Origin of the sequence: Oenococcus oeni, assembly GCF_020510245.1 — a bacterium.
Classification (GTDB): Bacteria; Bacillota; Bacilli; order Lactobacillales; family Lactobacillaceae; genus Oenococcus; species Oenococcus oeni.
Genome location: NZ_CP084701.1, coordinates 979,515 through 1,094,857 on the forward strand (window position 1 = coordinate 979,515; position 115,343 = coordinate 1,094,857).

Annotated in this window: 116 protein-coding genes, 5 tRNA genes, 4 pseudogenes and 2 other annotated features (2 of these 127 cut by a window edge); of the genes and pseudogenes, 24 read left to right on the top strand and 101 right to left on the bottom strand. The window is 36.7% G+C overall.

Annotation, left to right across the window (positions count from 1 at the left end; all coding sequences use genetic code 11):
* Positions 1-1,148, bottom strand: the start of a protein-coding gene (locus tag J3U91_RS05165) for a beta-galactosidase (protein WP_002820417.1). The gene continues 1,948 nt to the left of window position 1, outside the view; only the first 1,148 of its 3,096 coding nucleotides appear in the window; its start codon is at positions 1,146-1,148; its stop codon lies beyond the left edge, outside the window.
* Between the two features lie 187 nt (positions 1,149-1,335).
* Between J3U91_RS05165 and J3U91_RS10035 the strand changes: the two genes are divergently transcribed.
* From J3U91_RS10035 to J3U91_RS05190, 5 genes and pseudogenes are all read left to right on the top strand, one after another.
* Positions 1,336-1,686, top strand: a complete 351-nt coding sequence (locus J3U91_RS10035; RefSeq protein ID WP_004269280.1) for an SDR family NAD(P)-dependent oxidoreductase — start codon at positions 1,336-1,338, stop codon at positions 1,684-1,686.
* 14 nt (positions 1,687-1,700) lie between these two features.
* Positions 1,701-2,105, top strand: a pseudogene (locus tag J3U91_RS10040) (SDR family oxidoreductase).
* Between the two features lie 170 nt (positions 2,106-2,275).
* Positions 2,276-2,914, top strand: coding sequence for a 3,4-dihydroxy-2-butanone-4-phosphate synthase (ribB, locus tag J3U91_RS05175; RefSeq protein WP_002816426.1), 639 nt, complete (start codon positions 2,276-2,278; stop codon positions 2,912-2,914).
* An 846-nt stretch (positions 2,915-3,760) separates the two neighbouring features.
* Positions 3,761-4,009, top strand: a binding site (T-box leader).
* Between the two features lie 83 nt (positions 4,010-4,092).
* Positions 4,093-4,242 carry a hypothetical protein gene (locus J3U91_RS05185; protein WP_226489918.1) on the top strand — a complete coding sequence of 50 codons (150 nt, stop codon included), beginning with the start codon at positions 4,093-4,095 and terminating at the stop codon, positions 4,240-4,242.
* Positions 4,243-4,298: 56 nt separating this feature from the next.
* Positions 4,299-4,766 carry a hypothetical protein gene (locus J3U91_RS05190; protein WP_004269271.1) on the top strand — a complete coding sequence of 156 codons (468 nt, stop codon included), beginning with the start codon at positions 4,299-4,301 and terminating at the stop codon, positions 4,764-4,766.
* 33 nt (positions 4,767-4,799) lie between these two features.
* Here J3U91_RS05190 and J3U91_RS05195 read toward each other — a convergent pair whose 3' ends face one another.
* From J3U91_RS05195 to pdxS, 3 genes are all read right to left on the bottom strand, one after another.
* Positions 4,800-5,801, bottom strand: coding sequence for a choloylglycine hydrolase family protein (locus tag J3U91_RS05195; RefSeq protein WP_002816428.1), 1,002 nt, complete (start codon positions 5,799-5,801; stop codon positions 4,800-4,802).
* A gap of 93 nt (positions 5,802-5,894) precedes the next feature.
* Positions 5,895-6,470, bottom strand: a complete 576-nt coding sequence (pdxT, locus tag J3U91_RS05200) for a pyridoxal 5'-phosphate synthase glutaminase subunit PdxT (protein WP_002820419.1) — start codon at positions 6,468-6,470, stop codon at positions 5,895-5,897.
* 18 nt (positions 6,471-6,488) lie between these two features.
* Positions 6,489-7,373: a pyridoxal 5'-phosphate synthase lyase subunit PdxS gene (gene pdxS, locus J3U91_RS05205; protein ID WP_002820425.1), complete on the bottom strand. Its 885-nt coding sequence runs from the start codon at positions 7,371-7,373 to the stop codon at positions 6,489-6,491.
* A gap of 354 nt (positions 7,374-7,727) precedes the next feature.
* Here pdxS and J3U91_RS05210 point away from each other — a divergent pair, with 354 nt between their 5' ends.
* Positions 7,728-7,976 (top strand): GlsB/YeaQ/YmgE family stress response membrane protein, encoded by a 249-nt coding sequence (locus J3U91_RS05210; RefSeq protein ID WP_002820427.1) that lies wholly within the window; start codon positions 7,728-7,730, stop codon positions 7,974-7,976.
* A gap of 111 nt (positions 7,977-8,087) precedes the next feature.
* Here J3U91_RS05210 and J3U91_RS05215 read toward each other — a convergent pair whose 3' ends face one another.
* The 9 genes and pseudogenes from J3U91_RS05215 to parE all read right to left on the bottom strand — a co-directional run bounded on the left by J3U91_RS05215 (position 8,088) and on the right by parE (position 16,296).
* Positions 8,088-8,429 carry a DUF1304 domain-containing protein gene (locus J3U91_RS05215; RefSeq protein ID WP_002820429.1) on the bottom strand — a complete coding sequence of 114 codons (342 nt, stop codon included), beginning with the start codon at positions 8,427-8,429 and terminating at the stop codon, positions 8,088-8,090.
* Between the two features lie 76 nt (positions 8,430-8,505).
* Complete coding sequence (gene udk / locus J3U91_RS05220) at positions 8,506-9,138, bottom strand: uridine kinase (protein ID WP_002816360.1); 633 nt, start codon at positions 9,136-9,138, stop codon at positions 8,506-8,508.
* Between the two features lie 81 nt (positions 9,139-9,219).
* Positions 9,220-9,492 (bottom strand): annotated as a pseudogene (locus J3U91_RS05225) (family 1 glycosylhydrolase); the annotation flags it as partial.
* Positions 9,493-9,545: 53 nt separating this feature from the next.
* Positions 9,546-10,283: a gamma-glutamyl-gamma-aminobutyrate hydrolase family protein gene (locus tag J3U91_RS05230; RefSeq protein ID WP_002820430.1), complete on the bottom strand. Its 738-nt coding sequence runs from the start codon at positions 10,281-10,283 to the stop codon at positions 9,546-9,548.
* A 109-nt stretch (positions 10,284-10,392) separates the two neighbouring features.
* Entirely contained in the window at positions 10,393-10,662 is a 270-nt protein-coding gene (rpsN, locus tag J3U91_RS05235; protein WP_002816321.1) for a 30S ribosomal protein S14, read from the bottom strand.
* Entirely contained in the window at positions 10,662-10,826 is a 165-nt protein-coding gene (gene rpmG, locus J3U91_RS05240) for a 50S ribosomal protein L33 (protein ID WP_002820431.1), read from the bottom strand. The genes rpsN and rpmG overlap by 1 nt, the downstream gene beginning before the upstream one ends.
* A 97-nt stretch (positions 10,827-10,923) precedes the next feature.
* Positions 10,924-11,844, bottom strand: a complete 921-nt coding sequence (locus tag J3U91_RS05245) for a manganese-dependent inorganic pyrophosphatase (RefSeq protein WP_002820432.1) — start codon at positions 11,842-11,844, stop codon at positions 10,924-10,926.
* On the bottom strand, positions 11,837-14,272 hold the full coding sequence (gene parC, locus J3U91_RS05250) for a DNA topoisomerase IV subunit A (protein ID WP_002820433.1): 2,436 nt from the start codon (positions 14,270-14,272) through the stop codon (positions 11,837-11,839). The genes J3U91_RS05245 and parC overlap by 8 nt, the downstream gene beginning before the upstream one ends.
* On the bottom strand, positions 14,272-16,296 hold the full coding sequence (gene parE, locus J3U91_RS05255; RefSeq protein WP_002820434.1) for a DNA topoisomerase IV subunit B: 2,025 nt from the start codon (positions 16,294-16,296) through the stop codon (positions 14,272-14,274). The genes parC and parE overlap by 1 nt, the downstream gene beginning before the upstream one ends.
* Before the next feature lie 81 nt (positions 16,297-16,377).
* On the opposite strand from parE, the gene plsY reads away from it, so the two are divergent.
* Positions 16,378-17,001, top strand: coding sequence for a glycerol-3-phosphate 1-O-acyltransferase PlsY (plsY, locus tag J3U91_RS05260; RefSeq protein WP_002820435.1), 624 nt, complete (start codon positions 16,378-16,380; stop codon positions 16,999-17,001).
* Here plsY and J3U91_RS05265 read toward each other — a convergent pair.
* A complete protein-coding gene (locus J3U91_RS05265) occupies positions 16,984-17,877 on the bottom strand; it encodes an aldose 1-epimerase family protein (protein ID WP_002820437.1) in 894 nt (297 codons plus the stop codon). The two genes, plsY and J3U91_RS05265, sit on opposite strands and share 18 nt — an antisense overlap.
* Positions 17,870-18,793: a tyrosine recombinase XerC gene (gene xerC / locus J3U91_RS05270; RefSeq protein WP_002817147.1), complete on the bottom strand. Its 924-nt coding sequence runs from the start codon at positions 18,791-18,793 to the stop codon at positions 17,870-17,872. The genes J3U91_RS05265 and xerC overlap by 8 nt, the downstream gene beginning before the upstream one ends.
* 136 nt (positions 18,794-18,929) lie before the next feature.
* Here xerC and J3U91_RS05275 point away from each other — a divergent pair, with 136 nt between their 5' ends.
* Positions 18,930-19,202 carry a hypothetical protein gene (locus J3U91_RS05275; RefSeq protein ID WP_002820440.1) on the top strand — a complete coding sequence of 91 codons (273 nt, stop codon included), beginning with the start codon at positions 18,930-18,932 and terminating at the stop codon, positions 19,200-19,202.
* Positions 19,203-19,252: 50 nt separating this feature from the next.
* Here J3U91_RS05275 and topA read toward each other — a convergent pair whose 3' ends face one another.
* The 21 genes from topA to J3U91_RS05380 all read right to left on the bottom strand — a co-directional run bounded on the left by topA (position 19,253) and on the right by J3U91_RS05380 (position 40,797).
* Positions 19,253-21,262 carry a type I DNA topoisomerase gene (gene topA, locus J3U91_RS05280; RefSeq protein WP_002820441.1) on the bottom strand — a complete coding sequence of 670 codons (2,010 nt, stop codon included), beginning with the start codon at positions 21,260-21,262 and terminating at the stop codon, positions 19,253-19,255.
* Between the two features lie 35 nt (positions 21,263-21,297).
* On the bottom strand, positions 21,298-22,185 hold the full coding sequence (gene dprA, locus J3U91_RS05285; RefSeq protein WP_002820442.1) for a DNA-processing protein DprA: 888 nt from the start codon (positions 22,183-22,185) through the stop codon (positions 21,298-21,300).
* 29 nt (positions 22,186-22,214) lie between these two features.
* Positions 22,215-22,844, bottom strand: coding sequence for a ribonuclease HII (locus J3U91_RS05290; protein ID WP_002820443.1), 630 nt, complete (start codon positions 22,842-22,844; stop codon positions 22,215-22,217).
* 2 nt (positions 22,845-22,846) lie between these two features.
* Entirely contained in the window at positions 22,847-23,695 is an 849-nt protein-coding gene (gene ylqF / locus J3U91_RS05295; protein WP_002820444.1) for a ribosome biogenesis GTPase YlqF, read from the bottom strand.
* A complete protein-coding gene (locus J3U91_RS05300; protein ID WP_002817141.1) occupies positions 23,692-23,922 on the bottom strand; it encodes a YozE family protein in 231 nt (76 codons plus the stop codon). The genes ylqF and J3U91_RS05300 overlap by 4 nt, the downstream gene beginning before the upstream one ends.
* Positions 23,919-24,503: a YpmS family protein gene (locus tag J3U91_RS05305; RefSeq protein WP_002820446.1), complete on the bottom strand. Its 585-nt coding sequence runs from the start codon at positions 24,501-24,503 to the stop codon at positions 23,919-23,921. Before J3U91_RS05305 ends, J3U91_RS05300 begins: the two co-directional genes overlap by 4 nt.
* Positions 24,488-25,387, bottom strand: coding sequence for an SGNH/GDSL hydrolase family protein (locus tag J3U91_RS05310; protein ID WP_002820448.1), 900 nt, complete (start codon positions 25,385-25,387; stop codon positions 24,488-24,490). The genes J3U91_RS05305 and J3U91_RS05310 overlap by 16 nt, the downstream gene beginning before the upstream one ends.
* 11 nt (positions 25,388-25,398) lie before the next feature.
* On the bottom strand, positions 25,399-26,247 hold the full coding sequence (locus J3U91_RS05315; protein WP_002820449.1) for a DegV family protein: 849 nt from the start codon (positions 26,245-26,247) through the stop codon (positions 25,399-25,401).
* 8 nt (positions 26,248-26,255) lie between these two features.
* Entirely contained in the window at positions 26,256-26,768 is a 513-nt protein-coding gene (locus J3U91_RS05320; RefSeq protein ID WP_002820451.1) for a dihydrofolate reductase, read from the bottom strand.
* Complete coding sequence (locus J3U91_RS05325; RefSeq protein WP_002820452.1) at positions 26,734-27,933, bottom strand: CCA tRNA nucleotidyltransferase; 1,200 nt, start codon at positions 27,931-27,933, stop codon at positions 26,734-26,736. The genes J3U91_RS05320 and J3U91_RS05325 overlap by 35 nt, the downstream gene beginning before the upstream one ends.
* A complete protein-coding gene (locus J3U91_RS05330) occupies positions 27,933-29,174 on the bottom strand; it encodes a tetratricopeptide repeat protein (protein WP_002820454.1) in 1,242 nt (413 codons plus the stop codon). The genes J3U91_RS05325 and J3U91_RS05330 overlap by 1 nt, the downstream gene beginning before the upstream one ends.
* A gap of 48 nt (positions 29,175-29,222) precedes the next feature.
* Positions 29,223-29,498 carry an HU family DNA-binding protein gene (locus J3U91_RS05335; RefSeq protein ID WP_002820455.1) on the bottom strand — a complete coding sequence of 92 codons (276 nt, stop codon included), beginning with the start codon at positions 29,496-29,498 and terminating at the stop codon, positions 29,223-29,225.
* Between the two features lie 164 nt (positions 29,499-29,662).
* A complete protein-coding gene (gene der / locus J3U91_RS05340; RefSeq protein WP_002820457.1) occupies positions 29,663-30,991 on the bottom strand; it encodes a ribosome biogenesis GTPase Der in 1,329 nt (442 codons plus the stop codon).
* A 27-nt stretch (positions 30,992-31,018) separates the two neighbouring features.
* Entirely contained in the window at positions 31,019-31,678 is a 660-nt protein-coding gene (gene cmk, locus J3U91_RS05345; RefSeq protein WP_002820458.1) for a (d)CMP kinase, read from the bottom strand.
* 1 nt (position 31,679) lies between these two features.
* The gene (locus J3U91_RS05350) at positions 31,680-33,194 is read right to left on the bottom strand and encodes a LysM peptidoglycan-binding domain-containing protein (protein ID WP_004164896.1); all 1,515 of its coding nucleotides are present in this window, start codon (positions 33,192-33,194) and stop codon (positions 31,680-31,682) included.
* Between the two features lie 182 nt (positions 33,195-33,376).
* Positions 33,377-34,090: a pseudouridine synthase gene (locus J3U91_RS05355; protein ID WP_002820460.1), complete on the bottom strand. Its 714-nt coding sequence runs from the start codon at positions 34,088-34,090 to the stop codon at positions 33,377-33,379.
* A complete protein-coding gene (scpB, locus tag J3U91_RS05360; protein ID WP_002820461.1) occupies positions 34,090-34,680 on the bottom strand; it encodes an SMC-Scp complex subunit ScpB in 591 nt (196 codons plus the stop codon). Before scpB ends, J3U91_RS05355 begins: the two co-directional genes overlap by 1 nt.
* The gene (locus tag J3U91_RS05365; RefSeq protein WP_002817126.1) at positions 34,673-35,437 is read right to left on the bottom strand and encodes a segregation and condensation protein A; all 765 of its coding nucleotides are present in this window, start codon (positions 35,435-35,437) and stop codon (positions 34,673-34,675) included. The genes scpB and J3U91_RS05365 overlap by 8 nt, the downstream gene beginning before the upstream one ends.
* A gap of 5 nt (positions 35,438-35,442) precedes the next feature.
* Entirely contained in the window at positions 35,443-36,351 is a 909-nt protein-coding gene (gene xerD, locus J3U91_RS05370) for a site-specific tyrosine recombinase XerD (RefSeq protein ID WP_002820463.1), read from the bottom strand.
* A gap of 64 nt (positions 36,352-36,415) precedes the next feature.
* Complete coding sequence (gene pyk / locus J3U91_RS05375) at positions 36,416-37,849, bottom strand: pyruvate kinase (RefSeq protein ID WP_002821104.1); 1,434 nt, start codon at positions 37,847-37,849, stop codon at positions 36,416-36,418.
* Between the two features lie 65 nt (positions 37,850-37,914).
* Positions 37,915-40,797, bottom strand: a complete 2,883-nt coding sequence (locus J3U91_RS05380) for a DNA polymerase III subunit alpha (protein WP_002820465.1) — start codon at positions 40,795-40,797, stop codon at positions 37,915-37,917.
* 83 nt (positions 40,798-40,880) lie between these two features.
* On the opposite strand from J3U91_RS05380, the gene J3U91_RS05385 reads away from it, so the two are divergent.
* Positions 40,881-41,090: a YjzD family protein gene (locus J3U91_RS05385; RefSeq protein WP_002820466.1), complete on the top strand. Its 210-nt coding sequence runs from the start codon at positions 40,881-40,883 to the stop codon at positions 41,088-41,090.
* 12 nt (positions 41,091-41,102) lie between these two features.
* Here J3U91_RS05385 and pepT read toward each other — a convergent pair whose 3' ends face one another.
* From pepT to J3U91_RS05510, 25 genes are all read right to left on the bottom strand, one after another.
* Positions 41,103-42,326 carry a peptidase T gene (gene pepT / locus J3U91_RS05390; RefSeq protein ID WP_002820467.1) on the bottom strand — a complete coding sequence of 408 codons (1,224 nt, stop codon included), beginning with the start codon at positions 42,324-42,326 and terminating at the stop codon, positions 41,103-41,105.
* Positions 42,323-43,018, bottom strand: coding sequence for a tRNA (adenine(22)-N(1))-methyltransferase (locus tag J3U91_RS05395; protein WP_002820468.1), 696 nt, complete (start codon positions 43,016-43,018; stop codon positions 42,323-42,325). Before J3U91_RS05395 ends, pepT begins: the two co-directional genes overlap by 4 nt.
* A 76-nt stretch (positions 43,019-43,094) precedes the next feature.
* Positions 43,095-44,471, bottom strand: a complete 1,377-nt coding sequence (gene rpoD / locus J3U91_RS05400) for an RNA polymerase sigma factor RpoD (protein ID WP_002820469.1) — start codon at positions 44,469-44,471, stop codon at positions 43,095-43,097.
* The gene (gene dnaG / locus J3U91_RS05405) at positions 44,464-46,305 is read right to left on the bottom strand and encodes a DNA primase (RefSeq protein ID WP_002820471.1); all 1,842 of its coding nucleotides are present in this window, start codon (positions 46,303-46,305) and stop codon (positions 44,464-44,466) included. The genes rpoD and dnaG overlap by 8 nt, the downstream gene beginning before the upstream one ends.
* Positions 46,306-46,433: 128 nt before the next feature.
* On the bottom strand, positions 46,434-48,503 hold the full coding sequence (gene glyS, locus J3U91_RS05410; protein WP_002820473.1) for a glycine--tRNA ligase subunit beta: 2,070 nt from the start codon (positions 48,501-48,503) through the stop codon (positions 46,434-46,436).
* Between the two features lie 2 nt (positions 48,504-48,505).
* Positions 48,506-49,318, bottom strand: coding sequence for a hypothetical protein (locus J3U91_RS05415; RefSeq protein WP_002817119.1), 813 nt, complete (start codon positions 49,316-49,318; stop codon positions 48,506-48,508).
* 1 nt (position 49,319) lies between these two features.
* Positions 49,320-50,279 (bottom strand): glycine--tRNA ligase subunit alpha, encoded by a 960-nt coding sequence (glyQ, locus tag J3U91_RS05420; protein ID WP_002820475.1) that lies wholly within the window; start codon positions 50,277-50,279, stop codon positions 49,320-49,322.
* A gap of 370 nt (positions 50,280-50,649) precedes the next feature.
* Positions 50,650-51,858: an ArgE/DapE family deacylase gene (locus J3U91_RS05425; RefSeq protein WP_002826722.1), complete on the bottom strand. Its 1,209-nt coding sequence runs from the start codon at positions 51,856-51,858 to the stop codon at positions 50,650-50,652.
* Positions 51,842-52,618 carry a DNA repair protein RecO gene (gene recO, locus J3U91_RS05430; protein ID WP_002820477.1) on the bottom strand — a complete coding sequence of 259 codons (777 nt, stop codon included), beginning with the start codon at positions 52,616-52,618 and terminating at the stop codon, positions 51,842-51,844. The genes J3U91_RS05425 and recO overlap by 17 nt, the downstream gene beginning before the upstream one ends.
* The gene (gene era, locus J3U91_RS05435; protein ID WP_032805057.1) at positions 52,618-53,538 is read right to left on the bottom strand and encodes a GTPase Era; all 921 of its coding nucleotides are present in this window, start codon (positions 53,536-53,538) and stop codon (positions 52,618-52,620) included. The genes recO and era overlap by 1 nt, the downstream gene beginning before the upstream one ends.
* A gap of 8 nt (positions 53,539-53,546) precedes the next feature.
* Positions 53,547-53,984 carry a diacylglycerol kinase family protein gene (locus J3U91_RS05440; protein WP_002820479.1) on the bottom strand — a complete coding sequence of 146 codons (438 nt, stop codon included), beginning with the start codon at positions 53,982-53,984 and terminating at the stop codon, positions 53,547-53,549.
* Entirely contained in the window at positions 53,968-54,429 is a 462-nt protein-coding gene (gene ybeY, locus J3U91_RS05445; RefSeq protein ID WP_002820480.1) for an rRNA maturation RNase YbeY, read from the bottom strand. Before ybeY ends, J3U91_RS05440 begins: the two co-directional genes overlap by 17 nt.
* Entirely contained in the window at positions 54,422-55,408 is a 987-nt protein-coding gene (locus tag J3U91_RS05450; RefSeq protein ID WP_002820481.1) for a PhoH family protein, read from the bottom strand. The genes ybeY and J3U91_RS05450 overlap by 8 nt, the downstream gene beginning before the upstream one ends.
* Positions 55,408-55,854: a GatB/YqeY domain-containing protein gene (locus tag J3U91_RS05455; RefSeq protein WP_002817110.1), complete on the bottom strand. Its 447-nt coding sequence runs from the start codon at positions 55,852-55,854 to the stop codon at positions 55,408-55,410. The genes J3U91_RS05450 and J3U91_RS05455 overlap by 1 nt, the downstream gene beginning before the upstream one ends.
* A 44-nt stretch (positions 55,855-55,898) precedes the next feature.
* On the bottom strand, positions 55,899-56,093 hold the full coding sequence (gene rpsU, locus J3U91_RS05460) for a 30S ribosomal protein S21 (RefSeq protein WP_002817109.1): 195 nt from the start codon (positions 56,091-56,093) through the stop codon (positions 55,899-55,901).
* 65 nt (positions 56,094-56,158) lie between these two features.
* Positions 56,159-60,472: a PolC-type DNA polymerase III gene (locus J3U91_RS05465; RefSeq protein ID WP_002817108.1), complete on the bottom strand. Its 4,314-nt coding sequence runs from the start codon at positions 60,470-60,472 to the stop codon at positions 56,159-56,161.
* A 5-nt stretch (positions 60,473-60,477) separates the two neighbouring features.
* Positions 60,478-62,190, bottom strand: a complete 1,713-nt coding sequence (locus tag J3U91_RS05470; RefSeq protein WP_002820482.1) for a proline--tRNA ligase — start codon at positions 62,188-62,190, stop codon at positions 60,478-60,480.
* A gap of 4 nt (positions 62,191-62,194) precedes the next feature.
* Positions 62,195-63,460, bottom strand: a complete 1,266-nt coding sequence (rseP, locus tag J3U91_RS05475) for an RIP metalloprotease RseP (protein WP_002820484.1) — start codon at positions 63,458-63,460, stop codon at positions 62,195-62,197.
* Positions 63,461-64,258: a phosphatidate cytidylyltransferase gene (locus J3U91_RS05480; RefSeq protein WP_002820485.1), complete on the bottom strand. Its 798-nt coding sequence runs from the start codon at positions 64,256-64,258 to the stop codon at positions 63,461-63,463.
* Positions 64,255-65,019 carry an isoprenyl transferase gene (locus J3U91_RS05485; RefSeq protein ID WP_002820486.1) on the bottom strand — a complete coding sequence of 255 codons (765 nt, stop codon included), beginning with the start codon at positions 65,017-65,019 and terminating at the stop codon, positions 64,255-64,257. The genes J3U91_RS05480 and J3U91_RS05485 overlap by 4 nt, the downstream gene beginning before the upstream one ends.
* Positions 65,019-65,561 (bottom strand): ribosome recycling factor, encoded by a 543-nt coding sequence (gene frr / locus J3U91_RS05490; protein WP_002820487.1) that lies wholly within the window; start codon positions 65,559-65,561, stop codon positions 65,019-65,021. Before frr ends, J3U91_RS05485 begins: the two co-directional genes overlap by 1 nt.
* Positions 65,561-66,292 carry a UMP kinase gene (pyrH, locus tag J3U91_RS05495; protein WP_002820488.1) on the bottom strand — a complete coding sequence of 244 codons (732 nt, stop codon included), beginning with the start codon at positions 66,290-66,292 and terminating at the stop codon, positions 65,561-65,563. Before pyrH ends, frr begins: the two co-directional genes overlap by 1 nt.
* A gap of 4 nt (positions 66,293-66,296) precedes the next feature.
* On the bottom strand, positions 66,297-67,175 hold the full coding sequence (gene tsf, locus J3U91_RS05500; RefSeq protein ID WP_002820489.1) for a translation elongation factor Ts: 879 nt from the start codon (positions 67,173-67,175) through the stop codon (positions 66,297-66,299).
* A 50-nt stretch (positions 67,176-67,225) separates the two neighbouring features.
* The gene (rpsB, locus tag J3U91_RS05505; RefSeq protein ID WP_002820490.1) at positions 67,226-68,008 is read right to left on the bottom strand and encodes a 30S ribosomal protein S2; all 783 of its coding nucleotides are present in this window, start codon (positions 68,006-68,008) and stop codon (positions 67,226-67,228) included.
* A gap of 134 nt (positions 68,009-68,142) precedes the next feature.
* Positions 68,143-69,135 (bottom strand): GIY-YIG nuclease family protein, encoded by a 993-nt coding sequence (locus tag J3U91_RS05510; protein ID WP_002820491.1) that lies wholly within the window; start codon positions 69,133-69,135, stop codon positions 68,143-68,145.
* An 18-nt stretch (positions 69,136-69,153) separates the two neighbouring features.
* Between J3U91_RS05510 and J3U91_RS05515 the strand changes: the two genes are divergently transcribed.
* Entirely contained in the window at positions 69,154-69,783 is a 630-nt protein-coding gene (locus J3U91_RS05515; RefSeq protein WP_018025230.1) for a lysophospholipid acyltransferase family protein, read from the top strand.
* Between the two features lie 25 nt (positions 69,784-69,808).
* Here J3U91_RS05515 and J3U91_RS05520 read toward each other — a convergent pair whose 3' ends face one another.
* Both J3U91_RS05520 and J3U91_RS05525 read right to left on the bottom strand, forming a co-directional pair.
* On the bottom strand, positions 69,809-70,015 hold the full coding sequence (locus tag J3U91_RS05520; protein ID WP_002820493.1) for a YneF family protein: 207 nt from the start codon (positions 70,013-70,015) through the stop codon (positions 69,809-69,811).
* Positions 70,016-70,017: 2 nt separating this feature from the next.
* Positions 70,018-70,323, bottom strand: coding sequence for a DUF896 domain-containing protein (locus tag J3U91_RS05525; RefSeq protein WP_002820494.1), 306 nt, complete (start codon positions 70,321-70,323; stop codon positions 70,018-70,020).
* Between the two features lie 130 nt (positions 70,324-70,453).
* Here J3U91_RS05525 and lexA point away from each other — a divergent pair, with 130 nt between their 5' ends.
* Positions 70,454-71,092: a transcriptional repressor LexA gene (gene lexA, locus J3U91_RS05530; RefSeq protein WP_002817093.1), complete on the top strand. Its 639-nt coding sequence runs from the start codon at positions 70,454-70,456 to the stop codon at positions 71,090-71,092.
* A gap of 68 nt (positions 71,093-71,160) precedes the next feature.
* On the opposite strand, the gene J3U91_RS05535 is transcribed toward lexA, so the two are convergent.
* On the bottom strand, positions 71,161-71,604 hold the full coding sequence (locus J3U91_RS05535; protein WP_002820496.1) for a nucleoside 2-deoxyribosyltransferase: 444 nt from the start codon (positions 71,602-71,604) through the stop codon (positions 71,161-71,163).
* Positions 71,605-71,654: 50 nt separating this feature from the next.
* Positions 71,655-72,824 (bottom strand): hydroxymethylglutaryl-CoA synthase, encoded by a 1,170-nt coding sequence (locus tag J3U91_RS05540; protein WP_002817091.1) that lies wholly within the window; start codon positions 72,822-72,824, stop codon positions 71,655-71,657.
* A 165-nt stretch (positions 72,825-72,989) separates the two neighbouring features.
* Here J3U91_RS05540 and J3U91_RS05545 point away from each other — a divergent pair.
* Together J3U91_RS05545 and J3U91_RS05550 are read left to right on the top strand one after the other, a co-directional pair.
* Positions 72,990-73,078, top strand: a tRNA-Ser gene (locus J3U91_RS05545).
* 2 nt (positions 73,079-73,080) lie between these two features.
* On the top strand, positions 73,081-73,926 hold the full coding sequence (locus J3U91_RS05550; protein ID WP_002820497.1) for a CPBP family intramembrane glutamic endopeptidase: 846 nt from the start codon (positions 73,081-73,083) through the stop codon (positions 73,924-73,926).
* On the opposite strand, the gene holA is transcribed toward J3U91_RS05550, so the two are convergent.
* The 22 genes from holA to J3U91_RS05660 all read right to left on the bottom strand — a co-directional run bounded on the left by holA (position 73,923) and on the right by J3U91_RS05660 (position 91,282).
* Positions 73,923-74,918: a DNA polymerase III subunit delta gene (gene holA / locus J3U91_RS05555; RefSeq protein WP_002820498.1), complete on the bottom strand. Its 996-nt coding sequence runs from the start codon at positions 74,916-74,918 to the stop codon at positions 73,923-73,925. The two genes, J3U91_RS05550 and holA, sit on opposite strands and share 4 nt — an antisense overlap.
* Positions 74,905-76,935, bottom strand: coding sequence for a DNA internalization-related competence protein ComEC/Rec2 (locus tag J3U91_RS05560; protein ID WP_002820499.1), 2,031 nt, complete (start codon positions 76,933-76,935; stop codon positions 74,905-74,907). The genes holA and J3U91_RS05560 overlap by 14 nt, the downstream gene beginning before the upstream one ends.
* Before the next feature lie 246 nt (positions 76,936-77,181).
* Positions 77,182-77,511 carry a ComEA family DNA-binding protein gene (locus J3U91_RS05565; RefSeq protein ID WP_002821113.1) on the bottom strand — a complete coding sequence of 110 codons (330 nt, stop codon included), beginning with the start codon at positions 77,509-77,511 and terminating at the stop codon, positions 77,182-77,184.
* Positions 77,508-77,816, bottom strand: a complete 309-nt coding sequence (locus J3U91_RS05570; RefSeq protein WP_226489920.1) for a hypothetical protein — start codon at positions 77,814-77,816, stop codon at positions 77,508-77,510. The genes J3U91_RS05565 and J3U91_RS05570 overlap by 4 nt, the downstream gene beginning before the upstream one ends.
* 89 nt (positions 77,817-77,905) lie before the next feature.
* Positions 77,906-78,412 carry a phosphoesterase gene (locus J3U91_RS05575; RefSeq protein ID WP_002817088.1) on the bottom strand — a complete coding sequence of 169 codons (507 nt, stop codon included), beginning with the start codon at positions 78,410-78,412 and terminating at the stop codon, positions 77,906-77,908.
* Positions 78,413-78,414: 2 nt separating this feature from the next.
* Positions 78,415-79,503 carry an aminopeptidase P family protein gene (locus J3U91_RS05580; protein WP_002820503.1) on the bottom strand — a complete coding sequence of 363 codons (1,089 nt, stop codon included), beginning with the start codon at positions 79,501-79,503 and terminating at the stop codon, positions 78,415-78,417.
* A 51-nt stretch (positions 79,504-79,554) separates the two neighbouring features.
* Positions 79,555-79,875, bottom strand: a complete 321-nt coding sequence (gene rpmA / locus J3U91_RS05585; RefSeq protein WP_002820505.1) for a 50S ribosomal protein L27 — start codon at positions 79,873-79,875, stop codon at positions 79,555-79,557.
* Positions 79,876-79,886: 11 nt separating this feature from the next.
* Positions 79,887-80,189, bottom strand: coding sequence for a 50S ribosomal protein L21 (gene rplU, locus J3U91_RS05590; RefSeq protein WP_002820507.1), 303 nt, complete (start codon positions 80,187-80,189; stop codon positions 79,887-79,889).
* 4 nt (positions 80,190-80,193) lie between these two features.
* Positions 80,194-80,265, bottom strand: a sequence feature (ribosomal protein L21 leader region).
* A 44-nt stretch (positions 80,266-80,309) separates the two neighbouring features.
* Positions 80,310-80,825 carry a TMEM106 family protein gene (locus J3U91_RS05595; RefSeq protein ID WP_002816328.1) on the bottom strand — a complete coding sequence of 172 codons (516 nt, stop codon included), beginning with the start codon at positions 80,823-80,825 and terminating at the stop codon, positions 80,310-80,312.
* 13 nt (positions 80,826-80,838) lie between these two features.
* Positions 80,839-80,912 (bottom strand) — tRNA-Arg (locus J3U91_RS05600).
* A gap of 38 nt (positions 80,913-80,950) precedes the next feature.
* Entirely contained in the window at positions 80,951-81,877 is a 927-nt protein-coding gene (locus tag J3U91_RS05605; protein ID WP_002820509.1) for a hypothetical protein, read from the bottom strand.
* Positions 81,874-82,569 carry a hypothetical protein gene (locus J3U91_RS05610; RefSeq protein WP_002820511.1) on the bottom strand — a complete coding sequence of 232 codons (696 nt, stop codon included), beginning with the start codon at positions 82,567-82,569 and terminating at the stop codon, positions 81,874-81,876. The genes J3U91_RS05605 and J3U91_RS05610 overlap by 4 nt, the downstream gene beginning before the upstream one ends.
* A gap of 80 nt (positions 82,570-82,649) precedes the next feature.
* Positions 82,650-83,993 (bottom strand): type I glutamate--ammonia ligase, encoded by a 1,344-nt coding sequence (gene glnA / locus J3U91_RS05615; RefSeq protein ID WP_002820512.1) that lies wholly within the window; start codon positions 83,991-83,993, stop codon positions 82,650-82,652.
* Complete coding sequence (locus tag J3U91_RS05620) at positions 83,993-84,325, bottom strand: MerR family transcriptional regulator (protein WP_002816637.1); 333 nt, start codon at positions 84,323-84,325, stop codon at positions 83,993-83,995. The genes glnA and J3U91_RS05620 overlap by 1 nt, the downstream gene beginning before the upstream one ends.
* 71 nt (positions 84,326-84,396) lie before the next feature.
* On the bottom strand, positions 84,397-85,170 hold the full coding sequence (locus J3U91_RS05625) for a tRNA (adenosine(37)-N6)-dimethylallyltransferase (RefSeq protein WP_002816636.1): 774 nt from the start codon (positions 85,168-85,170) through the stop codon (positions 84,397-84,399).
* A complete protein-coding gene (locus tag J3U91_RS05630) occupies positions 85,167-85,916 on the bottom strand; it encodes a glycerophosphodiester phosphodiesterase family protein (protein WP_002820513.1) in 750 nt (249 codons plus the stop codon). Before J3U91_RS05630 ends, J3U91_RS05625 begins: the two co-directional genes overlap by 4 nt.
* Before the next feature lie 54 nt (positions 85,917-85,970).
* Positions 85,971-87,233, bottom strand: a complete 1,263-nt coding sequence (locus J3U91_RS05635) for a glutamate-5-semialdehyde dehydrogenase (protein WP_002821116.1) — start codon at positions 87,231-87,233, stop codon at positions 85,971-85,973.
* Positions 87,220-88,026 (bottom strand): glutamate 5-kinase, encoded by an 807-nt coding sequence (proB, locus tag J3U91_RS05640; protein ID WP_002820515.1) that lies wholly within the window; start codon positions 88,024-88,026, stop codon positions 87,220-87,222. The genes J3U91_RS05635 and proB overlap by 14 nt, the downstream gene beginning before the upstream one ends.
* Positions 88,004-88,789: a pyrroline-5-carboxylate reductase gene (proC, locus tag J3U91_RS05645; RefSeq protein ID WP_002820516.1), complete on the bottom strand. Its 786-nt coding sequence runs from the start codon at positions 88,787-88,789 to the stop codon at positions 88,004-88,006. Before proC ends, proB begins: the two co-directional genes overlap by 23 nt.
* Positions 88,790-88,797: 8 nt before the next feature.
* The gene (locus J3U91_RS05650; protein WP_002826724.1) at positions 88,798-90,141 is read right to left on the bottom strand and encodes a PFL family protein; all 1,344 of its coding nucleotides are present in this window, start codon (positions 90,139-90,141) and stop codon (positions 88,798-88,800) included.
* A gap of 11 nt (positions 90,142-90,152) precedes the next feature.
* On the bottom strand, positions 90,153-90,425 hold the full coding sequence (locus J3U91_RS05655) for an ACT domain-containing protein (protein ID WP_002816630.1): 273 nt from the start codon (positions 90,423-90,425) through the stop codon (positions 90,153-90,155).
* Complete coding sequence (locus J3U91_RS05660; RefSeq protein ID WP_002820518.1) at positions 90,425-91,282, bottom strand: bifunctional 5,10-methylenetetrahydrofolate dehydrogenase/5,10-methenyltetrahydrofolate cyclohydrolase; 858 nt, start codon at positions 91,280-91,282, stop codon at positions 90,425-90,427. Before J3U91_RS05660 ends, J3U91_RS05655 begins: the two co-directional genes overlap by 1 nt.
* Before the next feature lie 172 nt (positions 91,283-91,454).
* Between J3U91_RS05660 and J3U91_RS05665 the strand changes: the two genes are divergently transcribed.
* From J3U91_RS05665 to J3U91_RS05685, 5 genes and pseudogenes are all read left to right on the top strand, one after another.
* The gene (locus tag J3U91_RS05665) at positions 91,455-92,312 is read left to right on the top strand and encodes a DegV family protein (RefSeq protein ID WP_002820519.1); all 858 of its coding nucleotides are present in this window, start codon (positions 91,455-91,457) and stop codon (positions 92,310-92,312) included.
* Positions 92,313-92,336: 24 nt separating this feature from the next.
* Positions 92,337-92,813, top strand: coding sequence for a DUF1836 domain-containing protein (locus tag J3U91_RS05670; protein WP_002820520.1), 477 nt, complete (start codon positions 92,337-92,339; stop codon positions 92,811-92,813).
* Between the two features lie 250 nt (positions 92,814-93,063).
* Positions 93,064-94,337 (top strand): annotated as a pseudogene (argH, locus tag J3U91_RS05675) (argininosuccinate lyase).
* A 94-nt stretch (positions 94,338-94,431) separates the two neighbouring features.
* Positions 94,432-95,652, top strand: coding sequence for an argininosuccinate synthase (locus J3U91_RS05680; protein ID WP_002820521.1), 1,221 nt, complete (start codon positions 94,432-94,434; stop codon positions 95,650-95,652).
* Positions 95,653-95,798: 146 nt separating this feature from the next.
* Entirely contained in the window at positions 95,799-96,527 is a 729-nt protein-coding gene (locus J3U91_RS05685) for an SDR family oxidoreductase (protein WP_002820523.1), read from the top strand.
* A gap of 10 nt (positions 96,528-96,537) precedes the next feature.
* On the opposite strand, the gene J3U91_RS05690 is transcribed toward J3U91_RS05685, so the two are convergent.
* On the bottom strand, positions 96,538-97,929 hold the full coding sequence (locus J3U91_RS05690) for an MFS transporter (RefSeq protein WP_002820525.1): 1,392 nt from the start codon (positions 97,927-97,929) through the stop codon (positions 96,538-96,540).
* A 393-nt stretch (positions 97,930-98,322) separates the two neighbouring features.
* Positions 98,323-100,083: a thiamine pyrophosphate-binding protein gene (locus J3U91_RS05695; RefSeq protein WP_002820526.1), complete on the bottom strand. Its 1,761-nt coding sequence runs from the start codon at positions 100,081-100,083 to the stop codon at positions 98,323-98,325.
* A gap of 651 nt (positions 100,084-100,734) precedes the next feature.
* Between J3U91_RS05695 and coaBC the strand changes: the two genes are divergently transcribed.
* Positions 100,735-101,937, top strand: a complete 1,203-nt coding sequence (coaBC, locus tag J3U91_RS05700; RefSeq protein WP_002821120.1) for a bifunctional phosphopantothenoylcysteine decarboxylase/phosphopantothenate--cysteine ligase CoaBC — start codon at positions 100,735-100,737, stop codon at positions 101,935-101,937.
* Positions 101,938-101,948: 11 nt separating this feature from the next.
* On the opposite strand, the gene fba is transcribed toward coaBC, so the two are convergent.
* The 4 genes from fba to J3U91_RS05720 all read right to left on the bottom strand — a co-directional run bounded on the left by fba (position 101,949) and on the right by J3U91_RS05720 (position 104,914).
* Positions 101,949-102,830: a class II fructose-1,6-bisphosphate aldolase gene (gene fba, locus J3U91_RS05705; RefSeq protein ID WP_002820528.1), complete on the bottom strand. Its 882-nt coding sequence runs from the start codon at positions 102,828-102,830 to the stop codon at positions 101,949-101,951.
* A 13-nt stretch (positions 102,831-102,843) separates the two neighbouring features.
* Complete coding sequence (locus J3U91_RS05710) at positions 102,844-103,452, bottom strand: 5' nucleotidase, NT5C type (RefSeq protein WP_002820529.1); 609 nt, start codon at positions 103,450-103,452, stop codon at positions 102,844-102,846.
* 441 nt (positions 103,453-103,893) lie between these two features.
* Entirely contained in the window at positions 103,894-104,481 is a 588-nt protein-coding gene (locus J3U91_RS05715) for a TMEM175 family protein (RefSeq protein WP_002820530.1), read from the bottom strand.
* Positions 104,482-104,533: 52 nt separating this feature from the next.
* Positions 104,534-104,914: an HIT family protein gene (locus tag J3U91_RS05720; protein ID WP_002821122.1), complete on the bottom strand. Its 381-nt coding sequence runs from the start codon at positions 104,912-104,914 to the stop codon at positions 104,534-104,536.
* A 106-nt stretch (positions 104,915-105,020) separates the two neighbouring features.
* On the opposite strand from J3U91_RS05720, the gene J3U91_RS05725 reads away from it, so the two are divergent.
* The 3 genes from J3U91_RS05725 (at position 105,021) to J3U91_RS05735 (ending at position 106,400) form a co-directional block, all read left to right on the top strand.
* Positions 105,021-105,467 (top strand): ASCH domain-containing protein, encoded by a 447-nt coding sequence (locus J3U91_RS05725; protein ID WP_002821806.1) that lies wholly within the window; start codon positions 105,021-105,023, stop codon positions 105,465-105,467.
* Between the two features lie 170 nt (positions 105,468-105,637).
* Positions 105,638-105,853 (top strand): hypothetical protein, encoded by a 216-nt coding sequence (locus J3U91_RS05730; protein WP_018025227.1) that lies wholly within the window; start codon positions 105,638-105,640, stop codon positions 105,851-105,853.
* 208 nt (positions 105,854-106,061) lie between these two features.
* Positions 106,062-106,400, top strand: coding sequence for a GNAT family N-acetyltransferase (locus J3U91_RS05735; RefSeq protein WP_002820533.1), 339 nt, complete (start codon positions 106,062-106,064; stop codon positions 106,398-106,400).
* Between the two features lie 49 nt (positions 106,401-106,449).
* Here the strand turns inward: J3U91_RS05735 and J3U91_RS05740 are convergent, their stop codons facing one another.
* Positions 106,450-107,223 (bottom strand): ArsR/SmtB family transcription factor, encoded by a 774-nt coding sequence (locus J3U91_RS05740; protein ID WP_002820535.1) that lies wholly within the window; start codon positions 107,221-107,223, stop codon positions 106,450-106,452.
* On the opposite strand from J3U91_RS05740, the gene J3U91_RS05745 reads away from it, so the two are divergent.
* Positions 107,215-107,811, top strand: coding sequence for a flavin reductase family protein (locus J3U91_RS05745; RefSeq protein ID WP_002820536.1), 597 nt, complete (start codon positions 107,215-107,217; stop codon positions 107,809-107,811). The two genes, J3U91_RS05740 and J3U91_RS05745, sit on opposite strands and share 9 nt — an antisense overlap.
* Before the next feature lie 1,334 nt (positions 107,812-109,145).
* A pseudogene (locus J3U91_RS05750) lies at positions 109,146-109,513 on the top strand (TIGR02328 family protein).
* An 844-nt stretch (positions 109,514-110,357) separates the two neighbouring features.
* Here J3U91_RS05750 and J3U91_RS05755 read toward each other — a convergent pair.
* From J3U91_RS05755 to pheS, 7 genes are all read right to left on the bottom strand, one after another.
* Positions 110,358-110,441 (bottom strand) — tRNA-Leu (locus J3U91_RS05755).
* Positions 110,442-110,479: 38 nt separating this feature from the next.
* Positions 110,480-110,553, bottom strand: a tRNA-His gene (locus J3U91_RS05760).
* A 2-nt stretch (positions 110,554-110,555) separates the two neighbouring features.
* Positions 110,556-110,629: transfer RNA gene (locus tag J3U91_RS05765), tRNA-Trp, on the bottom strand.
* Positions 110,630-110,712: 83 nt separating this feature from the next.
* Positions 110,713-111,684 (bottom strand): ROK family glucokinase, encoded by a 972-nt coding sequence (locus tag J3U91_RS05770; protein ID WP_002816377.1) that lies wholly within the window; start codon positions 111,682-111,684, stop codon positions 110,713-110,715.
* A gap of 69 nt (positions 111,685-111,753) precedes the next feature.
* Complete coding sequence (locus J3U91_RS05775; RefSeq protein ID WP_002820539.1) at positions 111,754-112,479, bottom strand: rhomboid family intramembrane serine protease; 726 nt, start codon at positions 112,477-112,479, stop codon at positions 111,754-111,756.
* A gap of 19 nt (positions 112,480-112,498) precedes the next feature.
* Positions 112,499-114,922 carry a phenylalanine--tRNA ligase subunit beta gene (gene pheT, locus J3U91_RS05780; RefSeq protein ID WP_002820540.1) on the bottom strand — a complete coding sequence of 808 codons (2,424 nt, stop codon included), beginning with the start codon at positions 114,920-114,922 and terminating at the stop codon, positions 112,499-112,501.
* Positions 114,922-115,343, bottom strand: partial view of a phenylalanine--tRNA ligase subunit alpha gene (gene pheS / locus J3U91_RS05785; protein WP_002820541.1) — the end only. It continues 622 nt past the right edge of the window; 422 of the gene's 1,044 nt are visible here — the last part of the coding sequence; the start codon falls outside the window, past its right edge; the stop codon is at positions 114,922-114,924. Before pheS ends, pheT begins: the two co-directional genes overlap by 1 nt.

Sequence of the window (115,343 nt, forward strand, 5' to 3'; positions counted from 1 at the left end):
ACAGCATTAAAGTTATTTCGCTTCATGGCCTTAATGTCCTGAATCATGGTCTCTTCATCGACGGCATAACCTTTCTTGGAATCAAATTCGTGTTTATTGGTTCCTCTAATCAACAAAGGCTTTCCATTTAGTTTTAAGAGGCCATTTTTGATCTCAACTTTTCGGACACCGATATTTACTTTTTCAACTTGTAGTATATCACCGTCATCTGTAAGCAATTCGATGACAAGCTGATAAAGATAAGGGAGTTCGGCCGACCACAAATATGGATCTTTTAAATTTAATTCGGCAATAAATTGGTTGTCTAAAGGCCCCCGTTCGTCAACTGCCCTTGTTGACAATCTGCTGCTTTGGTCGGCAACTTTTTCATTGGCAAAATATAGTCGGGTTCGTAATTTGTTCTGTGAAAAATTTTTGCCGGCAACTTGTGCTTTGATTGTAATTTTTGCTTGATCAAGATCATCGTCTAAATCGGTTTGAAGCTGATAGTCCTGCAAATATGTTGCCGGCAGATGTTTAACTTCGACATCGCGGAAAATTCCCGACATCCGCCACATGTCCTGATCTTCAAAGTAACTGCCTTTGCTCCAGCGGAGAACCATCACTGAAATTCGATTTTTACCTGATTTTAAATATTTTGTTAAATCGAATTCGGCTGGTAAACGACTATCTTCCGAGTAACCGATCCATTGGCCATTCAACCACAGATGAAAAGCTGAACCCACACCATTAAAAATTACATGATTTTGGCCTGATTGAAGCCAGTCATCATTTAGTTGGAAAATACGACTGTAACAAGCCGTTGGATTTTCCTCTGGCAAATAAGGTGGATTAGCTGGAAAAGGGTAGGCAACATTCGAGTAAATCGGTTGATCGTAACCATGCAATTGCCAATTCGATGGCACCGGCATTATGTTGCTTTTTGTTAAATCTCGATCTGCCCAATTTTCAGGAACATCGGTAACTTTAGAAAAATAACTGAAACACCAATTTCCATTAAGAGACTGGATCGTTTTTTGCTTGTCCTCATTAAGGCTTTTAGAGTAATTCATTTCGGTATGGATCGGTAAACGATGCCAGTTGGTTATAACAGGGTTTTCCCAATCTTTTCTATTGATGATGTCCCGGAAAGAAATTTTATTAGTCATTAAGCTGCCTCGATCCTAAATGTGTATATTAAAATCGTAAGCGCTCACATGATAAAAATCAAACCTCAATTACTAAAACAAGTGAACAAAGTTTTTAATGACTAAAAAATGAAATCGTTTACATTAAATTATGAAAAGTGATACAGTACTTATATTTAAAATATTTTTTAAAAAGGAGCTTAATAATATGAGTGAAAGATTAAAAAATAAAGTTGTAATCATCACCGGTGCTGCTTCTGGTATGGGAAAAGCAATTGCTGAATTGTTTGCCCGTCAAGGAGCAAAAATAATCGCTGGTGATCTAAATGAGGATGGTGTCAAGTCGGTTGTAGAAAAAATTAAACAAGCTGGTGGGGAAGCCATCGCAGTCAAAGCTAACGTTGCTAATCAGGCTGATATTGATAATTTATTTAGTAGTGCTGAAAATAGTTTTCATGGTTTGGATATTCTCGTAAACAATGCCGGAATCATGGATAATATGGAACCAGTTGCCAATGTTACAGACTCAGATCAGAATGGGAGCGCGTTTTCTCAGTGAATACTGTCAGTGTTATGCGCACAAGTCGAATCGCGGTTAAACTTTTTTTGCCAAAAAAGCATGGGGTTATTTTAAATATTGCTTCAGTTGGCGGTATCCAAGGAGCTCGGGCTGGAGCCGCTTATACAGCTTCGAAGCACGCCGTGGTCGGATTAACTAAAAATACTGCGTATATGTACGAAAAAGAAGGTATTCGTTGTAACGCAATTGCACCCGGAGGAATAAACACCAATATTTCTTCAAGTATGACGAATATTGATAAATTTGGTATGTAACGTCAGCAAACCGGAATGACAACCATGCCTGAACCGGGAAGCGCTGAAGATATTGCCAATGCCGCTTTGTTTTTGGTTTCCGATGAGGCAGCTTATGTAAACGGAGCTGTTTTACCGGTTGATGGTGCTTGTACAGCTTACTAATTGTTGAAAATAAAAATCTTTTTAATAATGAAATTTCAAAAAGTACCTCAAAAAAATTATTTTTGGGGTTATTTTTTTGCATTTTAGCAATTATTTTAATTATTGCTTATATTTTTATATCTCGTGATAATATTTACACTACATTTTAATTGCAAAGGGGATATTAAAATATGAATTCATCATCAGTAGTAAAAGCAGTTGAAGCGTTGAAGAAAGGAAAACTAATTATTGTTGTCAACAATAGCGATCGTGAAAATGAAGGCGATCTATTAGGCTTAGGGGCTAAAATGACTCCTGAAAATATGAATTTTATGGTGACCAATGCCAGAGGATTGGTTTGCGTACCAATAACTTCAGCACTTGCTAAACGTTTAGGGCTGAAGGCAATGGTTGAAAAAAATACAGAGACTAATAAAACAGCTTTTACCATTTCGCTTGATGGTACAAATGAAATAGGTGGAATTACAACTGGTGTTTCCGCCTATGATCGCACAGCTACAATTAATAAATTAAGCGATCCGAATTGTGAAGCCAGGGATTTTGTCCATCCCGGACATATGTTTCCATTAATAGCTAAAGATGGAGGCGTTTTGGAACGCAATGGGCATACCGAAGCAGCAGTCGATTTGGCTAAATTATGCGGAGTTACTCCAGTTGGCACGATTGTTGAAGTATTACGACCGGATGGACACATGGCTAGAAGAGATTATTTATCGCAAATGTCTAATGAATATCAACTGCCAATGCTATCAATCGATGAACTATCAGAATTCATTCGTGAAAATGGTTTAGATCCGATTGATTTATGATCTTATATAAATAAATCGATAGTGTTGTTTGGACATTACGAACAATAAGAATTTTTAAAAATATAAACATAGAATCCTAATAATGACTTAATTTTTTGACACTACTAGAATTTTTGAATAATAAAAATCCTTTTGGATCAAAACTTTCATGTTTAGTCAATTTTAGTCAATCTCAAATTATATTCAGAATACATTAATACAAACGGTAACCAAAGTATTTTTATGGCTTAATGTTAAAAGACATTTGAAGCAAAAAAATATGTTGAATTCCACTCACAAATATCAATGAAGAGAATCATTAAGATAAAGATCCTTAATCATGAAGTAGAACCTAACTTGTTGTTTTTTAGAACTTAGGTTCTATTTTTGTTTGTCTGGAAAATCTTCAGGAAGATAAAATAAGCTTTTTTAATTTTAGTTAACATAATATATATTATTCAAAGCTATTGATATTCAGCATAAATATTTGATTTTGCTTATGACCTATTTTTTAAATTAGATAAAATTAAATCCCGGCTGCTTGCTGTTAATAAAATAAGTCTTGTAAATATCCATATTTTGGAAATCAGAGAAGATATCGACGGTATCCTGCAACTTACTTTCATACATGAAAAAGATCTCCTTCAAGCCGAAAAAGTATTGTCCGCAGGTAACTACGTCACGTTAAGAAACAATTGAAAATATCGTCTCTTGAATTAAGGCATTAAAAGCGGTCTATTTAAAATATTTTTAACTCTAAAATCAACAATCTTCGTTAACTCATCAAAAAATATGATTTATTTTTTGAAAAACGCTTGACATTTATCCAGCACAGTTTTAGAGTTACAAACTATTAGAAATAAATGAGAACAGACATTGATGAGGAAAAGTAATTTATTACTGGGAATTAGCGAGTTTTGTTAGGTGAAAGGAAACATCTCGGTAATAAACGAAAATCACCTTGGAGTTATGACACGAAGATTTCAGTAACCGTCATTGGGCGCAACCATTATCTTGCTAACGTATCGAATAATGGTTTTTATTCCGTACGCGATGAGATATGTTGCGCGAGCAGCATATGAATTTTGGGTGGTAACACGATTAATCGTCCCGCAAAGTGGATTTTCTGCTTTGCGGTTTTTTTATTATCATCTTTTGTTAAACGTGCTTATTTATTTCTAAAAAAAGGAGATATTCTTATGTCAGACACAGATGTACTTACTGCAAAAAACGATACAGAAAAGGAAGTTGCAAACGATCTTTATCAGGCATTGGTAAACAAGCGGCCCTTAAAAGTAACCGAATACGAAAAAAAAGTTACCGAGTTCAACACGCCTTCACAGAGTTAAAAAAAGAACCCCTTGGAGGTTACAAGGTCAGTTTAACGTCAGAACAGACACAACGAATGTTTAATTCAGACTCGCCATTTTACGGTGCTGAAACAGCAAGTGCTTGGTTAGAAAACGACGCCAGTCTTCAACTCAGTGATTTAATGGATCCTTTGCTTGAAGTCGAAATGGTCTTTACTGCTAAAGAAAACCTATTGCCAAGTGATTCATTGGCCGAACTGCTCGATAAAGTTAGCGTTTCAGCTGGTGTTGAGCTTCCCGATTCACGCTTCAAGGATTGGTTTGCGAGTTTACCAAAATATTTGGTTGTTGCTGATGGAGCTGTTGGCGGCCGCGTTGTCTATACTAAAGCAACTGGAAGGGAGGTTAGTGTCGATGACTTAGCAAACGTGGCCTGCACTTTAACTCTCAACGGCAAAGAACTTGGTAGCGGAAAATCATCAGAAGTTTTGGGAAATCCCTTAAACTCCCTGCAATGGCTGGTTAAAAAAATACTGTTAAGCAACTCGGTTTGCAGGGTGTGATCGATTGGCCATGCCAACTAAGAAAAAATGGAATCAATTCAAATTCAAAATGTCTTCATTGTTTTTGACTGGGAAAGACAAGTAATCCGAGTGAGAGAGCAACTTTTCAGTCAGGGAAACTTTTCTGATTCTTTGATTTCCATATGTTGCAAAGTAATACGATTGAGTTTGTGCAGACATATAGCTGCTATAACAAGTGTAATCTGATTTATTTTCTTGAGTAAGGACAATTCCTTTGGGAATACTGACTGATTTTAAAATATTAGCCGCGGCGTTAATCGTCTGAATCTCATCCTTCGGTTTTTCGATGAAATTCTTAAGGAAAGCTGCCCGAATAAACCTGGAGGTCGGTGTGTAATCGCCTGGTAAACCAAATGATCCGGAGCCCTGACTGAATGGTTGCAAAGTCTTTCCAAGCCAATTAACTGTTTGGTATTGATGAGGGTTGATTGAAAGATAATTCCTTAAATTATTTTCATGCCAAGGATAATCAGGACTATTTGTCATCACTCCGATTGAGTGATCATAAATTTTGATTCCATTTTCGGTTGGTTCGACAATTAAACTATTTCCACTTTTATCCATAAAAATATAATGCAGTGGTGTTGTTAAACCAAGTACCGGATTTGGACGGTCAACTATTGTGATATCCGTTTCAAATGCTCTTCTAACTTCTTGATTTGTTTCACAATTAGCCAGAACAAAACTGATAATTTTGTCGGGTGAAACAGCCAGCCTATTTTCTTCCTTTACTTTTTTATATGAAGCATAACCTGGAAAGTAGAGGGTTGCGGCGGTTAAGCCAGCTTGATTTACACCGTCAAAAGTAACTGGTCCATCAGGCATTTGCATGCCCATGCCGATAAAAGCCAGTTTACTGATATAAAAGCTGTCTTCTCCGTAGCTGGAAGTTATTTTCTTCTCTTTTGGCGTATAGATAACGTTTTCAGCCATTTCGATCGTAAAGTCCATTGTTCTGGCGAGGACACTTGTTTTGTCCGAAGCATTTAAAACCAAACTAGTGCATCCGATCATTTTTTTAAAATCTCCTTTTTCATTAACATCTTAAATCAAGTATACTAAAAAAAATACCTCCACTAAAAACTGAGCGAAAGTATTTGTAAAATATTATTTGTTTTCTTTGGTTATTTTCACAAAATATTCATGAAAATGTGTATCCCCGGTTAATTCAGGATGAAAGGCACAGGCCAAAAAACGGCCCTGACGGCAAGCGACAATATGCTGATTGTAAGTTGATAAGATTTCGACGCCTGGTCCAACTTTTTTAATATACGGTGCTCTGATAAAAACACCATCAAAAGATTCAGCAACATGGTCGATTTTTAAATCACTTTCAAAACTATCTACCTGACTGCCAAAAGCGTTCCGTTTAACATCAATATCAAGTAAACCAAGATGGGGTCCCTTTCGGCCTTCTATTTCCTTAGCCATCAAAATTAATCCAGCACAAGTTCCAAAAATTGCCTTTTTCTTGGCAAAGATTTTAATCGCATCAAACAAACCGTATTTATCCATCAAACGACGCATCGTCGTACTTTCGCCACCTGGTAGAACCAAACCGTCTAACTCTTCCAATTGGCTGGCATCTTTCACGGCGATTGTTTCGGCACCAGAATCTTTTAAGGCCTTTATATGTTCACTGACTGCTCCTTGAAGAGCAAGAACTCCAATTTTAACTGTCATATTTTTATTGCCATCCCATCAAATACCGCGTTCCTGCATATGCTCGGCTGGTTGAAGAATACTCATATCAATTCCTTTCATTGGTTCACCAAGCCCTTTTGATAATTCGGCAATTCGAGGGTAGTCTTTGTAATAAGTAGTCGCTTCGACGATCGCTTTGGCAAATTTGGCTGGATTTTCCGATTTAAAAACCCCTGAACCGACAAAAACGCCGTCAGCTCCTAATTCCATCATTAAAGCAGCATCAGCTGGAGTTGCGACACCACCGGCAGCGAAATTAACAACCGGTAAACGACCACTTTTTTTGATTTCCAGTAAAACATCGTAAGGAGCACCCAGTTCCTTAGCGAAGACCATAATTTCTTCCGGAGACATTCCTAAAACTTTATTAACCTGATTGTTAACCAAGCGCATATGGCGAACAGCTTCGACAATATTTCCTGTTCCAGGTTCTCCTTTGGTTCGAAGCATTGCTGCTCCTTCGCCGATTCTTCTTGCCGCTTCGCCTAAATCTCGGCAACCACAAACGAAAGGAATGGTAAATGCTTTTTTATCAATATGATAAACATCATCGGCAGGAGTCAATACTTCACTCTCATCAATATAGTCGACTTTCATCGATTCAAGTACCCTTGCTTCAATGATGTGCCCGATTCTTGCCTTAGCCATTACTGGAATTGAAACAGCGTTTTGTACTGCTTCGACAATTGCGGGATCAGCCATTCTGGCGACGCCACCGGCTTTACGAATGTCCGAAGGCACACGTTCTAGTGCCATAACAGCTGTCGCGCCGGCCTCTTCAGCTATTTTCGCTTGTTCAGCATTGACAACATCCATGATGACGCCGCCTTTTTGCATTTCTGCCATCCCTCTTTTAACTAGGTTCGTTCCTTTTTCAGCCAATTGATTCCTCCGTCAAGATTTTCATCTTAGATACTAATAAAATAGCGTTTTCGATCGTTCTTTTGTATCGGTTAAAATAATGAATTATCCATAAATTCATTAAAATTAATTCTAATACAGTCTGTTCAATAACGATCAGAAAAAAGCTTTTCAGTAATTTAATTGATGACTAGTACGAATGAGATATCTAATAGTCACTCGTTTCCCTTCTTAAAATAGTGGGACTTCAGTGACGAAATTTTGAGTTGTTTCTTGTCCAAATTGTTGGATAGATTTTACTAGACTACAATTGGTTTGTAGTGGTTATTATAATCACGACGTTTTTAGCTAAAAAATGAGAGAGGAGAATTTTTTATGCATTTAATTTGGGAATTAATCGTTGGAGCTATTATTGGAGCGATTGCCGGAGCCTTGACCAGTAAGGGCCAAGCCATGGGATGGGTCGCAAATATCGTTGCTGGTTTGGTCGGCTCCTGGCTCGGAGAAAGTTTATTAGGAACTTGGGGACCGGTTGTTGCCGGAATGGCTTTGATCCCATCGATTATTGGTGCTGTTATTGTCGTTGTAATTGTTTCTTGGATTCTCAGCCGTTCACATAATTGATTTATTTATTGATCAACTAGTAAAAAATGGATTTTAAAAACAACTGTATTTGAACAGTTGTTTTTTTAGACTTATTTAATTATCGATACGCCAGGAAAACAACAATCAAAGTTAAAATCGACGGTAATCCCTGGCTAAATATAATTTTTTATTGGCAGTCAAAGATCCGAAAATAGCGGCAATCACAATAAAACCAATAAACAACATTAAACCAGGAAAAATTATATTTGTAGGAGAATAATATCTAATTAATAAGATTGAGACTCCGAGAAAACCATTATAAAGACCTTGATTGGCCATTGAAATTCGAGCTTCTTTTTGCAATAGATATTTTTGCTTCAAGTTAAAGACGTTTCTTGCTAATTTTGTTTGTGTACCGAACACTTCCAAAAGCATAATAAATAATGACTTCAACACCACAACGATTATCAAAATATCTGCGAACAATTTCATTTTAGGATCTCCTAGCTAAAAATACAGTCATCCTCGTCCAATTTCCACAAACCAAATTCCAAACCCTGATTATATCCTAATTTAAAATGGTCTTTATCTGATTGATTAGCAAATTTATTCCGACTTGGTTACTCTCACCTTCCGGAATAATTACGTCGGCATACCTTTTTGTTGGTTCGACAAACTGATGGTACATTGGTTTCACGGTTTTTAAATATTGATTAATGATCGAATCGGTCGTTCGACCACGTTCGGAAATATCTCTCTTCAATCGTCTGATAAAACGAATATCATCATCAGCGTCTACATAAATTTTTATATCCAACAAGTTTCTAATTCGCTGATCGACAAATAATAAGACACCCTCGACAATGATAACTCTTGCCGGATTAATTAAAATTGTTTTTTTAGAACGAGTATATTTTTCATAATCGTAAATTGGTAGTTGGATTTTTTGCCTATTTTTTAATTTTAATAAATCGTTATAAAACAAGTCGCTATCAAAAGAATCCGGATGATCGTAATTGATCTTCTTTCTTTGCTCGATCGACATTGATGTTTGGTCGTTATAAAAGGCATCTTGAGGAATAATAGCCACAGATTGTTTTTTTAATTGGTTGTGAATATCTCGAGCGATCGATGTTTTTCCGGAACCCGACCCACCTGTGATTCCGATGATGATTATAGGCTGATCTTTATCATTTTGCATTACTTGTCTATTTTTCTATTCTCTTGAGTAAGTGTCAAGAAAAAAATTGTAAAACAAAAAAGTTCTGCTTATCAGAACTTTTTAAGATAAATATTCTCCATTAGAAGCAATAACTTTTTTAAACCAATAGAAGGAATCTTTTTTAATCCTATCCAGAGTTCCTTTACCACCGTCATCTTGATCAACGTAGATAAAACCATAGCGTTTAGACATTTCTGAAGTCGAAAAACTTATTAAGTCAATCGGCCCCCACATTGTGTATCCCATTAGATCGACCCCGTCGCTGATGGCTTCTTTCATTTGTTCAATATGTTGACGCAGGTAGTCTATTCGGTAAGAATCGTGAATGCGACCTTATCCAGTACTCCAAAAATCTAATTTTTGTTTATTCTCTTCTTTCGTTTGCATTAGTTGCCTGCCCTTTTGACTAGGTCTTCAAACAACTTTAATTGATCAGGAAAAACCTGCCACATACTTTCCGGATGCCATTGAACCGCTAAGATTCTATCGGAATTCTTTGATTCTATTCCTTCGATCACGCCATCACTGGAAGTTGCCGTAATTTTCAAATTTTTTCCTAAATCTTTAATGGCTTGGTGATGGCGAGAGTTAACAAAACTCTCATAACCGACTATTTTTGCCAGTCGACTATCTTTTTCAACTTTAATTTTATGAGTTGGGAATGATCCCTCGGTTGGAGATTGACGATGCTTAATTTTTAGATTTGAATATTGCTTCGCTAGATCTTGATATACATTGCCACCACAAGCAATGTTAATCGCTTGGATTCCCCGACAAATTCCTAAAATCGCTTTGCCGTATTTTTGAGCTTCTTGGATCAAAGGTATTTCAAATTGATCTCGTTCGTAAAAAGTAGCTCCGATTTCTGGAATAGCTTCCTCTTTGAAAAATTTTGGATCAATATCCGGACCACCGGGAATCAAAAGACCATCAAAAGTACTAAGCAGAGCTTCAAAATTTGTATCTTCGACATATGTTGGCGAAGGCAAAATTATTGGAATTCCACCAACTTTATAAATAGCTCGTATGATGTCTCTTGGGGCATAGTCGATTGCTTGGTCATTGGATGACATTGAGGAAAAACGAGAAATATCTGAAGTGATTGCAATTATTGGTTTTTTCATGATTCAGGCAATTTTAACAAAACTTCTAAAAAAAATAAACTAAAAGCACTGAAAAACAAAATCCAGTGCTTTTAGTTTATTAGTTCATTTATAAAAAACAACAAAAATTTTACCAACTAGCTTTTCTAACACCAGGAATTTGTCCCTTGTGAGCTAACTGACGGAAATTTAAACGACTCAGTCCAAAAGCACGCATATATGCGTGAGGACGGCCATCAGTCAAATCACGATGATGAGCGCGAACCGGCGATGCATCGCGAGGAAGCTTTGCAAGGCCCTGATAGTCACCAGCAGCTTTTAAAGCCGCGCGTTTTGCAGCGTACTTTGCAACAGTTGCTTCAATTCTTTTTTCTTTTTCAATCTTAGACTTCTTAGCCATTACTTCACCTCCTTAAACTCAACAACTTTATGTAGCTTTGGTGAGTATTTTTTCAAAACAAGACGATCAGGTGTATTACGGCGATTCTTACTCGTCAAATAAATACGTTCACCTGTTTGATCATTGCCAAGAATTACGTGATCCCTTTGTCCTTTACCTGCCATGTTTTCTCCTAAATAGTATATTAATCAAAGTCAATTCAGTACAAATAAACATTATACACAAGCATAAAATACTTGTAAAGTGCAATTTGTATATTTATCAGTGAAACAGATCAGTTAAAGGTGGGACAATCTGTTTCTTTCGTGAAACGACCCCTGGAAGATCAATCGAATCGTCCACAAATTTTCCGTTAAAAGCAGAAGCAATTTTATCAGGCTCTGAACCATAATAAAGAGCTTTTGAATTTGAATTAAGAATATCGGTAATCACAAAAAGAAAACCATCGAAACCTTGTTTTTCGTTTTCGGCAATTATTGCTTTTTTAAGAGCTTCTTTACGTTCCAGTACACTTGGAATATCAACCGTATTGACTTGGCCGATCCTGAAAGTTTTTCCGGCAAATTTAAAGGTCTTGGCATCTCCGTCGATCAAATCCTGTTCACTTTTCTTTGATAGATTAGTACCGGCTTTTAATAAGTTAAGGCCATAAGCATTTACATCGTCGACTCCAGCAATTGACGCTAATTTTCCGATCACATCGCGATCAACATTAGTTGTTGTTGGACTTTTCAATAGCAAAGTATCTGAAATCAATCCGGAAAGCATTAAACCTGCAATCTTTTTTGGAATCTCGATTCCATCTTTTTTGAAAAATCCATACAAAATAGTCGAAGTAGAACCAAGCGCTTCTGCGTGGTAAAACAAAGGTGAACTCGTTTTGAAATCAATTTTATGATGATCAAAAACATGAGTAACAGTCAAATCTTCAATATTCGAAACGGACTGAGCTGTTTCATTATGATCAACCAAAACAACTTCTTTAGTATCTGCTTTTTCAATCACTCTCGGAGCTTCTACAGAAAAATAATCGAGAACAAAATTTGTTTCGTCGTTTGTTTTTCCTAAAGCAACTGCTTCTGTATCCATTCCCTTTTGATTTAAATAATAAGATGCCGCGATAGCAGCGGCAATAGCATCCGTATCGGGATTTTGATGCCCAAAAACTAATTCCTTAGCCATTTTCAATTACCTCTTGTTTTAATCTAACCTTTACAATCATACTATTTTTATTAACTTTGACCTTGCGTTTGAATTCATCGTCCAATCCGGAAATATTATTCGGATTAACAGAAAAATCAATCACTTGGTTATCATTCGTTATTGCTTGAAGTTCGCTTTTTTTTGATCGGGAAATTGCCTGTGTCCCACCGATTATTTCGTCGGCCATAAAAATCGTTTCCGCTTTTTGAACCGAGTTCACTGTTGAAATAGGTATCTCAAGCGGATTAATAATTTTGGAATGCCCGCGATCACTCATAAGTACCATTAAATCTTCCGAATCAATTAAATCCATTGAAACAATTCTATCTTTTTTTGAAATTTTTGCAGGCTTAGCTCCGGATGATTTGGCTGTCATTAAGGCTATCTCGCCAATTGGAAACTTATAAAGATATCCTTTTTGAGTAGCCATAACAACCAAATGATTTTGTGAAGCAGCAAAAGTAACAGAAACCAAAACGTTTTTTCCTTTTATTGCAATTGCCTTACTGGCTCTTTTTTTATAATATTTGGTCGGATTTAATGCATTTTTATCAACTTGCTTAACAAAAGCATCACTGCTGGTAAAGACAAAGGTTCCCGTTTGTTTTAGATCCTTAAAATCAAAAACTTTGATTACGATTTCATCTTCGGCCAATCCGGAAATTTCTTGTGATAAGTGTTCGCCAACATCTTTCCACTTAGTATCAGCAAGTTCATAAACCTGACGATAAATCAGATTACCCTTATTGGTAAAAATAAATAGACTGCTTAATGTATTAACTTTAGCCAAATAGACCGGATAATCATCATCGGTTAATCCATTATCATCAGTAGCCTTGTATGAGCGAAAAGAAGCTCTCTTTGCGTAACCATTTTTCGTGATTTGAACAATCACGTCCTCGTTGGCAATCATTACGGCAGTATCGATTTTCAGTTGACTAACCTCTGTTTGTATTTGGCTTCGCCTTGGATTGGAATATTTTTTTTCAATCTCCTTTAATTCGTTCCTAAGGACCTTATTCAATTCTTTTGTTTCTTTTAGAATTGAATTGAATTCGGAAATTTGCTTCGTCAGCCGATCGTGTTCATTTTGTAAGGCAACGACATCCGTATTCGTCAAACGATAGAGTTGTAAGGTAACGATTGCTTCAGCTTGAGGATCGCTGAATTGGAATTTTTTGATTAAATTCTCTTTGGCATTTTTGCGACTTTCAGACGCTCTGATAGTTGCAACAACTTCATCGAGAATACTTAACATTTTAATCAAACCCTCGACAATTTCTTGACGAGCTTGAGCTTTTTTTAATTCAAACTCGGTTCTTCGACGAATAACTTCTTTACGAAAATCCAGAAAAGCCGATAGAGCCTGTTTGAGACCAACAGAAACAGGTCTTTGCTTATTGATAGCAGTCATATTAAAATTGTAGGCAATTTGCAAATCGGTTTTTTTAAACAAATAATCCAAAATGCCTTCAGCATTAGCATCTTTTGAAAGCTCAATTGCGATTAACAAACCTTCACGACTTGTATCATCCCGTACTTCCGTAATTCCGTTAACGTCTTTGTTAAGACGAATTTCATCTATACGGGCAACAAGTTCCGATTTATTAACCTCATAGGGGAGCTCAGTAATCTCAATTTGTTTCTTACCGGCTCTAAGCTGTTTTATTTCTGTTTTGGCTCGCAAATAGACTTTTCCTCGACCAGTTGTATATGCATTTTTGATACCGTCCAATCCCTGGATAATACCTCCGGTAGGAAAATCTGGTCCACTTACATATTTCATCAAATCCTCTAAAGAAGCAGCGGGATGTGATAATAGGTAAATCAAAGCGTTAATTACTTCGCCTAAATTGTGAGGCGGAATTTCAGTTGCATAACCGGCGGAGATTCCTGAAGCGCCATTAACCAGTAAATTTGGGATTCGGCTTGGCAGAACGGTCGGCTCGTAGCGCGTGTCATCGAAATTCAGTACCATATCAACAGCCTGTTGATCAAGATCCGTTAACATATCGCCGGCAATCATGGAAAGTCTTGCCTCGGTATAACGCATGGCTGCAGGCGGATCATTGTCGATCGAACCATTATTGCCGTTCATATCAATTAAAGGTTCCCGCATTTTCCAGTTTTGACTCATGCGGACTAAGGCGTCATAAATCGATGAGTCACCATGTGGATGGTAATTACCCATTACGTTGCCAACTGCTTTCGCCGATTTTCTATAAGCATGTTGATAGGTGTTGCCATCTTCATTCATAGCAAAAAGAATTCTTCTTTGAACCGGTTTTAAACCATCTCTGATATCCGGTAGAGCTCTTTCTTGAATGATGTATTTTGAATAGCGGCCAAAACGCTCACCCATAACATCTTCAAGGCTTAGTTCTTGAATTCGTGACTCGTCAGTCATTAGTTCGCCTCCTTTTTATCTAATCCCGGATGATAAGTGCCATCGTTTCCGTTTACTGTATCGAGAATTGATCCGGCTTCATCCAAAGAAAACGCAACGTTATCTTCGATCCATTTGCGGCGCGGAGCCACTTGATCGCCCATCAGAATTGTGACTCTTTTTTCGGCCAAGGCCGCATCTTCGATTTTGACTCTGATCAAAGTTCTTTGATCCGGATCCATAGTTGTTTCCCACAAAAGGTTTGCATCCATCTCACCAAGTCCCTTATAACGCGTAATCGTATATCCCCGCGCAGCTTTTTTTGTTAATTCAGCGAGTTCTTCGTTTGTCCAGGCAAATTCCTCTTTTTTATTTTTCTTCGCCCCTGAGGTGACTTTATATAAAGGCGGCAATGCAATATACACTCGACCAGCCTCAACCAAAGGACGCATATATTTATAAAAGAAAGTCAATAACAATGTCTGAATATGAGCACCATCATCATCAGCATCGGTCATAATGATGACTTTATTATAGGCAGCATCTTTGATGTTGAAATCTGTACCGACACCGGCACCAATTGTATAAATCATTGTGCTGATCTCTTCATTTTTTAAAAGTTCTTCCAAACCGGCCTTTTCTGTATTCAGAACTTTTCCGCGAAGCGGCAAAACAGCCTGAAATTTTCGTGAACGCCCTTGTTTAGCAGAACCGCCGGCAGAATCACCTTCGACAAGAAACAATTCTTTTTTTGAAGCATCCTTTGACTGAGCTGGAGTCAGTTTTCCGGAAAGCAGGAATTCTTTTCCTTTTTTCTTTTTACCGGATCGCGATTCGTCGCGAGCTTTACGAGCCGCCTGCCTTGCTTCACGAGCCCGCAAAGCTTTTCGAACGAGATTTTGAGCAAAGTCTCCGTTCTCCATTAAATAGCGACCAAGTTGTTCCTCGATTACAGAACCAACGGCTGATCGTGCTTCGATTGTTCCAAGTTTTTCCTTCGTCTGGCCTTCGAATTGAAGAATATTTTCAGGAACTCGCAAGTTGATCACAACCGAAAGACCTTCACGAACATCCGAACCATCGAAATTGGGATCTTTTTCTTTTAAAAGACCGGCTTTTCTGGCATAGTCGTTAAAAGCCTTTGTCCAAGCAACTTTCATTCCTGTTTCATGAGTTCCGCCATCAGGAGTCCGGACGTTGTTAACAAAAGAAAGTAGTGTCTCTGAATAACCATCATTATATTGGGCGGCAACTTCAACCTCAATGCCTTGTTGTTCCCCGTCGAAATACATAACTTTGCCGATAACAGCTTTACCCTCGTTTAAATAGTCGACAAATTTCTTAATTCCATCTTTATACTGGTATTCTTCAATAATTTGCGGATCCGGTCGTTCATCAATCAAAGTTATTTTAATTCCCTTAAGGAGAAAAGCCGATTCCCGCAAACGATCAGCGATAGTTTGAAATTTATAAACAGTTGTCGAAAAAATTGTTGGATCCGGCTTAAAAGTGATTGTTGTTCCAGTTTGATCCTTGGTTTTACCAATTTTCTTTAAGCTTCCGACCGGTTTTCCACCGTTTTCAAAATTTTCTCTATATTTGTAGCCGTCACGATTTATTTCAACAGTCAAACGTTCTGAAAGTGCATTCACGACAGATGACCCGACGCCGTGAAGGCCACCAGCCGTTTTATAACCACCTTGACCAAATTTTCCTCCGGCATGGAGAACGGTCAAAATAACTTCGGGAGTCGGCTTACCTGAAGCATGCATACCAACCGGCATACCACGGCCGTGATCAACGACTGTAATTGAATTATCCTGATGGATTATTACTTTGATTGAGTCACCATAACCGGCAAGAATTTCATCAACAGCATTATCGACAATCTCCCAAACCAAGTGGTGAAGTCCACGCGTATCTGTTGAACCGATGTACATGCCTGGGCGAACCCGAACAGCTTCAAGGCCTTCTAAAATTTTTATATCTGATTCATTGTAAGAAATTTCTTTTTTTTTCGTCATAAATAAAATCCGGGCGAACATTCATTCGTCTATCAGTCTGTAAAGATACACTATTTAAGCTCTTTTTTGCAAGTCTACTGTCTTGAAAGCTATAATAATTAAGTGGTTTTTAAAACGATTATATTTATTATTCTTGCCTATTTAATTGGATCGATGATGTCCGGCTATTGGATTGGCAAGTATTTATATCACAAAGATATTCTCGATCTCGGTTCTGGAAACGTCGGCACGACCAATGCATTTCGAACTCTCGGTGTAGCTCCAGGTATTCTGGTGATGTTTCTCGATATTCTTAAAGGCGTGGTTGCAACGTTATTACCTGTTTTTTTTGGCTTTACAGCAATTAATCCATTATTCATCGGAATTTTTGCGGTTCTTGGCCACTGTTTTTCAATTTTTATGCATTTTCATGGAGGCAAAGCAGTCGCAACATCGGCTGGAGTGATTCTTGGCTACAACTGGCAATTTTTCCTGTTTTGCCTAGCAGTTATATTAATTACGCTTTTGCTTACTTCAATGATGAGTGTTGCTTCAATTACTACTTTTGTTCTCGGAACTTTGTATGCCTTCTTTTTTCTCGGCGACTATTTTCTTTCGATTTTTGGAATAATTTCAACTATTGTTATGCTTTATGCTCATCGCGAAAACTTGAAAAGAATTAGAAAAGGAACAGAATCAAAGATACCCTTTGGCCTTAATTATTGGTTTTCAAAGAAAACTCATTGAATATTCAAAATTTTCTTTTTGTCCCGCTGACAGCGAATTACTACCAAATTTATTCTCTAATCTTTGGTTGCTGTTAATTGTATCGGCAACCCCCCACCATGGTTCAATTGCAACAAAATCAGCCTTTTCATCATTCTTCGACCAAATACAAAAAAACTTTAAGTTCTTTCCGGCAACAGCAATTCGTGTGCTGCGCTCCAACTGTTTTTCGTCTGATTCTGAATCGGGAACATTCGTCTGAAGAAATAATTCGGTCAAATCTTTATCAGCTTTCAATATAAGTGCATCATTAAGAAAATCCGATCGAGAGATTTTATGAGCATATGAAAAATTAATTTTTCCAATCGGTGAAGGATTTAAATAATTGCCGTTTAAAGTATAACGATCAAACTCCCTTTGATTAGCGGAAATGCTTGTATTTTTAAAATTGGCATTAAAAGCAGGATGACCACCGATTGAAAATATCGTTTTTTTATTGTCTGTGTTTTTAACTATATAGTTAACTTTTAATTCAAAATTTTTTAATTCATAAACAGCCTGAAGGACGAATTTAAAGGGATATTTGGATAAAGTATCTTCATTAGATTCTAGTTGGAAAATCAATTTGCTGCTGCTTTTATCGATTAAGTCCCATTTCATATCGCGAGCAAAGCCATGTTGAGGCAAATGATATTTGACACCATTAAAGGTATAAGAATCATCTTTTAAGCGACCGACGTTTGGAAACAGAATCGGCGCATGTCTTTTCCAAATTTTTGGATCAGCCTGCCATAAGTATTCATAGCCGCCATTATTTGCTTTGACCGATGTTAACTCGGCACCAGTTTCCGTAACGGTTACGGTTAAAAATTTATTAGTAATTTTGTAATCATTCATCATGTCTAATTTTAGCCCGATCAAAGAATTTTTTGTAGTTTTCCTGGAGATTTTCAGTCGTGATATGCGTGTATATTTGCGTTGTCGATAAACTTGCATGGCCCAGCAGTTCTTGGACGGTTCTGATATCGGCACCGTTATTCAATAAATGGGTTGCAAAGGAGTGCCTAAGCATATGAGGATGAATGTTGGCGGTTAGTTTAGACCTTTTTGATACCTGTTTTAAAATATACTCGGCACCGGTTTCAGTTAATTGTCTGCCACGGGTATTTATAAAAATATAGGAGTGCTTTTCCGAAAATTTCTGCATTGTCTTCTCACGCCAGGGAAGATATTGTTTTAGAGACGCCAGGGCTGGTTTTCCAAAAGGAATGATTCTTTGTTTCTTCCCTTTTCCTGTAATGTCAACGATTTGGCTATTAAAATCTATTTGAGAAAAAGTCAAATTTGTAATTTCAAATATTCTCATCCCAGTCGCATATAGTAACTCTATTAAGGCAGAGTTCCTAAGATACTGATCATTTTGCGGGTCGGCTGCTGCTCTGAGGTATTCGATAACTTCCGCTGGATATAAAAATTCTGGCAACTTCTTGTTGCTAGAACGAAATTCAATGTTTGCAAATGGATTTTTTTTGGCCAAACTGTTTTCGATCAAAAAATGATAAAAACTTCTTAAACTTGATATTTTTCGTGCTATAGATGTTTTAGCTAATTTCCTTTCGTATAAATTATTCAAATAAATCCGGACATCAAATCGATCAATAGCCGAAAAATCCTTGAATCCGCCATTCTGAGAAAAGAAATTAACAAATTCGCCTATATCTTCGCGATAAGCTTTGAGAGTCAGAGTAGAGTATTGGCGTTCTGCTTGCAGATATTCTTCATACTTCTTCATTGTTGAAGTAATCTGATTCATATTTTAAGTATAGTTTTTAGATACGAAAAACCGCAGGCTGAAGTATTATCTTATAAATTCATAAAAACATTTAAACGTTCTCTAATATCATATTTGGTCATCATTCCTCATTTAGACTGATTTTTAAAGGAATAAAATGGAAAAAAGATCAATTATCAATCCAATTGAAAATATTCGTCTGAGCAGCGAACTTTGGCGAGAAAATATTCAGGTTGTTTTAACGAATTTGAGACGCTCGCTCATTAATTTATGTGATCGAATTTTAATTAGTCAAATCAACTTTATCGATAGAATGAAAATAAATGCAGAAATTTCTGCCAATTTGTCTACAAAAAGAGTCTCCAACAATAAGGCAATAAATATGAAAAAAGGACAAACTCCCTTCACTTCCAGAACCATGAACAAATAGCTAAGAAATATTTACAAAAAATTCTGTTTTGTTCCACAAACAGAATTTTTTTACTTTGTTTCATTGTTTTCTTCAGTTTCTTCGTTTTTTTTAGGTTTGGTCCAACTTGCAAAATCACAATCAGGAAAACGAGAACAACCATAAAAAATGCGTCCCCGTTTTGTCCGTTTGATAACAACTTCGCCAATCCCACATTTTGGACATTTCATGCCGATTTCTTCAACGATTGATTTTGTACCGTGACAATCAGGAAAACGAGAACAAGCATAAAATTCTCCTCTTCTCGAACGACGTATAACCATTAAGCTGCCACAAATATCGCATAACTCAGGTGCAATTCGATCATAAATCGGAACCTTTTCAAGATTTTCTATAGCTGCATCAACCTCTTTGCTGAATGGCTTGTAAAATTCATCAATAACTTTTTGCCACTTAACATTCCCGGTCTCAACCTTATCCAGTTCGTCTTCTATCTTTGAAGTAAATTGTTTGTCTGTTACCTCTGGAAATGATTTAACAACAACATCCTGGACAATATCTCCCAAATCAGTCGGTACAATTTTCTTTTGATCGAAACCGATATATCCTCTGCGTTGAATTGTATCCATTGTCGGAGCGTAAGTCGACGGACGCCCTACTCCAAGTTCTTCCAATGCTTTGATTAAACTAGCCTCAGTATATCGAGCCGGTGGCTGAGTAAAATGCTGTTCCGGAAGATTATTCACCATTTGAACGAGATCACCAATTTTAAGTGCCGGCAAAATATTATTTTTTGTCGAAGACGTTTTTAAAGCCATTGTCCATCCTTCGAAAAGAACCTTAATTCCGGTAGCGCGCCAAACAGTTTTGTTTTGTTCAATCATCAGAGATTGATTTTCAAGTTTTTGTTCAGACATCTGGCTGGCGATAAAACGAGACCAGATTAGATTGTATAAACGATATTGATCGCGAGTCAGAATTTCTTTTAACGATTCCGGTGTTCTTTCGGCATCTGTCGGCCGGATCGCTTCATGCGCATCCTGAACATTTTCCGACTTTTTAACAACATTATGGCGATGATAATATTCTTTGCCGAATTTATCGACAATGAATTTTTTGGCCATTTCTTGAGCTGTTTCCGATAGTCGAGTTGAATCGGTACGCATATAGGTGATTAAACCAACGTGACCGATTTTTGGCAAACTAATACCTTCATAAAGTCCCTGAGCTATCTGCATTGTTTTTCGCGCATGATAATTCAATTGCGAGTTGGCTGTTTGCTGAAGAGAAGAAGTTGTAAATGGATTGGGAGCATTTCGCTTTGATTCTTTTGTAGAAATATCGGTAATCTTAAAATCTTTGCTGCTATCGATTCTCTTTAAGATTTTGGAAACCGATTTTTGATTATCTAATTTAACCTTTTTCCCATCGGTACCGTAAAATTCGGCTGAAAACTCATGTTTACCAGCTTTGAAATTGGCATTTAAACTCCAATATTCCTTTGGAACAAAAGCGGCTATCTCTTTTTCTTTATCAAGAATCAAGCCGAGCGCAACTGATTGGACACGGCCTGCCGATAGTCCCCTTTTGACTTTTTGCCATAAAATCGGACTAATCGAATACCCAACCAAACGGTCCAAAACACGACGTGCCTGTTGGGCATCTACCAAGTCCTGTTCGATTCCGCGGGGATGTTTAAAAGCTTCTTTGACGGCTGGTTTCGTTATTTCATTAAAAGTTACTCGGTTTTTTCCACCATCGGGTAAACCAAGAATATGTCCCAAATGCCAAGCTATCGCTTCACCCTCTCGATCCGGATCAGAAGCTACATAGACAGCCGAGGCTGATTTGGCGGCTTTTTTTAAGGAATTTATTAATGGCGCTTTCCCACGAATATTGATATATTTTGGTTCGTAATTATGTTCGGTATCTACACCCAACTGTGATTTTGGCAAATCACGAATATGGCCCATCGAAGCCAAAACTTCGTAATCCCTTCCCAAATAATTTTCAATTGTACGGGCTTTAGCCGGACTTTCTACAATTACTAACTTCTTTGCTTTTTTCTTTTTAGTTACCACGAATAACAGTCTACACTAGCTGTCAAGTTTCTAAATCAGTAACAAATTATTTCGTTTAAAATGTCATCGATTTTTAAAACGGCCTTTGCCCCGTCGGCAATCAATTGATTTGTTCCATTTGAATTGTTCCGGTTTAAATCTCCCGGAATGGCCAAAACATTCCGATTCTCCTGTGTGGCATAAGCGGCAGTTATTAAACTACCCGATCTTTCCTTTGCCTCAACGACTAGCGTCGCAGAAGTTAGACCAGCCAGAATTCTGTTTCTAGCCGGAAAATGATACTGCTTCGGACGACTTTTCGGAAAATATTCGGATAACAACAAACCATCGGAAATGATTCGTTTTTGGATTGACTGGTTTTCGGCTGGATAACTAATATTGGTACCATTTCCGATAACGGCGATTGCCGTTCCTTGTTTTTCCAAAGCAAGTTGATGGGCATAAGCATCAATTCCTTTTGCCAAACCGGAAACAACAGCGATTCCGGAATCAATTATTTTCGGTACAAATTCCTCTAATATTTTTTTGCCGTAATTAGTCATTGTTCGTGTACCAACAATTGTTATCATCGGCGAATTAAGAAGATTAAGACTTCCTTCATAAAATAAAATAATCGGTGCCTGGTAAATTTCTTTTAATTGTTTGGGATATTCTCTATCACAAATAGCCAGAAAATTTAAACTACGATATTTCTCATATTCATTGATAAAATCTTCTAGAAAAGTTTTATATTCATTAACGACTGTTCCCTGCAAAAACTGATAATTTTCATATTTACCCAATAAATCGGTAAAATCTCCTTGGCTCAAAGGAAGATCGTTTTCAGACATTTGATTGTTTAGTATGTACTTATAAAAATAATGTTCTTGCTGAGGTGTCTTTAAAACAGCATGCAAAACAAACAAGTAATCGCGTAATTTCATATTGCCTCCTACTTGTTTGATACGAATATTTAAATCAGTTTTGAAATTGGAGCAAAAGTTTTTCGATGAATCGGTGTAATTCCGTATTCTAAAAGCGCTTTCTTTGCTTCACTTGTCAAATACCCAACGTTGCGTTCAAAACCGTATTCAGGGTATTTTTCGGCCATTTTAATCATAATTCGGTCACGATGACACTTGGCCAAAATTGAAGCAGCCGCAATTGAATTGGATAATTGATCGCCGTGAATAATTTTGAGCTGTTTTAAATTTAAATCAACAGCCATTGCATCAATTAGCAAAGCATCAGGCATTTGCAAAAGATTCATAACTGATCTTTTCATAGCTAATCTGGCAGACTGATATATATTTATTAGATCTATTTCCGTTACGGAAGCTTCACCAAAGGCAAAAAGACAGGATGTTTTTTTGATTTCTTCTTCCAATAAAAATCTTTGTCTTTTATTGAAACGCTTCGAATCATATGTTTCGGATACATTAAAATTGGCTGGCAAAATGCAAGAACAGGCCACGACCGGCCCTGCAACACAGCCTCTTCCAACTTCATCGATTCCAGCAATAATTTGATATCCTTCGTCATTTAATTCATTTTCAAATTTAAAACGAATCCGGAAAGAATCAATTATTTCCTCTAATTTCATAACTAATTATCTAAATAATCATCACCATAAAAATCAAGTGATATCAAACCAAATTTCCCGCTTCTAAAATCATTGATCAAACGCTGACTGGCACTTTCAAAATCTTGTCTCAATCCTAGCTGGCTCGTAATAGACATCAAAGCAGCGATTGGATTATCCAAAGGAAAATGGCTTATTTTATAACGGGTCGCGATTGCGGTCGGATAATTTTTTTGAAGAAAAGAAATTAACCAAAGAGCTAAATCGTCGGAAGCCAGCAGATTATCTTTAATACCCCCCAGAATTCCAATCTTTGTAGCAATTTCCTGATCTTCAAATTTTGGCCAAAGCAATCCAGGTGTATCCAAAAAAACAAGATTATAACGAGTTCTAATCCAATATAGAAAATGAGTAACTCCAGGTTTATTGGCTGTTCTAGCAATGTTTTTGCCGGCTAAATGGTTAATAAAAGTTGATTTGCCAACATTTGGTGTGCCAACGACTAATGCTTTTAAATTAGCGGCAGTATTATTTTTCGACAAATCGGCAAAAAAAGAATTATTTTTCAATTGACGAAGAAAATCCTTCGAAAGGACACCCATTTTTGCATCAGTAGTGAGAATACCGGAAAATTTATCTTTATTTTTGTTAATGAATTTTGTTACTTGGCGAGGATCGGCTAAATCGATTTTATTTAAAACAAGAAAAACCGGTTTAACAGCGATCATCTCCATAATTTGTGGATTTTGAGTTGTCTGAGGAGCACGGGCATCGACGATTTCCAAACTAAAATCGACTAATTTCATTTGTTCGCCAATTTCGCGAATCGTTTTTGCCATATGGCCCGGGAACCATTGAATTTGTTGTGTCATAATTCCTCCTCTGAAGCAAGAAAACGCCGCCAAGCTTCGTCGAATACTTCCATGCTCATTAAATAGGGAGCATTTTCTTCCAAATATTTTGAGATTTCATCAAAATTCTGTGACTGTTTAGGAAATTCCGAATCAAAAAAAGCTGCATTCGCAAATTCTTGAACTTCATCCGCATTTTCTGGTTTTCTCTGTGTCATTAACCACTCGTAAAAACCTCGACTTCTCATTTTAAACCACCTTGAAAAATTATTTTATTTTCGGGAAGATTAATTGTTTTAGCCTTAAAAGCTAACAATTTACCCGTCTTCATCTTCGCCAGATTTATAGAAATATCTTTTTTGGAAGAATCAATGCCGATAAAACTCGGTAGATCGGTTGTTGCTTTGATGTAACTCATTACTGTGCCGATAGGCAATGGCATAGAACCAGCTACTAATTTTTTCGCTTTTAGTAGAACGTTACCGTTTTTTGTTACGCTTGGATCGAAAATAACTCCAACATTGAGTTTAGACCCAAGAAACTTTATATCTCCATATACATAAACTTGTTTGGAATCGGCCGAAATTGATAGGTTTTTTATTTTTTGTTCCTTCAAAAACTTGGCCGAAATAGCATTCACTTGTTTTCTAGTCAGCACAACATTAAAAGTTGCATCACTATCTTGAATCGATGAGCGCGAATCTTTCGATTGGTAGCTATCACTGAAAAGGGCAAAAAATATGGAAAAAACCATTATTAAAATAATTGCTAATAATGACCAAAAAGCCAAAAACCATTTGTTTTTTTTAATTTTTATTTCTTTTGCCATATATTATTACTATTTACTGCCTTGAAAAGTTCTTTTGCCATATAATCGTAACCCAAGTTATTCGGGTGAAAATGATCGGCCTGAGAAATGTAATCATTCTTTATTTTAATGCTTCCGGATAAAACTGACTTTTGCGTCCTGTTTCCGACTTTACCGTTTGCAATCAAATCCTCGCTGGTTAATTTCTTGATTTGTTTGCTTGTTTGATACTGTCCATAAGTTAATTGGCGGAAAATCGATATGTAGTATCCATTAGTCTGTTGCTTTACCAACTTTTTGTTTATTGCATTATAAAGTTTCACATCTTGATTAATGTCTTTTCTGCTCGCCATATTAACAAAAGTTGGATTGTAGTTACCAAAAATAAAAAGTGATGATTTGCTTTTTCTTAAGACGGCAACTCTTTTCAATAAATTTTTCAAAGATGTCTCGTATTTGGCACTACTCTTTTTCACGGAACTAGTTAAACTACTGGCACTTTTTGTATCAACATTCTTTAATAATTCCTGCCTTAAATCATTTCCTCCGACGGTCATTATTACTAAATCGGCTTTTTTTAATAGTCGTTGCTGCTCTGATGACTGATTAATTCTTTTTAAAATTTGATCAGAACGGTCGCCTGGCTTTCCGAAGTCGTATGAGGAAAACTTATATTGAGGATAGGTTTTCTTGAGAAGTTTCATTACCCGTCCTGTATATCCGTGTTTTCCCGCAGTATCACCGACACCATAAGTTAGTGAATCACCCAAAAAAACAACCGTAATGTTTTGACTGCTTTCCTGCTTTGCGTCATTATTGCTTTTCGGCGTTAAAATAATCGAAATTACAAAAACACCGATAAATCCAAGAACTATCGCTGTTAAAATTTTTAAAAAAACTTTCATAGATATACTATTTATTCACCGTAATACAAAATACAAAGTGTGCCAATTCCGGTATGAGTAGCAACAATTGGCGAGGTGCCAAGCATAACCAATGGGGTATTCGGGAAAAGTTTTCTCAAACGATTCGAGAGCTCCTTGGCTTCTGGATCGGCATCAACATGCGAAACCCCGATTGAGTATATTTTCTTTAATTTTTGCATTCCATCAATAACTTGATCATAAAATTTACTAATCGATTTTTCGCCGCGGCCCTTGGAAATTGTTTTGATCGAATCATCAATAAATTCAAGGCCGACTTTAATGTTTAGCAAGGAACCAACTAAACCAGAAGCACGACTGATCCTGCCTCCGGCAATCAGATTTTTTAAGGATTCGAGACTGAGAAAAATTTTGGTTTGATTTTTTATTTTCGTGAGAAGAGAGATTATTTCTTCGATAGTCTTTCCTTCTTGAACCATTCTTGCCGCTGCTAAAACTTGAAAAGAGAGACCACGATCGATTGAATGCGAATCAAGAAAAATAACCTTCCCACTAAAATCTTTTGCCACCGTCGCGGCTGTTTGACCAGTACCAGACAAACCACCGCTAAGATGAATACTGAGGATTTGGGCTTCTGGATTCTTTCTTAAAATGCTTTCGTAAGTATCATAAAAATTTATTACCGCCGGTTGGCTTGAAGCAGGAAGCTTTCTGGCCATTTCCATTTTCTTAAAAAACTCGTTTCGAGATATATCGACACCATCCAAATAATTGTGATCGTTAATTAAAACTTGTAATGGAACAACACCAATATCATATTTTTTTATTTCTTCGTCCGTTAGGGCGGCTGAAGAGTCGGTAACAATTTTAATTATTGACATAACTAAAATTATACTTGATCGCTTTTATTTTTCCTCTCATAAGTCAGAAAATCAAAAGAATAAGCGTGTTTCTTATCTTGAGCATGATGACATTGGGAAACTAAACTAAAAGACTTTTCACTAAAATTTGGTGCAAATGTGTCTCCTTTAATATTAGCATCAACCAAAGTAATCAATAACCGATCAGCCATATTCATAAAACTTTCGTAAACGCTGGCTCCTCCTATTACATAAAGGGGTAAATGCTGTTCTTTTGCTGTATTGACAGCCTCGATTGGAGAATGCACGATTTTTACCTCCGGATCGTTGCTCTTAAAATCCATATTGGAAGTTAAAATAATGTTTAAACGTTTTGGCAATGCTTTTGAACCAAAAGACTCATAGGTTTTTCGACCCATTACCACTGCCTTATTTTTAGTTTCCTGGCGAAAAAATTTAAGATCATCCGGTAGGGACCATGGCAAGTGATTGTTTCTGCCAATTACATTATTTTTTGATTGTGCCCATATTGATGTAATCATCCTTTGCCTCCTTCAACAATCTTTGCTTATTGTTATTGATTTTTCCAAGAATAACCTTTTCTTTTAAATCTTCAATAATTTTTCCATAGATCGGCCCAACCGGAATTCCAATATTTTTCAGATCGATACCGTTGATATCGAGTTCGGAAAGATCATGTATTGCTAAGTTTTCATAATCACTTAATAAATTATTTCTGTCATCTCTTTTAATCGCCGACAACGCAATTGATATTTCCAAACCAGCATCGAATAAATCAAGTTTGCTTGGTTTGTCCTTTTCCAACAAATTAATTGATTTAAAAATTTGCTTCTTCAATTGATTGCTCATTTTCCAACTACCGAGATATTTTGTTAAACTAGATTCCCTTAGATTACTAAAAAAAATGAATCTGGTCCAGTTAATTGCGTGGCTCGATGATTGAATTCCAATGTAATTCCTGAATAAATCCGATTGATCTGTAATTAGTTCATGTCCTGGCAAAAAATCAACAATTCCCAAATCATACATTTGTCTCAGAGATCTTTGAGGATTTTTCCCGGCCAGTAATTTTGAAAATTCAACAAAAATTCGTTCTGTAGCAATATCATTCAAATTTTCTTTAATCATTTGACTTGCTCTCAAGGTTTCTTCTTCGATTTTAAAATCAAGCTGGCTGGAAAAACGAAAAGCGCGAAGAATTCTTAGAGCGTCTTCTGAAAAACGCTGTTTTGCATCTCCTACTGTTCTAATTATTTTCTTTTTTAAATCATTAAGACCTGAAAAATAATCAAAAAGTTCTCCTTCTTGGTTCATCGCAAAAGCATTAATTGTAAAATCGCGTCTTGATAAATCTTCTTTTAAATTTTTCGTGAACGATACGTTTTTTGGATGACGATTGTCCAAATATTTACCGTCGATCCGAAAAGTTGTGACTTCATATTTTTTCCCGTTCAAAAAAACTAAATCAGTACCATGTTTTTCACCAGCGTAATTATCTGCCGTTTTAAAAATCCTTTTCATTTCGTTTGGCAAAGCATCAGTCGTAATGTCAACATCGTGAATAGGTCTTCTAAGGATGGCATCACGAACCGATCCACCAACAAAGTAAGCTTGATAACCATGATTTTCCAAACAATTCAATACAGGAATCGCTTCTTTAAATTCATTTGTTAATTCAATTATCATTAAAGTAGATAACTTTCCATTTCAAAATCTTCCGGAACAATTTGCAAATATTTTTTTAAATAATTTCGAGCTCTCTCGATATTGGTAGTTTTAAAAACAAAAAAAGCGTCCTTAAGAAAAGATGGTTCTTCGGAAAAATATTCATCAACTCGTTCAAAAGATTTTTCTGCCTGTTTTTGTTGGTCAGAATTAAAATAAGCAAGGCCTAAATACCATAAATAATGCTGGTCAATCTCATCGTCTTCAATATGCCGATTAATCAAACTGATCGTCTGATCATATTCCTTTTCTTGAAGAAAATTATATGCAAGCAGACTAATCGCGTTAGTTTGCGATGGATCTTTTTTAATTATGAAATGAAGCTCTTTGTTGGAGGCAGTATAGTCACCAAGATCACTTTGGAGTAATGCTAATTTAAAACGAGCAAGCAAATTGAAAGGATCGAAACTCTTTGCTAGTTGGAGGGTGCGAAGCTGTTCTTTTGAATTTCCCTGTTTTTCATAAATGGAAGCCAAATTCAAGTAATCATCAAGGCTGGCTTCCTGATGATCAATATTTTCTTCGATTAGTTGTTGTGATTTTTCCCGATCACCTGATTGAAAGTAAGCCTGTGCCAAACTACTAATTTCTTTGCTGGACAAATTTTTCAGTCCAACTTTTTGAAATTCAGTGATCGATTCTTCGAATTCTCCATTTGAAGCAAGGGCCATCGCTAAACGCGCGTGTAAGTTTATCTTATTAATTAATTCATGTCCCTGATTAATCAGGTAGTCATATAGCTGGGCAGATTTGCCATTCTCTCCTTCGGCATCATAAAATTCTGCCAAAGCAAAACGAACGATTGGGTCACTACTAATGTTTTGCAAATCCAGTAGAACTCCTTCGGCTGATTCGGTCAGACCCTCGGACTCATATAAATCAGCTTTATCAATTTGTGCAGACAAATATAAAGAACTTTTTTGTTCTATTTTGTCTAAGTAGTCAAGAGCTTGATCGTCATTCCCTTCGTCGAGATATATTTCAGCAAGATCAAGATTAATCTGATCATTTTTATTGTCTTTTTCATTCAAGTTTTCTAATATACTTTTAGCATCATCAATAAAACCTTGAGAAATTAAGGATTCGGTTAAATCGATTAATTCATTTTCTGAGTCATTGGCAAGCGCTTTATTTATTAGATTCTGATTATTGAATTTGGAATCGGCAATATTTTGTAAGATTTGTTTCGAGTAATTAGCCATAAATCAATTCTAATAAAAAACCAGTCGATTTGACTGGTTTGTATATGATTACTTAACAGTGTCCTTTAAGGCTTTACCAGGTTTAAATGCCGGAACTTTCGATGCAGGGATTTTAATCTCAGCACCAGTTTGTGGATTACGGCCTGTGCGAGCTGCGCGATCACGAACTTCGAAGTTACCAAAGCCAATCAACTGAACTTTTTCGCCTTTTTTCAAATAACTTGCAATTGAATCAAAAACTGCATCAACTGCAGCCGTTGCATCTTTTTTGGTCAGATCAGTTGCCTTTGCAACTGAATCAACTAGTTCTTGCTTATTTGCCATTAATTTCTCCTGTTTATTATTTTTGTAAAATTCACGGCTACCATGCATTTCACTAATAAAAATTTAACACAAAATAGCCATGAAAAGTTAAAAAAATGCTTCAAAAGCCCGTCGTAGCGCGAATTGTAACCTGTTTGTCACAGAAAAAGCAAAAAAACAGTCAGCTATTTCCTTGCGCGAATTCTTAAACGAATTGGTGTTCCGGCAAAATCGAAATTTTTACGAATCTGATTCTCCAAATATCTTTCATAACTAAAATGCATTAGTTCCGGGTCATTAACGAAAATAGCAAAAGTTGGAGGAGCAACAGCAACCTCTGTTGCATAATAGACACGCAAACGTTTACCGTTTTTTGTCGGTGTCGGATGAAGTGCAATTGCATCAAGAATCGTTTGATTGAGAATTGAAGATTGAATTCTCATTTTATGGTTATTATCAACTTTAATAGCCATTTCAGGAATTTGATCTAGTCTTTGGTTCGTTTTAGCGGAAACAAACATAATCGGTGCATAATCCAAAAACTTGAATTCTTCCCGAATTTGTTCCGTAAACTGTTTCATAGAATAATTATCTTTTTCGATTGCGTCCCATTTATTGACAACAATCACGACAGCCCGGCCTTCTTCGGTTGCAAGACCGGCAATGTGTTTATCTTGATCTTGAATTCCGGTTGAAGCATCGATTACTACTAAAATTACATCAGCACTTTCAATTGCCATCTGTGCCCTTAAAACAGCATACTTTTCGGTACTCTCGATCACTTTTCCAGATTTTCTGATACCGGCCGTATCGCTAATCGTAAAAACATTTCCTTGGTTGTCTTCAAACTGCGAGTCTACCGTATCACGAGTTGTTCCTTGAATATCACTAACAATTGAACGATTTCGTTTAATTAAAGAATTAAAAATTGATGATTTTCCAACATTCGGACGACCAATAATTGCGATTTTAATTTGATCTTCCTGATCCTGATCAGATACTCCACCATTGGTCCCGTTTTTAAAAGCATCGACAATATCATCCAACAAATCAGCAACTCCATTGCCGTGAACAGCAGAGATTGGGTATGGATCGCCAAGTCCAAGCGAGTAAAAATCATAGATTAAATCATGCTGTTCGATATTATCCAAGTGATTTACCGCCAAGTAAATCGGTTGTTTTGATCTATAAAGAACTTTCGCGACTAATTGATCATCCTTGGTAATACCATTATGACCGTCGACAACAAAAATAATCGCATCAGCCTCTTTGATTGCTAATTCGGCCTGTTCCTTAATCTCTTTAATAAAAACATCGTTTGATGCGGATATTCCACCAGTATCGATGACGGAAAATTCGCTGCCATTCCACTCAGCCTTTTCGTACAAACGGTCACGGGTTACTCCAGATATGTCATTCACGATTGCTTTTCTCGTACCAACGATTCGATTAAATAAAGTTGATTTTCCAACATTCGGTCTTCCAACTATTGCAATTGTATATTTTTTACTCATCCTTATAAGCATACAGAAAACACGCAGTCATGCGCGTGTTTTGACGATTTTCAAAATTTTATTAACCACTTGATCAACTGTCAAATTGCTCGTGTCAATTTCGATTGCATCATCATCCTTTCTTAGAGGACTGATTAAACGGTGAGAGTCCTTATAATCTCGAGCAACGATTTCTTTTTTTATATCGTCCAAAGTGGCGGAACTCCCTTGTGCTTTATTCTCTTTAAAACGACGAATTGCTCTTTGATCAACACTGGCGATTAAAAATATTTTCACGTCGGCGTTAGGCAAGACGGTTGTACCGATATCGCGACCATCCATAACAACCGAGGAATTCTCAGTCATTTGTCTCTGTCTTTCAGTCATCTCATCACGAACTTTTTGATACGAAGAAACCAATGAAACATTGTTTGTTATCTCTTGGGATCTTATCGCTTCAGTAACATCTTGGTCGTTAAGGATGACCTTTTGAACTGGATCAGCCGGAATAAAGTTCAAAGAAATTAAAGGAATTTTTTCAGATATTTCCTGTTCATCCTCATAATCAATTTGATTGATTTTGGCATAAAGCGTCACCGCCCTATACATTGCACCGGTATCAACATAAACAAAATTAAATTTTTTTGCGACAATTTTTGCGACCGTGGACTTACCTGACCCGGCCGGTCCGTCAATAGCAATCTGCATATTAATTTCCACTAACTTTCAGAACTTGGCCTGGAAGCAGAGTTGAACCGGGTGTTAAACCGTTTAATTCATAAAGTTCCTCGACGGTCAGGCCATAAAGAGATGCAATATGATAAGCACTATCGCCGGATTGAACCGTATAAGTCGTCGCTGTCGAAGAAGAACTAGTTTCAGCACTGCTGTCTTCTGTTACCGAACTAGAAGATTCTGCAGCTTCGGTGGACGAAGAATCAGCTGCTGCCGTAGATGAAGATGCATCAGCAGCTGAACTCTGACTGCTGCTTGCCGCGCTGCTCGATGATGCAGATGAAGAACTGCTTTTCTTAGTAACTGAAGCCGTTGAACTAGCAACGCTTTTACTGCTATCGCCCTTCTTTGCAATCGAACCGATTGTAGGAATCGCCAACAAAATCACAAGTGTTGCAATAGCAAAAGCAATAATGACCTTACTGTTAAGCTTGCTCAAAAAGCCGGTACCATTTTTTTGGTTATCTGTTTTATTTTGCTTGGAACTTTTCTGGTAATTGTTTGGGTTATAGCCATTTTTTGGTTTACCAAAATTGCTCTGATCCTTATATTGCTCTTGGTCTTGTTGCTGCGGTTGGTTAGGAGATGCAGTACCTTGATTGGACTGACTGTACTTATTTGAGGCAAAAAAAGGTTCGGGTTTATCAGAAGAACTTTGTTGTCCTTGATCATTGAACTGTTGATAAAAACTCTGATTCTGTTCAGCTGAATTCTGGCCAAAATTAAAATCCTGGTTATTTCCGTTTTGATTATTCAGATTTCCTTGATCTTGACGAGACTGATTAAAGGAATCAGAAGAACTTTGTTGTCCTTGATCATTGAACTGTTGATAAAAACTCTGATTCTGTTCAGCTGAATTCTGGCCAAAATTAAAATCCTGGTTATTTCCGTTTTGATTATTCAGATTTCCTTGATCTTGACGAGACTGATTAAAGGAATCAGAAGAACTTTGTTGTCCTTGATCATTGAACTGTTGATAAAAACTCTGATTCTGTTCAGCTGAATTCTGGCCAAAATTAAAATCCTGGTTATTTCCGTTTTGATTATTCAGATTTCCTTGATCTTGACGAGACTGATTAAAGGAATCAGAAGAACTTTGTTGTCCTTGATCATTGAACTGTTGATAAAAACTCTGATTCTGTTCAGCTGAATTCTGGCCAAAATTAAAATCCTGGTTATTTCCGTTTTGATTATTCAGATTTCCTTGATCTTGACGAGACTGATTAAAGGAATCAAAGGGCGAGGAAGAATTAGAATTAAACGACTTAAAAAGATCATCATCGGAAGCTGAATCTACTGATTTGAAATTAAAACTATTATCTTGTTCCGACGTTGAATTACTATTCGGATTAAAAGGCCGGTATGCCCGTGTATCCTCAAAAGAATCAGAGTTTCCGCTACTTAAAGGTCGGAAAGGCGCCGCGCTCGATTTTTTTGAATTTCTATCTTCGTTATCTTCGTTTGGATCATATGGTTGAAAATCACTCATTTTTACCTCGTACAATAATTTATTCTATCATAGCTGCTCTAATATAATTTTCTGAAAAGTTTCCTAAGTCTGGTTAAAAACGGAGTTTTTGTTTTGCTTTTTTAAAAAATATTGCTACTACTCAATATGAAAAATTGTTTTTAATGTCCTTGTCATCATGGATAAACTTTCGGCATCTTTAACTATCTTTTTATCTTTTCGACTTCCTGTTCAGATAGAGCACGATACTGCCCTTTCTTTAAATTGCCGATTGTAATTCCGTCAAACATGTCACGATTTAATTTAATTACAGGATGACCGATAAAATCTAGGATTTTTTTGATTTCATGGTTTTTTCCTTCGGCGATTGTGATTTCAATTAGACTTTCTTGACGTTTTTGATCAACTTTCAAAATTCGAGCCGCCTGTGGAAAATAAATTTCTCCATCGAAACGAATCGGCTTAGTCAATTGTTCAAGTTCGTCTTCGTTAACAATCCCTTTAACCCAAGCAGCATAAGTTCTTTTAATTCGGTGTTTCGGATGAGTCAATTTTTGAGTTAATTCACCATCGTTGGTTAGTAACAAAACACCGGTCGTATCTTGATCTAACCGGCCAACCGAAAAAATTCTCGTTTTCGTTTTAATTAGTTCTATAACGCTGGGCTGATTCGGATAACTTCTGTTGGACGAAACATATCCGGCCGGTTTATTTAAAAGATAATATTCAAAACTCTCTTCATTTATTTTCTTATTATCAACATAAACAATGTCGTCGGAAGAAACTTTCTTTCCAAGTTTTGTGATTATTTTGCCATTCACTTTTACCTGCCCGTTAACAATCATCTCCTCGGCTTTTCTTCTGGAAGCCACTCCTGCTTGAGCAATTCTTTTTTGCAGTCTTTCTAATTGAGCCATTATTTTTTGCTTTCTCTGTTTTTGTGTTTTTGAAATAATTCTATTTGATCGTCATCAATGTTATTTAGATCTTCAGGATCTGGTAGTTCTGGTAAATCATCAATTTTTTTAAGCCCAAAATAATCGAGAAAAAAGTTAGTTGTAGTGTAGAGAAGCGGGCGACCAACCTCCGCTTTTCTTCCGGATTCTTGAATAAGTTCTCTGGAAACGAGTCGAGAAATTGCGCCAGATGAATTAACGCCGCGAATTTTATCAACCTCGATTCTAGTGACCGGTTGCTTATAAGCAATAATTGTTAGAGTTTCCAAACTTGCTTTAGATAAACTATTAGCAACTGGTGTTTGATAATATTTTTTTAGAAGCGGCGCAAATTTACTTTTCGTAACCAAACGATAGACCTGACCGTTTTCGACCAGTTTTATCGGATTTTGTTGATCTTCTTCCAAACGGTTGGACAGGCTTTCCAGATCACTTTGAACCGCCGATCTATCAAAACCAGTTATTTTACTAATACTTTGCAGATCAATACCATCATCTCCGGAAACAAAAACCAAAGAGAATAATTGGGCCGTTTGATCAAGATCAGGCATTCATTTCTCCTTTTGTTAAAAAAATTTGTTGTTCGTCATTTTGGCTAAGCAAAACGAAGTGATCTTTTGCTAGTTCAAGAATTGCCAAAAAAGTCGTAATCATTTCATCATTGCTCGATGATAATTTAAATAAATATTGAAATTCGATCTTTGAATCTAATTTTTTTTGACTGAAAAAAGTTTTTATTTCATTAATTTTGTCAGCAACAGAAAAATTTTCTCTTTCAATCGTACGTTTTTTTGGATGCAGGTCCTTTTGTCGATTAGCAATTTCAAGAAAAGCCTTCTGCAGATCCTGTAAAGTTACTCCAGCTGATAAAGGTTTTATTTCAATATTTTCTGGAATTTTTGCAACTGGACGAGTAAAGGACAGAGAGCGGGAATGTTCTAATTCAGACATATCTTGCGTAACGGCTTGGTAACACTCATATTCTATGAGAGCATTAACTAATTCATTTCTTGGATCCTCTTCTTTTTCATCTTCCTGTTCGTTTTTTACAGTTGGCAATAAAAAACGAGATTTTATTCTAATTAACGTAGACGCCATGTATAAATATTCACCAGCCGAATCAAGTGAGGGATTTAACTGATTGTCAATAAAAGACAGGAACTGGTCGGTAACTTTTGCAATTGGTAAATCGAAAATATCTAGCTCTTGTGTACGAATCAAGTGCAGCAAAAGATCTAGCGGCCCACTAAAATCGTCCAGAGAAATTGTTAATTGTTTATCGCTCACGCAAACAATTTTAGCATTCAAATAGTTTATTTTGCCCGAGGATGAAATCTGTTATATTGTTCTCTTATATGTTTTTGACTAACATGTGTGTATATTTGAGTTGTACTGATATCGGAATGACCTAATAATTCTTGAACAATTCTTAAATCGGCACCATTCTCCAATAAATTGGTTGCAAAAGAATGGCGCAGAGTATGAGGACTAATATCTTTATCAATGCCGGCTTTAATGGCAATTTCCTTCACAAGCTTAAAAATTCCCTGTCTAGATATCCGATGGCCATGATCATTAAGGAATAAATACGGGCTTTCTTTGTCTTTGAGCAAAATCGGTCTTGATTCTTTAAAATATTTAGAGATATAGAGTAAAGACATTTCACCGATCGGAACAATTCGCTGTTTTTGCCCTTTACCAATGGTAGTGATTAAGCCCAATTCGTCATGAAGATCAGCTAATTTCAAATTACATATTTCAGACACGCGAAATCCGGTTGCGTACATTGTTTCTAGCAAAGCCCGGTTCCTTAATCCAAGAGTTGTCGAAATATCAGGTACCGCTAAAACAGCTTCAATTTCTGTGGCCGTTAAAACTTGTGGCAAATGAGAATTCTTCTTTGGTGTAGTCACTTTCAGCATTGGATCAATTTGAATTTGCTGATCATCGCTAAGATAAGCAAAAAATTTTCGTAAAGAACTGACCATATGTACAATTGAATTATTTGATTTACCGGAATTTTGCAAATAGTTAAGCCAATCCAGAATTGTAAAACGGTCAACTTTAACCAGAAGGATATTTTCTTTTTGAATATAGGCTCCGAATTCCGATAAATCTTGTTTATAACTTTTAATCGAGTTCTCCAGCAAGCCTTGTTCCGTCCGTAAATACCTCGTATAATCCAATAAAACATTTTCGAATTGATTTTTTTTAGTTAACATAATCTATTTAAGTGTACAAAAAAATAACCACCAAAGTGGTTATTTAAATAACAAATAAATAAAATTAAAGCTTTACAACATGAATTAAATTGGTTGTGCCGGGCTTTTTGATTGGAAGGCCAGCAGTAACAACGATTGTGTCGTCTCTCTTAGCCAATTTTTCATCATGAACAGTTTTCTTGGCCAATTCAATCAGATCATCTGTTGTTTCCGGAGCATCTTTAACGACCGGATAAACAGCATAATTAACAGTCAAAGACCTAGCAACTTTTTCATCGTAAGTGATTGCCAAAATTGGCATATCAGGTCGATATTTGGAAATTAAGCGAGCAGTGTAGCCAGATGCTGTAGAAGCAACAATTGCTTTAGCACCAGCCTCGCGTGCTGCGTCAACGGCGGCCTGAGCCAAAACTTCTGTGTCACTTGACTTTGGTTCGTTTCTCAAATCGATCCTATTGCCGTCGTCGTGAACATGATTTTCAGCGTATTCATCAGATGTAGACATCGTCTTAACAGCTTCAACAGGCCAACTACCATTGGCAGATTCACCAGAAAGCATCGTCGCATCAGTGCCATCCCAAACAGCATTTTCGACATCGTTAATTTCGGCACGAGTTGCACGAGGATTTTCAATCATCGAATCAAGCATTTGGGTAGCAGTAATGACCGGCTTTCCAAGACGGTTCATGTAACGAATCATCATTTTTTGAATCACAGGTACTTCTTCATAAGGAATCTCGACTCCCATATCACCACGCGGTACCATCAAACCATCGGAAACGGCAATGATTGATTCGAAGTTATCAATTCCTTCTTGAGATTCAATCTTAGGAAAAATCATGACATGATTTTCTTGATGATGCTTTTTCAACAACTTACGGATGTCAAGAACATCCTGAGCCTTACGAACAAAGGAAGCAGCGATGAAGTCAATTCCCTGTTCCAAACCGAACTCGATATCTAATTTATCCTTCTTAGTAATTCCAGGAAGGTTAATTGCAACACCAGGAGCGTTAACGCCTTTTCTTCCGCCCAGCACTCCATCGTTATCAACTTGGACAAGCAGTTCTTTTTTTTCGGAATCTTTACTGATAACGGTCATTTCGATAATGCCATCATCGAACAAAACTTTACCACCGACTTTTACGTCGTCATAAAGTCCCTTATAGGTCACAGCAATTTTCTCTTTTGTGCCCTTAATCTTTTCATTCATCGAAATGCGAAGCCTGTCACCTTTCTTGAATTCAATCTTACCGTTCGGTGTATCTTGAACAGTTGTACGAATCTCTGCACCTTTCGTATCAAGCATAAATCCGATCAACTTGCCGGTCTTTTTTTCAGCATCATGGACTAGGGCCATACGAGCAGCATGCTCATCATGGTCACCGTGACTGAAATTAAAACGGGCAACATTAATCCCATTATTTATCAATGCGGAAATAATCTTTAGATCGTTGGATGCGGGACCTAAAGTAGAAACAATCTTTGTCTTTTTCATTCAATGCTCCTGTTTTTGTTTATCATTTGACAAAACACTTTTAATTTTAACATTTTTTTCACGAATCAATGGCCGATCTGTTGGATCTTATTGGCAATAATATTAATCTCACCATTCCTTAATTGAGTTCTACCAATTAAAGCAATCAAAGATCCATTCTTCAAAACACCCGACATTTGACTATATTCGCGAGCGAAAACAGTTAAAGAACTTTCTCCGCTGCCGTCGGAAATCGAAACAAAAGCCATCTGATTTCCGTTCTTATCGCGAGTTGTACGAATCGAATCGATCATAACGGCCATTTTGACTATTTGGTCAGCTTTTAAATCGTTAATCTGCGTATATCCTTTTTTAACAATTTCCTTTCTCAGACTGTCAATTGGATGACCGGAAATAGTGAAACCAAGGACTTCCTTTTCATGCGCAAGACGGTCTAATAAAGACATTTCTCCGATCGCGCTTATTTTCGTTTCGCTTAAAAGGCTGCCGCCGAATTCCATTGCAGTAATTAAAGAAGCGGCATTCGTTTTTAATTCCTGACGGTTATATCCAAAATGATCGAGCGAACCAGCGTAGGTCAATTGAACGATGTCACTTTCACCGATGTCGCTTCCAGCCATTCTTTGAAGAAAATCAGTTAGACCGGAAAACAATCCGTGCGAATTCCTTTCTTTGACAATTTCATCAATCACTTTTCGGTTTAACCCTTTTATTTTGCCGAGGCCAACATAAATAACCCCTTTATCGCTTATAAAACCACGTTCCGCGTGATTAATGTCCGGTCCCAAAAGTTTGATGCCTTTATTTTTAATATCCTGCAGATAGGAATTTTTGGTGTCGTAATTTAGGAGAACACTGAAGAATTCCAAGGGAAAGTAGATTTTTAAATAAGCCATTTCAAAAGCCAATTTGCTATACGCAACAGCATGGCTTTTATTAAAACCATAATTGGCAAAGCGCTCTATATACGCAAAGATTTCTTCCGCTTGTTCTTGTTGATGGCCCTTTTCAACTGCCCCTTTAATAAAGGCATCATGCTGGGCAAAAAGTTTTTCCTCATTTTTGTGTCCAATCGCAGCTCTAAAAACATCCGCTTCTCCAAGTGTAAAACCGGCATAAACCTGCGCAATCTGCATTACCTGTTCTTGATAAATAATTACACCGTAAGTCGGTAGGAGAATTTTTTGCAAACTTTTATCGATGATCTCGATATGATTGGGGTCTTTTTTTCCTTGGGCATAAATTGGAATATTTTCCGAAGGGCCCGGACGATTCAGAGCATTTACAGCGACAATATCATCAAAACTACTAACAGCAATTTGTTTTAGAGCGCTCTTCGCCGATTCAGACTCAAATTGAAAAATACCGTTAGTTTGAAGATTTTTAAAAGAATCAAGAACTTTTTTGTCGTTAAGATCGATACTATCCAAATTAAATTTTTTTCCATAATGTTGTTGAATTAAAGATCGAATATCAGCGATCATATCTAAATTGGTAAGACGCAGCAAATCGAATTTAACCAACCCAATCGCCTCGACATCATCTTTGTCAAACTGGGTAACGGTGATATCGGAAACCTGATTCAGAGGAACATAGTTCACTAGCTTTTCCGGACTTAAAACAATTCCAGCAGCATGTATTCCAACATGTCTGGGCAACCCGGAAATAGATTGTGCCAGGGAAATAATTTCCGAAGAATTTGGAAGCTCTGCAATTGTTTCCGGCAAATTGTTTGGATCGGCATCTTCTAACGCATCATTATTCTGTGCCATAAATCGTGAAAAACGTTTAAGCGTCCCTTCACTGCTGGCAAAAATTCTCGCGCTGTCGCGAACCGCCAATCTTCTTTTAAAAGTATCAAAAGTTCCAATTTGAGAAAAATTATCAAGCGAATACTTTTTTTGCAGATATTCAACAATTTCCTGGCGCCTGTTGCCTGGCACATCAATGTCTATGTCAGGAAGCTGAATCCGCTTTGGATTTAAAAAACGTTCGAAATAAAGATCATATTTAATTGGGTCGATAGTCGTTATATACAGAGCATATGCTACCAATGATCCGACTGCCGATCCCCGACCAGCGCCGAGCTGAATATTTTCGTGACGAGCAAAATTGATAATATCCCAGACTACCAAAAAGTAATCTGCTAAATCTAATTGGAAAATAGTCCTCAATTCTCGATCGATTCTTTTCTGATAAGCTTCTGGAATATCTTTATTTTTAAAACGATTTTCTAATCCAAGTTTAACCAACTTGCTCAAATATTTTTTCGGATTATTTTCCGAATCGGGTAATGGAAAAATTGGTAAATGTTTCTCGCTCTTTGGCCAATCATCAACTATATCAGCGATAAAGTGCTGGTTGTTTTTTAATATTTCATCCGGTAAATTACTTGCATAGAAATTTTCATCTTTTAAATATTTTCCGACGATTTCTGATTTGCCAGTAAAATTCAACTCGTTCTTTTCAATATGTTGGAGAGCACTTGCGGTAACGGAATCATTCTTCTTAACCCAATCGATTGGAAAATAGCCAAGTTCTTTTCGAGTAAAGCTGCTTGAATTTTTAATTTTTGTTTCTTTTCCATCTTGGAAGATCAATGCCAAGTTGGAAAAATCCAAATTATTTTCTTTTAAAATAAACTGCGAATTTTTATTAAAGGCTAAATAAGTGCTGATTTTCATCAAATTCTGATAGCCAGAATAATTTTTTGAAACAAAAATTACTTCACCATGATCGGTATCACTGATCGTTAAACCGATAATAGGTCGAATGTTAACCGAAATTGCAGCCTGTCGAAATTTTTCAGCTCCATAAAGATAATCGTGGTTTGCCAAAACAGCAGCTTGAAAGCCTCTTTTTTTGAGAGCTTTTACAAGTTCAATCGTCGAATCAGGGTTTCTTAACAAATCATATTCGCTGAATACTTGTAATGGAGTATAACTCATGTTTTAATAGTATCGCGAATTAAAGATATACGAAAGTATGTTCGCTATTTGTATTTTTCATTCGACAGATTTACAATCTTCCTATGAAATATTTAGTAGTCGCTTTTTGGTCAATTATTTTGGGAAACGTTCTTGGTTTTATTGTTGGGGATTTGTCCGAACAAACCTACGTCCCTTTAAATGTTACGATTATGGCCTTGGTGGTTGGCGAGGTTGCGGCTTTCTTAATTACCGCGATCACCAAATCGGCTAATAAAAAAGTTGGAAATATTAAAAAAAGTTCTGGAAATTGATTCCGGAACTTTTTATTTTGAATGAATTTCAATAATCTTTAATATAACATCCGTTGCCAATTCCATATTTTGAACAGAAGAGAATTCATAACGGCCATGAAGGTTTTCTGCTCCCGTAAAAATGTTCGGTGTCGGCGTACCAAGAAAAGTAATCTTGGATCCATCGGTTCCACCCCGAACAGGCTCCTCGTTTGGCACGATTCCCAATTCTCTAAAAGCAGCTTCGGCTAAATGAACCGATTCCATATTATTCTTTAGAATATCGGCCATATTATAATATTGATCATATTGCTCCAAGTCAATTACTTTATGAGAATATTGCGCATTGACTTTATCGACAGCATCAGCAAGAATCTGCTTGCGTTTTTTTAAGCCATCGCGTTTAAAATCACGAATAATCAATTTGGCCGTCGCTGTGTCACCGTTACCGGATAAATCAGTCATATAGTAATATCCCTGATCACCCTTGGTATTTTCCGGCCGCTCGTTTGGCAACAAATTAAAAACATCAATTAGAGCGGCTAACGGATTTATCAATTTGCCAAAACCATCAGACGGATGAACTTGTGTGCCAACAGCCTTTAAAACAGCAGCTGACGCAGAAAAAGTCGCCCATTCCAATTCGCCTTTCACCGAACCATCGATAGTATAAGCAAATTTAGCAGCAAAATTATCTGTGTCGAAATTATCTGCACCAGTACCGATTTCTTCATCAGGGCCAAAAGCGATTTCAATTTCTCCGTGTTCTATTTCCGAATGCTTAATTAAATATTCCATTGCCGTGATAATTTCAGCAACCCCGGCTTTATCATCAGCTCCCAATAGAGTAGTACCATCGGTAGTTATCAAGGTATGGCCTTTGTAGTTACGCAAATTCGGAAAAACAGAAGGATCTAAACTGTACTCGTCGTTTAGTTTTATGATTGATTCACCATCATAATTCTCATGAATTTCCGGCTGGATATTTTCTGCATTAAAATCCGCCGTATCTACATGAGCGATAAAACCAATACGATCGATATTTTCTTTTCCTTTGGTTGCTGGAATTTTGGAAAATAGATAACCGTCCTTCATTGTTCTTATATCGGAAAAACCAATTTGTTTTAGTTCTCCAGCCAATTTCTTCAGAAATTCAACTTCTTTTGGATCACTGGGAATCGTTTTTGAATTCTCGTTTGAACGAGTATTAATCTTTGCATATTCAATAAAACGATCTACTAAATTTTCGTATTTCACTTTAATGCCTCTTCTATTGTCTTTATTTCTGCTTGTAAACTATCGTAGCGCTTTGTTGATGTCTGCAATGATTTTTCAAGGATTTTCTCAATCTGTTTTGAGTGATCCAGTCTCTCCTGCCATTTATTTTTGAAAGTTGAAGTCCGATGCTTTAACAGGCATGGCCCAAATCTTAATTCCCGATTCGTCATTTTTACAATTCCCTGTTGACTTCTTTTAGCAACGATGATTTCGTAAAAATGTCGATTTTCATAAATAATTTTTTCAGTTTCAATATATTGTCCATTTTTTTCGATTGCTTTTCTAACATCTATTTCTTCATTGTTAGGCTGCAAAATGAATTTGGCATTTTTAAGATAATCAGGAATCTTCGAAATAATTTTGGCAATTAATTCGCCACCCATTCCAGCAATCACAACTGTATCAATTTTGTCACTGGCTTTGATAACAGAAAGTCCGTCGCCAAGACGAAGAACTATTTGCTTTGCTTGATCCAAATCTGCCAATTCAATTTGTTCTTTTGCTTTTTCTAACGGTCCTAAACCAATATCTGTCGCAACTAAAAAAGACGATTTATTGGTTTCCAGTAAAGCGATTGGAATTGCAGCATGGTCGGTTCCAATATCGGCAACTCTTGCCGCTTGATTAATCAAGCGATATATTTCCATTAAACGATCAGACAATTTTGTCATAGCTTTCTGCCCTTCAATTCTAATTAAAAAACTGAATCATTTATGATTCAGTTTTTTAGAAGTATTTTATAAAAATTTATTCTTCCATAAAATCTTTTAATTGTTTTGAACGGCTGGGATGGCGAAGCTTGCGTAATGCCTTTGCTTCAATCTGCCGAATTCTTTCACGAGTCACACCGAAAACCCGACCAACTTCTTCCAAAGTTCTGGTTTTTCCATCTTCAAGGCCAAAACGCAAACGAAGAACATTTTCCTCACGTTCGGTCAAGGTACCAAGAACTTCCTCTAACTGATCTTTTAACATCTGGTCAGAAGTCGATTCAATTGGAGACTCCCCTTCATTATCTTCGATGAAGTCTCCTAGATGGGAATCATTCTCTTCACCGATCGGAGTTTCCAAAGAGACAGGTTCTTGAGCGATCTTTTGGATTTCACGAACTTTATCAGCTGTTAATTCCATTTCGGCACCGATTTCTTCAGGCATTGGATCACGTCCAAGATCCTGAATCAAAGTCCGTTGAATTCGAATAAGCTTGTTAATAGTCTCCACCATGTGGACAGGTATACGAATCGTTCGAGCCTGATCAGCAATTGCACGAGTTATAGCTTGACGAATCCACCAAGTAGCATAGGTTGAAAACTTAAATCCTTTTGTATAATCAAACTTTTCAACGGCCTTCATTAAACCCATATTTCCTTCTTGAATCAAATCCAAAAAGTGCATTCCGCGGCCAACATAACGCTTTGCGATCGAAACAACCAAACGCAAATTGGCTTCAGCAAGTTCCTGGCGGGCACGCTCACCATCAGACCCCCCTTTTTCGATTCTTTTGGCAATTGCGACTTCCTGATCGGCATTCAGTAATGAAACCCGTCCGATTTCTTTCAAGTACATCCTAACAGGGTCATTAATTTTGACACCCTTTGGTGCTGAAGAGGCTTGGGAAAGTTCTTCTTGACTTGGATTATTACTCTTGGTCTTCAGTGACTTTTCCGAAGGATTGCCATCCTCATCAACAATCGAAATACCAGCATCCTCGACCTTTTCTATTAATTTGTCGATTTGATCAGCATTTAAGGCAAAAGGTTTGGCCATTTTATTCTCTAAATCGTCATAAACGACCTGGCCACTCTTCTTATTTTTTTTGATAAAAGCTTTAAGACTTTTGGCATAAGCTTTTTCGTCAAAAGCAGTTGCGGCTGAAGAAGATTTTTCTCCGGATTTTGAATTATCTTTTGATTTTCCTTTTTTTAAATCATCTTTTTTAATAGACAAACCATCGTTTCCTTCACTTTTCTTCTCAGCTCGATCAACGCGACGATTATAATTTTTTGCCAAACGCAAAAGCTCTTCTTTTTTGTCTTTTTTAAGGAATTTTACATCGACTTTTTCTAAAGCTGACTGCAATTCTGCAACAGTATTATCACTTGAAACTAGGATTTTTTTAGTCATGTTTGTTTCCTGCTCTTTCTTTCATTAATTTAACTAGCTTGACGTTTAATTCTTTAATTCTGTCATTTTGATTCAAATTAATAGCCTCTTGAATCTGCTGCTTTATCTGTTGAATTTGTTTTTCAAATGGTATCCTTCTGTTCAATTGCCACAAATAATCATCAATCGCCTCCAAGTTATCCGTTGAATAAAAATCAATTTGATCGCTGATTAAATGATTAAACTGATCTTTTTCGCTGGCAGTCATATTTTTCATCAAATTAATTCCAATCGACTGAGTACCTGGATGCTTACTTCGGTAACCCTTAATCAAAAAATAGTAGAGTTGATTTTTTGGATCATGAAAGGTAAATTTTGCTTTTTTCTCTATTTCATGAAAAACATTTTCATGGTAAATCGACGAAACAATTATTTTTCTTTCAATCATTGCCTCCTGATCAATCAAGGGATTCCGGTTTCTTGAGTTTTTGAGTGGTGGATTATCATTTTGTCTTGACGACTGTCCCACTTGCCTTTTGGAAACATCGATATCGTTTCTTTTCAAGGATTGGTCAAGAACAGATCTACTTAAACCAAACTGGTCGGAGAGTTTTTTAAGTATCAAATCATTAGCAATCGGATCCGGGTGTTCATTTAAAAAGTTTAGTAAATCATTAGTATAATCACTTAAATTACCGACATTTTCAAGATTCCTACCTTTTTTCAAGTATTCAAAGGCAAAATCATTAATTGAAGTCGAATCCTCTTCAAAAATTTTTTTAAGAGCGCCTGGACCATTTTGTTGTAAATATTCGTCAGGATCTTTTTGATTAGGGATTGTTACAATTTCAAGTTGAAGATGCGGAAAATTTTTTATCTCTTCAATCGCACGCCAAGTGGCACTTTGACCAGCAGAGTCGCCATCATAGGCGATTGTTAATTTGGGTGTATTTCGAGAAATCAATTGGAGCTGATCTTTAGTTAGGCTCGTACCCATCGAAGCAATTCCATAGTCGATGCCAGCTTTATGGGCTGCAATTACATCTAAATAGCCTTCAAGCAAAAGAAGTTTTTGCGAAACTTTTGCTGCTTGTTTGGCAACATCGAAATGATATAACAGTTTCGATTTTTTAAAAACCGCTGTTTCCTTTGAATTAATATATTTCGCCGAATTATTTTTATCCAAAGTACGGCCGGAAAAACCGACAATATTACCATAAGAATCCTTAAGAGGAAACATAATTCGATTTGAAAAGACATCATGAAAACTGCCATCATCATATTGAGAAATAATTCCCGATTCAAGTTGAGTCTCTACAGGAATTTTCTTTTCTTCAAAAAAATCATGCAACGACCACTGACTAGGAAGAAAGCCAAGTTGAAAATCAGCAATTGTTTCCCTACTTAAATGACGTTCTTCCAGTAAATATTTCAAGGCATTTGTTGAAAGATCGGTATTTAACAACAAATGTGTAAAAATTTCAGAAGCCTGTTTATTTAATTCGATTAATTTTAATTCGTTTTCATTAAAATGTCCGCCAGTATTTTCTGTATATTTACTATCGATTTTAATTCCAACATTTCTAGCTACTTCTATAACCGCCTGAGGGAAAGACAAGCCTTTTTTTTCTGAAACATAATCAAAAACATTGCCACTCCGTCCACATGAATAGCACTTATAACGTTGGTTTTCTTCATCGACCGTAAAGCTAGGACTATTTTCCGACACAAAAGGACAAATACCCCAAAAATATTTTCCTTTTTTCTTTAAATCAACATCTTTGCCGATTACATCAACGATATTAATCGAATTCCTGATTTCTTCGATCGTACTTTTCGGTATCAAACTCGCCATTAGACAATCAATAATGATACTCACATAACTTGACTTTGTCAAGTGATAAGAATGTTGATATGACGCAGTTTAAGGCTATTTTTTATTTGTGAAAAACAGATTATGTTAACTAGAAAAGATGTGTAATCCTACTTGACAACAACTTTCCTAAGATCGCCAAGGCTGGAAATCAAATTATTAAGCAAATTAATCTGAGCAACTCTATTATTCTTAATGATTGGGTTTTTGTCCATAATCATATTCTCATCGAAATAATTATTAATCGGTTCTTTAAGAGATGCTAAAAATTGATAAACAGTATGATCTCCTTTGCTTAAAAGTACAATCGGATCCTTGTCCTTTGTCAATTGATAAAGACGTTTTTCCGAGTTAGTTACAAATAATTCAGGATCTATCTCGACATTACTTTTGTTTTTTTCGGCTAAGTTCTGAACTCGAGTCAAGGCCTCGATTACATCACGAAAATCCGGATCAGCTACATGGGATGCTAGTATTCTTACCCGTTTAAAAATATAGTTAATGATACCTTCATTAACTTTTCCCGTAGAGGCGTCCAGCAAATCATAACGAATATCGGAACTTTGCTGGCGGATTCGATCCAAAAAGAATTCAATCACTTTTCTACTAATTTCTTTTGTATCGGCAAAATCAATCAAAAAACCATCTTCATGTTTGTCCACTGCTGTTTTTAAGCTGTGAAGTAGTTTGCTAACAGAAAAATTCCATTTTTGTTGGCCAATGATTCTAACGATTCCCAAAGCTGCACGTCTTAGGCCGTAGGGATCGTTTGAACCGGAAGGAATGATACCTGCAGCAAAAAAAGAAAAGAGTGTATCTAATTTATCGGCGAGAGCCAGCATTGCACCAACTTTACTTTTCGGTAGGTCTCCTTCCGAGGAAGTTGGTAAATATTGTTCCGACAAAGCTTGACAAACTGTCTGATTTTCGCCAAATATTTTTGCGTAAATTCCAGCCATGGTCCCCTGCAATTCAGCAAATTCACCAACCATTGCTGTGGTTAAATCAAATTTATAAATATTTGCTGCTCGTTTTAAATCCTTCTTTTCTTGGTCGTTAAAAGCAAGTTGGTTAGCTAATAAAGCGGCTATTTTTTCAACTCTTTTCATATGTTCTGTCATTGTACCGATTTTTTCATGAAAAACCAATCGTTCGGCTTTCTTCATGAAGAAATCGATGTTATGTTTTTGATCTTCTTCAAAGAAAAATTCAGCATCTTCAAGACGGGCTACCAAGACTTTTTCATTACCCTTGACAACGTTTTCGATTTGATTGGAATCTCCATTCCTTACTGATATGAAGTGTGGCAAAATTTTTCCTTGTTTATTAGTAACATAAAAAAAACGTTGGTTGTCACGCATGCTAGTCGTTAAAACAATCTCAGGCAAATTCAAATATTTGTCATCAAAAACACCAGCAAAAGCTGTTGGATATTCAACAATATTATTTACTTCTTCCAATAAATCAGGATCTACATGAAGATTCCAATCGTTCGTATCGGCAATTTTCCTTATTTGATTACGAATCGAGTTTTTTCTAACTTTTGCATCGACAATCACATAGGCGTTATTCAAAGTTTCTTCGTAATCACCAGCTTCGGAAATTGAAATTTTGCCTCCACTCAAAAAACGGTGGCCACGTGTAAAACGATCAGCTTTTACATCGAGAATTTGAAAAGGGACTATCTTCGAATCAAGCAGAGAAACGAGCCAACGAATTGGGCGAACATACTCTAATTTAAAATCAGCCCATTTCATGTAAGTTGAAAATTTCATTTTTTCAACAACTTCGATGCCGATTTTCTTTAAAATTTCTTCTGCAGAAACCCCTTCGATATGCTTGTTTAAATAAACATATCCATCACGTTCATCAAATTCAGCCGGAGAAGTTCCTTGGCTACGAGCGAAACCTTCAGCTGCTCTTGACCAATTGCCACTTTCATCTTTGGCGACTTTTAATGAGGGTCCACGGAGTTCTTCATCTTTTGACTGCGAGTAATTTGATAAATCATGAACTAAAACTGCCAAACGACGGGGAGTGGAGAAAGTCTGTATTTTTTTATAATCCAATAAATTATCCGAAAAAAAGTTTTTTATACGTTCAATCAATTGATTTTCGGATTCTGTCACTAAATGTGCCGGTATTTCCTCTAATCCTATTTCCAATAAATAATCCGCCATTTCTAATTCTCCTCTTTCAATTCAACGATCTGTCCCATTCCTTTTCTGGTTGGGGCATCGATAACAACACCATTAGCGAAAATTTCGTTGCTCAAACGAAAATCGCCAAGACGTTCGGATTCCAACAAATCGGTCTTCGTCATTAAAAAGACCGAAATATCATCATCAAAAAAATTACCCGCAAAAGGAGCCTGAGACCAATTCTTTAGTTTTCCAAGACTGGTAAAAATCGAAATCCATTTGGTTTGGTTGCTACTGTTATGAAGTGCGATATAGGAATGATGAGGTTTTTTCTCATCATCCAAAAAAAATCTGCCCGGAACAATGAATTTTATTTGTTCGGCAACTTCTCCTTCAATCGGATCATCTTCGTTTATTTGGTATTTCTTCAGTAATTGCTCATTTTTTAAACTTTGATCAAGTATTTTAATGCGCTCGACAACGACATTTTTGAATTCTTCAACCGTCAGATTGAAATCAATTTGTGAACGATCAATGATGATACCATCCAACTTTTCTTTAACAGCAACCTTGACAGCTTGATCAAGACGAACTTCTTCGACAATTGGGAAACTTAAGTCAAAATCGTCTTTCAAAACACGGTGAGCTAGTTTATTGCTCGTAAAAACCAAAAGATAGTTTTTATTGCTAACTGTTTTATAACGAAAATTAGTTTCATAAAAAAATTGGCCAAAAAGCGCAGCTGATAATAAATTTTGTCCAGCAAACCAATCATGTTTTGGATCTGAATTTTGATAGGCCTTTAAAAGATCAGCAGTTTTTTCAAAATTGTAATGAATTTTACTTGTTTCCAATTCAAGCCTCCTTTTTAATTTTTTTAGCTAATTTCTTTGTATAAATACCCTTCTCTCCAATGTACTTTTCCCTAAGTTTTGAATCCTTGAGTAAAGGAAAACCCAATTTCGCGCGAGCAGTAATAAATTCTCGAGCAATTGCTCTTGCCATACTTCTTATTCTATGCATATAACCCGCTCTTTCGGTGACAGAAACAGCTCCTCTAGCGTCGAGTAAATTAAAAATATGACTTAATTTTAAAATATAATCATACGCCGGATGAACCAAACCCAACTTAGTTAACCTTTTCGCTTCAGCTTCATACTGATCAAAATTTTCAAGCAACATCTTTTCGTCTGATTGATCAAAGGAGTATACAGAGTGTTCATACTCCGGTTCTTTGAAAATATCGCCATACATGACGCCATTTCCCCATTCAAGATCATAAACAGACAAAACGTCTTGGATATAAGAAGCCAAACGTTCAAGACCGTAAGTAATTTCTGCAGTTACCGAATCCACCTCTATTGATCCGACCTGTTGAAAATATGTAAATTGAGTAACTTCCATTCCGTCAAGCCAAACTTCCCAACCGATTCCAGCTGCCCCCATTGATGGATTTTCCCAATTATCCTCAACGAAACGAATATCATGTTCAGAAGCTTTTAATCCTAGCCTAGTTAAACTGCCAAGATATAATTCCTGGATATTTTCTGGAGACGGTTTCATGACTACCTGAAATTGATGGTGCTGAAATAGACGATTTGGGTTATGTCCATATCGACCATCAGCCGGACGCCGCGATGGTTGTACATATGCGGCATTCCAAGGTTCAGGGCCATTAGCGCGCAAAAAAGTATAAGGACTTTGAGTACCGGCACCAACTTCATTGTCGTAAGCCTGCATTAAATTAGTGCCTTGTTCGGCCCAATACTCTTGTAAATTTAAAATTATATCCTGCATCGACATTTTTTTTGTCATTAATCTGCTCCCATTCGATATTGATCAACACAAAATTGCGTTTTTCGTTGCAATTAAAGACAAAAAAGCCCTAACAGCAACAATGCCATCAGGACGCTTTACACGCGGTTCCACCTGATTTCCGCAAATCATTTAATAATTTGCGACACTTTATAATCGAACAGATTTACTCAACAATCGCCACAAAGTCTCAGCATAAATCTGTATATACAGAAATACTACTATTTTGTACCAATTAAAACAATAAAATTTTCAGCTAATATTAATTGTTTTATTAATAATTTCATTCAGAAGACTCTGATTTTAAATCATCAATATATATTTTCTTAATGAAATTGGATTTAAGAACAGTATCTTTCTTTATTTTTTATCAAACTAGATAAGATTTAATAATTTCTGTATAAATTTTAGCTGCCTGCAAATATGTTTCAACTTTTAAATGCTCATTTACGGCATGAGCACAATCATCAGATTCCGGTCCAAAAATTAAAATTGGAAATTCGCTTTCCCCTTTGATAAACTCTGAGGCCTCATTTGTGCCTGTTCCAGCAACTAAGTCGCCATTAAAACCGCTGACTTCTTTGATCTTTGCCTGGGCCAACTTCGTAAAATCACTAACTGGTTGGACCGGCAAAGGTAATTCAGGAAAAACAATTTCCAATTTTAGTTCGGCTTCCTCGCTCTCGTTTAATTCAGCAATAATTGATTCCAGTTTACTAATCACTTGATCATTCGGTGTCTCGGGAATTGTTCTCATATTGCCACCCAACTCGGCTTTATCAGGAATTTGATTAAGCTGTTCTCCTCCTTTGATTAGTGTAAAAGCATTCGTAAAATAACCAAGAACCTCGTTTTTCTCGGTAAGGGTATCGAAATATTCATCAAATCGGTCCATAACCTTACGCAAAGCGTTAATTGCATTGATTCCCTTTTCCGGTACTGATGAATGAGCACTTTTGCCGCTTGAATAAACACGGTAATCGATAACGCCTTTATTGGTATATCCAATTTCAAAATTTTTACGCGGTTCTCCCAAAATCATTGCCGTAACATCGTCCAAAGCGCCGCTTTGAGTGACTTGGGTTGCACCAATTTCACTTGTTTCTTCTCCAACAGTGGCAATTAGCTTCAAAGTACCGGCAAAATCGGAACCGTCGGTTACGACATCCAGGGCAGCCGATACCAAGGCAGACAAACCGCCTTTCATATCATCAGCACCCCTTTCGTACAGAATTCCATCATGAATTTCTGCTGAAAAAGGATTATATTTCCAACTTGATGAATCTCCAGCAGAAACAGTATCCTCATGACCGGAAAATGCAAGTACTTTATCGCCCTTGTTCTTTCCATTAATAGTCACAACAACCGATTTTCTATTCTCCTCGGCTTCAATATAGTCGATTTTAACGTTCTCAAATTTTTCAAAAAGACTGCCGATATATTCAGCAACAGAAGCTTCATTAGAATTTTCTGTATCAAACTGAACTATTTTTTGAAAAATTTCAACTTTTTTATTTTCCGTTAAACCCATGTTTTCCTCCGATTGCTTGTCAATCATTTTATCAGTTTGAAGAATCATTCGGATATTTAATCTGCAAAGAATTCATTTGCTCAATAAAAGTCCTCGATCGGGTTTTTAAACCAATTTGCCGATCATAAATTAAGTTGATTACTCGTTGAAGACTACGCTTGACATTCTCGGAAATGTTAATTGAATTAAATTGAGAAATTTTAATCTTGGAAAACATACGTAGATAATAAATAGCTTTCGGATTTGCATGAAGCCGACGATCGTCGAGATGATAATTCTTTTTTGATAAGATGCCGTTATATTGTTCGGAAAAATCAAATTCTCCCTCGGTCTGACCATTAATTGGATCAGAAAACAAATTCGGTTCGACACCAAAAACACTCAACAATTGAATCTCAAAAACATTTGCAATAACTTGTGGATCCAAACCAGCATCAATTTTTTTCAATGCCTGAAAAAACATAAAGTACCATTGATCAATATTGGTATTTTCATCAAAAGCTGCCGCAAGCAGCTCAGCAATATGACTAGCATAGGCATTTAAAATAATATCAAGTGAAATATTCTTAAAAATCGAAGTGGATTCAGAAGAATTTAAATAGCCCAGACCATTTTTCTTTGGATATTTACCAAAAAAATCACCATAAGTGAATAATTGAGTAGCTATTTTAAGCGAACTTTTCGTTTTTTTGCTGCCACGAGCTAAATAAGTATTAATTCCAATTGTTGGACTAATAATTTTAATCAGAGAATCGTTTTCTGAATAATCTCTAACACTGATTACGATTCCGGAAATTTTGTCTACCATCACAAATCTTGTTTTGAATTATAGCCGAGTTCCTGTAAAGCCTGAGGTCTTTCTCGCCAACGCGCCTCAACTTTCACCCAAGTCTCCAAATAAACTCTTTCACCTAAAAGATTTTCTATATCTTTTCTGGCTAATTGGCCGATTCTTTTAATCATATTACCCTGTTTGCCAATAATGATATTTTTCTGAGAAGAGCGTTCAACAACAATCGAGGCTTGAATGTGCAACTTTTCGTTCACGCCGTCCTTTTTCATCGAATCAATCACAACAGCAATTGAATGAGGAACCTCTTGTTCGGTTAACTGCAAAATTTTTTCTCGAATTAATTCTGCCACCAAAAAACGTTCCGGATGATCGGTAATCTGTTCTTTTGAAAAATATTGTGGTCCAGGATGCAATTTTTCAATCACATCATCAACAAGCGCATTGACTTGCTCGCCTGATTTTGCCGAGATCGGATAAACTTCAGACCAATCAAGCGAATCAACTGTATAACTTGAGATTGCTTGAAAAAGATCATTTTTCTTTTTAATAAGATCAATTTTATTTACCAATAAATAGATCGGTGTATTTTTAATTTTTTTCAAACGTTCAATGATGAAATTATCACCACCACCACGTTTTTCTGTCGCATCAACAACAAACCAAACGGCATCAGCTTCATTCAAAGCACCAAAACTAGCTTTTTCCATATATTCATCAAGACTGTTGTAAGGTTTATGAATGCCCGGTGTGTCTAAAAAAACAACCTGTGCTTCTTCAGTCGTATAAATACCAGCAATTTTATTTCTAGTTGTTTGTGCTTTGCTAGAAATAATCGCTACCTTTTGACCAATAATATAATTTAACAAAGTTGATTTGCCAACGTTAGGCCGACCGATAATCGCGACAAAACCAGATTTATATTCGTTATCCAAAATATTCTCCATTAATAATTAAATAAATTATGTATTCCCAACCAGACCCAAAAATAAGGCTGCAAAATAATTGCCAAAATTGTAAATTCTATAAAGACTGCAAAAACAACTCCAGCAGCAGCAACGTCCTTTGCCAACTTCGCTAAATCATCGTAACGATCACCAACCGTTAAATCAACAATTGCCTCGATAATCGTGTTCAAAATCTCTGCAACGATGGCAAAAAAAACACCAACCGTAACCCATAACCAATCAGAACGCGACAAATGAAAGTAAATGCCGACCCAAAGAACCAATAAGGCAATAACAATATGAATGCGGAAGTTTCTTTCTCGACTTATCATGATCCAAATACCGTTAAATGCATTAAAAATTGCAGCAAAAAAGGTCTTGTTGCGCTTATAGGTCTTACGTTTTTGAATGATTGGTTTTTTATTTTGTGAGCCCATATCCTTCTAGTATCTTATCCTGCAATCCAAACATTTCGTCTTCGGCTGCTTGACTTCTAGTATGATCATAACCCAATAAATGCAAAAAACCATGAACAGCTAAATATGCTAACTCTCGATTATAACTATGAAGATACTCTTCAGCTTGAGCATGAGCGTGATCCAAACTTATGAACAAGTCTCCCAGTTCCTCCGCCACACCATCAATATGGATTCGATCGCTTTCCTCAAGCGCAAAAGAAATAACGTCGGTTGCTCGATCCGTATTACGGTATTCCTTATTGATTTGATGAATTTTTTCATCATTGACAAAATTTACCGACATCTCATAATTTTGTTTAAGCTGCATAAAGTCAAAAGCAAAAGCAAGAACCTTTTTCACGAGTTTTGCATCGTCATTATCAAGTTCTTTTTGTTTATCATCCAATACAATAACGTCAAGCATTTTCTTTCGATTCCTTTTTCTGTTCATCGCGTTCATAAGCATCGACAATTAAGCCAACCAGAGGATGTCGAACGACATCATCATGCGTAAACTCCACTATGCCAATCGACTTCACATTTCTTAAAATTCTACGGGCTTGAATCAAGCCAGATTGTTTGAATCCCCGAGGAAGGTCGATTTGAGAAATATCGCCATTGACAAGCATCCTCGAATTAAATCCAAGACGGGTCAAAAACATTTTCATCTGAGCCGGAGTTGTATTTTGAGCCTCGTCCAAAATAATAAAAGCATTGTCCAGCGTGCGTCCTCGCATATAAGCTAAAGGAGCAACCTCGACAATTCCGCGTTCAATTAGACGACCAGACTGTTCAGATCCAATGATTGCATCCATGGCATCATAAATCGGACGGAGATACGGGTCAACTTTTTCTTTCAAATCCCCTGGTAAAAAACCTAGGGACTCGCCGGCTTCAACAGCAGGTCTAGTAATGATAATTTTATCAACATCGCCTTTTTTGAAAGCCGAAATAGCCATAACAACAGCTAAATAAGTTTTACCAGTCCCAGCAGGACCAATTCCAAAAGTAACTTCATTTCTTTTGATTGACTGAATGTATTGTCGTTGCCCAAAATTTTTAACTCTAACCGGCCTATTACGCACATCGTTAATCAAAGTTTCCGAATATAATTCGGAAAAATACTCCAAGGTACCCTTCTTTTGCATATTAATGGCACTTGCGATATCAGAAGGACCAATCAAAATATTTTTTTTAATTAATTTGATTAATTCAAGAAGGACCGATCCGGCTGTTTTGACTTTTTCCTCTTCACCGTCAACAATAATCGAATTAGAACGTTGACTGATCTTTACACCAAGGCCTTCTTCTAAAATCGATAAAAGCTTGTCCTGATTGCCGATAATATTTTGTAATTGTTCTGGTTTTTCTAAAGGAAATTCCCGAGTAATAATTTGGCTCATTAAGCACCTAATTTATCTTTGACAAGCGAGGCCAATTTAGATCCATCGAAACGGCCCTTGGTTCTAGACGACAATTGTCCCATGACTTTTCCCATATCACGCAACCCTGAAGCGTTAACATTTGAAATGGCCTGATCAATCATTTTCGATACCTGTTCTTCGGACAAAGGTTCGGGTAAATAAGTTTTTAAAACTTCAATTTCTTTTTCCGTCATTGTAACCAAGTCATCACGTTTGCCCTTTTTAAAGTCATTAATTGAATCCCTTCGGGATTTAACTTCACTGGCTAATACAGCAACAACTTCTTCGTCCGATAATTCATGGCCAAGTTCGATTTGTTTGTTAGAAATGGATGCTTTAAGCATTCTTAAAACACTAAGTTTCTCTTTATCTTGGGCCTTCATTGCTTTAATAATTGCTGCTTGAATATCACTTGTTAAACTCATATTTCTCCTAGTGTCTATAAAAAAAGGCCTTGCGGCCGCTTAAATTAATGATCATTACGAGCACGCTTACGAGCACGTTTTTGTGCTGCCTCGCTCTTCAACTTACGAGCAACAGAAGGTTTAACGTAGAATTCACGCTTACGAACTTCCTGAAGGGTACCGTCTTTGGCGACGCCACGTTTGAAGCGACGAAGAGCATCATCGAATGATTCGTTATGACGAACAATAATACTTGCCATATAATATCCCTCCTTTCGTGTCCGATTTACTTGCGTATGACCTAATAATTATGACATTATTGATCTTAAATGGCAAATAGGTCCATTTGATTGGCATCAGTCATTCCATCGAGCATATGATTTTGATCCATGAAATCGATCAGCGTTTTATTAACAGAACCACGCTTTGCTAAATCTTCTTTGGAAATGAATTCATGTTCGGCACGGGCGGCAACAATCGCTTTAGCAACGTTATCCCCTAAACCTTGCAAAGCAACGAAAGGCAAAATAATTTGGTTACCATCGATTTTCCAGTCAAAAGCTTCCGACTTATATAGATCGACCATTTTAAATTCAATTCCTCGTTGCCATGCCTCGTTGGCGATTTCATAAATGGCCAGAGTCTTAGACTCTTCTTTATTCAAATCGTTATATCTACTACGATAACTCTTAACCAATGCTTGAACCTTTGTTTTCCCCTGAGTTATTCCAACGGCATCGATTGTTTTATCCTTTGCCCTAACAGAGAAAAAAGCAGCGTAATAAATCGCAGGAAAGTATACTTTGAAGAAAGCAATTCGAAGTGCCGACATCACATAAGCAGCTGCGTGGGCACGCGGAAACATATATTGAATTTTCAGCATCGAATCAATGTACCAATTAGGAACCTTCGGATGAGCTTTAAGAATTTCCATATGTTCGGGAGAAATTCCTTTACCTTTACGGACTTTTTCCATAATCTGAAAAGCATCGGATGATTCCAAACCAAAAGACATTAAATCAGTCATAATTTTGTCACGGGTCCCTATAACTGTACCGATGTTGGCTTGGCCGTTCTTGATTAACTCATCCGCATTTCCATTCCAAACGTTTGTACCATGCGAAAGGCCGGAAATTTGCAGAAGCTCGCCAAAATTATGTGGTTTGGTTTGTTCAAGCATGCCACGAACAAAGTTGGTTCCGAATTCAGGAATTCCAAGAGTACCGGTGTTGGACATAATTTCATCTTCGGTAACATGCAAAGCTTTTGTCGAAGTAAATAAGGACAGAACTCCCGGGTCGTTAACCGGAACTGTTTTTGGATCAATTCCAGACATATCCTGTAAAGCTCGGAGAAGGGTCGGATCATCATGGCCGAGAATATCCATTTTCAAAACATTATCATGAATCGAATGGTAATCAAGATGGGTTGTCTTCCAATTGGACTTTGTATCATCGGCTGGAAATTGAATCGGCGTAAAATCATAAACATCATGATCCGAAGGAATGATAATAATTCCTCCAGCGTGCTGACCGGTAGTCCGTTTTACACCGGTGATGCCATTGGATAGACGATCCTCTTCTGCCTTTCGATAGTGAACGTCGTTTGCCTCTTCGTAATTTTTGACCATTCCATAGGCTGTTTTTTCCGCAACTGTACCAATTGTGCCAGCACGAAAAACGTTATTTTCGCCAAACATGACTTTAGTGTAATTATGGGCAATTGGTTGATAATCACCAGAAAAGTTTAAATCGATATCAGGAACTTTATCACCCTTAAAACCCAAGAAAGTTTCAAAAGGAATGTTCTGACCGTCACCAATTAAAATTGTTCCATCAACCGGATTTCGTTTTTCCGGCAAATCAAAGCCGGAAGAAACATTAGCATCTTCAACAAATTCAGTATAGTTGCCATTTACAGAGCGGTAATGCGGTGGCAAGGGGTTGACTTCGGTAATGCCCATCATTGTTGCAACCAATGAAGATCCAACTGAACCTCGAGAACCAACTATATATCCATCTTTATTGGATTTATCAACCAAGCGTTGACTAATAACATAAATAACCGCGTAGCCGTTGCCAATAATCGCATTTAATTCCCTATCCAAACGTTTTTGAATTAAATCAGGAAGTGGATTCCCATACATTTCTTTAGCGCGCGCATAAGCTTTTTTTCTTAAAATATCTTCGGAACCTTCAATTTTCGGTGTTGATAACCCTTTTTTCAAAGGCTGAACATCATCGATCATTTGATTGATTTTGTGGGAATTTTCCACAACAATTTCATAAGCTTTTTCCTTTCCAAGAAAAGCGAATTCATCAAGCAAATGTTGGGTTTTTTTCATTGAAAGATCTGCTAAAGTGTAACGGGTTTCACCAGCAGCAGCTGACCGGGCGATTTTAGAATTGAGCAGAATCGTTCGATAAATTCTATCTTTTTCCGTAAGATAGTGAACGTCACCTGTAACAACAAGTGGCAGCTCTAAAATATCAGCAAGTTTAACGTACTGCTTAATTAATTTTTCGAGTGTTGCTCGGTCTTTAATAAAACCAGATTCGATTCTTGGCTGATAATTTTCTAAAGGCTGAACCTCGATATAATCATAATTTATGCTGTCAGCCAATTCGATTGCTTTATCAATTCCCTCTCGAGCCAAAGTATCGAATAAATTACCGCCAATATCTCCCGAACCAACCAATAAACCGTTACGGTACTTAGTTAAAAGGCTTTTGGGAACACGAGAAACGCGGTAATGATAATTAATATTCGATTCGGAAACCAATTTATAGAGATTTTTCAAACCAGTCTGGTTCTTAACTAAGATGGATAAATGCGTTGGCCTGGTCTGCCTCCAGCTTTCATGATCATCAGTATGTTCATTTAACTGTTCATCATAAACAACACCATAATTTTCTTCCGCTTCTTTCAAGAAAATATGTAAAAGCATTCCGGTAGCAGTTGAATCATCGATTGCGCGGTGATGATGTTCAAGATTAACACTAAATTTTTTTGATAGAAAATCAAGAGTGTAACGCCCGAAATTCGGATAAAGCCAACGGGCTAAATTTAATGTATCTATTACCAAAGTATTGATCTTGGGCAACTTATGGACTGCCAAAGCATGGTTCACAAAACCATAATCGAATTTAATAACATTATGACCGGCTAAAATTGTCCCAGCATAAAACTGCTGGAACATTTTTAAAACTTCAGCTTCTGGTTTGCTGTTTTTAACAAGATCATCAGTAATACCGGTTAAATTAATCGTTTGTTCCGACAAAGGAAAACCAGGATTAATAAATTGATCAAAAGTATCCAAAACGACGCCGTTTTTCATTTTTACGGCTGATAGTTGAATTATTTTATCATTAACAGCCGATAAGCCAGTTGTTTCGATATCGAAAATCGTATACTGACAATCTTTTAAGATTTCACGATTGGTATTAATGGCAATCGCTTCACCATCTTCAACGTAATTGGCTTCCAATCCATAAATGGCTTTCACGCCAGTTTTTTTTGCGGATGCTGAAGCTTCAGGAAAAGCCTGTACATCAGCATTATCGGTAATTGCCAAAGCATCCTGATTCCATTCTGCTGCTTGAGCAAAAAGTTCACTAGCGGAATTAACAGCATTCAAGGTCGTCATCGTCGTGTGGGCGTGTAACTCTATTCGGTGTTTCTGATTTTCATCAATGGGATCGGAGTCGCTTTCCTTCTCAATTGTCTGCATATCATTAATATTCAGCGAGAGTTCACCGCCCATGTAGTCATCAACAGCGACACGACCTCTGATTTTCACCCAAAGATTACTCGGAATATTTTTTAGGGTTTCATTATCTTTTTTACTTCTGGAAAATACTTTAGCGGAAATAGAATTTGTGTAATCAGTTATTTCAACCGTTAAAATTGCACCACCACGCTTGGTTTCACGGTAATCAGACTTAAATAAATAGCCCTCAACAACAACATTGTCTCCATCGTTGACTTCATCCAAGGGCAACAATTTCGTTGAGTCGGGAATTGGATTGCCCAATAAAATGTTTGTATGGTACTCGGGTTCGGCTGCCTGAGCGACTTCGGTAGCTGATTCATGAATTTCGGCTGCCTGAGAATTTTCAAACTGTTCTTGAATTTCAGCCTGTTTTTCGCTGTCAATCGTAAAAACGAAGGGTATTCCAATACCCAAGGATAAATATGCTTGGGCGATTAAATCTTTAATATTTGAAAAATAGTCAATTCCAGCCTGAGTCATCAATAATGCTTCGACTCTTTCGCCTGTGTTAACAAAGTTAATCCCTCTTGAAATTTCATTAGTATAGGGAGTACTGTGGTCAATCAAAGCTAAAACCAAATGCCAATATTCATTCAGTTCGTTAACTCCAGATTTTTGCGAGACTCTAAAAATAAGATCACAATTGATATTTTCTTTGGAAAAAGTATTTTTAGTATCTAAAATTAGACGCGCTAGTAAAGTAGAATCCAAAAAACGATCGGTAGAAAACTCAAAGATCCACTTGCGGTCTTCAGGTATAACTTCCACATCATCTAAAGAAATTCCTGCTAGCTGATTTATAAAAGTGTCGTCCCCGTGACCGATCTGCGTCAAGAGTATTTGTAATTTAGAATAATTTTCAGACATTAATTCTATTTTAATTCATTCAACTTATCTTTTAAGAAAGCAATGAGATTATCTGTCGAAACATCATTTGTACTTTCTTGGCCTCTAGCCTTAACTTCGACAATCTGCTGATCAGCTTGTCTTCCAACAACTACTCGAATCGGAATCCCGATTAAATCGGAATCAGCAAATTTAACTCCCGGTCGTTCTTTTCTGTCGTCTACTAGAACTTCAAAACCGGCTTCCTGCAGGTTCTTATCAATTTGCTTAGCCAAATTTACTTGACTTTCATTTTTCGTATTCATTGTTATTAGATGGACATTAAAAGGAGCTACCGCCTTAGGCCAAATAAAACCTTTAGGGTCATTTGACTGTTCGGCAATCGCAGATAGCAAACGCGAAATGCCAATTCCATAACATCCCATGATAATATCGCTTAGCTTACCTTTTTCATTTTGAATCTGTCCACCCATTTTGCTTGTATAAAAGGTTCCGAGCTTAAAAATATGGCCGATTTCGATTCCCTTTGTAAAAACAAGTTTGCCTTTACCATCAGGAGAAATCGAACCTTCTTTAGCAGTTAAGAAGTCCCCTGTTTCAAAATCTTTTAAATCTCGATCAAGATTAAAGTTCGCATAGTGCTGACCGTCATGATTCGATCCAACGAACCAATTGGCCTCATTTTGAATAGTTCTATCAACTAAAATTCGAATATCCTTATTTTTAAGACCAACGGGGCCAAGTGAACCAAAATGAGCTCCAAAGATTTTAAATACTTCTTGCTCCTCAGCTTCCGATAAATGTTTGGCATCCAGAAAATTTTTGACTTTTATTTCATTGACATCATAATCTCCCGGTATTATAACAGCGACTAATTCGTCATCAGCCTCAAAAACAATACATTTAGCAATCTTATGCGTTGGAACATGCAGATAATCTGCATCATCTGCCACTGTTTTTGCATTCGGAGTGTCAACTAAAACGAGTGCCTTTTTATCTTCATCCGGAATTTTTTTCTCAAAAAATTCTTCGGCCATCTCTATGTTGGCAGCATATTTCCCGGAATTCGAATATGCAATGATGTCTTCTCCGGTTGCTGCAATTGCTTGGAACTCAGCAGAATCCTTTCCACCCATTGATCCTGAATCGGCAATGATTTCACGATAATCCAAACCCACGCGATCAAAAATTCTCTTATAAGCAGATTCAATTAGATCATAAGCATCGTCCAAACCTTTTTGATCCGAAGAAAATGAATATGCGTCCTTCATAATGAACTCCCGTCCACGAAGCAAACCATTCTTTGGACGCAATTCATCACGAAACTTCTGTTGAATTTGATATAGAATCAAAGGTAATTTTTTGTAGGACTTAATTTCATCAGATATTATTTTCGTAAAAGTCTCCTCATGGGTCGGTGCCATGATAAATTCACGATCATGCCTATCTTTTAGTTGATACATTTGGGGACCATAAGTATAAAAACGCCCAGACTCTTTCCATAATTCGGCAGGAATCATTTCGGGCATCAACATTTCGTTAGCATCGATTCGACTCATTTCTTCTCTGATAATCGATTCTATTTTATTGATAATTCGATTAGCCAGTGGAAGATACGCATATATTCCGCCAGCAACCTGCCGAATAAAACCAGCCCTCAGCATAAAAATATGACTTTTAACTTGAGCTTCAGCCGGAACTTCTTTTTCAGTTGGAATAAAAATTTTTGATTGTTTCATTTCCTCACCTTAGTAAATCATTGATCGTAACTGCAATCATTAACAAAATCATAAATACAACACCAGCAATCATTACCCATTGATTAACCTTTTCGGATAAAGGTTTGTGGCGAATTGCCTGAATTAGATTTAACAAAATTTTTCCTCCGTCAAGAACTGGTATTGGAATTAAATTGAAAATACCAATATTCAGACTTAGAAAAGCTGTTAAACCAACAAGGCTCAAAAAACCATCCGCTGTGGCTGCGCTTGTCGTTTTGGCAATCGCTACCGGTCCTCCTAGTTGATTAAGACTGGGGTGTTCAATTAGATGAGCAAGTGCCAACCAAATAGATGTTGTGCTACCGAAAAAACTTGAAAAACCATACTTGATTCGATTAGCAAAACCGGTCGTAGTGTCTTGTTCAACACCAATTAAATATTGAGTTCCTCCTGATTCAACGACTTTTTTTGGTTTAACTGTGACTGTTCTACTTTTATTACCGCGTCTGTATGAAACTTTCATTGTTTTATCACCGACATTTTCAATTGCCGTTGTTAATTGAGTCCAATTTGATATCTTGCTTGAATCAACCTTTGTAATTACATCGCCCTTTTTTAAACCCTGTTTCATCGCAGGATAATTTTTAATGGGATTGATTTGCGAATTCGAGACGGGAACCTTAATAAGCGAAAAAGCAAGTGCGAAAAACAAAACAAAGGCTAAAACAAAATTCATGAAGGGTCCGGCGAAACTAACCAATATTTGTTTCCAAAGAGAGATATTAGGCAACTGACGATCCTTTGGAGCAATTTGAATAATTCGATCTTCCCCGGCTCTTACTTTAGTGTCGGGAGCCAATTCAAATTGGAGTTCCCGCTTTGCTTCTTCGTCTATTACTCCCTTGATGGACAATTTATCATTAATATCAATTGCACTAATTCTCATCAATTGTTCATTAGCAGTAATCGGGTCTTCTGATATATCGATAAAATTAACCGTGTGCTGATTCGCAAACTTAATTTTAACGACTTTCCCCGGCCTTAATTCGTTTAAATATTCATTATCCTGGTCAGCACCAGCCATTAAAACATATCCGCCAACCGGTAAAATTCTTATAACATAATTCGTACCGTTCTTATTGGTACCGAATATCTTTGGCCCCATACCGATCGAAAATTCATAAACAACCACACCAAATTTTTTTGCAACAAAAAAATGACCAAATTCATGAATGGTTACAATCACTCCGAAAACGATGATAAAAGCAATAATTGAAGCAAAATTCATTTAATTCAACCCCATTAAGACCAGTAAAGGCATCACAACAAGCATAGAGTCGAAACGGTCTAATATGCCGCCATGCCCCGGGAGCATATTCCCAGAGTCCTTAACACCATAAAAACGCTTAAAAGCAGATTCAATTAAATCGCCAAATTGACCAGCAATTGACAATAGCACCGTCACGATTATAAGTTCAAATGGATTGAATTCTGGAGCGAAATTAGTAACTAATGCGAATGAAACTGCAGCGATAGTTGCTATCAAAGTTCCTCCAATCGATCCTTCCCAAGTTTTGTTTGGACTAATTCGAGGAATTAATTTATGCTTCCCAAATTTTCGACCAACAATATAAGCGAAACTATCTGTTAACCAAACTATAATTAGTCCGAAAACGAAGGCAAGCCATTCCTCAGCACGCGCCTGGAGAAAAAAATGAAAACCAAAACCTATGTACAAAACCCCCAAGACCAATGATCCGGCATCATCAAAAGTTAACTTGTTATTTGATAGTACCGTCACAATCAAAATGAGCAGGATAAAAAAATAAATTAAACTTTTTTTATTAAAAAACATTTGTGCAGGCAAGGAAGCCCAAAAAGCATTTGGAAGAATCGTAACAATCACAGCAAGAAAAGATATTAACGCTTCAAAACTAACAAGCAAACGCTTCTTCATAAACAAAAGCTCGCCAACAGCAATCAAACCCAAAAGAGACACCAAAAGTGTTAAGGGGATTCCCCCAATAACGACAAAAGGAATAAAAATTATTAACGCAATGATGCCAGTAATTACTCGTGTTTTCATGATTCTCTTATCTTACCAAAACGGCGGTCACGATTACTATAAGCTGCTAAAGCCTCTTCCAAATCTTCGGCAGTGTAATCAGGCCAAAGCTTGGGCGAGAAATAAAATTCCGAATATGCCGACTGCCACAGCAAAAAATTGCTGATTCTTTGTTCTCCGGAAGTACGAATGATCAGATCGGGATTAGCTTTTTCTGCTAAAGTATTGGTGAGCAAATTGTTTTGAAAAAGTTTTTCGTCGATATCTTCAGTCTTAATCTTTCCTTGTAAAACTTGATTGACAATCGATTTAGTAGCATCGACAATTTCCGTACGTCCACCATAATTAATTGCGAAATTCAAGATTAATCCGGTGTTGTCTTTTGTATCCTCGACAGCATTTAAAAATGCTTGACGAGTTTTTTCAGGTAAATCATCAATTTCGCCAATTCCTTCAACTTTGATATTGTTTTCGATCAGTTCAGGAACAAAAGTATTAAAAAAATCAATTGGCAATTTCATCAAATAATTGACTTCGTCTTGAGGACGGCCCCAGTTTTCGGTAGAGAAAGCAAAAAGAGTCAAAACTTTGACCCCAAGGTTATTTGCTGCAAGAGCAATAGTTTTAACATTCTGCATGCCTGCCTTATGGCCAAAAATGCGTGATTTGTGTTGGCGTTTGGCCCAACGACCATTTCCGTCCATGATAATGGCAACATGTTCAGGCAAGATGACCTCTAATTTCTTTTCATTTTTTGTTTTGGTCATCTTTAAAATTGCCATTAAATCTCCATTAATTCTTTTTCTTTAATATCTGCTATTCTATCAATATCTTTAATCTCAAGATCGGTCGCTTTTTGAATATCATCTTCTGTTCTATGGCGAGAATCTTCCGACAAATCATTATCTTTCTTAAGATCACTCATAAAATCATGTCTCGTATTGCGAGCAGCTACTTTTGCTTTTTCAGCTTCCGCTTTTACCTGTTTAACCAATTCTTTACGACTGTCCTCGGTTAGTTGAGGAATAATTAAACGAATCGCACTCCCATCATTTTGGGGTGTCAAACCTAAATCACTGGCAAAAATTGCTTGCTCAATAGCCTTTAAAGAGGTTTTGTCATATGGAGTAATCAAAAGTACCCTCGCTTCCGGAATTTGAACACTGGCTAACTGGTTTAACGGAGTAGGAGTTCCATAATACTCAACTTGTATTTTATTTAAAATATTCGGATTGGCACGGCCTGCTCGAATATTAATTAATTCATTTTGGAAAGCCTTACTGACTTTTCCCATTCTTTCTTTGACTTCTTTTAGATCAATCATTATTTTGACCCCTTAATAACTGTACCAATATCTTGACCTTCAATTGCTTTTTGAATATTGCCGGCTTCATTAAGATTAAAAACCACTAAAGGCATGTCAGTATCCTTAGCCATGGCTCCAGCTGTTGAATCCATAACTTTCAAATCCTTGCGCAATACTTCATCATATGTTAACTCAGCAAATTTAATCGCTTCATTATTTTTCCTTGGATCGGAATCATAAACTCCATCAACGCCATTTTTACCCATTAGAATAGCATCAGCGTTTATTTCTGCAGCACGAAGTGCCGCCGTAGTATCAGTCGAAAAATAAGGTGAACCGGTTCCAGCGCCGAATATAACGATACGTCCTTTTTCCAAATGGCGTATTGCACGGCCACGAATATAGGGCTCTGCTATTTGGCGCATTTCGATTGCTGTTAAAACACGTGTAACAACACCGGCTTGTTCAAGCGCATCTGCCAGAGATAAAGCATTCATAACTGTACCAAGCATACCAATGTAGTCAGCCCGAGCACGATCCATTCCGGCTTTTGCAGCTGGTCCGCCGCGCCACAAATTACCACCGCCATTAACAATTGCAATTTGAACTTGAGGATAGGCTCGTTTTATTTCGGCCAATTCATTAGCCACTCGTTTAACCGTCGTTAAATCAATACCACTGCCACCAGCGCCTGCCAATGCTTCTCCGGATAATTTTAATAAAACACGATGGAATTTAATTTCAGTCATAGATTTACCCGTTGATTTGTTTGGCTACTTCATCAGCCAAATTGCTTTCCTGCTTTTCGATTCCCTCGCCAACCTGGTAACGGATAAATGATTTGATAGTCGCACCTTGTTTTTTCAGATATTCAGCAACACTCTCACCCTCGCCTTTAACAAACGGTTGGTTTAATAAAGCAAGTTCATCAAGAAACTTTCCCAAACGTCCTTCAACAATCTTCTCTTTGATATTATCAGGCTTATTGCCGAGATCATCAGCCTTCATCTGGATTGATTTTTCATGCTCGACAACATCTTTTGGAACATCTTCTCTGCTCAAATATTTCGGTGCTATCGCAGCAATATGCATTGCAATATCTTTGGCAGTTGTAGAATCGCTATTCTCAAGAAGGGTAATAACAGAAATCTGTCCTCCCATGTGGGAATAGACCCCAAATGTCTGATTATCATTTTTCTCAACAACATTAAAACGTCGCAAGGTTATTTTCTCGCCGGTATGGGCTGAAGTCTGAACAATTTGATCATTTAAAGTTCCTTCTTCAACCGGTATGGCTAAAGCAGCCTTTAAATCAGCTGGTTTATGTTCAAGGATTACTTTTGCAGTCAAATGAAGTAAGTTCAAAAACTTTTCGTTGCTAGCAACAAAATCCGTTTCCGAATTCAATTCGATAATTGCAGCAGTATTTCCCGCTTCGATAACATCAGTCATTCCTTCAGCAGCAACACGATCAGCTTTTTTGGCAGCTTTAGCAACACCGCGTTCCTTTAAAACATCAATTGCCTTTTCCATATTGCCATTAGTTTCAACTAAGGCTTTTTTTGCATCCATTATTCCCGCGCTTGTCTTTTCGCGCAACTCTTTAACTAGTGCAGCAGTTATTTGTGCCATTTCTTACCTCACAAAAAATCGCCTGAACAGGCGATATTATTTTAGTCGTTTTATGCTTCTTGATTTTCGTTATTTGATGATTCTTCAAAATCTCCTTCGCCATCAGCAGTATCGGCGAAAGTCTTCTCTGCGGAATCTTCGCCGGCATCCTGTCCTTGACGACCTTCAATAATGGCATCAGCCATTTTGGAAGTGATTAATTTAACCGCACGAATCGCATCATCATTTGCAGGAATCTTAACATCAACCAAATCTGGATTTCCATTGGTATCAATCATTGCCACTACCGGAATGTTTAAACTGCGAGCTTCTTTAACAGCGATTTCTTCTGTCTTTGGGTCAACAACAAACATAACATCAGGAATATCTTCCATGTCCGCAATTCCACCAAGGAACTTTTCCAACTTTGCTTTTTGCTTACCAAGCTGAGAAGCTTCCTTTTTTGGAAGCTTGTCGAAACTACCATCCTCTTCGGCAGCGCGAAGTTCCTTCAACTTGTTGATACGGGTTTTGATTGTGTTCCAATTTGTTAATGTACCGCCCAACCAGCGATGGTTTACATAAGCAACTCCGGCACGTTTCGCCTCTTCTTCAATTGCTTCGGTCGCTTGTTTTTTCGTACCAACAAACAGGAAATTAGCTCCGTCGGCAGCTTCTCCCTTAACCCAGTTATAGGCATCGTCTGCCATCCGTAAAGTTTTTTGTAAATCGATAATATGAATACCATTACGAGAAGTAAATATATATTCATCCATCCGAGGATCCCAGCGACGGGTCTGATGACCAAAATGCGCGCCAGCCTCTAAAAGTTCTTTCATTGAAATTGCAGCCATATTAGGCCTCCTAATGTTTTTGTCCTCACAAAAGTTTCACATATTTCATCGACTCGATGAGCAACTGATAAAATATCCGCTTTTGCTGTGTATTGGCGAATGCCGTTTAACATTTTACCTGAAACAAACTTTGATTACAAGCCAATATAGCGCTCCTTTTCAATCCTGCTGAGATGCTTGAATTTGGCTTCAGAACTCAATGCTTCGCTTTTACTCGAGAATTCTTCCTGATAAACAAGTTTAAGCGGATGACGAATTGCCGCTCTTGTGAATTTAGCTCCTTTTTTTGCTTGATGAGTCGCAAAACGGCGATTAACATCATCCGAAGTTCCTGCATATAAATAATTATCTGCTGTTTGGATCACATAAAAGAAATATTTGTTGTCATGAAGAATATTTTGTAGTTCTTTAGTATATTCATTTCTCTCATTAAAGATAATCATTGGTTTTTCAATATTTATTTTCGCGTTACTGCCCTGTTTAATGGCTTTTACCAAAACGAGTTTTGCCCCAGTATTTTTCTTTCCATAAACAAAACGCATTTTGGAAATACCAAAACCATTTTTAATTAACAGATCTATAAAATCCGCAATTCTCTCGGCTCGATAAATAAAATACAATTTTCCCTTTGATTTTAAAAACTTTTTACTTTGACTGACCAAAACCGCCAGATCGAAATTTTCTTCATGACGGGCATGTGATCTTTCTTTTGACAAATTTTTTTTAGAATAATTCGGGGAATCGAAATAAGGTGGATTGGACACGATGGCATCTAAAGAATTCAGCTGGAATGTTCCGTCCAGATTATTGATGTCTTGATTAATTACCGTTACCCTTTTTTTTAAGTCATTTAATCCAACGGTCTTTTCTTCCAGCTGGGACAACTGCGAATTATTCTCGATTAAAAAAACTTTTCCTGGATTTTCAATAGCATATAACAAACCAATAATTCCGGTGCCTGCACCAAAATCGGCCAGCAATAATCTTTGGGATTTGGACTTATCGATAAAATTAGCAATCAAAAAAGCATCAATACCAAATTTTGGAAGCTGATTGTTTTGCAGAACCTTAAGTTTTCCACTAATCTTTTCAATTTTTTCATTAGAATCTAAATTGATTTTTTTCATTTTTATATAATGATAGACATGTACACAGTAATTTTTCGAATTATTCAAGTAATTCGTTGGCTAATCAATGGAAAAACTCACGTATACGGGCAAGAGAATATTCCACAAGATACACAATTTATTTTAGTTGCTCCTCACCGTACATGGTGGGATCCGTTGTGGTTTGCGATGACTCTTTTGCCAAGGCAATTTATTATTATGGCAAAAAAAGAATTGTATAAAAACAAAGCCTTCGGCTGGGCTTTGAAAAAAATTGGCGTTTTCCCTGTCGACCGCAATCATCCCGGACCTTCAGCAATTAAAATTCCAGTTAAAGAATTAAGAAGCGGAACACGAAACTTTATGATTTTTCCTTCTGGTTCTCGTCACTCTTCAAAATTAGAAGGCGGGGCCGTTTTAATTGCCAAAATGTCTGGCAGAAGTCTTTTACCAGTTGTTTATCAAGGACCATTAAAATTTATCGGTCTCTTTCGTCGAGGATCGACGAGCGTTGCTTTTGGGCCACTGATTCCCGTACCTAAAAAGGCCGATGAAAAAGAAATTATAATTAGTATGCAAAAAGCTTTTTCCGATTTGGACAAAAAAATAAATAAAAATTGGGTATATATTGATCCTCATCCGAAAAGAACAAATAATAATGACAAATAAAAAACAGATCATTCGATCTGTTTTTTTAATAATTCTTCTTCATCTGTGACATCATTTGATTGATTTGCTTTTGACTTAAATTACGACCCATCGAAGCACCGATTTGCTTAAGCATTTGCTCGTTAATCGGAGGGTTCTTCTTCAGATAACTTTTTAATGTAAAGCGAGAAATAACCATTCCTGCAGCCAAGCCGATCACGAGACCGATTAATAGAAACCATATCCAGCTCATATCTATCTTAATCCTTTCTTTTTTTGAATATCGATTACTTTTTTAGGAGTAACTTCTTTACCATTCTTATCGAAAACCTGCAATATTTCAACCTGTGAACGAAAAGTTTTACGGAAATTTTCCAAAAACTTCTGTCGTAGTTGTTTTTGCTCCTTCTTTTCCGCTTCCGTGAGCCCTTTTGAAGTTTTTTGCTTAGCGGCTAATTCATTGATTCGAGCTCTTAAAGCCTCATTCTTCGCCTGCTCGTCTTCATCAACAATAAATTCGGGTTCTTTATGCTCTTTTTCTGATCGTGAATTATCAACCATTAAAATTCTCCATACTTGTATTATACAAAAGTTTTTGCGTTTTTATTAAATTTTACGAACATGTGTTTGTTATAAGCTATGTCTTCCGCTATAATTGCATATAGCAATAAGTTATTAGAAAGGCTCGGCGATGGCAGAGACAAAGCAACTCGGAATTCTCCGTTTTATTTACGAAAAACAAAATGAAAAAGGTTACCCTCCAACAGTCCGTGAGATCGGGGAGGCAGTTGGTCTGTCGTCGACCTCAACCGTTCATGGGCATATCGATCGCCTGGAAAAACACGGTCTCCTGCACAAGGACCCAACAAAACCACGGGCAATTGAAATTACCGAGAAAGGATTAAGAGCTTTGGGTGTACCCGAGACTCCCGGCAAGGTTCCGATTATTGGTTTAGTTACAGCTGGTATGCCCATTTTAGCCGTTGAGCAAGCCGCAACCGAATTTTTACCAATCCCATCTGATCTCGAGCGTTTCGACGGCGATCTTTTCGTTCTTAGAGTTTCCGGAACTTCAATGATCAATATTGGCATTCTGGATGGCGATATGGTTTTCGTTCGCAAGCAGGACTATGCCGACAACGGTGATATTGTCGTTGCAATGACAACTGATTTTGGCAATGGAGAGGGTGAAGCGACCGTTAAACGCTTTTTCAAAGAAAGCAATCACTATCGACTGCAGCCCGAAAATGATACGATGGCCCCAATCATTGTCGAAAACGTTTCTATTCTCGGAAAAGTTGTTGGCTTATATCGAAACTCCATTTACTGAGAAATTATTTTTTTGTAAAGGGAGTTTTTTATAAAGAAATTTTTCCGTTACACGATTAATTAATTATATTAAACGACTTTTCCCTTATAAGGGATTTTTTTCATTGCGTCAAAATCGTAATTGGCAATGTCTTCAGGCTTACTCATGTAAGCATGCACCGGCACTGAAAACATCAGATTAAGAACTGGTTCTTTTTCTTGAAAAATCAGAATTGGCGTCCCTTTTTTAACGGCATAACCAATTTCCATGGCAGTCCCTGAATCGACATTTTGACCCTCAAAATCCACTATTGCAACAATTACATCGGCTTCTTCGATGGCTTCAATGTCACTGTTATAAGTTACTGTCTGCCATTCAGGACTACCAAATTCCAGTTCTTCATGCTGATGCAGTCGAGGATCGTAGTAATCCATAACAGTCGGATTACTTTCTAGAGCTTTTTCAATCTTTTTAACTCTTGCAATTTGTTCGTCATCAAAAAATGGGCTTGCCAAATAGATATTCTTTGCCATATTCACCTCGCAAGTATCTTATCAAAAGTCGGAATTAAATAATAAAAAAATTAAAAATTATCCCCATAAATTCGTTGATGATCTTTTATTCTCTTTAATTGAAAGTGGGATGAATCATATGAATTAGTCAATTCATGATCTTCACTGTCTTCCGGAAATGCTCGAAAAAGTCCTTCATACTCGTCTACTGAAACTTTTCTCCGCGAAGCGATCATTTGAGCCGGGTCTCCAAGAATAGCCTGTCGATAGTCAGCTGCCAGTGAAAGAGAATATAGTTCTCCTTCCGCTCCGCTGCCATAAGAAAACATTGCGATTCTATCGTTATTTTTGAGAATGTTATTTTTGAGTAAAGATATTAAGCTCAAATAAAGCGACCCAGTGTATAAATTACCAACTTTTCGATTATAGATCTGCCCGGCCAAACGATTTTTTTCCAATTGGTCTTTTTTGGATTCGTCAATTTGATCATTAATTTGATCAAGCGCTTTTTTCCCCATTTTCGTAAAGGGTAAATGAAAAACAAAAGCCGCAAAGTCGGAAACTTTCTTTAAATTTTTCTGAGAATAAGTCTGCCATATTTCATAAAAAAATTTTTCGTATATTTCCTGACTCATTTTCCCAAAAACCAACGCTTCGCTTTGATCAAGCGGACGCCAAAAGTCCATCAGATCTTCGGACTGAAAAACAGAATCCCAGTTATAACTCGCCAGTCTTGGTTGAGTGCTAACAAGCATTGCAACTGCTCCAGCCCCTTGTGTCACTTCGCCTGCACTTTTCAAACCATACCTTGCTATATCCGAAGCCACAACCAGAATACGTTTATTGGGGTGAAGCTTGACATAATCGAATGCAGTCATCAAGGCAAACGTGCCCCCATAACAGGCCTGTTTGATCTCAATAGCTCGCATATTTTTCTTTAAATTAAGTAGCTTTTGCAAATAAACCGCTCCTGATTTGGAATTATCTATTCCCGATTCACTCGCAAATAAAATCTCATCAATCGAATTCAAAAACTCAGTCGACTTTTGCTCAAGCAGAATCGAAGCCGCATTGGCGGCCATTGAAACCGAATCCTGAGTGGGTGGAACAATACTTTGCTTTTCTTGGCCAATACCTACCAAATACTTATTTGGATCCACGCCACGTTTTTCAGCAAGTTCGGTTAAGTCTAAATAAAGATTTGGTGTAAAAAAAGATATTTGATCAATTCCGATTTCCATGGTTTTAATTATAATCTAAATTCAGTGATGTATTTTTGATCGTGAAGAATATTTGGAAAATTATACCTAATTACCATTTTTTTCATTAGTTTGATTTAATAAAAACATTTTGTCGAATTTATGTAGGAAAAAAACCTAATTTTTGCTAGAATTGTTCTGTAGCTCGGAGACATGGCAGAGTGGTAATGCAGCGGACTCGAAATCCGCCGAACCGATGTAGAATCGGCGCCGGGGTTCGAATCCCCGTGTCTCCTTCATGAAAGATCGTAGGGAAATATTATTTGAATCGTTATTAATTCTTTTATCGACGATTTTTTCATTAGTTTGCGGTTCGATCCTCGCAATGTTGATTCTCTTATCTGTGTATATCGGTCCAAATTTTCTTTTAGGCCTTTCGGCAACTAAATATCAATCATTAATAGAAAATCATTCGTTTCTGAGTTGGCTCACAATTCTCGGAGAAGGATTAGCTTTACTATTTATATGGTTATTCAACCATTTTCTTTTCAAAGTGAAGGTATTTTTTTTAAACAAAAAATTCTTTCGGGCTCTTGCGATTGGGTCGCCGGTCATCATTTTTATAGGAATAAACCTCTATGTCTATTTATCAAAAAAAAGCGCAATCTCTTTCTTTGATTTTTTTACGGCAGCGAGTGTTTCGCTTTTAGTAGGAATTTTCGAAGAATATGCGGCGCGCGGAATGATCATCGGAAAATTAGAAGAAAGTACTGCTAAAAACTTTAGTTTTTTTGTAACTGTAATTATTTCCGCAATTTTTTTCTCTGCATTGCATTTAATCAACCTCTTCTCGGCAAGTTTGGAAATTACAAGCGTCCAAATTATTTATACAAGTGCCTTGGGAATTCTTTTCGGACTGGTGTACCTGGTAACTAAAAATCTTACTGTAACGATTATTTCTCACACATTAATTGATTTTATTGCCTTTATGGCCGATCCAAAAGCAATTTTTGGCCTAGGTCATCCTACTGTTAATTTAATCGACTTCGTTTTCAATCTGACGATATTAATTATTTTCTTTGCATATGCAAAATTGTTTCTCAAAAAAATCAATTTAAAGAAACTGCAAAAAAATTGGAATTAAGTATTTTTAGATAAAAATATTTCAAAAAGCATTTTTGGATCAAGTCTTGTTGATTTAAGTTTTAATTCAATATCAGATAAATTTAAAAAACTGTTGCTTAACTCGCCGAAAGTTTTCAGACTTGCCAACTGATTGGCTAATTTGGCTCGATAAGGATGAATATGGAGAAGACGAGACAAATTTTGGTCATTTAACTTCAAAGATTTAGCTTGGATAAGTAAACGATATTGTGATAGCAATAAAGCATTGATCCTAATTGGAGCTTCACCCCGGTCAATTAGTTCTTCATAAATTTTGAGAACTTTTCCCGGTTTTTTTTGATTGATTGCCTCAATTAAATCAAAAGCCGATTCAGTTGATTCCGGAGCGATTAGAAAATCGATCACATGATTATCAATTATGTGATTTTGGCCATATAACAGAAGTTTGTCAAGATTATTAATAATTAGACGTAAATTGAAGGCTAATCTTCGAAAATAATAATTCAATACTGCATCTTCGATCGAAATATCGGCAACCAAAAAACGTTTCTTGACAATTTGCAATATTTGTCGTTCATCAAGCGGTTTAAAATCAACATTTTCAGCTGTTTTGATTAAGCTTTTAACCGTTTTTTTTCTTTTATCTAGACTGAAATTAACAGCATTGATAATTAAGCTATTCTCGCCCTCCGGATTGTTTAAATATTTCAGTAATAAATTCTCTTCACTTTTTTCCAAACTATTTTTAGCTGTCAAAAATAATGGATTTTCGACTATCACAATCCGCCTACTGGCATTAAATGAAAGTGTTGAAACATCAGCCAGTACTTCTTTGATACCGGTATCATTGACGTCTGCTCTAACAAAATCCCAAGCTCGAAAATTTTCATCAATTGAATTCTCAAGTAAATTAGAAAATTGTTCCGTCAAAAAATCCTCAGTTCCTGTAAAAAAAATCAAAGCTGGTAATCGTTTATTCTTAATTTGTTTTTTAAAATCAGTCGGAGTCATTGAAATCCTTAGTAAAGGTCTGAAAATAACTTTTATCGTTATTATAAACGAAACGAATCATTCCATTTGTTTGAGTGTTAAAAGCACGGATTTTGAGTCTTGATATTGTTTCAAGAGTTTCTTTTTTTGGATGCCCATAACGATTATGCCTACCAGCTGAAATAATTCCATATTTAACCTGCCAATGATTCAAAACGTTGATGTTGCTGGAAGTTTTTGACCCATGATGACCAAATTTAAGTAAATCAATTTTAAGATCTGGATATCGAGATGCAATTTCTCTTTCTCCCTCTTGAGGTAAATCACCAGCGGTCAAGACATTTAGGTTGCCCACTTTTGCAAATAATGCAATTGAATCTTCGTTAACGGCAGATCCACTTTTGAAAGGATGGAGAATTCGGAATGGAAAATTTCGAATTTGGACTTGATTCGTAACTTCGATAACGTCTGTCTTTCCTAAATAAGGTTTAATTTCTCTTCGGAAAGAATTTGTTTTTGTCATTCCTAATGGAACTATAAGATGTTTAATCTTAATTGAAGAGAACAGATATTTAGCATTTCCGACATGATCCATATCGCCATGAGTCAAGAGTAAAAAATCCAAGCGGTTGATTCCTTTGGATTGAAGATAATTTATAATGATCGATTTTGCCTGATTCGAGCTTGTTTTGGAAATTTGCCATTCTTCCTGTGGCAAAGCCACTTTCCCACCAGTATCGATCAATATTGTTTTTTGATTCAAAGGAGTTCTTAATAACAGGGAATCTCCTTGACCGATATCAAATGCCGAAAACTCTCCATTCATTGGAAAATGAATAAAACAGAAACTAGCTGTAAAGGCAGTGGCAATAGCCATCAAAGAGAAATTGCGAATTTTTTTTCGTTGATCAAAAGACAATAAAATAAGGCAAACCAAAGGAATGACTAAATAATCTTCCATTTTTCCAAAAACAATTTTACCGGGTATTTTTGAAATCATTTCTATTAAATCTGCAAATAAAGCAACCAAATAATTAATAAAACAAACTGCTTGAGTCCAAAAGGGATGCAGAACAACTGCCAGGCCAATTAACGGCATGATAACTATTCCGAAAATAGGAATCGAAAAAAAATTAGCCGGCATACTTAAAAAATGCCAGGTAAATTTGCTATTTAAAATAATCGGAATCGTCACAGAACTCATCAAAAGGCCTTGCTTAAAGGGCTTTAAATGCGCAATAAACATCAAAGAAAAACTCAGTAGATAAGATAACTGTCCTCCAAGATTAAGCAAAAGCATTGGTGAAAGCAAAAGTCCAGTTGCTAAAGAAAAGGACCAAATCTTTTCTTTTTCTACTCTTAAATTGAAATAACTCGCAAAAAGCGATAATTCAGCAGCTATGATTGGCCTTATCAGTGATTGCACGCTATCGGAAAAAACAAAAAAAGAGGTATTGCAAGAGCAATCAATGTGAGAGAAAGTTCCTTGGGAAAATACATTTTTTTGAAACTTTTCCTTAAAAAAAACAAAGAAATAAGTTACTTGAAAACCCGAAATACTAAAAAGATGAATTAATCCTAAATCGCTAATACCGGGATATTGATCGTAGAAACAGCTCTCCACATCACCAATTATTAAAGCTTTAGCATATTCAGCCAATGGGCTCGGCATCGAATCGAAATAGTCGATTGCAGATTTTCTAAAAAAATGAATTCGATCAGAAATTTTTTCAAAAAAAATCTGTGGCTCCCATTTACCGATTTTTTCGAAGCTACTCAAATTCAACTGATTCGTTATTGATTGTGTCAAAAAATATTTTCTAACATTGAATTGATTAAAATTGGTTGGTCTTTGTGGCTTTCCGAGATCCCCATTTACGACGCAGAGAAGATTGTCTCGATTATTTTCCCAGAATTTTTTCTCCTGTAAATTCTTGATTTTGGAATAGATGATAATCTCTTGTCGATCTGTTTCATCATATGCTTTGGCCTTTAGCCGATCTCCATCAACGGTGATTTCATCAGCGTAAATATGCACTTTTAATCGATAATTTTCCCGATTTGGAAGTGTTTGGTCCGATAAATTTTCTTGAAAACACCAAAATCTAATCAAAAAAAATGGGCTGGACACAAGAACTATAAAAAAGCTATTTTTAATTTGCTGAAATAAATTCTTATCAACAACAAAAAGACGAAAACAGTTGTTAAAAGAGAATTACGAAAATAAAATCCACTCAAGGAAGCAAGAAAAATGCTTATCAACAGACAATCGTTTCGATCAAGTTTATTTAATAAAGACATAATCGTTCAATTTTTCAACCGTTTTATCTCCAAAACCGGAGATATTTTTTAAATCATCAATTGATTTAAATTTTCCATGTTCTTCGCGATATTTTACTATCTCTTCAGCTTTTTTCTCCCCAATGCCATTAATTGTCTGTAGAGCAGACAAATCGGCCGTATTGATATCAATTTGAGCCTGAGAAGCGTTTGTATTCGTTGAAGAGCTGTTGCTGACGGAATTACAAAATTGTTCTGGAATTTTCTCACCTTTTTTTGGCACATATATAACCTGTCCGGAAATTATTTCCGCCGCCAAATTTATTTGGCTCAAATCGGCATTGGATTTTGCTCACCAGATTTATTAATTGCTGAGATAATTATTTCGCCGCTTTTAACCTTAACGACCTTCTCTTGAGCGACCGCACCTTTTACATCAACATAAAAGTCAACTTTTTCATCCTTAGATGACAAATTGTCGCTACTGGAAACACTTAAATTGGAATCATTTTTTAAACTTGTTGCCGATGAGAATAAAATATTTTCTTCTTTGTCGGTTCTTTTGATCGAACTCATAATAAAAAATGAGATCGCCAAAAAAGAAATACCACCAAAGATAAATATAATTTTTAAATTCATTTTTATTAATAAAAAAACTTTTGCTGTTAAATCCCGCATACTAGTTATTACGCGAAATTAGCAAAAGTTTTAAAAAATATCTTCAATTTTTAATTGGCAAATCTTCCTTTTGAATAAGGCAAATCATCCGGTACATTTGTTGGGGCTTCCGGATCGAAGCTTCTCAAATAATTAACGAAACTGTCAAAACGATCAGGATAGGCGTTAACGCCATAAATCAGCTGTTCGCCCTTAAGATTCGGAGAATGGAAACGAATTCCCCATTCAACATTCTGATCAGAATTTGGATCGACAGGAGCACGATAATCATCCGCCCAATCTTCGATAAATCCTAAGGCAACGTCGGAATAATGATCCCATATTCTCGTCAGGTCGGTAAATTTTTCGTCATATTTCCAATTAAAAGGCGTATGCAAGTCTTCAGAAAAATGCGGGTTATAAAAATCGAAATTCTCATCTGCCACATCAGTGATTTCCGATTGAGGCAATCGCCTTAAATAAAAAGCGTGACCATTGATCCGTTTAGTGTAAACATAGTCGAACCCGTAACTTAAATTTCCAATATAAAATACTAAATAGTCTAATCTAATCGCCATATTTATTTCTCAATCTTAATTAAATCTCTTGTAATACCATCTGTGAGATTCTCAAAACCATTTTTTGTAACCAGAACATCATCCTCAATTCGAACACCGCCAAGTCCGGAAATGTAAATACCGGGTTCGATTGTCAATATCTGGCTAGTAACAGCCTCATCGTCAGACCCCGGAGAAACAGCTGGACCTTCATGAATATCCAAGCCTACGCCATGGCCGCCGCCATGATTATATTCTTTTCCAAAACCTTTTGTTTCTATGTAAGAACGCGAAGCGCCATCGACTTCCTTTAAATCGACATCGGGTCTAACGGATTCAATCGATAATTCTTGAGCCTTTCTCACAATTTGATAAATATTGATCAAGCGCGGATCAATTTCTCCAATCGCAATAGTTCTCGTGATATCGGAAGTATAGTGGTTAAAGTAATAACCAAAATCAATTGTAACCAAATCACCACTCTCAATTTTACGATCAGAAGCTGTTTCATGAGGTTTGGAAGAATTCTCGCCCGAGGCAACAATTGTATCAAAACTAGCTTTTTCCAGCCCTTGGTGACGAGCAAAATAATCCAATTGATCAGCAATTTCTTTCTCTGTTAGACCTATTTTTATCCAATCGATTAATTGGTTAAAAGCCGTTACGGAACGTTTTGTGGCCTGACGCAGATTTTCTACTTCATCATCATCTTTAATCTCTCGTAAGGCTTCAATTGGAGCTGGCGTTGGTACAAATTCGGCTTCTAATTCACCATCCAGAAAATCAAAAACATAAAATGGCAGGTTTTCTTCAAAACCGACTTTCTTTACTTTCCACGAATTTAAAGTTTTAGCAGTTTCTCCATAATAATCACGACTAATTTTCAGGTCGACTCCATTTGGAAGATTATTTTGATACGCTTCCTGGTATCTACTGTCAGTCACTAATAAGGCATGATTGCGGCTCAAGACAAACATCCCTTCACCACTTCCACCGGAAAAACCGGTTAAATACTCGTTGTTATATCCCTGGTAGACAATCATTGAATCTATTTCTAAAACATCAAAAAGTTTTCTTAATTTAGAAATTCTTTTTTCAAAATTATACTTCATAATAGCCGCCTAAAAAAAATAGCGGTAAACCGCTATTTTGATTTTAAATTTTTAATGAACCGGTGTTTCCAGTTTAGCGTTATATTCCTCACGAGAATAAATTGATGCTTGGCGTTGAGTCTTTCCTTTACGCTCGAAACGGACAACTCCATCAACTAATGCATACAAAGTATCGTCATCGCCGCGACCAACATTATTGCCTGGATAAATGTGTGTACCCCGTTGACGATAAATAATCGTTCCGGCAAGAACATCTTGTCCATCGGCACGCTTTGCACCCAAACGACGACCGGCAGAGTCACGTCCGTTAGATGAAGATCCGCCTCCTTTATGGTGGGCCAACTTAATTAGGTTTTGTAATTTTTCTAACATTATGTGCCTCCTTAAACGCTCTCGATTAATACTTTTGTATATGGCTGACGATGGCCTTTTTTAACATGGCCATGCTTTTTAGCCTTATATTTGAAAGTAACGACTTTCTTTTCTTTGCCTTGCTTAGCGATTGTTCCAACAACAGATGCGCCGGAAACATATGGATCGCCAAACTTGCCATCAGCAAGTAAAACTTTATCAAAAGTTATTTTATCGCCTTCATTTGCTTCAAGTTTTTCAACGAAGATGGCATCTCCTGCCTCAACGCGATACTGCTTACCGCCGGTTTCAATAACTGCGTACTTATTAGCCATTTAGGCCTCCTCTTAGACTCACCGTGGCGGTGTGATAAATCACTTAAAAACCGCTTTAGAGTGGTTGAAGCATTGCAACAACTGAATTATTGTAACAAAAAAGCCCGAAATGGGCAATCACTAACTTCTGAGACCTAACTTATAAAGTCTTGAATCAATACTCAAATCCTTTTGAATTTGAGTAGCAATTTTTTCAGCTTGTGAATCCGAATCAACAGCGGACCTTGCCGATTCTTTGACAATCACGGAAAACTTGGAATGCAGAGTCGAAGCAATATCGCCGTCAATCAAATATTTTCCTTTTTGAGCTGCTTCGATCGTCGCTAACACTCCCCCGTTTTTGTCTCCTACAGCCTGTTCTAATTTATTGAATTCCTGTGTTGAAAGATTTTTGCCGTTTTGAGTTATTAACCGATCAACATCTTTTTTCATTTTAGTAACTGTCTTTGCATCGGTGGGTTTATAGGCATCCAAATCATTAATAACATTGTTAATATTCCGTTTTGATCGTTCAACCTGCCTATACTGTTTCTCAGACATTCTTACGCCACCAAAAGAAGCTCGCGGATACAGGAAAAAAGCTGCAACAAGCAAAGCGATAACGACTGATAATAAAATCCAAAAACTTTTCTTCATAATTAATTTTAAATGCGGAAGGTGGGACTCGAACCCACAACCTGCGGATTAGAACTCCGATGCTCTATCCAGTTGAGCCACTTCCGCGTACTTTCAGTATAGCTAAAAAATACTTTATTTTGTTATTAACCGGGAAAAAGATCATCCCGATAAGCAATTTTTAAATAATTAAGGTTATCAAGATACCACTTTAAAAACCAATTATATTTCGTTAAAACATCCAAAAAAGTCCATTGGTCATATGTATCGAAGACCTTAAAAAACCATTGGGAATGTCCAAGCGAATCAATTGCCTGAATTAAATATAAACTCATTTCCTCATTGAAGTCAATTTGAAAACCGTTATCCAGTGCAAAAATATCTTTTTGACGACTTTGAGCCAACACAAACAACTGGTCTGTCACAATGGCCGGAAGGTCGATTTTACTAAGCGGCAACATTTGATTATTGCCGGATTGCAACAAATTTAGGTCAACAGAAAAATCATCTTCGCCTAATATCTTCGCAAGAGTCTTGAAGATACCCGTTAAAGTTTTAACATCTACAGCGGTCAAATTTTTGCCAATACGGGAATTTATCAAATTAGCGAAACCGTCGGCATTTATGAACATATCTTTATTAAATATATCCAGATAAAGCAAATCTATTTGCAAATTTTTTTCCCGTAAATAAAAACCATCCTTTGTCAATTGGGAATTCGTCGAAAAATAAAATTCAAGGCTGGGGAAGCCAGATATTCGAAGACAATTGGCAATTTCTTGATTAGAATCCAAATTCGAAAAATAGTCAAGCTTTCTGAGTCGAAAAAGTTTGACAAAAAGTTGAGTTATCCAAAAAGAATTGTCATAGTGAAAAAGCGGGTTGAATTGTTCATAATGGCTTTGATTATTTTTAATTAATCGACCAACTGCATCGACCGTTTCGGATACCGTTTTTGATTTTAGAAAAATACTGTAAAAATTATCAAAATCCAGCAATTGTTTCGCATCGTGGTGAATTTCTTTTTGAAAATCATTTAAGTTCGATAATGTTTGTTTGCCTACAATTGTCATTTATTTTCTTTCTGGATTTCCGATAGATAATCGACATAAAGATTTCCTGCTTGATCGACAAAATGCTGAAAACTTCCCGAATACTTCTCGATTTGCTCCCGTTCCAACTGTAAAACAGCTCTGTCTTTCTCCAATTTAAGAATCGCGAGATTGTTTCTTTCGATGTCTGCCTCGAATCCGGATCGTTTTTTTGCAGCATAAAGTTGATTTGCTCGATGAAGCTCATTTAATTGTGCGTTTTGTTCTTCAACAGATTTCGGATTGTCCATGTAATTTTTTAATTCGTTGACAGCTACTTCGTCAAAAATGAATTCAATCCGAATAATATCAAGGATGCCAAAAGTCCTTGCAGACGGCCAACGTCCAAAGATTATTTCGTAAACGCCGGTTTTAATTTCCCTAAAATACAGGAATGGAAAGTGAACACGAATGAAGGACAATAATTTAGAGGCGAGAAATTCAGATAATTCCGGTTGAATCGTTTCCGTCATGTTGCTGAGAAAATAATTCGGATCAGCATGCGGCCACTGGCGTATTTTTTCGTTATAGCGTGCTGAATCAAGCAACTCATAAATCAGTAAATAATTATGTTCGTCAATTGCTTCTTTGATTGAATTTAAATAGTCAATTTTGCTATTGATTAAATTATTGAGAATAGGGATTTTATTGTCCCCTACGATATGCAAATTCATCTGATTTTCCATACTTCAATTTTTGCAAAGAAAAACGGCTATTGCTAGACGTTTATTAAATGTTATTTACTTTAATTAATTTAAAAGGTTTGAAGATATTGTTTAATTTCCCATTTAGAGACAGAAGCACGATAAGATTGATATTCAAGTTTTTTGGCTTCGACGAAGGTATCGGCAATTCGCTTGGAGATCGCGCTAATAACCACCTCGTCCTTTGACAGATTATCAACAGCTGTCAATAGAGTATCCGGAAGATCTTTAATACCGGCTTTTTTACGTTCATTAGCATCCATTAAGAAAATATTACGATCAACAGAATGCTCAGGAGTCGTTTCTTTTTCAACACCGTCCAATCCAGAATTCAAAACGACGGCGAAAGCCAGGTAAGGATTTGCTGTCGGATCAACCATTCTTAATTCCAAACGTGTCGAAGCACCGCGAGAAGCCGGGACACGAACCATTGGAGAACGGTTCGAAGCCGACCAGGCGATATAAACCGGCGCCTCAAAACCAGGAGTCAAGCGCTTGAATGAATTGACCGTTGGATTGGTAATAGCGACAAAATTCTGTGCGTGATCCAAAAGACCACCAAGGAAATGATAGGCCACTTTTGAGAGACCAAGTTTGTCGGTCGGATCATCAAAGGCGTTCTTGCCATCCTTTGAAAGACTCATATTTGTGTGCATGCCGTTTCCATTAATCCCGGCAATCGGTTTTGGCATAAAGGTGGCATAGTAGCCATATTTACGGGCAACGGTTTTAACAATAAGCTTAAATAGTTGAATATGGTCAGCTGCGGTCACGGCATCGGCATAACGAAAATCTACTTCATGTTGTCCAGGTGCAACTTCGTGATGAGCTGCTTCGACTTCAAAACCCATCTTTTCCAGAGTCAGAACGATTTCACGACGGACATGTTCTCCCAAATCCAATGGGGCCAAATCAAAATAGCCGCCATTATCATTAAGTTTCATAGTCGGTTTGCCATCTTCTCCAAGTTTAAACAAGAAGAATTCAGGTTCCGTCCCAACGTTGAAATCAGAAAAACCATCTTTTCTCATTTCTGCAAGAACGCGAATCAAATTGTTTCTCGGATCCCCTTCGAATGGCAAACGATCGCTTGTATAAACATTAGCCACGATCATCGCTACCTTGCCGTCATGTTCACCGGTCATTGAATCGGGTAAAATCCTGAAAGTGTCAAGATCAGGATACAGATACATATCGGATTCTTCAATTCTTACAAAACCATCGATTGATGATCCGTCAAACAGTAAATTATCGTCAAGAACTGTGTCAAGTTCGCTAACAGGTATTTCAACATTTTTTATCATGCCGAATACGTCGGTGAACATTACACGCAAAAAATCAACGCCTTCATCTTTAACTGACTTCTTAATTGCTTCTTTGGTTAATTTTGTCATTAATGTTTTTCCAGCCTTCCGATTTTCAAAAATTCATTTTCAAGCGAATGAACAAATTCCGTTTTCTCATTCCGCCGATTGCTAACGCGGTGAGTTTCATAAAGATTGTGAATATCTTTTAAGCTATCGCCAGATTCCATCATCATCCTTATCTCAATCAGCCGTTCAACATCGTTCAAAGAAAAGCGTCTTTGACCACCCTTACCCCGTTTCGTAGTAAGCAAATCTTGACTTTCATAATAGCGAATCTGCCTATCAGATAAGTTCGTTAAAGCCCGAACTGTACTAATCGGTAAAATAGCTAAATCTTTTTTTAATCGCTCATCAATCATTTCTTACTAAATCCATCTAACTAAAATTATAAAGACTTCCAAAAAAAAATGTTAGGAAAGCTAACATTGGTCTAGAATTGGTTAAATTTTTTTACTAAATCAATAATTAATTTGGGATTTTCGGTAATCTGTTTTGTATCAAACCACCGCATATCGGGAAATTGATTTTTAAAATAAGTCAATTGTCTTTTTGCATATCTTCGAGAATCGCGCTTAATTAAAGTTTCAACCTCCGACAAGTCATACTGATTAGCGAAGTATCCAGCAAATTCACGATATCCAATTGCTTTTTTTGATTGAAAATTACCTTGTTGACGAAAAAGATTTTCGGCTTCTTTCACAATTCCCTTTTCAAACATCCTTTCAACCCGTTGATTAATCCGATCATAAAGCTGTGAACGTTCTGTGTTCAAACCAATCAACAAAGCATTATAAAGACGATTCTCTATTCCGGCTTTTTTAGGAACAATTGGGTTATCCTTATCAGAAATTCTCCGATCGCCCAAAAGTGTCTGCAAAAAAAAGCCAGATCCACCGACAATCAAAGGAATCTTCTTTTTAGACGATATTTGATTGATAACTATTCGTGCGTCTCTTGCAAATTCATAGGCACTGTAGGATTCGTCGACTTCTTTGATATCGATAAAATGATGTTTAACCTTTGCTAAATCATCTTTACTCGGCTTTGCCGTTCCAATATCCAAACCACGATAAATTTGAAAGGCATCTTCGGAAATAATTTCACTGTCAATCATCTGGGCAATTTTAATTGCCAGATCACTTTTTCCACTAGCGGTCGGTCCAGCAATTACAACAACTTTTTCTTTCAAATGTGGATCACTCATTTATTAATTCCTTGAATTTGTTCTCTTAAAAACGTTGCCGAGTCAAGTTGATCAGTAATAATCGCCTTTAAATGAAATTTAAAAGCCTTCTTAAGATATGATTGTCGATTAACAACCCAAGGGGTCAATCGAGCTTTTTTAAAAGAATAGAAAATCAGGCGGTTCAAAAGAAAACGCGAGCTCAAATTAATTTGTTGGATTCTACCAAAAAAATACCCAAAAAGGCAACGCGGTCCAATCACAAAACTCAAGCGTGCAAGAGGGATTTCTGGATCCAAATTTCTCAAATTATGAATTGTTTTAGGATTAAAAGACTGTAGAACGATCTGCCATTTGGCAGCGGAAAATTTTTTAATTATCTGCAGAACCTTTTTTTCGATTCCAGGGTAATCAAAATGGTCGGTTTTTAGTTCAATCAAAAGCATCCGGTCATAATCGATTGAGTAAAGCCAATCCAAATATTCCTCAAAAGTCAGAATACGAACATTTTTAAATTTTTTCGAAAACCAGCTGCCAAAATCAAGTTTTTTTAATTCGGATAATGTTTTGTCTTTAACAAATCCACTTCCATTGGAAGTGCGATCGATTTTTTCATCATGAATAATTACCAGTTCTCCATCAGCAGTCATTTGCAAATCCATTTCCAGACCATTAACAGGATAATTTAAAGCAGCTTGAAAACTCGGTAAGGTATTTTCCGGTGCGACTAATTTGTAACCGCGATGAGCAAAAACATTCGTATACATAATAAATAGAATACTATCGAAAATAAACAATATCGAAAAAAAATACGCTGCTGGTTATTTTCGGATCTCCCCATGACCAAAAATTTCGTATTTGTAGCTCGTCAAAGCTGTTAGTCCCATTGGACCCCGGGCCTGAAGTTTTTGTGTACTTATTCCGATTTCAGCTCCAAAACCAAATTCAAAACCATCAGTAAAACGAGTCGATGCATTCTCAGTCACGACAGCTGCGTCAATTCTTTGCATAAACTCGGAGGCATTTTCAGCAGAATTCGTTAGAATCGCTTCCGTATGATGTGTTGTGTGTTTTCCTATCCAATCAATGGCTTCTTTTAGATTGTTCACCAAATGAACAGCGATAATCAGATCGTTATACTCGGTGTCCCAATCAAAATCTTTTGCCAATTCAACTCGGTTGTCAATTAATCGAACTTCCTTGTCACCTCTTATTTCGACCCCCTCGTTAGACAATCGATCAAATAATTTTGGTAGAAATTCCTTTGCGATATCAGCATGAACCAAAAGTTTTTCAGCTGAATTGCAAACAGAAGGATTTTGAATCTTGGAATTAACAATCACTTTAATTGCCTCCTCCTGATCGGCCGACTTATCGACAAAAATATGGTCATTTCCGGCACCGGTTTCAATCACAGGAACAGTCGAATTATCAACGACATAATTAATAAACGAGCCTGATCCTCGGGGAATCAAAACATCAATGAATTTTCTTAAATGAAGTAATTCTTTGACAGAATCATGACTTGTATCTTCAATTAATTGAACAATATTTTCAGAATAGCCAAGTTTCTTCAAGCTTTGTTGCAGGATCGAAACCAACACTTGATTCGTTTTAATGGATTCTTTGCCGCCGCGTAAGATAACTGCGTTAGCTGATTTAATTGTCAAAGCTGCAGCATCAATTGTCACGTTCGGCCGTGCCTCGTAAATCATCGCAACAACCCCTAATGGAACCGTTTTTTTAACTACTTTGAAGCCCGCTTTTGCTTGCCAACTTGTATTTCCTTCTGACAAGGGATCAGCAAGTTTAACCAAAGCTTTTAAAGAGGAAGCAATAGTGGAAATTTTCTCTTTACTTAACTGGAGCCGTTTTTGCATTGGCAAGCTTAAATCATCTCGATGTTCTTTAAGTTCTTGAACATTAATTTCGACGATTTTGTCGGAGTTTTTCTCAATTTCCGAAGCGAAGGACAAAAGAATTTTATTTCTTTCGTCAATCGAAAGCCCAGAAACTATTTGTGAAGCTGCTTGAGCCCTCTCACCGATTAAATTTATTTGCTTATGTAATTTATTTGTATTCATTGGCGAATAAAGTTCCAATCTCTTGACCCGAAAGAGCCTTCAAAATACCATCAGGTTCGGATCCAGGAAGTAATAGCATTTGCTTATCATTTTTTAAAAGATACTTAGCTGCTTTTAATTTTGTTAACATTCCACCTTTTCCGAGATTGCTTTTGCCGGAGGCCAAATTAATAACCTGCTTGGTGATCGAACCAACCCGCTTGATAGCTTTAGCATTGGCAAACTCATGAGGATTTCTATCATAAAGTGCATCAACATCTGATAAAATAATCAAACCATCGGCATCGATAATTTTTGTTACCATCGCCGCTAAGCAGTCGTTATCACCAAACGAATGTTGATGATCCATTTCGTCAACGGCAATTACGTCGTTCTCATTAATAATCGGAATTGCCTTCATTTTCAGCAATTCCCGCAAGGCATTTAACATATTTTCGAGCATTTTTGGATTATCGAATACATCATAAGTCAAAAGAATTTGACCGGTAATCTGGTGATAAAAAGAAAAGTTTTGATTGTAAATAGCCATTAAATCAGCTTGGCCAATCGCTGCTAAAGCCTGTTGTCGAGGAATTTCGTTTGGACGTTCTTTAAATCCAAGCTGATTTATCGCAACGCCAACCGCCCCGGAAGTTACAAAAACTACTTCCCGGTTTTGATTTCGCAAAGCACAAAGCGTCTGAACCAATTGACCGATTATCGGTAAATTAATCTGGCCATTTTCTTGAACAATCGTTGAAGTACCAACTTTAACAACGATTTTTTTCCAATTATCGAAACTTTTTTCTGCCATGGTTGATAGTTGCTAGAATAGCATTATTAACAGTTTCAATAAAGTGGTTCTCCTCAAGCGATTCGACTCCATCGGCAGTTGATCCACCTGGTGAAGCAACTTTTTTGACTAATTGATCAGCAGTTTTTCCGCTTTGAAGAATATTCTCGGTTGATCCTTTAATCGTATGTAAAGCAATCTGCAAAGATTCCTTGCTATCGATTCCCTGCTTTATTCCTGCTTCCTGCAAAGCTTTGATAAACAATGCGACAAAGGCGGGACCCGATCCGGCAATCGCCGAAAAAGCCGGAAAATCCCTTTCGGCCAGTTCAATAATCGTACCAAAAGCCTGCAAAAAGTTTTTTGTTAATTTAAGATCCTCATTGGACAAGTTCTGCCCGAAAGCAACCGAGGTCAATGAATTATTAAATTCTGCATTAACGTTTGGAAGAACGCGAACTATTTTTGCTGTTGGCAAAAATTCCGTTAGTTCTTTAAGGCTTGTTGATCCTAGAACCGAAACAATTAATTTGTTTGCAAACTTTTCCGAACCAACCTGCTGGACAATGCTATCTAACTGTTCAGGCAAAAAAGCCAAAACAATTAAATCGCAATCAGCAAGCAGCCGATCTTCGTCAACATTATTGATAGCCAGTCTTTTTGACAGAAGAGCGGCGCTATGTGGAGAACTGACAAAAATGTCTTCCGATCTAAAACCAGCTTTTAGTAAACCCATGATAATTGCCGATGATAAATTACCGGCACCTAGAAAACCATATTTCATTTTAACCTCTAATTCTTAAAAGAATGAATCGGAGCAGGTATATGACCGCCACGATTAATAAACGCTGTTGAAGATTTTTCGATAACCGGCATAATCGGCGCCCGTCCAAGCAAACCGCCAAAGTCAATCGAATCTCCAACACTTTTCCCTGGAACCGGAATCACGCGTACGGCTGTAGTTTTATTGTTTTGAACACCAATCGCCGCTTCGTCCGCTATCATCGCCGAAATTGTCGACGCCGGCGTATTCCCAGGAATGGCAATCATGTCCAGTCCAACCGAACAAACAGAGGTCATGGCTTCCAGCTTACTGATACCTAAGGTGCCGGCAACTGTTGCATCAATCATTCCAGCATCCTCGGAAACCGGAATGAACGCACCCGACAAGCCCCCAACGCGCTGACTAGCCATTACGCCGCCTTTTTTAATTGCATCGTTTAGAAGCATTAAGGCAGCCGTCGTTCCGTGCGTCCCAACCTGTTCCAGACCGATTTCTTCCAAAACCTCGGCAACCGAATCTCCACGAGCAGGTGTTGGAGCCAAACTTAAATCAACAATTCCAAAAGGAAGACCAAGTTTTTTAGCTGTCAGTCCACCAATCAGTTGACCAATTCGGGTTATTTTAAAGGCTGTCGTCTTAATTTTTTCGGCAACGACATCAATTGACCGATCCCTAACTGTCTCCAATGCCCTTTTTACAACACCCGGTCCGGAAACACCAACATTGATAACCGCATCGTCTTCAGACACACCGTGAAAAGCCCCGGCCATAAAGGGATTGTCTTCAACGGCATTTGCAAAAACCACCAATTTTGCATTTCCTAAAGGATCGACTTCGGAAATCCGTTTGATCGTTCTACCCGTTTTTCCAACTGCATTTAAATTAATACCTGCTTTAGTCGAAGCAATGTTAATACTCGACATCAAAAGTTTAGTTGTACTCAGGACTTCCGGAAGACTATCAATCAACATTTTTTCAGTCGGCGTACTGCCCTTTTGAATCAAAGCCGAATAGCCACCTAAAAAATCAACACCAACATCGGCAGCTGCTTGATCAAGAGCGCGAGCTATTTTAATCAAGCCATCATAATCAGTGTTTCCGGCTAATAAAGAGACCGGTGTTACAGAAATTCGTTTATTAACAATTGGTACCCCGAAATCCCGTTTGAGTTGTTGGGCAGTTTCTACCAGTTTTCCGGCTTTATCAACAATTTTTCTGTGAACCTTTTCTGCTGTCCGCTGGCCATCCCCGCCAATACAGTCCAAAAGTGAAATTCCCATCGTCACAGTTCGAATATCGAAATGTTCTTCAGAAATCATCTGGATTGTTTCATTTATTTTATTAATATCCATAGCGGCTCCAATTAGATTTTAGACATTGAATTAAAAATTTCTTCTCTTTGTATTTGAATAGAGACGCCAAGTTTTTGTCCAACTTTGGTCAGTTCGACCTGCAAATTAGAAAATTTAGCATCAATTTCAGTAATGTCGATCAACATACTCATAGTAAAAATCTTATCCATTAAAGTCTGGGCTACATCAAGGATATTCGCCTGATTATCAGCTAATGTTTTTGAAACGCCCGCAATAATACCTGGACGGTCATTACCAATTACTGTCACAACTGCTCTTTTCATTATTTTTGCTCTCCTTGTTGAAATACTGCTAAATCGAATGTATGTTTAATCAACGTCGCAATCGTCATTGGTCCAACTCCTCCCGGGACCGGAGAAATTTGTGAAACATGTGGATAAACTTTTTCAAAATCAACATCGCCAGTTGCATGCCCATTAAGCTTGTTTGCACCTACATCGATAACAACGACATCTTTTTTTAAATCAGTAAATTGAAACCAATTAGCCTTGCCGATCGCAACGACAATCAAATCAGCCCTTTTCGCAAACTGCCGCAATTGATCGACCGGTGTCTTTGAATGGGCTAGCGTGACGGTCATGTCGCGATTCGTTAATAAAACACTCATTGGGCGGCCAAAAAGAACTGAACGGCCAATCACCAACGCGTTTTTAGCGGCAAATTGATAATGATATGCCTCCAGAAGAGATATTACTCCAGCCGGTGTAGCTGGAACAATATAATTCTCTTTAGCATTTTCAAATAATAATCCTTGATTAAAGGCAGAAAGACCATCAGCATCTTTTAATGGATCGATTGCATTGAAAATCTTTGATTCATCGATTCCATCTCCTAGTGGCGACTGAACCAAAATTCCACAAATACTCGAATCCATGTTTAATTTTGAAAGCAGCCTGAGAATATCATCTGTTTTCCAAGAATTATCAACTTTGTATTCCACCGAGATAAGCCCGGCAAAAGTTGCCCGGCGGATTTTCATACCGACGTACATTTTGCTTCCTTCGTTTTCCTCATTATAAATAGTCGCTAATTTAACCGGAAAACCGGCTTTCGCAACTTTATCTTTAACCTCTTGAAGAATTTTTTTCGAAACGCTTCTTCCATCTAGTATCTGAACCATGGATAAATTATCGCATATTGTAAAAAAACGATCGATAAAAAGTCAGCTTTTGTGTCAAAGGATTAAAAGCTTCTAAATTATGATTGTCGAATTTGATCTAAATAGTTTTATAAACTATAGTTTATAGTGTTTAAGACTACATAAAAAATAATGTATGCCATAGGAGATTAAAATGACCGAAAAAATTGCCATCTTAATTGATTCATGTTCTGATGCACCACAATATTTACAGGACAAAGATTATGTTAAAACCGTTTCGATGCAAATTCATTGGGATGGAAAAGTTCTTAGAGATAGAGTAGACATTAGTCCTGATCAGTTTTATCGGAAAATTAAACACGGCGCAAGTATTCCAACTACTTCAAGCCCGCAAAGCGGAGATATTCTTGAAAAATTCCAGGAACTGGAAAAAGAAGGTTATAGCGATGTTATTGCGATCTGTATTTCAAGTGGATTGTCAACAACTTATAATCAAATAAGTTTGTTGGCCAGTCAACAGAGCAACTTGAATATCAAAGTGATTGATACAAAAAATATCGGTATCGGCAGCGGACTATTTGCAGTTTATGCCGACGACTTAATAAAAAAAGAGCTTCCCTTTTCAAAAATTGTGCAATTAGTTGAAGAATCAGTCGACAGCGGTAAAATCTTCTTTTATATTCCAACGCTGAAATATTTGGCGGCCGGCGGCCGGATTGGTAAAGTCGCAAGTATTCTCGGATCGGCTCTGGATATTAAGCCAATTATTTCCTGCAACGACGAGGGTGTTTATTACACAGTAACCAAAGCACGCGGCGAAAAAAAAGCAATCGAAAAAATGCTGGCATTAGTTGAAAAAACTGCTAATTTAGAAAAAAGAGTTAGAATTGCTGTTGCCGAAGGTGATAATATGACTCTTTTGAAATATGTCTGCCAGAAATTGGAAAAAATTTATCCAAATCAGCAAATCTATACAGGAAATATTTCACCTGCTCTAGGAGTCCACACCGGGCCAGGATTAATCGGTATCGCAGTTCACATCGAAAAATAGGACGGTAAAGGTAGATTATAAGAAATGAATTTGGAAAAAAAGTTGCCTCTTTGGAATGAACTACCAACTTTTGATATATATCTTGATCAATTGCTGGATATCACAAATGACTATGTTTCTCCGGTCACCGGGGAACTTTTAACGAAAACAATGATGCACAATTACACAAAAGCTCAAGTAATCGTGCGCCCGAAAAATAAACGTTATAGTCGAATACACTTGGCTGGAGCGATAATTGTTTCGTTATTAAAAAGTGTTTTTTCATTAGATGCAATTAAAAAAGGATTCCAAATCGAACTTAATCACGGTCCTTCCGAAGATGTTTACAATCGTTTTATCGAAATGTTCAATCAAGTATCCTCGCAAAATGATTTGTCAGAAGCACTAAACAGACTGCCGGAAATCGATTCAAAAGCGGCAATTATTCAGTATGAAGCGATCATGGCAGTTGTTTTCCGGCTAAAAGCCCTATCAACGATGGAAAAGATCGTGAAAAAATAAGGAGTAGCTCTCCAAAAAATTAAGAACTTTTTTCAATAAGCATTGCAATTCAGAAAAAAGCTTGTATAGTGAATATCAAGTTATAATGAAAAATGAAATTCAGACAACTTCATTTGTTTCCAGTATTGCTCGACGATAAAAAGTTTTTTACATTTGTTCTGTAAAATAACTGTTTTTTTATACTCATTTTTAGGAGAAATACATAATGAAACTTTGGGGTGGACGTTTTACTAAAGGCGAAGATGCCGACATGACAAGCTTTGATAACTCTTTGCCAACCAGCAAATTGCTTTACAAAGAAGATATTCAGGGATCGATTGCCCATGCAAAAATGCTTGGTAAACAAAATATTATCAGTCAAAAAGAGTCGGCAGCAATTGTCGATGGACTAAAAGAAATCCTTACGGATGTTGAACAAGGAAGCCTCATAATTCCGGATTCTGGATACGAAGATATACATAGTTTTATCGAAACGACTCTGACTAAAAAATTGGCGAAGACGGAAAAAAACTTCACACGGCCCGATCACGTAATGATCAAATTGCCGTTGATACAAAAATGTATTTTAAAAATCGTCTCCAAGGAATTTTAGAAGAAATAGATGATTTAGTCGATACTTTTATCGCAAAAGGGCAAGAAAATCCTTATCTTATGCCCGGTTATACTCATCTTCAAAAAGCCCAAACGATTACTTTTAAATATTATTTGGATGCTTATGCGCAAATGCTTTTGCGTGACAAGAAACGTTTATTAAACGCCATCAATATAATGGACGAAAATCCATTGGGTTCTGGGGCTTTAGCAGGTACAACCCATAATATCGATCGTCAATTAACAACGGAACTGTTGAATTTTAAAAAACCGGTCAAAAATTTTATCGACGGAGTTTCCGACCGAGATTACGTAATCGAAACCCTGTCTGATTTTTCAATCATTGGAGTACATCTATCGAGGTTGTCCGAAGAATTGATAATTTATGCCAGCCAAGAATTTCAATACGTCACTTTTGATGATTCCCTTTCAACTGGTTCTTCAATGATGCCACAAAAAAAGAATGCCGACTCAGCCGAACTTATTCGTGGAAATTCGGCTTTGTTGATCGGTGAATTGAATCAAATATTAGTTATTATGAAGGGCCTGCCATTAGCCTATGACAAGGATATGCAACTTGATAAAGAAACCTTTTTGCCGGCTTTTGATCATATAGAAAAAATGTTGCTGATTGCAAAAAAGATTGTTTCAACATTAAAAATTAATCGCGTCAAGCTACAAAAAGCAGTTAAAAATGGTTTTTTAAACGCAACTGATTTAGCAGATTACCTAGTTAAAAAAGGACGACCTTTCAGAGACGCCCACACGGTCGTCGGACAAGCTGTCCTATTTGCAGAAAAACACCAAAAAGCACTTGAAGATTTGACAATCGAGGAATTAAAACAATTTGATCAAATTATCGACGAGGATGTTTATCATTATTTGAACATTCAAGAGTCTATTCACAAAGGGATCAAAAAGGAAATGCTATGAAGAAAGGAAAATTTATTAATTATCTAACCCGCCGACGACGATTTTTCAACTAGTTTTCAAGCAAAAATAAAAAATTGTTTAAGAAGGAGAAAAAATGGCAGATAAAATTGTTTTAGCTTATTCAGGTGGTCTGGACACGTCCGTAACGATCCCTTGGTTAAAAGATAAAGGATATGAAGTAATTGCGGTCTCATTGGATGTTGGCCAGCATGGAAAGCAAATCGAGAATATTCAAAAAAAGGCTTTAAAGATCGGTGCAATTCAATCATTCATAATTGATGGTAAAGACGAATTCGCTGAGAACTATGTCAGCAAAGTAATTAAATCAAACGCTCTCTATGAAGGAGAATACCCACTCGTTTCAGCTCTCTCTCGACCGCTGATTATCGAAAAACTGGTTCAAACAGCTCATGATAATAATGCCGTCGCCATAGCCCATGGATCAACTGGTAAAGGAAATGACCAGGTTCGCTTCGAAGCAGCAATTCACGCCCTTGATCCGGAAATGAAAATTGAAGCTCCAATCCGTGATTTCCAATGGTCTCGTGAAGAAGAAATCGAATATGCTCATCAACATAATGTTCCGGTACCGATTAATTTTGATTCTCCCTATTCAATTGACGAAAATTTATGGGGACGTTCCAACGAGGCCGGAATTCTGGAAAATCCCTGGAATCAGGCTCCGGCGGATGCCTATGCCTTGACATCGCCGGTTGAAGATACACCTGATGAAGCCGATTTTGTTGATATTGAATTTAAAAATGGTTTACCAATTTCAGTAAATGATCAAGAAATGAAAATGGCCGATCTAATTGTATATTTGAATAAATTGGCCGGAATTCACGGTATTGGCCGAATCGATCACGTAGAAAATCGTCTAATCGGTATTAAATCACGCGAAATTTATGAAACACCGGCAGCAGCCGTCATCATGACCGCCCATAAAGATCTAGAGGATATCACTTTAGAACACGATGTTGCCCACTTTAAACCGATTATCGAGCAAAAAATCACCAACTTAATTTACAACGCAATGTGGATTTCTCCCCTTTTCGATGCTCTGAATAAATTTATCGACGAAACGCAAAAAGTTGTCAACGGTACCGTTAAAATGAAACTTTATAAAGGCACAGCGACAGCCGTTGCCAGAAAATCAGAAAATAATTCACTCTACTCTGAAAAACTGGCAACTTATACTTCGGCAAATTCTTTCGATGAACAAGCAGCAGTTGGATTTATGAAACTTTATACTCTGCCAGCAACCGTATATGAGCAGGTAAACCATATCCATTCAAAGGAAAAAGAAGAAATCTAACAGTAGGAACACCTATTAAACACTTTTTTGTTAAAGTGTTTTTTATTTTGTAGTAAAAAATCGTAATTTAAAAAGTCAATTTTTTAAAAATCGAGAATTCAGGTCATGCTAGACTGATCGTTAACAAAATAAAAATTGGAGAAAAAATGATAAATAATTTAAAAAAGAAAAAAATTTTAATCATTGGCGGTAGTTCTGGTTTTGGAAAAGAAATTGCAAAAGAAGCATCTCAGTCTGGTGCTCAAGTATCAATTGTTGGACATAGTTTGAAAAATTTGGAAAAGGCAAAAAAAGATTTCGAAAAAGAAAAAATAACTATTTCCAGCGAAAATATCGATGCAAGTGATAATAATCAACTAACCGATTACTTCAAAAAATCCGGTAACTTCGATCATATAATTTCAATGCTTGGAGGCGCAATGGCCGGAGGATTTTTGAATTCTTCAATTGCAATGATTAGAAAAACGATTGAAGACAAATTTTTCGCAGATATGGAACTTGCCAAAATTTCAACAAAATATCTTAATAAAAAAGGTTCTCTTATCTTAACCGCAGGATCGGGTGGCCATCCAAATGATTCATCCGGAGCTATTATCGGCAATCAAGCAATCAAAACAATGATTCAGGGTCTTGCACTTGAATTAGCGCCGGATTTTCGTGCGAACGCCATCGCTCCGACTTGGACTCCGACTGGTTTATGGAAAGAACTTTCAAAGAAACAACTTGAAGAGACAAGCAATCAAATGTCAAAGGCAATTCCTTTGCAACGAGTTGCAAACCTTGCAGAAGTCGCTTCTGCCTATCTCTTTTTAATGAACAATAATTTAATAACCGGACAGACAATCAATATAGATGGCGGCTATTCATTGGTTTGATATGCTTTGATTATTTTTTTTTAATAAGATGTTGACAGAAAATTGTCAAAGACAAACTCAAAATTGCCAGTATGAAAAGAATCGCAAAGTCAAGACGTCCACCAATTAGCGTAGCTTTGGATGACGATATATTGGAAAAGATAATGCTTTGAAAAGCAATCATTGCAGACATTACTGCTGTCCCGATCGAACCCGCATATTGTTGGGCCATATTAAAGAGAGAACTTTGATCGGCTCTTTTTTTGTTATCAACATATTTACTGGCATCAGACATAGTATTACCAAAACCAAGGTTGAAACCAAGACGTAATATCAAGTAGAAAAACATAATCAACCAAATTGTTAGATGGTCAGTAAAAATCCATAAAAGAAACGCTCCGAAAACGATCAGAGAATTACTTAAAATCAACGGAAATTTAGCACCGACCTTATCGTACCAACTCCCGGCGATTGGGGCAGTTGCTGCACCAAGCAGAGATCCGGGAAGCAATATCAAACCAGCTAAAAGAGAATTTGTTTTCAAAAAATTCTCTGCAAAAATCGGGATCAAAAATGATAAACCGATATTAATGGCCTGCAAAGAAAAATAATTGAAAAGGCGTAAGTTTACGATTGGTTTTAAAATTGAAAAATCAAACAAATGACGCGAACTAAAATGATCATAAACAAGATAAACAAATAAAATAACAAGCGTAGAGAATAACGAAAATTGAAAACGATAGTTCAAACCATATTTACTGAATTGTGTCAAAGTGAACTCTAGACCGATTAAAATCAAAGCCAACAAAAATAATCCAATAAAATCAAAGGATAAATCCTCTTTTTTTGTTTCTAATGAAATATTGCGTGAACCAATCCAAAGAACAATAAACAGTATTGGGATGATTATCCAAAAAATAATCCGCCAAGAAAAATAATTGTTTAAAATTCCTCCATAAGTTGGTCCCAGAGCGGGTGCTAAGGAGATCAGCATAGCAGCAAAACCATTATATTGACCCAACTTTTGCATTGGTATTGTTCTGAAAATAATATAAAAAAGTGTCGGCGTTGCTAAACCAGTTGAAGCCGATTGAAAAAGACGTCCAATCAGCAGTATGAGAAAGTCGGGCGCCATAGCGCACAAGAAACTTCCAGCGATATTAATCGCAACAGCAAATAAAAATACTTTTTTAACATTAATTCGTTTCAGCAGATAAGCTGTTGTTGCCATAACGATCGTGACCAATAACAAGTAGCCGGTTGTCAGCCACTGGACTGTATTTAAACTGACATTCATTTGCTGCATCAAAGTTGGGAAAGTCACATTCATCGATGTCTCGATTAAAATCCCCAAAAATGATAATAATCCAATTGCTAAAATAGATAATTTTGTTCTTATATTAATCTCTTCTGTGCTTTTCAATGAAAAATGTTTGCTCCTTTTTATAAATTATTTTTGACCCTAAATAAATTTTGATAACTATAGAAGGCAATAAAAAAGCGATCGAATAATACTCATTCGGTCACTCCCGGTGATCAATCGATAAATATCTTAGAACCGTCTAATACTGGATCGGGACAAATCACAGTAAATCAAGAAAGACAAAGTTCCAACAATTATAGACGAAGAAATACAAAATGCAATTCAAGAGTCTCCCCTATTCTACACTTTGATAATAGATTTCTTCAAGCATCGACAAATTAATTATTTTTTGAAAATTAATTTAAGTGAAGTTCTCTATTTACAAAAATCTGTAACTAAATAAAAAGAACCATAATTTAAATACGATTCTTTTCACAAAAATTTTATTTTTGATTACAAATTATCACCTTGAGCTCGAAGTAATGCGCCCAATGATGGTTGTTTCTCTAAATCGAAATGATATTTCTCTGCATATTGATCAACAGCATCCTGTCCATACAGTTTTGGATCAAGTGGCATATAATCCGTTGGGAATGGATCGTCTTTTTTGATCACCGCGTTAACAACAATCGGTTTTTTATTACCACTTTCCTGCAATTTCTTAATTTTGGTGAAAACCTGATCGATATCAGCAATCGTTTTAACCGTAAAACTAATCGCGCCAAGCCCTTCACTAACTTTAGCCCAATCAGCTCCAGTTAAATCAACGCCATAAAAATGTTGTTTTGTCTGAACTTGTTCATGATATATAAAACCAAAGCGATCATTTGAAAAAACAATGTTAATAACAGGGAGGCCATAACGAACTTCTGTAATAAGGTCTTGAACAACCATCGAAAATCCGCCATCACCGGAAAGCGACCAAGCTTGGCCATCTGGAACACTTAAAGCACCGGCAAGGCCGCCTGGCAAACCAAAACCCATTGTGGCGAATAAGCCCGAAATGGCAAAACGCTGATTATGATTCATTGGTAATCCACGTGCTCCCCATTCAGAGACGTTGCCGGTGTCAACCGCATAAGTATCGTTTGGACCAACCATGGAAGCGATTTTCGCAGTAACCGATTCTGGATTTAATCCGTCGCTTTCATCTTTAGCTAATTCAGCAAGCCAATTATCCCAATTACGTTTGTTCTCTTGGTTTGCTTTTAGCCAATTACCAGCTGGCAGTGTTTGCCCAGTGTCGATTAAAGCCTGAAGATAACTTTTAGCATCGGAAATAACCGCATAATCAACATCGACAGTTTTTCCAATATCGAACGGATTGTTATTAACTTCGATAACTTTAATATTCTTTGGCCAAAAACCTGCAAATGGAAATTCAGAAGCAAGAAACAGAATTAAATCAGTATGTTGAAGTGCCTCAAACCCAGACTTACTGCCAAGACGACCAAAAGTTCCAATAAAATTAGGATCGTCCGTACTAATCACTCCAGTTGCCGGGACCGTATTCATAACAGGAATATTAAACTGCTCGGAAAACTTGGTTAAAACATCTCGAGCTCCCAATAATCCACGGCCGGCATATATCGAAGGATGTTTAGCGACTTTCAGCATTGCCAAAGTATCGGAAACGGCCTTTGAATCGACCTTCTGGGAAAAATTATTTGCAACGACCTTTGGTGTTTTTGTCTCTTTATAATCAATTTCTTTCGCGGCCAAATTTTCCGGTAAAACAACCGTGGCAACCCCCTTCTGCCGATAAGCTTCACGAATTGCTTGATTGATGACATAAGGAATTTGTTCAGCGGTTGTAACAGTGCGATTATAGACAGATACATCGCTAAAAAGCGGTACTTCGTCCATTTCTTGGAAGTAATTGGTATTCATCGTTTCCTGAGGTACCTGGCCGATTATTGCCAGCAATGGAACATGATCCATTTTAGCATCGTATAAACCGTTAAATAAATGGGTCGCACCGGGACCAGCCGATCCAAAAGCGACACCGATTTTACCAGTAAATTTTGCATCCGCCGAAGCGGCTAAAGCACCAACTTCTTCATGACGAACTTGAATATATTTAACTTTGTCCTGCTCTAAATAAAGACCTTCAACCGTATGATTGATCGAACCGCCGGGGATTCCATATACATGGTCAACGCCCCAATCCTCTAAAGCCTTGACTAAAGCCCGTCCAGCTATCATTTTTGTCATTTTGCGAGACCTCCTCAATGTCTGTCTGTACTGATCAAGTAAAGTATCGGTTAGAAGGAAGATACTTCACTATAAAACCAACAATAGTCCTAAAAAACTCGAAAACATATTTAACGGATAAACTGAAAATTAAAATTTTTAATTAAGCCGGTCGAGTTTTCCAGAAAATTGAAAAACGTGTTCTAAATACTTGCAAAAGTTCGTAAACAATTTGTTTCTTTGATTGATAATTCCGTAAATTGAATCGTAGTTAAAAATTTCAATATCAGGTCAGGCTTAGGCTTCCTCAATAATTGCTCATACAAATAATTCAATCTACTTGATCTAATCTTGGTTGTAACAATCAAACAAAATTACTTTTATTTAGTACTTACATTTATTTCGCAAAGACAAATTATAATCTAACTGTAAGCGATGTCAATAGTTGTCCAATTAAAGGTTCGCAAAAACTACAGGTTTGTGAATAAAATATTATTTTTTATGTCCCCATTTAAGTACCGGTTTGTAAACATTAGTCAACATTCTTTAATCAAACAGGTGGTGCAGCTGATGGCAACAAAAATTAACAAGGTTTAAAATTAGTAATTATTAAAGAAATTTAAAAATTGAAGTTTAGATAATTAAACTTGGATGATAAAGGGTAAAAAAATAATGATTTTTTTTAAAAATAAACATATTTTAGTCGTCGTTACCGGCGGCATAGCCGCCTATAAGTCGGCAATTTTAGTTCGTTCCTTAATTAAAAAGGGAGGCAATGTCCGAGTTGCAATGACTAAATCGGCTGAGAATTTTGTTACCCCACTTACTTTTTCGACCTTAACCAAGCACACTGTACTGACTGATATCTTTAAAGCAAACGACGGTAGCGTTGATCATGTTGCCTGGGCCCGTTGGGCTGATTTTATTTTCGTAGTTCCAGCAACCGCAAATTTTGTTGCTAAAATGGCTCATGGGATCGCAGATGACACTGCATCGACACTTTTATTGGCCAGTCCAGCAGAAAAAGTCATTGCTCCGTCAATGAATGATCAAATGTGGAATAATCCGGCGACGGTCCGCAACATAAAGCAGTTAGATACAGACGGAATTTTAATAATCGAACCAACTACCGGTTTTTTGGCTGAAGGTTATGACGGCAAAGGTCGTCTTCCGGAAAGCAATGATATTTTAGAACAAGCCCAAATTCGACTACTGGCCAAAAACGGAAAACTTAAAAATAAAAATGTCTTAATAACTGCCGGAGGAACAAAAGAAGCACTTGATCCTTTACGTTATATAACTAATCGTTCGTCAGGCAAAATGGGTTACGCGCTGGCCCAGGCGGCTGTCGAAGCTGGAGCTGTCGTAACCTTGATTTCGACAGTAGAACGTCGATTGCCCTTTGGCAGTAAATTAATAAAAGTGACCGATGCTCGGGAAATGCTGGACACCGTGTTGGAACATTTTGATAAGACAGATATCTTCATTTCAGCAGCAGCAGTTTCTGATTTTCGTCCAGCCAAACAATCAAATCAAAAAATAAAAAAAACCGGTAACCAAGGATTAAAAGTAGAGCTTGTTCAAAATCCAGATATTCTAGCAACTGTCGGAGCAAAAAAAACCGGACAATTCGTTGTTGGTTTTGCCGCTGAAACAGAAAATATAGTCGAGTATGCCAAAAACAAATTGGTTAAAAAGCATGCCGATATGATCGTTGCAAACGAGGTTGGACACCCTGATAGTGGATTTAATGTCGACAATAATCGTGTGATTATTTTCCGTCCAAAACAAGCGCAGAAGGAATTCCCTTTACAAAGTAAAATCGATACTGCCCGTTCAATCATAGAAGAAATTATCAAAAGCGTATTTGAATAAATTTGTATTTTTCAAAGTCTTTGGTCACTGCCAAAGACTTTTATTCTTCCTATAACTGTTTCTTCGATTGCTTCCACACCAGAAGCAAGAAACTTTCTTGGATCGTAATTTTTTCCTTCCAAATCTTTATTGGCAACTACGAAATCTCTGACAGACTGATGAAAAGCCAATTGAGCTTCGGTATTGATATTAATCTTTGAAATTCCATACTTAATCGCCATTTTAACCTGATCATCGGGAATGCCGGAGGCTCCATGCAAAACCAAAGGAAAATCCTTGCCAGTCACTCGGTTAACTGCTTGGGCGAGTTTTTTTAAATGTTCTAATTTAAGTCCTTGCCAGTTATCTGGATAACGCCCATGAATGTTTCCAATCCCGGCCGCCAGATAATCGATTCCCGTTCTCGCCATTGCAACTGCCTGATCAATCGAAGCGATTTCGCCATTTCCAATTATTCCATCTTCTTCGCCGCCAATAGAACCAACTTCAGCTTCAAGTGGAATCATTCGGTCGTGGGCGAAATTAACCAATTCTTTTGTTTTTGATAAATTGTCCTCAAAAGCGAGCTCCGAACCATCGAACATGGCGGAAGTGAAACCGGATTCTATCGCGTCTTTAACCGCTTGATAGTTTCCATGATCAAGATGGATAGCGACAGGAACAGAAATATTAAGAGATTTATCCAAATCAGTTATCATATCCTTGGCCATTTTGTAACCACCGATATACTTTGCAGCGCCCATTGAAACGGCGATTAAAATTGGGGAATGTTCTTTTTGGGCGGCTCGTAGAATTGCTTGCGTCCATTCCAGGTTGTTCGTATTAAAAGCGCCGATTGCATAGCCTTGCGTACGAGCGTTTTCAATGATTCTTTTACCGTTTACTATTGTCATAAAGACTCCTTATTTACTTATTTTTCTCCCAATACCGTAAATTATTATCTTTGAAAGATCCATGCAGACGGTATTTGCCATCAAAGCCATCGTTAGCCAATAAGAGAGCTTCCCTTTCGTTTACCTGGGCCTCCAAAAAAATTTGACTGGCTTGAATCATAAGACCAATTAATTCTTTTTCCCAAGTGAGTCGTGGATCGAAAGCATATTGAAGCCAAAAAGATCCAAAATTAGAATCATCCCAAGCACTTGCTCCGTGATAAGGACGATCGTCGATTAAAATTCCGCCAGAACAGCGCACAAAAGACTTGTCATGAGTCAAAATAACTTTTTTATAAAAAATATCGTCAAAGCCTTTCCCAAAGTAATCAAAAATCCACAATAATTTGTCCTGCCATGCACTTGAATTTTCCCAAGGCGCTGTCGACAAAATATAAGTATCGTAATGTTCAGATAACTTTTTCACGGCCCCTATAGCGCCGGTAATTGGTGAAAGTCGCCGATATATACCAGGTATTTGATCCGGTTTTTTAACTTGATAAGAAATTGGATTCAAACGATCAAATACTGTCAAAGTATCTACAAGGACGTTGTCCATATCAAAGAATAGTTTAGGTTGCATGAGGTCTCCTAAGATTTTTAAAAGAAAAAAAATAAAGGACAATCATATGCCCCTTGATAATCTAAACCTTCAAAATAGTAAGCTTAATAAAAAAATGAACAATGGGCAAGTGGAATAGACCAGTGACGAACAAGCGAGTAAATCTATTTGAATGAATTGATAGAATTAAGTTTAAAAACAAAAATTCAGTTAAACAAAACGAAAAATTAATATAGGTTTTAAAAACAATTGCTAAGGTTAGCAAGTTGATAATTTCAACGATCTCATTTCTCTTAAGGAGGAAAAAGTAATGGATAACAACAAAGAAAAAACCGCTTCAGCCAAAATACTTGAGAAAGTAAAAAACAGATTATGCAAAGAAGCAAAAAACAACAAAAATAAAAAACACAAAAAAATTGACTAAAATTATTTAAACCAAACTAGTTTTAAATCAAAAAAAATTTAACTAAATAATCTATCACTATCTTCGTTTGTGAAAATCAACATAGATACCAATTCTACGACCGAAGTAATCAGAACGAATGGCGGAAAATAGAATATTAAAATAGCGATAACAAATCCCGAAAAATAAAAAATTGGATTTTTTGTAAATTGATAAATCGACATATGTTCGATTTTAGTCTTGATTTCCTTGTTTTCCCGAGCTGATTTTATTTCGTAGCTAAGCCATTGATAGGCAAATGTCCAAAATAGGAAAACAAAATAATAAAAGAAAGCCGGCGGAAGACGATCGATATATTTTCCCAACCAAGCTGTGCTGACAGGATAAAAACTCATAACAAACAACCAGATATTGTTAGCCCAAAATATCTTTTTAGATATAACCCTAGTCAAAGAAAACATGTAATGATGGTTGTACCAGGCAACCAAAATAAAGAAAAAACTGATCGTATAAGCGATGAATGCAGATAAATTATCTAACAAATCAGACCATTGATAGCCACCGGGTACTTTAATTTCTAAAACCATAATCGTTAGGATTATCGCGACAATTGCGTCGGTAAAAGACTCAACTCTTCCTTTATTCATTGTTTTATTCCTTTCAGCCAATGAATTTTATACACTATTTAAAAGCGTCAATTTAAATTAATTCTTGACCCTTAACCAATATTTTTCTAATACCACCAGCCGGTTTTGGATCATCCCCAATGTAACGAGGAATTAAGTGAAAATGACAATGCCTAACGGTCTGACCGCCATATTTGCCAACATTAGTTCCAATATTGTAGCCATCTGCTTTAAAATTTTTGTCAGTCAATTCTTTTCCCTTGAAAATAAGTTCTTTGATTGCCAATAATTCATCATCACTTAAATCAAAAAAATCTTCTTTATGATCTTTAGGGATTACTAAAAGATGCCCTTTATTAACCGGATGAATATCCCAAAAAGCGACTGCTAAATCATTTTCAAAAACAATCTTAATAGCATCCCTCTGACAGAAAATACAATGCTCTTTTTTCATAGTTCCTCCCTTTTTTGATTTGAACTTTATATATTAATCTATCATCTACCCTTTGGATGATATACTATCATCAAAATTTATTTTTTTAGAAATGGCAGTTATGTTGATGAATAATATAGAAGCGTATTGGAGCGCATTTAAAAATAAAAATAATATCACGACGGATAAATATTCCGCGTTCGCTTTCGGCTGGCCTGAAAGTATGCAAAACGAACTGGCAGAATTAGTCAAAAGTGGAATCAAGACCGCCACGACCTCTGCTTTTGAATTATATGAGCCAAACGAAGAAATACCTCTTATTGGCGAATATAATATAATTTTGGATGGCCGGGGCAATCCTGTGTGTATCACACAAACCAAAGTCGTTGAAACGGTGCCTTTCAACCTGATTTCTCAGGAACACGCCTTTCATGAAGGCGAAGGTGATCGCAGCTACGATTATTGGCGAAAAGTTCATGAAGATTTCTTTAATAAAGAATTCAAAGAAAATAAAAAAACTTTCAAATTAGACGCTCCCTGCATTTGCGAGGTGTTTGAACTTGTCTTTAAATAGACAACCCTTAAAAACTTTCAACCGCCTTTTGAGTTTCTCTTCGATTAGAAAAATAATTATGTTAAATATAAAAATTTTATGGTTCATTTTTAGTTTGGATAAGTCCAATAATTAATCAAACGTTTTATGAAAGAAAAAAATCTTTTACAATATGCAAAAAAATAGAAAAATTGAATCGGAATCCATTTAATTACTGTGAATATGTTAGTGATCAAGTGGAAGACGTTGTCAACGATCTAGCCGATTCCGACGTGACAATAATCGATGAAACTGACGTACTTCTAGTATTAGACCAATACAGCGATGGAAAAAGTTGGGTAGTTGAGGTATGGGGGACCCTATACAAACGATCAATTTCAATTCGAGCAATTGCTCCCATTGATTAAATCCCATATCAAACATTTTCCTGCCAAACTTGTTTTCTTTTATAACGGCAAGAATTTAAAACTAACGAATTGACTTAAAGAACAAGACGCTCTTTTTAGTCAACAAACAATTTGGCAGATGTGCCCTTTTCAAGCAATGAATTCTAACATACGAATTGAAATCCATACATTCTCTATTGAAAACAAAAAAAGAAGAGAATTATTGGCATTGCATCAACGAATGTTTAGCGGAAATAAAATAAACATCGTAAGAAAAAATCATCCATTATTTCTAGAATATTTAAATGAACAATTGTGTGCTTATGCTTCAGCACAATTAAGCCAAAAGGAAGGCCGATTATTATATCTTGGTGTGGATGAGAAATATCGTCAGCAAGGCATTGCAACTGCTTTAATGGCACAGGTGTGGAACTTTTTACATGATAGTTGCCAGGATAAAATTACACTGGTTCAATCTGACAAAGCCCAAGCAGCTGGAAAGTTATACAAAAAATTAGGATTTAAAACAATCAGACGACTTTTATCTGCCCAATTGATCGTTAATTGACTATTTATTTTCAAAAAAGTTTTTTAATTCAAATTAAAGAGAAAACTTATTAAGCGCGGATCTGTAAAAAATCTCCAAATTTTTCTTTCCCTTTGTATGTCAAAGCCAAGGCCCGCGTCCGATTAGGTCGATAAAGCCATTCTTTGTCTAACATCGCCCCCAAGATCTTTTTACCAACAATTCCTTTTAAATGAAGTTGTCGTTCACTCCAATCCATACAAGGCAAGATAAAATCCCACGACTTCTGTTCTTGAAAAGAAAATTTGATCTCTAAAGCATTATTTAGATTGCTTTGACCTTTATCCGTCAATTGGAAGGCTGATCCATCCTGTCTGATCCAATTCAAAGTCTTCATTGAACACAACAATTGAACTCCCAATTGCCCCGCCAAATGGTTATAACAACTTCTGCCTGTATGCAATAACTTTTCTTCTTCATTTAAATTGAAGTAAGTAATCTTTTTCTTCGGCGATAAAACTAATATCTTTTCAATCAAAGATGCTACTTCAGAATTGGCTAAACGATAGTAGTGCCATCTTCCTTGAAAATAGTCATCCAACCAAGAGATTTTCTCAAAATGGCCGAGATACAAAGACACTGTATTAGGCTTTAAATTCGTAGCCTTGGTAACTTCGTTTACGGTACGAAAACGTCCATCCATCAAAAAGACCAACATGCCCAATCTTTGAGGGTTACCTATGATTTCAGACACCATCGAATAATCAGCTGTTTGCATATCGTTTATATTGCCTCTAATGCATTCGATATATTTCTCTTTTATCCTAATAAAGAAATGCATTACAAGAGGAGAAAAATGTCTCATCAACAAATTAAATTAAATAGTCTTTATTATGGGTTCCCAGTGGCTTTGATCAGCAGTTGGAATCAAACTGAAAAGAGTACTAATATCACACCAATTTCATCTGTTTGGTCTTTAAATGACCAAGTTGTGATCGGTTTAGGGACCAACAGCCAAGCCTTTCAAAATCTGTTTGAAACTAGAGAAGCAATTTTAAATATTCCTGATAAAAGCCTGTGGCGGCAAATAGAAAAAATATCAAATACCACTGGAAAAGAAAAAGTTCCAAATTACAAAAAAGAAAAAGGATATTCTTATTGTCCTAACAAATTTCAATTAGGATCCTTCACAAAAGAAACTGCAAAATATGTCAGACCCGACAAAATCAAAGAATGTCCTATTCAAATAGAACTAAAAATCGAGAAAATCAATTCCAGAAAAGATTTTGCCATAATCGAGGCCAAAATTTTGGCTAGTTTCGTCGAACGAAAAATCTTAAAAACGAATCAAAAAATAGATAATCAAAAATGGCATCCACTACTTTATAAATTCAGAGAATATCGAAGTGACGACCTTTCCCTGGGCTTCAATTTTCGTTATCAAGAAGATTAATCGAAGATGTGATCAAATGCGCTTTGCTAGAAAGCTTAATCCCTTATCATCCATCTTTTCAATTGAATATATATATATTGCAGGAGTCTACTCTAGCCAACCCTTATTAGGTAGAGAAATTTAAAATATTCGCTCGGTCCGAAATTAATTGTAATCAGCGATTTGTTCCACATTAGCAATTGGAGAATTAAAATAGCATGTGCTGCTAAGAAGTGAGTGATAAAGAAGATTATGCAATGTTCGATGGAGCATAAAAATTTTTAATTGAAAATAAAAAAACACCAATAAATGATGCCTTTTTTTGAATCAATTTTATTATCTTAAGATCAGTGCTGATCATCGTTTCCAAAGAAGAAAACGTCAGTACCGAAAAATCATACGCTTCCCCAATCCTTTAACATTTGGCTAGATTTATATTTAACTTGTTCACGTGAGTCAACTAACCCTCTAAGTATAACACTGGGGAAAAGGACACTTTTAGATCAAGTTTTTTTAATTTGACAAATAATAGTCTACTTTATGTCTCTTAACTAATCGACCTCACGAATATACGAGTTGTTTGAACTCTATTCATTTCAACAAATTCGCGAACCTGGAACATAATTAAAAATTTGATTTGGTTTTCAGATAGTTTTCGAAAAAAAGCACCAGCTTAACGCTAGTGCTTTTCAACTATTGGTAACCAGGATAATTTACTAATGGTTTAAAGTGAGTGATCAAATTATTTGATGTTTAAAAATCTAAAAAACTAAGTACTCAATAAAAGTTAACTAATAAAACGGGAATGTTTCATAAAACTTTATATACTGAAAACTTTGTTGCAGGCACCAGTGCTTCTGGTGCCCAAATAAATTATATATCCGAGTAGCATTAATACGCAATAGTTATTATTACTATTTGACTTTAAATAAAAAACGCCAGCCAAAACACGACTAGTGCAAGTGTTATGCCACAATCGAATAAATAAATTAAATTTATTAGTGTTCATAATGGCCAGAAAAAAATAGACTAGTATCAGTAGTTTATAAAAGTTGAACTAAAGATCCGCCAAATAAAAATAAAATCCTCTATTAAGAATTTCATAATCCCCAAGACAATTATCGCAACATGAAATGTCTACTTATTTTCATAAGATTACATAATTCCCTACTAGCCATAATAAAATAAGGAATTTTGGCTGCCATTTTAAATTGATTTGAGCAGTCAACTAAAATCAAAAATTGTAGTCCACTTTAATAAAAAGACTCAATTATCAAAATAAAATTTTTAATTGATTATTTAATCAAATCACAAAAATGCGCTTTATACTAGGCTATAAGCTAAGAAGGAAAAATATGCGTTTATGGCATCAAGAATTGATATCAAAATTGCCTCGTCAGCAATTATTAGGACAGCACCGTGAAATTGCCGCTTTACGCGGCAACGGGTGGGGGAAAAGCATGCTACAGTCAACTATGTTTTCGACCATTCTCCCTACAAATTGTTTCAATTTCATTATCTTGTTTTGAAAGAAATGGAGAAACGGGGATATCATCCTGATCAACGTTGGTACGATCCCTGTTATCGAGGCAAATATTGTCCGAACTATCAGAGACTGGATTCTGTCGAATTAACCAATCCAATCTATCCAGAACACAACCAAAAATACCTGACAGTTTGTTTACTTAACCTACAAAACAAAGGAATAATACTTGACATGTAAATGTCAAATTTTTTCAGTACTTGTGGCTTTGCAAGACTCAAATTAAGTCCAAGGGGTTACGTCGGATCAGATTAGGACAGGTTTCCGCATATAAACTACAATTTTTAGAAGTTTTGTGACATCGATCTAAAATATTTCATCAACAATTATTATTTAAGGAAGGTCCATAACAAATAAAATTATTTGATCTGCGGCACAAGAGATATTATTTCGTGATTTAGAAAGTGGATAAATATAGGATGAAAAGCAAAAAAATCAGTAAAATAACCGGTTTATCGGTTTTAAAATTAGGTGTTACTGAACTGGAATATTGTCAAAAGAAATAAAGTTGGAAATCGTTTTTTCAATCACTAAATATGCGGTTATTGCTCGTTATTAGCCAAATAAATAATCAAGACTGTAATTTCAATCAGACTAACGAAGTACTAACTTTCCATGTTTTATTAGCATAATTGCGCTACCAAAAGCATAGCTTAGTTAAAGAAAAAAGACTTAAATTAAAATTATAAAAGCCCATTCAAGCTATTAAACATTCAAAAAAAATGAGATAGGAAAAACAACTTAACAATATTGAAAATCAGCATGGCTTTAGCAAGGTTTTCCTTAAATATCGATATAGCCACTTGGCATTTCCTAAAATCATAGATAATCTATCTTTCACAGCATCTTATTTTTGCATTCTACCTGTAATTTGTGCTTTTTTGTGCATCGTGTGCTAACTTACAAATTTACTGTAAGTTATCGTCAGGGCTTTTAGGAGATTTTAGCTAGCTGTAAAGCCCAATATAAAAGGCTTAAGCAAACAAAAAGCTCTATATCAACTTTCGTCAATATAGAGCCTAAATGCCGTCGGTGGGAGTCGAACCCACACGGTGTTGCCACCACTGGATTTTGAGTCCAGCGCGTCTGCCAATTCCGCCACAACGGCATTAAAAAAACGAGCAAGAATCACCTGAAACTTGCAAGGGCGGTACGTGGGACTCGAACCCGCGCGTGCCGGTACCACAAACCGGTGTGTTAACCAACTTCACCAGTACCGCCATGGCAGGGATAGAGGGAATCGAACCCCCATTAACGGTTTTGGAGACCGCTGTACTACCGTTATACTATATCCCTATAATCAGCCTGCCTAGCCAAGACGCAGCGAAGCCAACTGAATCATTTTAACAAAAAACAACACGAATTTGAAGCAAAAAAACTTATTTTTTTATAAATTCGCGTGCCAAGCTGGCTGCACCAATAACACCGGCGTCATTTCCCAAAACGGCCAGCTTCAATTTAGTAGAAGAACGCACTGGTGAAAACGCATACTTAGTCCAATGTTTCTGAACTTTATTCAGCAAAAAACTGCCAGCAGCAGAAACGCCACCGCCTATAACCACATATGCCGGGTTCAGGATATTCGATAACGAAGCCGTAGCATAGCCAAGATAGTAGGCCATTTTATCAACAATCTCAGTCGCCAAAAAGTCACCATTCTTTGCTAAATCAAAAACAGTTTTCGAAGTTACATCTTCTCCATTATCAAGCATTTGTTTGAGTTGGGAATTTCCTTCATACTCGTCGGCAAAATCATGAGCTAAATGAACGACTCCGGGTGCGGAACAATATTGTTCCAAACAGCCGCGATTACCACAAGTGCAAAGATAACCGTTTGGCTCAACAACAACATGCCCAAATTCTCCTCCAGCTCCAAAAACTCCGCGAACCATGTGGCCGTTAGCGATGATACCACCGCCAACACCGGTTCCAAGAGTAACAAAGGCAACGTTTGGATTATTTTCGCCGGCACCTTTCCATTGTTCGCCGATTGCCGCTGAATTAGCATCATTATCAATCGTAAAATCTAAGCCGGTTCCCTTTTGAACCGCTTCGCGAACATGCTGAATATTTTTCCAATTTAAATTGTAAGCAGCTTCAACGGTTCCGTTTTGGCGGTCAACGGTACCAGGCGTTCCCATTCCAATCCCAACAATTCTTTCTCGATCAAGTTTTAAAAGACCAAGTCTTTTATTAATAGAATTAACAATATCAGGAACAATATGAGAACCATCATCGAGAATATTAGTTGGTACAGCCCATTTCTCTTGGATTTCACCTTCAATTGTTAGAATTGCAAATTTAATTGTCGTTCCGCCAAGATCGACACCAATTAATTTATCTTTAGTCATTTCTACCTCATTAACAGATTAAAAGTTTTTTTAAATAAAAACAAGCGCTTCCAAGGACAGAAGGTATTTTTATTGAATTTTAAGCAATAAAAATCCAAATGGCAGCAAAAAAATACAAAATACGATAACTCGAATTATCGTTTTAACCTTTCCGTATTGAGCACTAGGGAAATTACAAACCAGCGATGTCAGAATTCCGGAAATTAATCCACCTATATGAGCCCAAATATCAACACTTTGATCGCCAATGTTACTAATTAGATTGAAGAGCGCCAGAGCTGCGAAAACAACCAATTGACGCTTAAAAATCGGATTATTTCGATTAAACCAGGCAATTGATATCATTGCTCCAAAAAGACCAAAAAGAGCTCCTGAGGCTCCTACAGAAACTATATTTGGATTCGGATCAAAGATTAAAGTTAATAAATTTCCCCAAAGTCCAGATAATAGATAAATAAGTAAATATTTAGTCTTACCAAAAAGTTTTTCAACAAAAGGACCGAAAATAATTAAAGTGAACATATTCGAAAAAATATGCATTAGAGAACTATGAAGAAAAATCGGTGTAAAAAGGCGATACCATTGACCTTTAAGAATTAAACTGCTGACTTGGCCACCCAAAAGAATCAATGATTGGATCGAGGGGCCGTTGATAAAACGGTTGATCAAAGAGAACAGTCCAAAAGAATGAAAAAGATAGGCATCGAAAAATACCTGAAAGAAATAAATAAAAACTGTAATCGAAAAAATCGATAAAGTAACCGGTGGAATAAATCTCAAAAAAGATTTTCTCATAATTATAAGCTTAGCAAAATTATCTAACCATAATCGATAGTTGTTTTGTTAGTTCCCCTTCTATTCTTTTGATTGATTGATTAACTTGAGCATCAGTTATAGTCGCTTGAGTGTTAACAAAATCAAGTCGATAAGAAATTGATTTTTTATCTTCACCAAGTTCTTTCCCTTGATAAAGATCAATGACCTGAAGTTTGCGAAGATAATTACCCGCATTCGCTTTGATTACTCGCTCTATTTCTGCCGATTCTATTTTTTTGTCAACCAACAAAGAGAGATCGCGTTCAGTTCCTGGAAACTTATCCAAGGGTGTATAATCCTGATTCATTTTATAAAGCTCATGGACTAAATCTGAATCGATTTGAAAAACGAAAACCGAATTCATCTTGTATTTCTTTGATATTTTTGGATTTATCTGCCCAACAAAACCAAGATAATGATCGCCTACATATACATCAGCTGTTCTCCCCGGATGCATTTCTTTGTGCTGGTCACTAGCTTGATAAGAAATTATCGATTTTAAAGCAAGGCTACTTAAAAAACTTTCCAAAATGCCCTTGATGTAATAGAAATCATATTTCTTTTGATTATGCTGCCAGTTGCTATTCGGAACGCCGGAAATTAATCCAGCAACTTGATGATCCTCTTTTGGCAATTGGACGCCATTTTGTTTGAAAAAAACCGTTCCACTTTCAAATAAACGAATATCGTCAGCTTCGCGTACCGCATTGTAAGAAGCTGCCTGCAACAAAGTCGATAGGATCGATTGGCGCATTACCGAATGTTCCTGACTCATTGGATGAGATAAAGAAACTTCATCGCCCTTTCCAAGAGTGAAGGTACCAGCGGCCTCAGTATCAGTCAGCGAATAAGAAATTGCCTGATTCAGGCCGAGACCAAGAAGCACATTTTTAATCGCTCGATCAAGTTTTTCGTCGACAGTCAGACCGGATTGTTTGTTAACTGTTTGTGGTAAACGGGCAGGAACTTTTTCATATCCATAAATTCGCACAAATTCCTCAATCAAATCGGCTTTAATAGTAATATCCGGTCGGCGTTTTGGGATCGAAACAACAAATTCTTCACCAGAAAGATCATACTCGAAGTTCAGACGTTGCCAGATATTTTCAACTTCGGCAAGCTTGACATCAGTTCCTAAATAATTATTAATATCTGAAAGAGAAATTTTAATTTTCTTATCGGATGATTGATCATCCAAGCCGGCAATTATCCCCTTGGCAATTTCCCCTCCAGCAACTTCTTGAAGCAAAGCAGCGGCAAAATTCAAGGCATTTTTGCAATTGCTGATATCAATTCCCCGTTCGAAACGTTGGCTGGCTTGCGAATGCAAATTAAAACGCCGAGCTGTTTTACGAACTAAAATTGGATTAAAAACAGCCGATTCCAAAACAACGTCTCTGGTTTTTTCAGTAACTTCCGACTTGGTGCCACCCATGACACCGGCCAACATTTGTGGTTCCTCATCATCATAGACAACGATATCCTCGCCATCCTTTAACTGATGAGTCTTCCCGTCCAAGGTCTTGAATTTTTCATCTTTTGATAAAGCAACCCTAATATTTTTGTGTTCCAGTTTATTTAAATCAAAAGCATGCATTGGTTGTCCAAATAAAAGCATGACATAATTAGTAACATCGACCAAGTTGTTTATCGGACGAAGACCTGAATTCCAAAGGCGGCGTTGAAGCCATAGGGGGCTTTCTTCAACTTTTACGTTGTTAATAATTCTAAGATAATAACGATCAGCTAATTTTGGATCGACATTAACCGAAATTTGCGATTTAGATAGTTTACTACTTTCTTGAAGGTCTAAACTGGGAAGTTTAAACTCTTTCTCTAAAAGTGCAGAAAATTCATATAAATTGCCTCTGATTGAAAGCATATCACCGCGATTAGCAGTTAATTCTGTATCAATCATCAAATCATCGATTCCGAGTGCCTTGACGGCATCATCACCAACTTTAACGTCATTGTCTTTAGGAAAGACATAAATTCCCGCTTCATGTTTTTTTGGTGCGATTGAATCGTCAAAACCGATTTCCTGTAACGAAACCAACATTCCCTGACTGATTTCTCCATCAAGAGTTGTCGCCTCAATTTTTTTGCCGTTTGGTAAAAGAGCCCCCGGCAAGGCCAGAACAACCAATTGATTTTTTTCGATGTTTGGTGCTCCGGTAACGATTTGGTAATCTTTTTTGCCGGCGTTTACAATCGCAATTTTTAAATGGCTCGAATTTTCAATTGTTCTGATTTCCAAAACTTTACCAACGACCAAATTACTCGATTGCGGAATCTGATAGCCATTTTCAGCAACTTCAGTCGAAGTTAAAGCCAATCGATCAGCTACTTTTTGAGCATCAACTTGATCATTAACCGGAAAGTCCGGCATATATTCTTTAATCCAATTAACAGAAACCTTCATTATTCACCCACCTGACAAAATTGTTTCAAAAAACGCAAATCATCCAGATAAAAATTACGAATGTCATCAATACCATATTTGATCATTGCAAAACGATCCGGACCCAAACCAAAAGCAAAACCGGAATACTCTTCAGGATCGATATTAGCCATTTTTAAGACATTTGGGTGAACCATTCCAGCACCAAGTACCTCAATCCACTCTATGTCTTGCGAAGCAGTATTTTTATCCACTGTATTCCAGCTTATATCCACTTCCAAGCTGGGTTCGGTAAAAGGAAAATAACTTTGACGAAAGCGCATCGCATGACCCTTGCCAAATAGTTCATCTGTCAAAGCCTGCAAAGTACCCTTTAGATCGGCTAAAGTAATCTTTTTGCCGACTACTAATCCTTCAATCTGATGAAATTGATGAGAATGGG

Coding starts and splice junctions, on each gene's coding strand:
- J3U91_RS05620 (WP_002816637.1), bottom strand. CDS start 84,325: ATGATTGATGAGCGATTAAAAAAAGATTTAGCTATTTTACCGATTAGT.
- J3U91_RS05325 (WP_002820452.1), bottom strand. CDS start 27,933: ATGATAATTGAATTAACAAATGAATTTAAAGAAGCGATTCCTGTATTG.
- der (WP_002820457.1), bottom strand. CDS start 30,991: ATGAGTAAAAAATATACAATTGCAATAGTTGGAAGACCGAATGTTGGA.
- J3U91_RS05655 (WP_002816630.1), bottom strand. CDS start 90,425: ATGAAAAGAGCAGTTGTGACAGTAATTGGTAATGACCGTCCAGGTATT.
- frr (WP_002820487.1), bottom strand. CDS start 65,561: ATGATTGATCTAAAAGAAGTCAAAGAAAGAATGGGAAAAGTCAGTAAG.
- lexA (WP_002817093.1), top strand. CDS start 70,454: ATGGCAGAGACAAAGCAACTCGGAATTCTCCGTTTTATTTACGAAAAA.
- J3U91_RS05395 (WP_002820468.1), bottom strand. CDS start 43,018: ATGACAAAATTGTCTGATCGTTTAATGGAAATATATCGCTTGATTAAT.
- J3U91_RS05725 (WP_002821806.1), top strand. CDS start 105,021: ATGAATAATATAGAAGCGTATTGGAGCGCATTTAAAAATAAAAATAAT.
- J3U91_RS05570 (WP_226489920.1), bottom strand. CDS start 77,816: ATGAATTTAAAAATTATATTTATCTTTGGTGGTATTTCTTTTTTGGCG.
- xerD (WP_002820463.1), bottom strand. CDS start 36,351: ATGTTAACTAAAAAAAATCAATTCGAAAATGTTTTATTGGATTATACG.
- J3U91_RS05695 (WP_002820526.1), bottom strand. CDS start 100,083: ATGACAAAAATGATAGCTGGACGGGCTTTAGTCAAGGCTTTAGAGGAT.
- glyQ (WP_002820475.1), bottom strand. CDS start 50,279: ATGACAAAAAAAATGTCGATGCAGGATATAATTTTAAATTTACAAGAG.
- xerC (WP_002817147.1), bottom strand. CDS start 18,793: ATGAATCAGATTACTTCAACAATGAAGAAGTATGAAGAATATCTGCAA.
- J3U91_RS05265 (WP_002820437.1), bottom strand. CDS start 17,877: ATGAATGATTACAAAATTACTAATAAATTTTTAACCGTAACCGTTACG.
- J3U91_RS05775 (WP_002820539.1), bottom strand. CDS start 112,479: ATGAGAAAATCTTTTTTGAGATTTATTCCACCGGTTACTTTATCGATT.
- J3U91_RS05650 (WP_002826724.1), bottom strand. CDS start 90,141: ATGGATATTAATAAAATAAATGAAACAATCCAGATGATTTCTGAAGAA.
- J3U91_RS05770 (WP_002816377.1), bottom strand. CDS start 111,684: ATGACTAAAGATAAATTAATTGGTGTCGATCTTGGCGGAACGACAATT.
- rpsB (WP_002820490.1), bottom strand. CDS start 68,008: ATGGCTGCAATTTCAATGAAAGAACTTTTAGAGGCTGGCGCGCATTTT.
- J3U91_RS05230 (WP_002820430.1), bottom strand. CDS start 10,283: ATGAAAAAACCAATAATTGCAATCACTTCAGATATTTCTCGTTTTTCC.
- J3U91_RS05355 (WP_002820460.1), bottom strand. CDS start 34,090: ATGGCTCAATTAGAAAGACTGCAAAAAAGAATTGCTCAAGCAGGAGTG.
- J3U91_RS05550 (WP_002820497.1), top strand. CDS start 73,081: ATGAAAGATCGTAGGGAAATATTATTTGAATCGTTATTAATTCTTTTA.
- J3U91_RS05670 (WP_002820520.1), top strand. CDS start 92,337: ATGAATTTGGAAAAAAAGTTGCCTCTTTGGAATGAACTACCAACTTTT.
- ylqF (WP_002820444.1), bottom strand. CDS start 23,695: ATGACACAACAAATTCAATGGTTCCCGGGCCATATGGCAAAAACGATT.
- rpmA (WP_002820505.1), bottom strand. CDS start 79,875: ATGTTAGAAAAATTACAAAACCTAATTAAGTTGGCCCACCATAAAGGA.
- rplU (WP_002820507.1), bottom strand. CDS start 80,189: ATGGCTAATAAGTACGCAGTTATTGAAACCGGCGGTAAGCAGTATCGC.
- J3U91_RS05245 (WP_002820432.1), bottom strand. CDS start 11,844: ATGGCTAAGGAATTAGTTTTTGGGCATCAAAATCCCGATACGGATGCT.
- ribB (WP_002816426.1), top strand. CDS start 2,276: ATGAATTCATCATCAGTAGTAAAAGCAGTTGAAGCGTTGAAGAAAGGA.
- J3U91_RS05290 (WP_002820443.1), bottom strand. CDS start 22,844: ATGAAATTAGAGGAAATAATTGATTCTTTCCGGATTCGTTTTAAATTT.
- J3U91_RS05450 (WP_002820481.1), bottom strand. CDS start 55,408: ATGAGCCAAATTATTACTCGGGAATTTCCTTTAGAAAAACCAGAACAA.
- glnA (WP_002820512.1), bottom strand. CDS start 83,993: ATGACAAAATTAACCAAAGAAGCAATTAAGAAGTCAGTTAAAGATGAA.
- pyrH (WP_002820488.1), bottom strand. CDS start 66,292: ATGACTGAAATTAAATTCCATCGTGTTTTATTAAAATTATCCGGAGAA.
- J3U91_RS05710 (WP_002820529.1), bottom strand. CDS start 103,452: ATGCAACCTAAACTATTCTTTGATATGGACAACGTCCTTGTAGATACT.
- scpB (WP_002820461.1), bottom strand. CDS start 34,680: ATGCCTGATCTTGATCAAACGGCCCAATTATTCTCTTTGGTTTTTGTT.
- J3U91_RS05470 (WP_002820482.1), bottom strand. CDS start 62,190: ATGAAACAATCAAAAATTTTTATTCCAACTGAAAAAGAAGTTCCGGCT.
- J3U91_RS05480 (WP_002820485.1), bottom strand. CDS start 64,258: ATGAAAACACGAGTAATTACTGGCATCATTGCGTTAATAATTTTTATT.
- J3U91_RS05660 (WP_002820518.1), bottom strand. CDS start 91,282: ATGGTTCAGATACTAGATGGAAGAAGCGTTTCGAAAAAAATTCTTCAA.
- J3U91_RS05625 (WP_002816636.1), bottom strand. CDS start 85,170: ATGAGTGATCCACATTTGAAAGAAAAAGTTGTTGTAATTGCTGGACCG.
- pdxT (WP_002820419.1), bottom strand. CDS start 6,470: ATGACAGTTAAAATTGGAGTTCTTGCTCTTCAAGGAGCAGTCAGTGAA.
- rpsN (WP_002816321.1), bottom strand. CDS start 10,662: ATGGCTAAGAAGTCTAAGATTGAAAAAGAAAAAAGAATTGAAGCAACT.
- J3U91_RS05350 (WP_004164896.1), bottom strand. CDS start 33,194: ATGAGTGATTTTCAACCATATGATCCAAACGAAGATAACGAAGATAGA.
- recO (WP_002820477.1), bottom strand. CDS start 52,618: ATGGTAGACAAAATTTCCGGAATCGTAATCAGTGTTAGAGATTATTCA.
- J3U91_RS05745 (WP_002820536.1), top strand. CDS start 107,215: ATGTCTCATCAACAAATTAAATTAAATAGTCTTTATTATGGGTTCCCA.
- J3U91_RS05720 (WP_002821122.1), bottom strand. CDS start 104,914: ATGAAAAAAGAGCATTGTATTTTCTGTCAGAGGGATGCTATTAAGATT.
- J3U91_RS05610 (WP_002820511.1), bottom strand. CDS start 82,569: ATGAATTTGCATATCGTAGGGGACAATAAAATCCCTATTCTCAATAAT.
- J3U91_RS05305 (WP_002820446.1), bottom strand. CDS start 24,503: ATGGCAAAAGAAATAAAAATTAAAAAAAACAAATGGTTTTTGGCTTTT.
- J3U91_RS05385 (WP_002820466.1), top strand. CDS start 40,881: ATGAAATATTTAGTAGTCGCTTTTTGGTCAATTATTTTGGGAAACGTT.
- J3U91_RS05330 (WP_002820454.1), bottom strand. CDS start 29,174: ATGGCTAATTACTCGAAACAAATCTTACAAAATATTGCCGATTCCAAA.
- J3U91_RS05510 (WP_002820491.1), bottom strand. CDS start 69,135: ATGAAAAAAATCAATTTAGATTCTAATGAAAAAATTGAAAAGATTAGT.
- rpsU (WP_002817109.1), bottom strand. CDS start 56,093: ATGGCAAGTATTATTGTTCGTCATAACGAATCATTCGATGATGCTCTT.
- rpoD (WP_002820469.1), bottom strand. CDS start 44,471: ATGACTAAAAAAATCCTAGTTTCAAGTGATAATACTGTTGCAGAATTG.
- J3U91_RS10035 (WP_004269280.1), top strand. CDS start 1,336: ATGAGTGAAAGATTAAAAAATAAAGTTGTAATCATCACCGGTGCTGCT.
- holA (WP_002820498.1), bottom strand. CDS start 74,918: ATGACTCCGACTGATTTTAAAAAACAAATTAAGAATAAACGATTACCA.
- J3U91_RS05580 (WP_002820503.1), bottom strand. CDS start 79,503: ATGAAGTATAATTTTGAAAAAAGAATTTCTAAATTAAGAAAACTTTTT.
- J3U91_RS05605 (WP_002820509.1), bottom strand. CDS start 81,877: ATGACAATTGTAGGCAAACAAACATTATCGAACTTAAATGATTTTCAA.
- J3U91_RS05635 (WP_002821116.1), bottom strand. CDS start 87,233: ATGAATACAAATAAATTACATAAGCAAATAAATTTAATCGGTGAGAGG.
- J3U91_RS05185 (WP_226489918.1), top strand. CDS start 4,093: ATGTCAGACACAGATGTACTTACTGCAAAAAACGATACAGAAAAGGAA.
- dnaG (WP_002820471.1), bottom strand. CDS start 46,305: ATGGCGAGTTTGATACCGAAAAGTACGATCGAAGAAATCAGGAATTCG.
- J3U91_RS05335 (WP_002820455.1), bottom strand. CDS start 29,498: ATGGCAAATAAGCAAGAACTAGTTGATTCAGTTGCAAAGGCAACTGAT.
- parC (WP_002820433.1), bottom strand. CDS start 14,272: ATGACTGACGAGTCACGAATTCAAGAACTAAGCCTTGAAGATGTTATG.
- proC (WP_002820516.1), bottom strand. CDS start 88,789: ATGAAATATGGTTTTCTAGGTGCCGGTAATTTATCATCGGCAATTATC.
- J3U91_RS05310 (WP_002820448.1), bottom strand. CDS start 25,387: ATGAAAGTTTTTTTAAAAATTTTAACAGCGATAGTTCTTGGATTTATC.
- J3U91_RS05190 (WP_004269271.1), top strand. CDS start 4,299: ATGTTTAATTCAGACTCGCCATTTTACGGTGCTGAAACAGCAAGTGCT.
- J3U91_RS05440 (WP_002820479.1), bottom strand. CDS start 53,984: ATGGGCTCACAAAATAAAAAACCAATCATTCAAAAACGTAAGACCTAT.
- J3U91_RS05215 (WP_002820429.1), bottom strand. CDS start 8,429: ATGAAATTGTTCGCAGATATTTTGATAATCGTTGTGGTGTTGAAGTCA.
- glyS (WP_002820473.1), bottom strand. CDS start 48,503: ATGGCGGATTATTTATTGGAAATAGGATTAGAGGAAATACCGGCACAT.
- rpmG (WP_002820431.1), bottom strand. CDS start 10,826: ATGGCAGGTAAAGGACAAAGGGATCACGTAATTCTTGGCAATGATCAA.
- coaBC (WP_002821120.1), top strand. CDS start 100,735: ATGATTTTTTTTAAAAATAAACATATTTTAGTCGTCGTTACCGGCGGC.
- pheT (WP_002820540.1), bottom strand. CDS start 114,922: ATGAAGGTTTCTGTTAATTGGATTAAAGAATATATGCCGGACTTTCCG.
- J3U91_RS05485 (WP_002820486.1), bottom strand. CDS start 65,019: ATGGCAATTTTAAAGATGACCAAAACAAAAAATGAAAAGAAATTAGAG.
- J3U91_RS05380 (WP_002820465.1), bottom strand. CDS start 40,797: ATGAGTTATACTCCATTACAAGTATTCAGCGAATATGATTTGTTAAGA.
- J3U91_RS05515 (WP_018025230.1), top strand. CDS start 69,154: ATGTACACAGTAATTTTTCGAATTATTCAAGTAATTCGTTGGCTAATC.
- parE (WP_002820434.1), bottom strand. CDS start 16,296: ATGTTCGCCCGGATTTTATTTATGACGAAAAAAAAAGAAATTTCTTAC.
- J3U91_RS05715 (WP_002820530.1), bottom strand. CDS start 104,481: ATGAATAAAGGAAGAGTTGAGTCTTTTACCGACGCAATTGTCGCGATA.
- J3U91_RS05425 (WP_002826722.1), bottom strand. CDS start 51,858: ATGATTCTTCAAACTGATAAAATGATTGACAAGCAATCGGAGGAAAAC.
- J3U91_RS05455 (WP_002817110.1), bottom strand. CDS start 55,854: ATGAGTTTAACAAGTGATATTCAAGCAGCAATTATTAAAGCAATGAAG.
- rseP (WP_002820484.1), bottom strand. CDS start 63,460: ATGAATTTTGCTTCAATTATTGCTTTTATCATCGTTTTCGGAGTGATT.
- J3U91_RS05685 (WP_002820523.1), top strand. CDS start 95,799: ATGATAAATAATTTAAAAAAGAAAAAAATTTTAATCATTGGCGGTAGT.
- J3U91_RS05630 (WP_002820513.1), bottom strand. CDS start 85,916: ATGTATACGAATGTTTTTGCTCATCGCGGTTACAAATTAGTCGCACCG.
- J3U91_RS05665 (WP_002820519.1), top strand. CDS start 91,455: ATGACCGAAAAAATTGCCATCTTAATTGATTCATGTTCTGATGCACCA.
- J3U91_RS05520 (WP_002820493.1), bottom strand. CDS start 70,015: ATGAGCTGGATATGGTTTCTATTAATCGGTCTCGTGATCGGCTTGGCT.
- ybeY (WP_002820480.1), bottom strand. CDS start 54,429: ATGCTTGACGTTATTGTATTGGATGATAAACAAAAAGAACTTGATAAT.
- J3U91_RS05595 (WP_002816328.1), bottom strand. CDS start 80,825: ATGAAGAAAAGTTTTTGGATTTTATTATCAGTCGTTATCGCTTTGCTT.
- udk (WP_002816360.1), bottom strand. CDS start 9,138: ATGCAAAATGATAAAGATCAGCCTATAATCATCATCGGAATCACAGGT.
- cmk (WP_002820458.1), bottom strand. CDS start 31,678: ATGCAGATTGCTATTGACGGACCGGCCGGGTCAGGTAAGTCCACGGTC.
- tsf (WP_002820489.1), bottom strand. CDS start 67,175: ATGGCACAAATAACTGCTGCACTAGTTAAAGAGTTGCGCGAAAAGACA.
- J3U91_RS05210 (WP_002820427.1), top strand. CDS start 7,728: ATGCATTTAATTTGGGAATTAATCGTTGGAGCTATTATTGGAGCGATT.
- pyk (WP_002821104.1), bottom strand. CDS start 37,849: ATGAAAAAGACAAAGATTGTTTCTACTTTAGGTCCCGCATCCAACGAT.
- fba (WP_002820528.1), bottom strand. CDS start 102,830: ATGACAATAGTAAACGGTAAAAGAATCATTGAAAACGCTCGTACGCAA.
- J3U91_RS05680 (WP_002820521.1), top strand. CDS start 94,432: ATGGCAGATAAAATTGTTTTAGCTTATTCAGGTGGTCTGGACACGTCC.
- proB (WP_002820515.1), bottom strand. CDS start 88,026: ATGGCAGAAAAAAGTTTCGATAATTGGAAAAAAATCGTTGTTAAAGTT.
- J3U91_RS05525 (WP_002820494.1), bottom strand. CDS start 70,323: ATGGTTGATAATTCACGATCAGAAAAAGAGCATAAAGAACCCGAATTT.
- J3U91_RS05275 (WP_002820440.1), top strand. CDS start 18,930: ATGGAAAAAAGATCAATTATCAATCCAATTGAAAATATTCGTCTGAGC.
- J3U91_RS05575 (WP_002817088.1), bottom strand. CDS start 78,412: ATGGCGATTAGATTAGACTATTTAGTATTTTATATTGGAAATTTAAGT.
- J3U91_RS05535 (WP_002820496.1), bottom strand. CDS start 71,604: ATGGCAAAGAATATCTATTTGGCAAGCCCATTTTTTGATGACGAACAA.
- J3U91_RS05315 (WP_002820449.1), bottom strand. CDS start 26,247: ATGTCAATAATTAAAATTGTTACCGACTCTTCAGCCGCCCTAACGGAC.
- J3U91_RS05540 (WP_002817091.1), bottom strand. CDS start 72,824: ATGGAAATCGGAATTGATCAAATATCTTTTTTTACACCAAATCTTTAT.
- J3U91_RS05740 (WP_002820535.1), bottom strand. CDS start 107,223: ATGAGACATTTTTCTCCTCTTGTAATGCATTTCTTTATTAGGATAAAA.
- J3U91_RS05465 (WP_002817108.1), bottom strand. CDS start 60,472: ATGTCTGAAAATTATTCTAAATTACAAATACTCTTGACGCAGATCGGT.
- J3U91_RS05320 (WP_002820451.1), bottom strand. CDS start 26,768: ATGATTACATCAATATGGGCACAATCAAAAAATAATGTAATTGGCAGA.
- dprA (WP_002820442.1), bottom strand. CDS start 22,185: ATGAAATTACGCGATTACTTGTTTGTTTTGCATGCTGTTTTAAAGACA.
- J3U91_RS05195 (WP_002816428.1), bottom strand. CDS start 5,801: ATGATCGGATGCACTAGTTTGGTTTTAAATGCTTCGGACAAAACAAGT.
- J3U91_RS05300 (WP_002817141.1), bottom strand. CDS start 23,922: ATGAGAAGTCGAGGTTTTTACGAGTGGTTAATGACACAGAGAAAACCA.